Consider the following 114832-nt stretch of genomic DNA (forward strand, 5'->3'; position numbering starts at 1 on the left):
GGGTATCCGCGGCATGATCTCGACGGGCCGGATCTCCCGCCGCCTCGTCCACGGGCAGTCGTATTGGGTGCGGACCGGTTGATGCGGAACGTCGGGCTGGCCGCGGACTATGTCCGGCGTGCAAGGATCCGGCTTGGGGCCCTGGACGTGCTGTTCAAGGAAGAAAGCTGGCCGGATGTCGTTCGGGAATCGCAGGAGATTGTGGAACTGGCGCTGAAGGGGCTGCTTCGCTGGTGCGGAGTCGACCCGCCCCGGATCCACGACGTCTCGGACGTGCTGCTCGCGGAGAAGGACCGGTTACCCCCGGAGGTGGCCCGTGAAGCCCGGGCCCTTGCAGACTCGTCGCGCCACCTGCGCCGGGACCGCGAACTCGCGTTCTACGGGGCCGAGGATCTGACGCCGACCGGATTCTACTCAAGGGCGGACGCGGTGAGCGCTCGCGACGCCGCACGCCGAACCGTGGAGGTAGTGTATCCGCATGTCATGGAAGAAGTGGGAGAAGAAGGTTGACGGCGCCACGGTCCCGGCGGTGGGGCGCTCCGTGACTTTGCCCCGGCTGGCGGCCTGCACGGCGGCCGCGGCCGTCCTCGCGGCGTGTAACGGCGCCGCGCCCCCCGGCGATGCGTTTCTCACGCGGGCGGAGCGCACCGAGTATCGCGAGACCAGTTCCTATGCCGACGTCGTGGACTTCCTCGAGCGCGCGGCGGCGAGCGATGCGTCGGTCCACTACACGACGTACGGCTACACGAACGAGGGACGGGCGCTTCCCCTGGCCGTGGTGGGCGACGTCGGCGACGCGAGTCCGGCGTCCGTCCGGGCTTCCGGCAAGACGGTCGTCTACCTGCAGGGCAACATCCACGGCGGCGAGGTGTGCGGGAAAGAGGCGCTGCAGATGCTGCTCCGCGACCTCCTCGGCGGCCGCCACGGCGAATGGCGGGAGTCGATGGTCCTGCTCATCGCGCCGATCTACAACGCGGACGGCAACGAACGGGTGAACCTCGTGAACCGCGGCCGCCAGCACGGGCCGGTCGGAGGGATGGGCCAGCGGCCGAACGCCCAGGGCTACGACCTGAACCGCGATCACATGAAGCTCGACTCGCCCGAGGCGCGGTCGGTGGCGCGGCTGTTCGGCGAGTACGATCCGCACGTCGCCGTCGACCTGCACACGACGAACGGGACGCAGCACGCGTACCACCTCACCTACTCGCCCCCGCTCCACCCCAACACGCCGGCCGAGATCGACGACTTCCTGCGGGAGGGACTCTTCCCTCACGTGACCGGGGAGGTCCGTGAAAAGTACGACTGGGAGTACTACTACTACGGGAACGCGTCCTCGCGGGGTGGGGACGCCCTCGGCTGGTACACCTTCGACCACCGCCCCCGCTTCAACAACAACTACATCGGTCTCCGCAACCGGATCGCGATCCTGAGCGAGGCCTACTCGTACGCGACGTTCGAGGAGCGGGTGCTCGCCACGCTCTACTTCGTGGTGGAGATCCTCGACTACGTGCATGAACACGCGGCCGACGTGCGGCGCATCGTGGCGGATGCCGATGCCGCCGGCGTGACGGGCGATTCGCTCGCGCTGCGCGCCGTCCCCGAACGCTCGGCCGCCCCCGTCGACATCCTCATGGGGGCCACCGTCGAGGAGGCCCACCCTCTCACCGGGCGTCCGCTGCTCCTGCGCGCCGATACGCAGTACGTCGAGACGATGTACGAATACGGGACGTTCGCGCCGACGCTGCGCGGGCGCGTGCCCGAGGCCTACCTGATCCCTGCCGGCCTGGGTGATGTCCTGACCCGGCTCGCGGCACACGGCGTCGCGCTCGAGCCCGCGGGGTCGGTGCCCCTCGAGGTGGAGGCGTTCCGGGTCGATTCGGTGGGCACGGCCGAGCGGCCGTTCCAGGGACGCAACGAGCAGACGCTCTTCGGCGGCTACGAGGCGGATCGCGTGACCCCCGCCCCCGGCGACGTGCTGGCGCGGACCGACCAGCCGCTGGGACGCCTCCTGTTCAGTCTGCTCGAACCGCAGTCGGACGACGGTTTCGCGAACTGGGGGTTCCTGGCCGACCGGCTGCGCCCCGGCGAGGCGTATCCCATCCGGCGCGTCCCGGGAAACTGACCCGCTGGCAGCCCCTCCGAACACCTCCGTCTGGCGGCGACGGTCTCTCTCCGCGGAACTTCCGCCGCGGTGATCGCGTTGATCGTGCAGCCGATCAGCGAACCATCAGCGGACCATCAACGAAAGGACGCAGCGTGCAAAACGTTCAGGGTTTCGGCGGATTCTTCTTTCGGGCGAAGGATCCGGAAGGACTTACGAAATGGTATCAGGATCACCTCGGCATCAATCCCGCTCCGAGGGACATGGAGATGGCGCCCTGGGTGACCGAGTCCGGGGTCACGGTCTTTGCACCCTTCAAGGCCGACACGGACTATTTCGCGGCGGAGAAGACGTTCATGCTGAATTTCCGCGTGGCCGACCTGGACGCGATGGTCGCACAACTGAAGTCCGCGGATATCGACGTCAGCCACGAAAGCGAGATGGAGGGCGTCGGCCGCTTCGCCCGCATCCACGACCCCGAAGGCAACCCCATCGAGCTGTGGGAACCCGCGTCGTAAGCCGAACGCTTCAGGGAACGAGTTCGGGTCGGCGATACTTCAGGAAGAACACGCCCTCCTTGCCGCTCGACACGACGATCGTCCCGCTCGCGAAGAACGGGTAGTTCGACCACGAGCCGTCGAAGGTGACGGACTCATCCCACGGCACCGTGTCGAAGAAGCCGACCTCGCGCGGGTTCTCGCGGTCGCTGATGTCGAGCACGCGCAGCCCGCTCACGTAGTTCGACTGGTACATGAGATCGCCCACGATGTAGAGGTTGTGGTCGATCGTGAACGTCTCGCCGAAGTGCTCCTTGACGAGGATCGGATCGTCCAGATCCGACACGTCCCAGATGAGCGTGCGGCTGGCTTCCATGTCGGGTTCGGTCCCCGCCTCCTGAGCCGCGTTGACGGAGGACACCTCGTCGAGTTCGTCGTTCTGGTAGAAGTAGCGGTGGTCTTCGGTGAGCCAGCCCTGGTGCGTGTAGGCGACCGCGGGGTAGTCGGCCGTGGAGAGCGTGACGGGGTTGTCGCGGTCCGTGACATCGGCGATCACGACCGCGGTCTCGTTGGTGCCGAAGCAGATCTCCCGGCCGGCGTGCTCGGCATCCGGTCCGTGGTAGTTCACGCACTGCGCGTCGTGCGTGTAGCCGGTCCGCCTCCGGCCGGTGCCCGCCTCCGCGTGGCAGCCGAGGAAGCTCGGCGCCTTCGGATCGCTGATGTCGATCATGTGGAGCCCGCCGCCGCACGTCTCGCCGCCGCCGCTCGATCCGACGGCGTAGGCCGTCGCTGTCGCCTCGTTGATGACGACGTTGTGGGCGCTTGCGATGCCCTCGTACACCGTTTCGGGGTCGAATTCGACCGGAGACTCCTGCACGTCGCGGAGCCGCGTGAGATCGAACACCTGCATCCCGTGCCGGCCCGCGTTGTCCGCCACCACGAAGGCGTGGTTTGCGTAGACCTTGATATCGCGCCACGACTGGGTCCGCGAACCCGGCGTCTTCGGCAGATTGCCGAGATAGACGGGCGCCGACGGCTCGGAGATGTCGATGAACGCCGTGCCGTCCGTACGCCCGACGATCGCGTACTCGCGCCCCGTCTGCGGGTCGGTCCAGCCCCAGACGTCGTTCGTCTCGATGCGGCGGTCGGTGCCGCCGATCTCGTCCAGCGGCAGGAACGAGAGCACGTCCACCTGGTCGCAGGTGAACTGGTCCGCCATTCCGTCCTCGCCGCACTCCACCCCGGCCAGCGTCGAGAGGGAACGGCGTTCCTCCGGGATGAACAGCTTCGCCGTCTCGGTCCACCTTCCGTCGCGGTTCTCGAGCACGACGGCCGACCCCAGCGACTGATCATCCCACAGCTGGCCGATGACGGCCATGTCGCCCGCGGCCGACATGGAAACACCGAACCCATCCCCGGCGTCCGTGCCGGGACCCGCGCCGATCTTCGTCGCCGCGCTGAAGCTCCCGGACTCGGCATCCTGTGAGAACGCATAGATGGCGCCGAACCTGTCGGCTCCGGGGGCCGCGATCCACAGGTCGTCGTCGTGCGCCGCGAAGGAGGCTCCGAAGCCGGCGCCGCGCTGTCGGTCGAACGCGGCCAGGGAACCCTTTCGCACCCATTCACCGGAGGGTCGCCGCTCATGGAGGAGCACTGTGCCCGCCCCGCCGTCGGCGCCGGGCAGGCCGAGCAGTGCGTGGCCGCCTTCGATGCGGACGGGAACGTAGGGCGCTCCATTGAACGTGAGGGTCGCCGCCCGCGACTGGGTCTCGCCCGTGAACCCGAGCCGCGCCTCCTGTACCCACGCCCCGGTCGCATCACGTCCGAATACGTACCCGGCGCCGACGAACTGCGGTCCCCCCATCGCACCGACGATCACGCGTTCGCCATCGGTGTGGACGCTCCAGCCGAACAATTCCAGCACCGGGTCCGGATCGAGCGGGGCAAGGATGCCGTCCTCGGTCCATTCGCCATCCGACCCGCGCTCGAACACCCACACCGAATCGCCCGCTGCGACGACGAGGAGGTCGCCCGAGAGAGAGGCGGCGACCCCGAAGGGTGTGTCGAGAGGGACGCTCTCCGGTCTCAGGTACCGATCGAACTCCCAGCTGTCGGCCGCGCGCCGGTAGATCAGCACGCGGCCGTCATTCCTGCCGTTATTGTTCTCATCGACGCCTGGCGCTCCGACCAACAGCCGGTCACCGTCGACGATGACGAACCGGCCGATAAGGTCCGGTCCCTCCCGGTCGGGTACGCGAAGGATCCCGGCCTGTTGCCAGCCGCCTTCGCCCCGTTCGTACACATACAGCGCGCCGGGCCCCGCGTTCGTGCCGTCCCCAGTGCGTGCGACGGATTCGCTGACGATGATCCGGCCCTCGTCCAGCAGGACCGTGCCGCCGAACTCGAACTCCTGCGCTTCCGCGGCCGCAGCCATGAGGAGGCCGCAGAGGGCGGTGGCGAGGCGGCTTCGCGTTTGCTTCATGGAGGACATGGTATCCGATCCCGCTACCAGTTCAGGACGTGGAGTTCCATCATTTCGTCCGCGAGCGAGCGTCTGATCTCTTCCACGCGCCCGCGAGCCGCGCGGCCGTCGGCGTCGAGTCTCTCGGTCATCCGGTCGATCTCGGCCTGGATGGCCGCGACCTTTCCGTCCACATCGTAGTCTTCGATCTGGCGCTCCAGCTCGCGGATCTTCCCCTCAAGATCGTATGCGGCGATCTCGTCCTCGATCTGTCGGATGCGCTCTCTCAATTCCCCTACCTCGGCTCCCAGGGCTTCCCGAGCTTCGGCTGTCCTCGCCCACCGCATGACATCCTCGAGCGGAGAGAGCCGGCCCCGGTACGAGGAGAGCCGGCCGCGCAGACTGCCGATGTGACGCCGGTGGATCGAAATCCGGTCGCGCAGCGCGCCATGGTGACCCCAGTGAGCCGAGATCCGGCGACGCGCACTGTTGATCTCACGCAGGCCGGCATGTTCCGCGCGTATCCCGTCCACCTCCAGATAGCCGTGCAGTACCGCAAGCACCTGGTTCTGCCACTGACGTGCCTCGTCGTCGAACGTCTGGCGAACCCCGTCAACGCTCCACTCGTGTTCGATTCCGGTCGGGCCCTCGGTGACCAGGAGCCGGTGCGTCTTCTCGAACGCGGACTCGAGAAGAAGCCGGCTGTCGGCCCCCATGGCGAGGACTTCGGTGCCAGCGTCGTTAAGCACGACGCTTCCGTGTGTCCGCATGCACAGGTATATGCCCCAAACCGCGGTCTCGAGGATACGATCTTCGTCCTCCCGACCCGTGACCCACACGCGCCGGCTTGAAATCATCGACCGGATCGAATCGCTGGCGGCCGACCGGCACTCCATCGCCTGCCGGGCGAGAGGTGCCGGCTGCATCGGGCGGACGGCAGCAGTGGAGAGGCCCGCTACTCCGACGACGGCCACCGTAACGGCAGTCCGGGCGACGCTTGAACGCGGCGGCTGGCGCCGCAGGATGGACACAATTCTTCTCTCCAATTGTGAGGGTCTCACGATCGGGAGTGCGAGTACATTCCGACGTCGACCGTGCGCCGACGCCAGCAAAAAAAGAAGCCGTGCGTATTGGGAGGGACGCGCTCCGAGAGCCAGGACCTCTTCATCGCAGGCCTCCTCGCTGGCCAAATCCGCGCGTCGCGCCGCGAGCCAGCCGAGGGGATGGAACCAGTAGAGGGCGAGAACGACGCGCCGCATGAGTTGCCGCAGCCCGTCACGTCGGCGCACATGGACGAGTTCATGGGCCAGCACGACATCACGCTGAGTCGGGCTCCATTCCAGCGCCGACTCGGGAAGCAGGATCACCGGCTTCCACAGCCCGCCCGTCATCGGCGTCGCCACCGTCGCACTCGACAGGAGGCGTACGTTTCTCCGGATCCCGATTCGTCCTGCGGTCGAGGCGGCCTGCCTTAGCCAGTCAGGATCTCGGAGTGGGCGGGCCGTACGCACCAGCGTGCGCAGGCGAAGAGCTCCCGCTGCCAGAGAGGTCAGCGAAACCGCGCAGCCCAGCACCCATCCAACGAAGACGATGCGGACGGGGCCTGGAAGGGAGGGCCTCGGCTGGCCTACCTCGGCTGGGCCGGGAACGGCGCCGGGGTTCACAATTTCGGGGCCCCGCACTTCGACCGCCGCAACCGCCGGCCGCGTGGCGGCGACGGCCGTTTCGACGGCGGGCAAATGAGGATCGCTATGGGGGGCGGAGAGGATCGGTACGTTCCACGACGGGACCAGGAAGCTCAGCAGGGGAAGTGCGAGGACGAGGGCGAACGTCGTAGTCCACAACAGATGAAGCGTCCCCGGCGATCCGCGCCGCCCGAGCCATGCCAGGGCGAGGGCCAGCAGCAGCAGGAGCGTGACCCTTCCCGTCAAGCCGGCCGCGCCCGGAGCGGCGGCGACCAGTAGTCCGGTCACCGTCCCTCCCTCGCGGCCTGTTCGATCATCTCCGTGATGCGGGCTTGGTCCTCCTGCGTCAGATTGCCCTCGCGGAGCTCGAGCAGCATGGCCACGGCTCCTGCCACTGAACCGCCGAAGAAGGTGCGCAGGACGTGGCGCATGGCCGACCGCCGGGCGCGCACGGCCGGCGTTCTGGGCGAATAGAGATAGCGGCGTCCGTCCCGCTCGCTTACCAGGTGTCCTTTTTCTATCAGAATCCGCAGCGTCGAACGGACGGCGGAATACGTCGGCGGGTCGGCCATGTTCTCCCGGATCCGGGCGGCACTGGCGTTCCCCAGCTCGTAGACGAGGTCCATGACTTCGCGCTCTCGTCTGCTCAGCGGCGGGAGTGGACTCACTTCGACTGCCTCCTACGATTCCGGGACACGGGTTGCGGAGGGGAGCTGACCGAGCTTCAGATGCCCCAAGGCCCGTCAAGACGGACCGAGGCGCCCCTCTCTCGAAGACACCGTATCACCGTAGTGCTGAAGAATCAACACTTGGCCGCGGACCGCCATGTCGCGCCCTCGGTGGAGCGTCCGGAAGTGCTGCACGGCCTGACCGGCGTGCGCCGATTATTCCGCTAAGGATCGCGCGCCAGGGACTTGAGTAGTCCGGCGATCATGAACAACAGCACGACGCTCACGGGCAGGGCGGCGGCTATGGCGGCCGTCTGCAGGGCCTGGAGACCGTCGGCGAGCAGCAGCACGGCGGCCACCGCTCCCACCCCGAGCCCCCAGACGATGCGGAAACGCCGCGGGGGGTGCGGGTCGCCCATGCTGAGGAAGGTGGTGATGACCAGCGTGCCCGAATCCGAAGACGTGATGAACCACGTCGCGAGCAGGAGGGTGGCCATGGCGGACATGGTCCAGGCGAGCCAGTCGGCGTCGCTCATGCGGTCGATCGTCGCGTAGAGCGCGGCTTCGTAATTTCCGCCCCGCACCAGGTCGATGATCCCCGCCGTCCCCACGCCGCCCGCGGCGTTGAGCTCCAGGTGGATGGCGCTGCCGCCGAAGATTCCGAACCACACCAGCGCCAGGCCGGTCGGGACCACCAGCACGCCCAGGATGAACTCGCGCAGCGTGCGCCCGCGGGAGATGCGGGCGATGAACGTGCCGACGAAGGGCGCCCAGGAAATCCACCATCCCCAGTAGAAGATCGTCCAGGCGTTCTGCCAGGCCGTCTCCCCCGGGCCATCGGCGATCCAGAATCCCATGGGCAACACGCGCCACAGGTACTCGCCGGCGGAGGTGGCAATGAACTTGACGAGCCATGTGAGGGGGCCCAGCAACAGGAAGCACCCCAGGAGGATCACGCTCAGGCCGATATTCCACTCGGAGATGATGCGGATCCCGCGCCTCACACCGGACACCGCCGACAATGTCGCCGCCAGCGAGATACCGGCGATGAGGGCGACCTGCGTGACCAGACCCGGATCGACGCCGAACAGCACGTCGAGTCCGGTCGCCATCTGGCTGGCCCCGAGCCCGAGGGACGTGGCGATGCCGAAGACCCCGCCGAACACCGCGAGCAGGTCCACCAAGTCGCCGACCGGGCCATAGATCCGGTCGCCGATGAGCGGGTAGAGCGCGGAGCGCAGCGTCAGCGGCAGCTTCTTGCGGAACCCGAAGTAGGCCAGGCACAGCCCCACCAGCACGTACGCGGACCAGCCGTGGATGCCCCAGTGAAAGTAGGTGACGCGCATGGCGTGTACGGCCCGCCGCTCGTCCATCGACACGTCGCCCGCAAGGTCGGCGATCGGGTTGTTCGGGTAACCCGCGGCCCGGCTGTTGTCGAAATAGAACAGCGGCTCGGCGATGGAGAAGAACAGCAGTCCGATCCCAACGGCTGCCGAGAACAACATGGCGAGCCAGGAGAACCTGCTGAACTCGGGCGAGGCGTCCTCATCGCCGAGCCGGATCCGGCCGAACCGGCTGCACACGAGGAACAGGCAGGTGAACAGGCAGGCGCAGACGGTCAGGACATAGAACCAGTCGAGGGTGCCCTCGACCCAGGCGCGGACGCGTTCGAACACGGCGCCGGCGGCCTCCACGTCCCAGACCGTGGCGAGGACGAAGGCCAGCACGACCCCCTTGGCGGCCAGCGCCATCCCGGGATTCAGCCCCTTCCACAGCCCGCCCTGCGCCGTGGTGCGCCGGCGCCGCCCGCTCAACGACCGAGTGGCTTGTAGGCCCAGGGGGTTCGGATCATCGCTTGCGCCCCTCCGTGTCCGAGTCGTTCCGGAGTTCCCTCCATGCTAACATCGTGTCCGCCCTCGAAGCCTCACCCGGACGTTCCCGCGGGAACGTCTTCACCCCCCCGAGAGAAGACGATGGGGGAAGGAAGAGTGCCATGCGCAAAGTGATACTGGTCACCGGAGCCTCGGCCGGCATCGGCCGGGAAGCCGCGATCCTCCTGGCCCGGAAGGGCCACACCGTTCATGCCGGCGCACGCCGCCTGGATCGCCTGGAGGAGCTGACCGAACACGGCATCACGCCGGTGGAGATGGATGTCACGCGCAGTGACGACAACGAGCGGGCCGTGAGCCGGATCATCGAGGAAGAGGGACGCATCGACGTCCTCATCAACAACGCGGGCTTCGGCCTCTACGGGCCCGTCGAGGAGATCCCGCTCGACGACGCGCGGTACCAGTTCGAGGTGAATCTCTTCGGCCTCGCCCACCTCACCCAACTCGCCCTGCCGCACATGCGGGCGCAGCGCTCGGGCCGGATCATCAACGTCTCGTCAGTAGTAGGGAAGATCTTCGTGCCTCTCGGGGCCTGGTACGTGGCGACCAAGCACGCGCTGGAGGGCTGGTCGGACTGCCTCCGCCTCGAGGTCGCGCCGTTCAACATCCACGTCGCCCTCGTCGAACCGGGGGCGATCAGGACCGAGTTCTTCGATGTGACCAGGGGGCGGTTGGAGGAGTACTTCGCCGACACCGCGTACAAGGCGCAGTTAGAACCGTTCCTCAAGATGTTCAAAGATCCGAAAGCCAGGGATCGGAGCACCGAGGCCCAGGTACTCGGAGAGGTGTTGGTCGAAGCGGCAACGACCCCCAAACCCCGCCGCAGATACGTCAAGGGCCACATGGCGCGGCCCGCGCTCTTCATCAGGAAGTGGCTCGGCGACGGGATCTACGAGTTCCTGCTCCGCCGCGCCTTCCACTGACGTTGACGTTCCCGCGGGAACGTCTTCGCACGACATCACACGACCCACCGTCCGGCGCGCGCCGCTCAACTCGCGATGCGCCGCCGCCGTCGGACCGGGGTCGCCGTACGGTGTACGTACCGGGCTACCTCGCCCATGCCGTCGACGCCGATTTGCGCGCCCAGCGTCTGGTTGTAGTTCGTCGTCCCGTTGATGTCGTACGTGTAGCGGTGGCCCCACGCGTCCCGCACGTATTCGATGCCGGCGATCTCGATCCCCTCCTCGTTGCAGAGCCGGATGTACCGCTGCACCAGCGGGTCGTCCTCCGTGACCGGCGAGGGGCTGAAGAGACCGGGGCCGGTCGGACACACCTGCGGCGCCTCTTCTTCGTTTCTCTCGGAGGGCATCGGATTGCACGCATCCGAGGGGCAGAGTTCGAACCCGTCGGCCGTGGAACTCCGCATGGCGAAGGCGAAGCGGCCGCCCACGATCTCCACACGCGTGATGAACGGCTCCGGGGCATCGATGTACTGCTGGAGGATCATCCGGGCGCCGGGCCCGGCGTCGAACCCGTCGCCGTCGAGATGCCCCTCGAGTGCACCGGCGTTGTGGAAGAGATGGATCCCCAATCCCTTGCCGCCCTGGTCGTGCTTCGTGATGAACGGGCCATCGAAGGCGGCGGCCGCGGCGAGCAGGTGCTTCCTCCCCACCGCCAACACGGTGCGCGGCGTGCGGATCCCGTGCCGGCGCAGGACGAGGTCCTGCCGGAGCTTGCTCATCTCCAGCTCGAAGGCGCCGAGCCCGTTGATCACGCGGCGGCCGTGGGACTCCAGCCAGTAGAGGAGTTGGCGGGCGAGTTCCACCGTGTGGACGTGGCCGCGCGTGTGCGACGAGGGGCTGATGCGGTTGATCCAGACGCCCTCGGGCGGCGGAGTCGACGGGTCGACGAGCCCCTCGTTCACATGCACGAGGCGGACCCGGAAGCCCTCCCTCGCGAGTGCCTCCTGAAGGGGCGGAATCCAGGCCGGGTTCTCGTACAGGACGTGTATCTTCGGCAAGACGGGACGGATCATCGGTTTACTCCCAGGTTGAACCGGTTGAACGGTGTTCGGGACGAGGCGGAAGACGACGGCGGGCGGCGGATCGGGGCACAAAAAAACCGCCCGGGTCGGCGGACCGGGGCGGCTCGAAAACGGTTTGAGCTAGAGGCTCAGCGCATCAACACACCCGGATCCACGCGTCGTGGCGACACGAACACATACAAGCGCAGGTCGTGCGGGCGCAGGTCGCGCCGCGGGCGCGGAGGGGTCGGATGTCAAGCGCGTGGATCATGGCGCGAGAAGATGCGTGGGTGGGCATCGCGGAGCAACTTTGCCCGCAGGAGGACGAGCCACGGTCCCGTGCCGCGCCTTCCGCTGACCGACGCTTTCAGCCCGCGCGGGTGCCATTCGGGACCGGACGCTCCGGGGTCAGCAACGCCGGCTGAAGGTCGTCCTCGTAGCCGATGTCGAACAGTATGCCCTCGGAGACTTCTCCCATCATCTTCCTCGGCTCGAGGTTGACGATGAACAACGCCTGTCGACCCGGGCGTCGACTCGATCAACGACAGCGATGTTGATGGCGGGCTTCGTCGGTGCGGGCTTCATTTCTTCCAATCGATTCTCCCCTGATGCTCGCAGGTCACATCGATCCGTGCCGAAATAGACACGGACGGGACAGGACCAAGTGTCAGGAATCCCCGATTGTTGGCTTGGACCCGAACGGTCCCAGGCAGTTGAGCAGGTCTCGACAGGCGCTCAGCGTTGCAGAGGCCGTTCCGGGGCCCGGGTCACGGTCAACCCCAGAGGTTCGAGGCACTACCGCTTTACGATGCCGACCGGATGCGATGGGTTGTGCGCGTCAGGCGATGCGATAGGAACGCAGCGGCAGCGCGTTGGCTTCCAGCGTGGAGAGGTCCAGACGGGTCGAGGCGCGATCGATATCGAACCCGACGATGTGACCGCGGGCATCCAGGTCGAGCTGGACTCCGTCGGCGACCTCGCGCGTTTCGGTGCCCGGACCGTCCTGGAACTCGACGTAAAGGCTGTCGGTTTCGGGATAGTAGTGCAGTTTCATCGTGTTCCCCTTCTGAAGCCGCGATCGAAGAAAGCGTTGTGGATGGTCTCGCCGTCTCAAGCGTCACAACCCGAAGGATGCGCGGAACAGTTTCGCCAGGCCGCGCGATCTCGCCCCAGTAGCGGACGCGCCCATCCACCTGCACCTCCCGCCGGATTGGCGCGGCGATCACCCGAAGGCACCACTCCGGACGGATGTAGGGCCTCTTGCGGCGGACCTGTTCTTCGAAGGCGGCCAGGATCTCGTGGTTTCGTCAACGGAGCTGTTGACAACGAATCTGTTGACGAGCAGCGGTCGACGGCGGGTTCGAGCCGTTCCACCTGTACAGCATGCGGCAGGCGATCGAGGAGGGCTTCATCCTCGATGTTCTCGCCAACTACACCACATACTCGGCCTACTGGCGCCTCTTCAAGACGATCGAGGACGACTCGCGCTACGAGAAGGGCAAGGCCGCCTACCTGCTCAAGTCCTTCGTCGAACTGCACCCGCACGCGATCGGTCGGAAGGTCAAGATCATGGTCGACCACTTCGCCGAACGGGTGCAGGACAGGATCGGCGGCAGGGCCAAGGCGATGATCGTCACCCGCTCCCGCCTGCACGCCGCGCGCTACAAGCTCGCCGTGGACGCCTATCTGGCGGAGAAGGGGTATTCCTGGAAGTGCCTGGTCGCCTTCTCCGGCAAGGTGAACGAAGAGGGGAAGGAATACACCGAACCGGCATGAACTCGGCCGAGGGACCGCACCTGATCGGAGAGCAGCAGACGGCGGCCGAGTTCGCCAAGCCCGAGTACCGGTTCCTCGTCGTGGCAAACAAGTTCCAGACGGGCTTCGACCAGCCACTCCTCCACACCATGTACGTGGACAAGAAGCTTGGCGGCGTGAACGCCGTGCAGACGCTCTCGCGCCTCAACCGGACCCATCCCGGCAAGGACGAGACGGCCGTCCTCGATTTCGCCAACGAAGCCGACCACATCCGCGAGGCGTTCGAACCCTACGAGGCATCATCTCTTGCCAGCCAGTGCCCGACAGTGCCGAGGCGCTCGAAGGGAGGGCTCCGTAACTCGACGAAGTCCGGCTGGCCGCCGGAATCCGGACCTTTAGCGAGCGCGAGGTCGAACCAGCGGTCCTTGTTCTCGTCGAAGAAGCGTTCGGCAGCGGACATAACCAGAGGTGAGTGGGTGGTCACGACCACCTGCATGTCGAGTTGTACGCCGAGTTCGGACACGGCATCGACCGCGGCTGCGAGCGAATGGATAATCATCCGCTGCCAGCGCGGGTGCAGATGGCTTTCGATCTCGTCCACGAGGAGAACGATCCCCTCGCAGGCGTCGCGACCGAGGCGCCGGGCAGCCAGGCGGTGCTCTCGCCAAGTCAAAGCGAGCATGTAGGCGAGGCTCGCGACCCGACGCATCCCCGCCGACGCGTGGAGGATGGGCACGGGACCGGCATACCGGGTGATGATCGTCGGGATGTCGCGCGAGTCCGAGAGCGAGATCCTCGTCGGCTCGCCAACCTGGACCGGACCGAGAAAGGCTTCCTCAGCAACTGCGTTGAGCACGGCCATCATCCGGTCGTGATCGCGGTTTCGGGCCGCGGACCATTTTACCCAGTCGCTGATCAGGCCGTTGCACAAATGCACCGTCTTGCCCCGGTCCTTGACCGAGGATCCGTTGTACACCTCGTCCGGGGTGAGGACCAAGGCCGGTCGTCGCTTTGGGCGGCCGTCCTGGCGCGGCGGACCGTGCCGCAACGGGTCCCACGAGGAGAACGACCCGTCGGCGTGGGCGTAGACCACCAGGTTGGTGGCGAAGGGCTCCTTGAAATCAACGTGGAACGGATCGACCGATTGGTCCGGCCGCACCTCAATGGTGCCCTCGCTCGAGGCCGGTATCCAAGCCTCCTCCGAGGGTTTGTACGTTACCTCGAACGCCGCACCCCGTTCGGGCTCTCGAACCCACGCCGTGATGCTCGCGGTCTCGGTCGGATCGCGCGGCTCGGCCATGTACCCGGTACCCATCCCGCTGTTGACCTGCTGCGGCCAAGTGCGGGTCAGCACCCACCAGATCACGTCGAGAAGGAAGCTCTTCCCCAGACCGTTGTCACCGGTGACGATGTTGAACCGAGGAGCCAGCTCCATCACCATCCGGGGAGCGGGCCCGACGTTTTCGAGGCGGAGCTTGCCAACCAACCGCGGGCTCTTTGCTCCGTTGGGGCTGTGCAAGGTCTGGACTCCTCATGGCTGCGGGACGCGGGTGCCGCCGTTTCCGTCCACGCGTCGACGGGCCCGATGTCCTCGATGTTGGTCAGCACGTCGGCGCTCGTCGCGGTCTCCTACGCCGCGAGATCGAGCTCCCCCTCCTCCGGCCCGATCCGTCTCCGCCGCTCGACCGAGAGGAGCCGCCTCCCTCACAGCTCGCCGGAGGCGGTCCTCAGCTCCCGGTGCCCGGCCCCGTCGGCGGCGGCCGTCTCCCAAGCGCCCCGGAAGCCGCCGAGCCAGCCGTACCGCGGCACCTTGAGCAGATAGGAGGCGCCGAGCGACTCCAGGCACCGCGCGGTGGACTTGGAGAAGCACCCCTTGTCCAGCCGCACGGCGATGTCCCGCACCCCCGCCTCCCTCAGGCGGGCCACCAGCGCGGTCAGCCACGCCTCGGCCCCCCGGCCGTGTGCGCGCTACCCGGCCGCCAGCGCACCCCGAGGCAGTCGCCCGTCTCCAGGACGTAGGCCAGCAACGGATGGTGCGAGGGACGGCCCGGCTTCTTCGGGTTGTAGCCCTTCTCCGCCCCGGCCTGTCTCAGCCCGTAGCGCACCACCACGGTCGAGTCCATGACGATCGTCGCCCACCGGGGCGCCCCGCCGGCCATCTCCCAGCGCCGCCGCACCATCCGCCACAGCAGCTCGTCGAGAAGAGGGGACAGCACCGGAGCCGCGCCCCGCAGCCAGCGCCCGAACGTGGCCGGGTGCGGCACCCGCGTCTAGCTGAAGATGCGGCGCACGCCCCGCCGCCCGAGAAGCGGCAGGTCGTCCATCACCCCGCCGCCGTACAGGAGCAGCGCCACCCACAGCTCGACCATCAGCGACGGCCGGTAGCGGGCCGGGGACGTTCCCGGTCCGGTCGTCGATCCAACGGCCCATCCCCAGCGCGTCCCACAGCCTCCGCACCACGACCCGGCCGCCCGCGTCGGTGATCCGTCCGCCGCCGCCGCGGACCCTCAGCGCCGCCGCCGATCCTTGCACGTGCGGGCGCCGTCCGGTATAGTCGTTTCCACGCACCATTCGGGTGTCCTCCGTGACGCGGTGAACCTTCCTCAGTCCACCATGAACGTAAGGCCCCGGATGGTGCTTTTCCATAGTCCGACACTATGATCTCGCTACCGTCAAGGCTTCCGCGGCCCGGCCGCGGGTGCCCCGCCGGACGAGATCCAAGCCCATGATTGCAGGATCCGGGGTAAAGCTCCCCCAACTGTGGGTGTCACTCCAAGCCTGCTAACGGAGGAATGATGGCGCAGGACAATAACGACCACGACCTGTTTTACTTCATGCAGCAAGTAAGCGCAGAGATTGCCTCTGAGTACGAACGCATCCGGAGAAGCGCTTCCGAGGATCCCGGAACAGCAGGAGACCAAGGGGAAGAAAACTGGGCTGCGATACTGCGCGATTGGCTTCCTCGCACATACGAAGTAGTTACCAAAGGTCGTATCATCAACGAACATGGCCAAACCAGCCGTCAAGTGGACGTTCTCGTTCTGGAGGATTTTTACCCCAGAAAGCTGCTCGACAAAAAACGCTACCTCGCCTGCGGCGTGGCTGCGGCGTTTGAGTGCAAGACTACAGTCAGACCGGAACACATCACTGAAGCGGTTAAGACCGGCGTCGCAATCAAACGATTGTTGCCGGAACGGCACGGAACGCCTTACCGGGAGCTTCACGCCCCGATCCTGTACGGTATACTCGCCCACTCCCACGATTGGAAAAGTCCACACTCTCGTCCAGCAGACAATGTATCTAAGCATCTCATTGGAGCGGAGCGCAGGTACGTCGCACACCCCCGGGAGCACATGGATCTACTTTGCATCGCCGATCTTGGAACATGGTCTACTTTGAAGACAAGTTTCATACACCCGGATACCCTCAAAATCATTGCTGAAGACAACGCGAACGGCCCCGACCCGAGATCAAATCTACCTGACCCGAGCCAGGATCCGCGATACGCAAAAGGCGTCACACAGACCAGCTACGTTCAATTCCCGACAAACCAAGAACCACAAAACCACACGCCGATAGGCAGCCTAATAGCGCTTCTATCCGCAAAGCTGGCGTGGACAAACCCTGCGTTGCGCGAACTCGCCAGTTACTACGAGGCAATCAGCATGATGGGGTCAGGATTTGGTTTTACTCGCTGGTGGCCCTCAGTTGAAGTGTACAGCGCGAACCTACTCGCGGAATTACATGCCGGAATGCGGAACCCTTTGACGATGGCGGAACCTTTCAATCGCGAGACGATGTTCTTCTGAAGAGCCACGCAAGACGGAACTGACCGTCGTGATCTCCTCGCTCGTGGCAAGCCGCGCAAGACCGTGCTGACCACCGTCATGCGCATGCTGATCGTGCTCGCCAACACGTTGATGAAGGAGGACCGAGAGGGGATGCCATCGGCCCTCTGCTCGAGCGCCAGGACATGACGGGCAGGCACCGCGCGCAGTCACCCGCCGAAGGCGCGGATCGCACGTCCGTGCCGACGCAGCACGCGCTGCGGCCCCCGGCACCGGACCACCGCCGTCACGCCACAGCCCGGTGCGGCCGCACCGAAACGCCAAGCCGGCAGGCTGCACACCTGTGCGCGTCTGTGCCCCGATCCGCACCCCTGCCAACATGGAGCTCCATGTCCGGGTACTCCGCACCGTTGACATAGCGGGCGCATACGCCTTCCAACCATTCACCCCGGATCCTGCGTTGGCGCATAGTCGGGCGGCCTGAGGGCGATTATGGTCGGCGATTGCGGCGACTTGGCGCGGCCGGTGTCGTTTTTGGGACCGAACCGGACCTCGGCGGGGTGTCGGCGGGGCTCGGGATGGGTCCGGGGCGGCTCGCGGAGACACGGGGAGCCGGCGCCGCGGCGCCTTCGGGTGGCAATCCCTGTTCGAGACGGCGAAGAAACACCTGGGTTACGTTGGGAATGTCAAGAGGGATGCTAACGTTCTGGCCGGGAATAAAAGCTTGGAAGAGTTAACCGACATCCTTGCGGCGGTAGCTACCTGTCAGCCGTCTCCGGGAGTCGGCATCCAGCTTGTAGCTCCGACCTTGCGGGTCAAGGATCTCCCATCCCCGTCCTTCATCTCTCAAGTGCTCCTCACATTCCTTCAGGGACGGGGCGGGACGGCTTCGGCCACGGTCTCGCCCTCGTGAGCGGGCTTCGCCTCCATGGCGAAAGGTAGTCCGCGACTTCGCGGGATCGGGCGGACCGTTCAACGGTCTTCGGTGGATGATCGCCACCGAGTTCTGAAGTCAAGTCGGCGCGTGAGTTCGAACGTGTTGCACGTCTCTATGCCCAGTCGATGGGCGGCGTCCGGAAGATGACGATTCGCCCGGGTCTTCCTCGGTTTGGAAACCTCCGTGGTGACGATGCAGTGATTTCTCGCGTCACGGAGCGCGTATGCGATCAGGAAGGGATCTCTCCCAAGCTGGTCGATCTCCGTATCGGTGAGGTCAGCGGCATATCCGCGCCGGATCGCCCGCCGTACATCGGCGGGACGGGCCTCCGCGTCGAGCATCAAGGCGCCCTTGACCTCGCGCTCCTTGACCCATTGCGCGAGGTCGTCGTTCCCTCGCTTCACTTCGTCATGAATCTCGGCCGGGATCTTCACGCTACCGCTCTGGGCGTGGCGCAGCAGCCATTGCCAGAACTCGGGCACGCGCTCGATGGGATAGTAGTCGCGATTCGCATCGATCAGGACGTTGGCGTCGAGAAGGTACAGCAAGGGTACGCTATTCCCTGTTCCGCTACGGTCCGGCCACGAGCATGTGTACGGTCTTGGGCCGCACGCCCAGTACGCGCCCGGCCTTGGTGGTCGTGAGCGCGCCCGACGCCATGAGCTGGCCCGTCAGCGCGACGAGGCTCGAGCCCAACTGATGCTTCATCTGCCGGTAGTACCCGGGACCGCCCGTCTGCGTCTTCATTCTGCCGCGGCGGCGTTTCCGGCCCCTCAGCCATTGGGTTCGAAAAAGTCCGCTGACCTCGTTCCAGAGCGTTTCATCGATCCTGCCTGCGCGAAACAGTCTGTACGCCAGCATCGAGGAGCTGACGTTGAACTCCGCCGCGCGCGCGCTGATGGCGCTCGCCCAGGCCGATACGTCGGTTTCGTCCGCCACTCGGAAATCGGTGAAGTCCGCATCGGGAAGCAGATACTCCGACGCCACGTCGTTGCAGAACCGCTCGACGGGGCTCCCGGGAAGACCACCGCTGACACCCGTCTGTCCGAGCCACAGGTGCGCCAGTTCGTGGAGCAGAGTGAAGCACCGGGCGCCGGATGAGTCGTGAGGGTTGACGACAACGAAGGGAGCGATCTCGTCCGCCAGCGCCATGCCCCGGAAGACCTCGACTTCGATGTTGGTGTGATGGCTGCCCAGATTCCCCGCCAGCAACACGAAAACACCCGTTTCCTCCACCCGGGCGCGCAGCAGGCGGAACGCTGCGTCCCGGCCTTGCGCCGCCCGGAACGCGTCTGTCGGCAACCCCAGCGTTTCCCTCAGCGAGGCGAGGACGGCCGGGACTCCATCGTCGAGCGACACCGAGCCGATGAACGGGAGGGGTTCGGCGTCCTCGTCCAGAAGGGCCGACTTCAGCAACTCCTGGCGAGCCAGAAGTCGCCGCGCCAGAGCATCGAGCAGCGCCTCCTCCCCGCTCGACCGACGGGCCGACACCGTGCGGAAGTCCGTTCCCCTCTCACCCTTCGGAGGGGGTTGCTTAAGGTAGAAGGTTACGAGCGGGCGCCGGTACTGTGCGGCCATCTTCGACAGCATGGCCCGCGTGGGCGCATCCGCGCCTTCCTCAAGAGCTCGGAGACGATCGGCCGGCGAAGTCCCGCGGGCGGCTTTCAGTCCGAGCTTCGCGATGGCCTCCGCCGGACCGAGACCCGCGGATTCCCTCGCCCATCGGAGCACTTCCGGATTGACTTGCGGCAATGGCGTCTTCCCGATCAAAGGTGGCCCGCTGCGTTATCGCCGCGCCGGATCGGCTGGCGGAGGCGCATCACAGTCTACGGCCGGACGTCACCTGACGCTCAACCGGCGACGCCGTTGGTTCTACTCGGCGACGCCCTTCTCGTTCAGGACCTCCCACACCCGGTCGGGGGTGATCGGGATGTCCAGGTGCGTCACGCCGAGGTGCGCCAGCGCGTCCACCACGGCGTTGGCGATCGCCGGCGGCGCGCCCACCGTGGCCGATTCGCCGACGCCCTTGGCGCCGAGCGGGTGGTGGGGTGACGGCGTGATCGTGTGGCCCGTCTCCCAGGCCGGGGTCTCCATGGAGGTCGGGATGAGGTAGTCCATGAACGAGCCGGCAAGGTTGTTGCCGTCCTCGTCGTAGGTCATCTCCTCGAACAGGGCGGGGCCGATGCCCTGGGTGAGGCCGCCGTGGATCTGGCCCTGCACGATCATGGGGTTGATGATGTTGCCGCAGTCGTCGACCGCCACGAAGCGGCGTACCGTCACCTCGCCCGTGCCGCGGTCGATGTCCACCACGCAGATGTACGTCCCGAAGGGGAAGGTGAGGTTGGGCGGGTCGTAGTAGTTCGTCGCCTCCATCCCCGGCTCCATCCCTTCGGGCAGGTTCGTGTAGGCGGCGAAGGCGCAGTCCTGGATCGTCACGGACCGGTCGGGGGCGCCCTTTACGGAGAACTTCCCGGGCTCCCACTCGAGGTCCTCCTCGCTCACCTCCATCAGGTGGGCGGCGATCTTCGCGGCCTTGGCGCGGATCTGGCGGGCGGCCATCGCTCCCGCGGCGCCGGCGGTCGGGGTCGAGCGGCTGGCGTAGGTGCCCAGTCCGTACGGGGCGGTGTCGGTGTCGCCCTCCTCGACCTGGACGTGGGCGGCGGGGAGTCCGAGTTCCTCGGCGATGATCTGCGCGTAGGTGGTCTCGTGGCCCTGGCCCTGCGACTTGGTGCCGAAGCGGGCGATCGCCTTCCCGGTGGGGTGCACGCGCACCTCGGCGGAGTCGAACATCTTGATGCCGAGGATGTCGAAGTCCTTCGACGGTCCCGCGCCCAGCACCTCGGTGAAGCTGCACACGCCGATCCCCATCAATTCGCCGCGCTCGCGCTTCTCCGCCTGCTCCCGGCGCAGGTCGTCGTAGCCGATCATCTCCTTCGCCTTGTCCATCGCGGCCTGGTAGTCTCCGCTGTCGTACTCCCAGCCCAGCGGCGACTGGTAGGGGAAGGCCTCCTTCGGGATGAAGTTCTCCTCGCGCAGTTGCGCCGGATCCTTCCCGATCTTGTGCGCCAGCGTGTCCACGACGCGCTCCATGCAGTGCACGGCCTCGGTCACGCGGAAGGAGCAGCGGTAGGCGACGCCGCCCGGCGGCTTGTTCGTGTAGACCGCGTCCACCTCGGCGTAGGCCTGCTCCATGTCGTACGAGCCGGTGCAGATGGAGAAGAGGCCGGCCGGAAACTTGGACGGCGCGGCCTGGGCGTCGGCGTAGCCGTGGTCCGCGAGCGTCTTGATGCGGAGGCCCCGGATCTTCCCGTCGGCGTCGGCCGCGAGTTCGGCATCCATGTGGTAGTCGCGCGCGAACGAGTCGGCCTGGAGGTTCTCCATCCGGTCCTCGATCCACTTGACGGGCTTGCCGAGCACGACGGAGGCCGCGATCGCGATCACGTAGCCCGGATAGACCGGCACCTTGCCGCCGAAGCCGCCCCCGATGTCGGGCGACACGACGCGGATCTTCTCCTCGGAAAGCCCGACGTGTCCGGCCACGAGCGCGAGCACGGTGCGGATGGCGTGCGGCGCCTGCGTCGTCATGTAGACGGTGAGGTGGCCCTCGACGGGGTTGAAGTCGGCCACGCAGCCGCACGTCTCGATCGAGGCCACGTGGATGCGCGGCACGTGCATGCGCTCGCGCACGACGACGTCCGCGTCCTCGAACACCTTGTCGGTGGCGGCTTTGTCGCCGGCCTCCCAGTGCCAGATGCGGTTGTCGGTCTGGCCCTCCTTGTCGGTCCGGAGGACGGGGGCGTTTTCATCGAGTGCCTTGAAGGGGTCGATGACGGGCTTCATGGGCTCGTAGTCGACCTCGACCGCGGCGACCCCGTCGGCGGCCGCGTAGCGCGACGTCGCGATGACGGCCGCGACCTCCTGCGCCTGGTACATGACGGTGTCCGTGGGGAGCACCATCTGGGTGTCCGACATCAGCGTCGGCATCCAGTGCAGGTTGTAGGCCTCGAGGTCCTTGCCGGTGAGGACGGCGAGCACGCCGGGGACCTCCAGCGCCTTGCTCGAGTCGATGCCGTTGATCTTCCCGTAGGCGACCGGGCTGCGGACGATGTCGAGCCACAGCATGTCCGGGAGGACGATGTCGTCGATGTAGTTGCCCTTGCCCTGCAGGAAGCGCGGATCCTCCTTGCGCTTCATGGAGTGCCCCATGCCGCAGATGTCGGCGGAAGTCTTCGGTGCCATCAGCTGTCCTCCCCGTCGGTCGCGGCGTTCGCGGTTTCGGCGGCGGCCGCGCCCAGCTTCTCGGCGGCGTACTGAACCGCCTTCACGATGTTCACGTAGCCGGTGCAGCGGCAGAGATTGCCGGAGATCGCCTCGCGGATCTCCCCTTCGCTCGGGTTCGGGTTCCCCTCGAGGAGAGCCGCGCCGGTCATGAGCATGCCCGGCGTGCAGAAGCCGCACTGGAGTCCGTGCTTCTCCCAGAAGCCCTCCTGGAGCGCGTGCATGCCGTCGGCGCCGGCGAGTCCTTCCACGGTCCCGATCTCGGCGCCGTCGGCCTGCACGGCGAGGACGGTGCACGACTTGGTCGGCTGCCCGTCGAGCAGCACGGTACAGGCGCCGCAGTGGGTCGTGTCGCAGCCGATGTGGGTGCCCGTGAGCCGCAACTCGTCGCGGATCAGGTGGACGAGGAGCGTGCGCGATTCGACCTCCGCCGCGTGCGCCTCGCCGTTCACGGTGACGCTGATCTGATGTGTCGCCATCGCTCTATCCTCCCGCTCGCGCGAGCGCTTGACGTATGGCTCTCGCCGTCAGCACGCGGGCCATGTTCCTCTTGTATTGGACGGAACCGCGACGGTCCTCGACCGGCTCCGTGACGTCGGCGGCGGCCTGGGCGGCGGCCGCGATGACATCGTCCGCGTCGGGCGCCTTCGTGATCGCGTCGCGGACCCGGCCGATGGCGCCCCGGAGCCCGCCCGGCGGTGCGAGGGTCGCGCCGGTGAGCGTCTCCTCGGCGGCGGTCGCCCGAAGGGGGGCGAAGCCGAGGTTCGTGAGCCCGACGCCGGCCTTCGTCACCTTCCCGTCGTCGTCCAGCGTGAGCTGTACCGCGACCCCCGCCACCGCGTAGTCGCCCACCTTGCGCTCCAGCTTGACGTAGGCGCCGCCGCTGCCGGCCGGCGGCACGGGGATGTGGAGTTCGGTGAGGATCTCGTCTTCCCCCAGGGCCGTCATGAACAGGCCGTGGAAGAAGTCATCGATGTCGATCGTGCGTTCCCCGCCCGGTCCCGTTGCGACGACATGGGCGCGCAGCGCGAGCATCGTCGCCGGGTGGTCGTTCGCGGGGTCGCCGTGGGCGATGTTGCCGCACACCGTGGCGCGGTTGCGCACGAGCGGGTCCGCGATCACGCGGGCGGTGTCGAGCAGGATCGGATAGCGCTCCGCCACCGTCCGGGACTCCTCGAGTTGCGTCTCGGTCACGAGCGCCCCGATGCGCAGGCAGCCGTCCCGCTCCTCGATCGTGTCGAGTCCGGGGATGCCTCCGATGTCGATGATGTTCGCGGGAGAGGCGAGACGAAGCTTCATCATCGGGAGGAGGCTCTGGCCGCCCGACATCACCTTCGCGTCGTCCAGTTCACCGAGGAGGCCGAGCGCCTCGTCCAGTCCGCCCGGCGCATGGTAGTCGAACTGCGGGGGAATCATGCCTCTGCCTCCTTCGCCTGACTTTCAATCGCCCTGGTGAGTCTTCCGACGAACTCCTGCAGCATCCGTTTGGAGACGACCTGGGTCATGCCGCGGCCGAGCTGCGCGAGGATCCCGGAGACGGTCACGTCCGAGTCCATCGTCACCTCGGCCCCGCCATCGGGAAGCGCCACGACCCGGCTGTTCATCGTCATGTCTGCCGTACCCATGCCGGCCTTGCCCTGGCCCCGCGCGCGGATGACTGCGGAGCGCTCGTCTTCGTTCAACAAGAAGGATACGGTGCCGGTATACGCCGCCACGAGGGGGCCCACCTTGACGGTCATGCCGCCCTCCCACGTCGTGTCGTCGATCTGCTCCGTGATTTCCGCCCCCGGCAGCAGTTCCGAGAGCTGTCGCGGGTCGGAGAGAATCGCCCACACGTCGGCGGCGGGCGCGTCGATCGTGAACCCTTCCTCGATCTTCATCCGGCTTCCTCGGTTGTCCTCAATGGATTGATTCAGCCCGTCGGCTGAGGCTGGTACCGCTGGATGTTGATCCGATCTTCGCCCTTGCGCGCCTGCACGAGGTCGTAGCTGCTCTGCCGCCGCAGCCAGAACTCGGCGTTCGACCAGCCCGCCTTCTCCAGCCGGATGGCCATCTCGGGCGAAATCGCCGCGTGGCCGTTCAGGACGCGAGAAAGCGTGTGGCGGGCGACGCCGAGCACCCGGGCCGCTTCGGTGACGTTCAGGCCGAGCGGGTCCAGGCAGTTCTCCCGGATGCTGCGACCGGGATGTGGGGGATTCTCCATCGCCATGTTCGCTGCCTCCGTCAGTGGTAGTCGACCAGTACCCCGTAGCGGTACGCGGATCAACCCGAAGGTCCGGCCACGCCGAGGCCTCACGAGTGATCTGCTGCGGGGCGCGGGAGATAAGCCTCGGGTGTGGCGTCGAAGCGGCTGCGACAGCCCTCGCAGCAGAAGTAGACGGGTTCCCCCCCGAAGAACGAGGAGGGAGAGCCCGATACCGAGACGGTCATCCCGCACACAGGATCGGTCGCCCGCGCCTCGCTCGCCTCTTGATCCCCCGAGTCTGCCCACGCGTGACCGGGTCCGGCCACCCCTGACTCCCTCGGTTGCGCCTCGAGTTGGACGATCTCCGCCAGAATGCTGACGGCGATCTCCTCGGGGCTCTCGGCCCCGATATCGAGGCCGGCGGGGCCCCGCACGCGGGAGATCTCGTCGGAGTCGGCTCCGTGCGCGGCCAGCACGCGGCGTACCTCCTCCATGCGGGTGGGGGAGGCGATCACGCCGAGATAGTTCGGCGCGGCGGCCGCCAACTCCGCGAGCGAGCGCTCGTCACGCCGTCCCATGGTGGCGACGACCCCGTACAGCTTCCATCCGCGGGGGCGTTCGGCGTAGCGTGCCGCCGTCTCCGCGAGGTCGTCCACGACCTCATCGGCCGCCTCCGCCAGAGCCTCGTCCCCGGCGCCCTCGGCCACGGTCGCGTATCCCATCGCGCCGCCAAGGCGCACGAGCGCGAGGGCGACGGGCGAACTTCCCGCCACGATCAGGACGGGAGCCGGCAGAACCGGATTCACGTGCACTTCCACCTTCCCTCCGCTGCTGCAGGACATGGGCACGGGGACCAGGTCGTCCGGGCGCCCGGGACCCGAACCGAAGGCGAGGAGCCTCGGCTCACCCCGGTCCAGGGTCTCCAGCGCGTGGCGGATCACCTCCGACCGGGTGCAACTGCCGCCGATCCAGCCGTGCATGACGCCGTCCGCCGAGACCAGCGCCATGTTGCCCGGCTTGCCGCTCGTGGGGCGCTCGCTGCGCACCACCGTCGCGAGCGCATACGGCTGGCGCTCGGCCGTCAGCCGCCCCGCGAGATCGAGCAGGTCGCGATTCACGAGACCTCGCCGGAGCGGGAGCCGACCCCGGCGAACGCCCGCCGCGCGGATTCGTAATCGTCAGGCCGGTCGAGGTCTCGCAGCCGGTCGACCGGCCACTCCACGTGGACCGCCCGCTCGTGGTGCCGCCGGACGACCTCGCGCCCGCACCCCGCCTTCATGCGCGACACCTCGCCGAAGAGGCCGCGGCCGTAGAGGATCGGCGGCGCATTGACCTCGCCCCCGTAGCGCGATGCGACGAGCGGCGCGCCGGTCTCAGCGTGGCGTTCCACCAGCGTGCGCACCATGCGCGCCGTGACGAACGGCATGTCGCACAGCATGACGACAGCCGCCCCGCAAGCCGCCGGCGCCGCAGCGACTCCGCAGGCCACGGAAGTCTGGATGCCGGTCGCGTGATCGGGGTTGAAGACCGGTGTGCAGGCGAGATCCTCGACCTCCCGTTCGATGGCCTCCCGGAATTGTCCCATGACGAGGATGACGGGGTCGAGGCCGGCTTCGGTCGCGAGGCGGACGGCTCGGCGCACGAGCGTCTCCCCGCCGATCTCCAGCAGGAGCTTGTTGTGGCCCATGCGGGTGGAAGACCCGGCGGCCAGCACGATCCCCGCGATTCCGGTTTCAGCGATCCTGGGTTCAGCTATCCTGCGCTCGTCGGACATGGGCTCCAGAATAGGCTGCCGCCGGACACCCCCGCGAGACCGGCCGCCCACGGCGAAAGCCCGGCAGCTCACGCAACAAAACTCCGGAGGGACTGCTATGCCTCGTAGAGTCCGCAGGCGAAGATGCCGGGGATCTCGAAGGGCAGCGGCCCGAGTTCTCTCGTGAAGCGTTCGCCGAGGTCCATCATCGTGATGCTCTCCAGCGTGCGGAAGCCCGCCTCCGCCATCAGTTCGCTCATCTCCTCCGGACTGTAGTCGGAGTGCATCGGCTCGCCCCGCTTCGCGACGTACGCCTTGAGAGCCGCGCGCTTCTCGCGGTGCTCGGGCCCGGCGGTTGCGTCGTCGAGCATGTGGTCGAGCACGAAGCGCGAACCGGGGGCGACCGCTTGCGAGATCGAGCGCGCGGTGGCGGCGATGACCTCGGTGGGCAGGTAGTAGGTGACGCCGAGCAGCGAGAGGAACGCAGGCCGGCCGGCGTCGAAGGAGGAAGTCGCGAGCGCCTCCATCACGGGCACCTCCCCGAGATCCGCCGCGACGAAGTGCAGTCCCGGCGGCGGTTCCACCCCCATCCGCCGCAGCCGCTCCCGCTTCAAGGCCTGCATGGCGGGCAGGTCGATCTCGAACACCTGGAGGCGCCGCATCAGGTCGGCCCGGCGGAGCGCGAACGAGTCCAGGCCGGCTCCGATGATCGCGTACTGCGCGATCCCGTCGCGGAGGGCCGCTTCCAGCGCCTGCTCCGCGTAACGCGCCCGGATCAGCACCCCCAGCATGCTCGGCCGCAGGTCCCGCAGCGCGTGGTTGATCAGGAACCAGGAGACGGGCCGCAGCCTGGCGAGGAGACGCAGATGCCACCCGCACAGGCCGAGAGCATGGGGATCCTCGACGAGACGCACGCGGTCCCGCTGGTGGAGCGCTCGCATCGCGGCGACGAGTTCGGCGGTCGTGGCTCGCGTCTTCATCCGTTCCGATCACTCCGGGCGCCGCGACGGCGTCGGCGTCCGGCGAGGCCGCGCGCCACGGCGACGCCCGAGAGAATGACGGCGGCGCCGGCGAGTTGCTGCACCGTGGGCGTTTCGTCCAGCCACATCCACGCCGTGGCGAGCGCGATCACGGGGACGAGGTTCTGATACACCGCCGTCCGGCTCTGTCCGATCGTGCGTACGCCGCGCGACCACAGCAGGTAGGCGATCGCGATCCCGAAGATCCCCGTGTAGGCCGTCCCGAACCAGATCCCCACCGGGACCGCACTCCAGTCCACCCGCGTCAGATCCGGGATCCCGGCGACGACGATGAAGGGAAGGGCGGCCCAGATCGTCCACGCCGTCACCTCCAGCGCCCCGCGCCGCTTCGTCAGGCGCCGCCCGAACACCGTGAAGGCCGCCCATGAGAGCGCGGCTGCGAGGACGAGCAGATCCCCGAGACCGGCCCCGCCGACTTCCTGGGTGCCGCCGGTGATCAGGATCGCCATGCCGGCCAGCGTCGCGACGACGCCGAACAGGATCGCGAAGCTGAAGCGCTCACGCCCCAGCGCGGAGGCGATGAGGAGCACCCACACGGGACTCGTGGAGAGGAGGAGCGCCGCGTTCCCGGTCAGCGTGAGGTCGATCCCGTAGATGAAGGCGGCCTGGAAGACCACGTGTCCCACCAGGCCGAGCCCCAGCACCCGCGGCCACTCGCTCCGCGGCGGGAGGACCGGGCGCCCCGTAGCCCGGAGCAGGACCAGGACCGCCAGCGCCGCGAACGGGAAGCGCAGCGCGTTGAACGCGAGCGGATCGAACCAGCGCAGGATGATCTTCACGACGGAGAAGTTGATGCCCCAGATGATCGCCGTGAGCAGGAGCCCGAGATCCACCGTGAGATCGCGCCCGCGCCGCCGCTCGCTCCGGCCGCCCTTCGAGTTCGTCAATCCGCAAGGCCGTGGGGTGAGGACAAAGTGTCCCCGGCAGGAACCCGGGGATGGGACGGGATGGAGTATATTCCGGCCGGAAGGACTGCGGGAGTCGAACGCACACGCCCCGGCGAAGCGAGCGTCGCGATGAATAACGAGTTCATGGAGCGGGCCATAAGCCTGTCGGAGCGCAGCATGGAAGAGGGCGGCGGGCCGTTCGGCGCCGTCGTGGTGAAGGACGGCGAGATCGTGGCGGAGGGGACCAACCGCGTCACGCCGGACAACGATCCCACCGCCCACGCCGAAGTCCAGGCGATCCGACAGGCCTGCGACCGTCTGAACAGCTTCGACCTCGGCGGCTGCGAGATCTACGCGAGCTGCGAGCCGTGCCCGATGTGTCTGGGAGCGATCTACTGGAGCCGGATCCGCCGCGTGTACTACTCCAACACCCGAGAGGACGCGGCGCGCATCCGGTTCAGCGATGAGGACATCTACGACGAAATGGCCAGACCCCTGAGCGAGCGCAGGATCGTCTCACTCGTCCGGATCCCCTCCGACCGAGCGCGGAAAGCCTTCGAGCGCTGGACCCGCAAGCAGGACAAGACCGCATATTAGTTGACTTTCGCTGGTCACCCCGGTAGAACTGCCTGCACGACAACTCATCGAGACCGGTTGAGGGACAGGCCCGTTGACGCCGGGGCAACCTGTGGGAAGTGGCATTCCCACAAAGGTGCCAACTCCTGCGGTGGATTCGCGTCCGCCGTGAAGATGAACCGCCCGCCGCCCTTCAGGTGGCAGCCAGCAGCATCAGGGTGTCGAATCTCCGGAGTCCGATGAGGTAAACTCGAGACTCGGGGAAGTCATCATGGCCAGCCGCTCTTCCGCTCGCGTTGCCTCGCATGCCGCGTCCGCCTCGCACGGTGCGTCCGCCTCGCCTGCCGCGCCCGCTCCGCATGCCGCGCCGCCATCTCCCGTCACCCGCACCGTGCGTGCCGGGATCGGAGCCGACACGACCCATCGGGCGGTCATGCCGCCGATCCATCTCTCAACGAACTTCGTCTTCGACGCTCCGGGTGTGTACGCGAAGTACGACTACACCCGCACTGCCAACCCGACGCGCGATCTCGCGGCCGAAGCCATCGCCGCACTCGAGGGAGGGTGCGGCGCGGTGGTGACCTCTTCCGGGATGTCGGCGATCGCCGTGGCGACGCGCCTGCTCTCGGCGGGCGATCTGCTCCTGGCGCCCCGCGACTGCTACGGCGGCAGCTACCGCCTCTTCTCCGCCGAGGCGGACCGTGGCACGTATCGCGTCCGGTTCGTCGACCCGTGGGACCCGGAGTCGCGCAGGCTCGCCCGCCGACTCCGGCCGCGGATGATCTGGATCGAGACCCCCAGCAATCCACACCTGCGCATCACGGACATCGCCGCGTGGGCGCGGGTGGCGCGCGACATCGGGGCGATCTGCGTGGCCGACAACACCTTTCTCTCGCCCGTCAACCAGCGTCCGCTGGAGTTCGGCGCCGATCTCGTCGTGCACTCGACGACGAAGTTCCTGAACGGGCACGGCGATGTGGTGGGCGGCGCGGTGGTCGCGGCCGACGCGGACCTGCTCGAAGATGTCGCCTGGTGGACGAACGCCATGGGCGCCTCGGGGGCTCCGTTCGACGCGTATCTCACGCTCAGGGGCATGCGGACCCTCCACGCGCGCAGCCGCGTCCACGAGGCGAACGCGCTCCGCGTCGTGGATCTGCTGGACCGCAGCGACACCGTCATCCGCGTCCATCATCCGAGCCTGCCGGATCATCCCGGGCACGATATCGCGCGGCGGCAGCAGACGGGGTGGGGCAGTCTTGTTTCGTTCGAACTGCGCGGAGGACGGGAGGCGGTGGAGGCGTTCGTGGACGGGATCGAGCACTTCGCGCTGGCGGAGTCTCTGGGCGGCGTGGAGAGCCTGGTCACGCACCCGTGGACGATGACGCACGCGTCGATGGATGAACCGGCGCGCGTGGCGGCGGGGATCGGCGAGGGGCTGCTTCGGTTGTCGGTAGGGATCGAGGCCTTTGAGGACCTGGAAGCCGATCTGAAGCGGGCGCTCTCCCGCGCGGAGGCGGTGGCCGTGCCCACCGGCGAAGCAGCGGCCCGGACAATGTAGGGGCGCGGACCTCCGGGGCGCCCGCTGGCTAACGCGCGGCGCCTACCAGCGTCTCGATCACCACGCCGGCCAGCCTCGGCAGGTGGTCGCGCATCCGCGAATCGTCGGAGTTGACCTGGATCGAGACGGCCACGCCGTGTTCCGGGTAGTACGCGAGGAGCGAATTGTAGCCGGGCCAGAAGCCCCCGTGGCCGTACGTGAGCCCGTGTTCGCTCTCGGCGACGGACACCGCGAGGCCGTATCCCAGGTGCGGTTGCGTGCTGTCCGTTGGAAAGCCGACCTCGAGCAACTGCGGAAGGTCGTCTCCCTCGATCGCCTCGCCCTCGTACAAGAGCTTCGCCCAGCGCACCATCGCCTGCGGATTGTTCACGAGGCCGCCGCCCGTCCACTCCTGAAGGGGATGGAGGATGAGCTGGCCGTCCACCACGACCTCGAGCGGCGTGTCGTAAAGCTCTGAGCTCCGGTGCGCGTAGCCCTGGGCGAGGCCGGGCAGGTCGCGCCGGTCCGCCGCAAGCGTAAGATCGAGACGGAGCGGTTCGAGGAAGAACTCGTCGAGCAGATCGTAGTACGCGCGGCCCGTCGCCTCTTCGATCGCGAGGCCCGCCAGCGTGTAGTGCACGTCGCTGTAGTGGTATCCCCCGCCGGCGGGGAAGAGCGGCTCGGCGTCGAGCACAGTCTCGGCGATGAACTCCTCCGGGGTCATGTAGGCGTCGGGATCCCGGAACACCTCGCTCAGCCGCACGGCGAAGTCCGGATCCTCGAAGTACGGCTGGATCATGCCGGCCGTGTGGTTGAGGAGGTTGCGCACCGTGAGGTCCGCGTGATTCGGCACCCGGGGGAACCACTCCTCGTCACCGAGCCAGGTCGACACCGGCGCGTCGAGATCCAGCTCTCCGTTCATCGCCAACTGCAGGGCGACGGCCGCGACGTAGGTCTTCCCGATGCTGCCCGAGCCCATGCGCATGTCCGGCGTCATCGGGATGTCGTCGTCCACGTCCGACTCACCGGTGGCGAAGCCGAACACGCGCCCGTCCGGGAGGATGAACGCGGCGGTCGCCCCCGGGAAGTTCTCGTCGGTCTCCTGGGCCTGCGTCCACGCCGCGTCGAGTTCGGCCTGAAAGGCTTCGACCAGCGCCGCCGTCGCTTCCGGCGACAGCGAGGGCTGAGCCTCGAGCGCGCCCTCCTGGACCGAATCCGGCGCCGTCCCGCAGGCCAGCGTGAGGCAGACCCCCAGGACGGTCAGACGCGGATCGAGGACTTGGGCAGCGTTCATCATGGAAGGATCTCCCGTGCCTATGTGTCGGGTTTACGGGCCGAGTGCCCCCAGCGGGATCACGCTCACGCCGTCCGGACGAACGTATCCGAAGCCGCGCTCGACGATCACGCCGAGGGCGGCGGGTTCGCCGCATCGGCTCGTATCGACTCGGTCGACGAACTTCAGAAGTGAGCGCGCCGCATCGTCGATCCGGCCCAGGCCGAGCTTGATCTCGAACGCCGCCCACCGACCGGGGCCGGCGTCAACGATGGCATCTACCTCGAGATGCGTGTCATCGCGGTAGTGGCGTACGCGCGCGCCCATGGCTTGCGCATAGACCCGCAGATCCCGGACCACCAGCGATTCGAAGAGGAGGCCGAACCAGGAAAAGTCGCGGAAGAGTTGTTCCGGTCCCGCGTCGAGCGCCGCCACGGCGATGGAGGGATCCACGAAGTGCCGTTTCGGGCGGACTTGAATCCGCGAACGGGACCTCGAGTGAGACGCCCACGCCGGCTGGTCCTCCACCACCATGAGGCGTTCGAGGCCGGTGAGGTAGGAACGCGCCGTGTGGCCCGTCATCCGCGGATCGTCCGGGCCGGCGACATCGCGTGTGATCGTCGCGAGGGATGCATGGGTCGCGACGTTTCGAGCCAGCGAGTGCAGGAAGCGGCGGACTCGTTCCGGATCCCGCCGCACTCCGTCCACGCGCTTGAGATCGGCACGGCAGATGTCTTCTACGTAGCTTCGGTTCACGCGCATCGCCTCGTCAGGCGATGAATGGAGGTGCCCCGGCCAGCCACCCACGCAAACCATTTCTGCCAGATCGTTTACGGTCAGGTCGGTCGAGGGACTCTGTGACGGCGCGCCTCCGATCATGTGCGCGAGCGACACGCGGCCCGTGCTGCGCCCGAGTTCGAACAACGACATGGGACGCAGACGCAGGCGGATGATGCGTCCGGCACCGGTGTGGCGTGTGATGTCGTCAGGTGGAACCGCCGATCCGGTAAGGATGAAGTGCCCCTTTCCGGGATGCGCATCTACGGCGCGGCGAATGTGATTCCAGACCACCGGAGCGGTTTGCCATTCATCGATCAGGCGGGGAGTCGTGCCTTCGAGCACGAGGTCGGGGTTGACCGCGATCATGTCCTGGGCGGCTCGGTCCACATCCAGAAAGACTTCGCTCTCGGCCATCTGCTGGGCGGTCGCCGTCTTCCCGCAGGCTCGCGGACCCTCGATCAGAACCGCTCCGGCCGCCGCCAGGCACTCTCCCAGTTCCCGGTCTGCCACGCGAGGCCGGTATCCGGCGGCTCCGGCTCGCTCCTCGTCAGATTTTGGTTCCATGCCCGGCCGCTCCCGGATTCCATGGTTCAACGGACCGGCGATGGTTGCAGAATAGCGGTTCGGAAACATGTTTTCAACGTTTCAGTAGGCATGTTTTCGGTGTTTTCGGAGACATGTTTTCGATGGCTTGGGAGACAGATTTCCAGAGCTGTCGGCGCATTCCTTCGCAAAGAAACAAAAGCAATTCGGAACAGGGTGCCCGGCGTCGTCTTGCGCGGGCATTTGCGCGGCGCAGTTTGCGGCGGAAGCCCGTCATCTCCCCGTCTCCGAGGCAGTACCATGAAGACAGCCCGAGTTGTTGCGCTCTCCGCGGCAGGCCTCCTCTTCGGCGCCACGACCGGCGCGTCGGCCGGCGCCGCCCAGTCCGCGCTCGAGACGGCGATCTCCCACCTCGAGTACCGGGAGCTCGGCCCGGCCCTCATGGGGGGGCGCATCGCCGACATCGCCGTGGTCGAAGCCAAGCCGCAGATCTTCTATCTCGGCACCGCCAGCGGCGGGCTGTGGAAGACGGAGAACCACGGCACGTCCTGGACCCCGCTCTTCGACGACCAGCCGACGAGTTCGATCGGGGACGTGACCCTGCACCAGGCGAACCCGAACCTCGTCTGGGTGGGGACGGGCGAGCCGCAGAACCGTCAGTCCTCCCCGTGGGGGAACGGCGCCTACAAGTCGACGGACGGCGGAAACACGTGGCTGCACATGGGGCTCGAGGCGACGAAGCACATCGCCCGCATCCTCATTCACCCGCGGAACCCGGACATCGTCCATGTGGCCGCGATGGGAGACCTCTGGGGTTCGAACCCCGAGCGCGGCGTCTTCCGGACGCAGGACGGCGGCGAGACGTGGGAGAAGGTCCTCTACGTCGACGATCACACGGGGGCGATCGATCTGGCCATGGATCCCGCCGACCCGAACACGATCTTCGCGGCCATGTACCAGCGGCAGCGGACGGGCTGGGGATTCAACGGCGGAGGCCCGGGGAGCGGTCTCTACCGGACGGTGGACGGCGGCGACACCTGGACGGAACTCACCGAGGGCCTTCCGGAGGGTGACAAGGGCCGCATCGGGATCGACATCTACCGGCAGGACGGGAACCTCGTCTACGCCCTCGTCGAGGCCGACCCGCGGCGGCCGGGGCAGGGCTTCGGGGGCGGGGGCGGCGGCCCGCGCCGGGGCGGGATCTTCCGCTCCACGGACCGCGGCGAGACGTGGGAGAAGATGTCGGACACCAACCCGCGTCCCATGTACTACTCCCAGGTCCGCATCGACCCGAGCAACCCCGACCGCATCTACGTGCTGGGGACGCAGCTCGCGATCTCCGATGACGGGGGCCGGACGTTCCGGAACGACGGGGCCGTGCAGATCCACGTCGACCATCACCAGCTCTGGATCAACCCGGAGGATCCCGACCACCTGATCCTGGGGAGCGACGGCGGGGTGGCCGCGTCGTGGGACGGGGCCGCGCACTGGCGCATGTTCGACAACATCGCGCTGGGCCAGTTCTACGCCATCGGGTTCGACATGCGCACGCCCTACGCGGTGTGCGGCGGGCTTCAGGACAACGACGCGTGGTGCGGACCGTCGAACACGCGTTCCTTCCACGGCATCCGGAACCAGGACTGGTACGAGACGGCGTACGGCGACGGCTTCTTCACGATCGTCGACCCCACCGACTCCACCATCGTGTACTCCGAGTCGCAGGGCGGGAACATGAACCGCTACGACCTGACGACGGGGGAGAAGATCCCCATGCGTCCCATCGTCGGACCGCGCGCGGACGGGGACACGACGAAGGCTTACCGCTACAACTGGAACTCGCCGCTCCTCCTCTCGCCGCACGACCCGGCCACGGTCTACCTGGGCGCGAACTACCTGCTGCGCTCGCGGGACTACGGGATGTCGTGGGAGGAGGTCGGCGGCCTCGACCTCACGAAGCAGATCGACCGCGAGGAACTCGAGATCATGGGCGTCCCCGGCTCCGAGCCGCAGATGTCGCTCAACGACGGGATATCGAACTACGGGAACCTCACTGCCGTGGAGGAGTCGCCCCTTGTGCCGGGGCTCATCTACGCGGGGACGGACGACGGGAACCTGCAGGTGTCGCGCGATGACGGGGAGACGTGGGAGAACGTCGTCGACCGCATCCCGGGCCTGCCCGAGCGGACATACGTGAGCCGGGTGGAGCCGTCCAACCACGCCGAGGGCCGGGTGTACGCGACCTTCGACGGGCACCGCAACGGCGACTACGCGGCCTACGCCTACGTGAGCGAGGACTACGGGCAGAGCTGGCGGGCGATCGCGAACGGGCTGCCGGACGGATGGTCCGTGAACGTGATCGTCGAGCACCACCGCGCGCCGAATCTCCTCTTCACCGGGAACGAGGTCGGCGTCTTCGTCTCCGTGGACCGCGGCGAGAGCTGGGTGCAGCTTAAGAACAACCTGCCGACCGTGCCGGTGGACGACATCCTCATCCATCCGCGCGAGAACGACCTCATTGTGGGCACGCACGGCCGCAGCCTCTACATCCTCGCCGACGTGGCGCCGCTCGAAGCGCTGTCGGAGGGCATGCTGGCCGAGGCGGGAGGCGTGTTCGGCGACCATTCGATCATGTGGACGGAAAAGGGGGACTGGCCCTTCTACGGCGCCACCTACAGTGCGCCGAACCCGCCGCGCGGGGCTCGGATCCGCTACTACCTGCGCGACGCTCCCGAAGAGACCATGGTGGAGGACGACGAGGAAGACGACGAGGAGGGCGAACACGAGGACGGCGATGACGACGGTGACGGCGACGGCGACGAAGGCGAGCAGGAGGCCGACGACGCGGACGACGACGGAGACGGTGACGCGTTCGCGCTGAAGATCGCCGACGCCTCGGGGGTACACGTACGTACGCTGGAGGCGCCCTCGGAGGTCGGCATCAACGAGGTGATCTGGGACTGGCGTCACGACGCGCCGTACGAGCGTGAGGGCGGCGGCGGTCCGGGCGGCGGTGGCGGCTTCTTCTTCGGCGGCGCGCCGCCGGGTCCGATCGTCCTCCCGGGCACGTACACGGTGAGCATGGAGGCGGGCGGCGAGACGTTCTCGGCCGAGGTCGAAGTCGTCGCGGAACCGCGCCGGCCGATGAGCCGCGCGGACCGCATGGCGCGGCAGGAGGCGCTTATGAGCCTCCACGCCATGGCGGGCCCGATCTACGAGGCGGGGCAAACCCTCGACGCGCTCGAGGAGCAGTTGTCCGCGGCGGAGGAACTGATCGAGGGCGCGGATGAGGCGCCGGAGGGACTGGAAGAGGAGCTTGAGGCGATCGAGGAGGAGATCGAGGAGATCCGCGACGAACTGGCGGAGGCGCGCCGGAACGCGGGCGTCGCGAACGCGATCCAGGGTTCCTCCACGGTCCCGACCGCGGACCACCTGTGGCAGGTGGACGAGGTCTGGAACGTGATGCCGGAGTTGCTGGATCGGCTCAACGTGCTCATCGAGACGCGCGTGCCGGCGCTGAACGCCCAGTTGTACGCGGAAGGCGTGCGGCCGTCCGCGCGTGAACCGATCGCCCTGCCGGACCGGCCGGGCGGCTGACGAGCGGCCGACGGGCGGCCGAACCACGGCACCGATAGATTGCGGCCCATGCAACACATGACGAGACGAGACATGAACTCACGCATCACGGGGCTGCCCGCGCCGTTGCTCGCCCTCGGGCTGGCCGTTGTCGCGCTGTCCGCGTCGGACGGACCCGTGCCGCCGGGACTCGGTACCGCCCTCGCGCCATTTGCGCCGGTTGCCAGCTCCGCGCAGTCCGCGGCCACGGTGGTCCGGGTGCCGATCTCCGGCACCATCGAACTCGGCGTGGCCCCGTTCGTGGCGCGCGCTCTCTCGGAAGCCGCGGAGTCCGGGGCGCCCGCCGTGATCATCGAACTCGACACGCCCGGGGGCCGGGTCGACGCGGCGTGGAAGATCATCGACGATCTGCGCGACGCGGAGGTCCCGACCTACGCCTACGTGAACCGCCGCGCCCTCTCGGCCGGCGCGATGATCGCGCTCGCCACCGACCGGATCTACATGCGGCCGGGCTCGACGCTGGGAGCCGCCACGCCGGTCACGGGCGATGGCGAGAAGGCCTCGGAAAAGATGGTGAGCGCGATGCGCTCCGAGTTCCGGGCGCTGGCCGAGGAACGGGGACTCGATCCGCTGCTCGCGGAGGCGATGGTCGACGAGAGCATTGAGGTCCCCGGCGTGAGCGAAGCCGGCAGGCTGCTCACGCTCACGACGGCTGAAGCCACGGCGCTCGGGGTCGCGGACGCCGAGGTCCGGGATCTCATCGAACTCCTTGAGATCACGCGGCTCCCGGCCGCCCCCGTGCGGGAAATCCAGCCCAACTGGGCGGAAGCGATCGTGCGCTTCCTGACGAACCCGGCGGTGGCGCCACTGCTGCTCAGCCTGGGTTTCCTCGGACTCATCGTGGAGGTCCGGACGCCGAGCTTCGGCGTGGCGGGGGCGGTCGGACTCGCCTCGCTGGCCGCGTTCTTCGGCGCGCACCACCTCGTGCACCTCGCCGGGATCGAGGAGATCCTCATCTTCGGCGCGGGGGTCGTGCTCATCGGGCTCGAGGTCCTCGTCATTCCCGGGTTCGGGATCGCGGGGATCCTGGGGGCGGGCGCGATCCTCGGGGCGACCGTCATGGGGATGGTGGGCCAGGTCCCGACCTTCGACCAGGTGTTCAACGCGGCGGGTCTCGTCTCTCTCTCCATCATTCTCGTCGGGGTCGCCACATGGGCGCTCGTGCGGCACCTGCCCCGAAGCAACCGATTCTCCGGGCTTTTCCTGCGTGCCTCGACGAGCCGCGAGACCGGCTACCTGTCGATGCCCCCGCGCGAAGATCTGATCGGCGCACTCGGCGTCACGTCGACCGACTTGCGGCCCACCGGGGTCGCGATCGTGAAGGATGAACGCATTCATGTCGTAACGGAGGGTCCGTGGCTCGAGGCCGGGACCCCGATACGCGTACTCGAGGTGGCGAGCGGCCGGATTCTCGTGCGCCGCGCCAAAGAGACGCCCGAATCCGAAAACAGGAACGAGGTCTGATATGCTCCAGGATCTTGCCGGAAGCGGCATCATTGCCCTCATTGTCGCCGCACTCGGCCTTCTCATTCTTTCGTGGATCGTGCCGATCCGACTCTGGATTACGGCGATGGCGTCGGGAGTTCGGGTGGGTCTCGGCAGTCTGGTGGGGATGCGCCTGAGAAAGATCCCTCCGCCGCGGATCGTCTATCCGCTCATCAGCTCGTACAAGGCGGGGCTTCCGCTCAATACGAACGAACTGGAGTCGCACTTCCTGGCCGGCGGCGATGTCGAGCGGGTCGTGAACGCGCTCATTTCGGCGGACAAGGCGAGCATCGAGCTGCCGTTTCGGCAGGCTGCCGCGATCGACCTCGCGGGACGGGACGTGCTCGACGCGGTGCAGGTTTCCGTCAACCCGCGCGTGATCCAGACGCCGAAGGTCGCCGCGATGGCGAAGGACGGGATCCAGCTTATCGCCACGGCGCGCGTGACGGTGCGGGCGAACATCAACCGCCTCGTCGGAGGCGCGGGGGAGGAGACGATCCTGGCCCGTGTCGGCGAGGGCATCGTGTCGACGATCGGGTCGGCCGCCTCTCACAAGGCGGTGCTCGAAAACCCGGACAACATCTCGAAGACGGTGCTCGCCAAGGGGCTCGACTCCGGGACCGCGTTCGAGATCCTCTCCATCGACATCGCCGATGTCGACGTCGGGAAGAACATCGGGGCCGAGCTGCAGACGGACCAGGCCGAGGCGGACAAGCGGATCGCGCAGGCCAAGGCGGAGGAGCGGCGGGCGATGGCGGTCGCGTCGGAGCAGGAGAACCGGGCGCTCGTCGAGCAGATGCAGGCCGAGGTCGTGAAGGCGGAGGCGGAGGTGCCCCTCGCGATGGCCGAAGCGTTCCGCGAGGGCAACCTCGGGATCATGGATTACATGAAGTACCGCAACATCCAGAGCGACACGCAGATGCGGAGATCCATCGCGAAGCCGCCGGAGAGCGATAAGGACGGCTGATGCCTGATCTCGAGGGCGCGCTGCCCATCATCCTGCTGATGATTTTCCTCTGGGTGCGGAGCATCGGCGGCGCGATGAAGAAGAATCGTCAGCGCCAGGAACAGGCGCTCGAACAGGCCGGGGCGGAGCCCGGGTTCGAAGCCGAGCCGGCCCGCGTTCAGGCCACCGATCCCGCCGGGGGGGAGGCGCCGCCTCCGGGGACGCGTCCGACGTTGCGCGAACAACTGCGCGACATGGGCCGCCAACTGGAGCAACAGATGCAGCAGGCGGCGGAGGAGGGACGGCCGGGGAGTCTCGTCGGGCATGTGGAGCCGGAGGAGGCTCCCGAGACTCCCCCCTTCCTGCGGCCGACCCCGGCAGTGCCGCCCCGGACCCCGTCCCCGGCGCCGGCTGCCGCCCCCCGGACCGCCCGCACTCCGGGGCGGCGCACGCCTCCCCCCAAGTCGCCGATCGCCGGCGCGCAGTCCCCGAGCGCCGGCGCCGGTCGCAACGACCCGCTGGAGCGCCTCGAACGCTATCCCGCGCTTGCGCGGGCCGTGATCCTGTCCGAGATCCTCGGGACCCCGCCGGGCCTGACCGACCGCGAAGGACCGCCGGCGCCACGGGGGTAGCGGGCACCGGCGGCCGGACGGGCGGACCCGCTACATGCCGTGCTACATGCTGTGCAGGGCGAATCCCGCGCCCTGCGGGTCGATCCCGTGGAGGATGTGTCCGCTCTCGCCCGGGATCTTGAGCGGCGGCGTCACGATCGTGCCCCCGAGGTCCTCGATCACCTTCACGGAAGCGTGTACGTCGGGGACGGACATGTAGAGGAACCAGCACGGGGGCGGCATGTCTTCGGTCCGCGTCATCATCCCCCCGAATTCCTTCCCCTCGCGGCCGTACATCTGGTAGGTGCCGTGCTCTCCCATGTCCATCTGCGTCGTCTTCTCCCAGCCGAAGAGGTCGGAGTAGAACGACCAGGCGGCCTCCCAGTCGGCCGAGATCAGTTCGTGCCAGGAGCATTCGCCGACTGCCGGCGGGCCGTCGTGTCCGGGGGTGGCGTCGGATGGCTCATACGCCGTGAACACCGCGCCTCCGGGATCGGCCAGCACCGCGAGGCGTCCGACTTCGGGGATCTCCATCCGGTGGTGGACGGCGCCCCCGAGTCGGGCGGCCTTCTCCGCCGTCGCGTCGACATCGGGTGTCGAGATGTAGGGCAGCCAGTGGGGCGGCGCCCCGCCGGCCCGGGCGTCGGCGGGCAACTCCATCACGCCGCCGATGGGAGTGCCGTCGTTGTTCCAGGTGATGTACGGCGGCCCCTCTCCCTGCCACGCGCCGGTTTCCCAGCCGACGACGCTCCGGTAGAAGTCCTGCGCGCCTTCGAGGTCGGTGGTGAGCAACTCGTACCAGCAGAAGCGGCCGAGCGGTGTGTCGGACATGCTTGCCTCCTGAGAAACGTCGGGTGGGACTGCGGCCGGGTCATGCCCGGCGGGAGAAAGATGCCGGCTCGTACGGCGGAATCCCGATGCCGGTTTCGCGGTCGCCGGGACGGGACGCCGTCGGCGGTCGATGGTCAGTCATCGTCGGCGAGGTCGTCGAGGAAGGGCGACTTCTTCCTGCGCGGTTCGTAAACCTCCCCGAAGGGCGAGGCACCCGAAGTCCCGCGATCCGTCCTCGCTTCCGGCGTCGCGTCGCCGAGTATGGCTTGCAGTTCCTGTTCGCTGAGTTCGAACGGGTCGTCTCCGGCGTAGAGCGGGGGGCGGACGCGCTGCGGTGGATCCGGGTTCCCCCGCAGCGGCTCGAACCGCCATTCGGATCGGGAGGTCACGCGTACCTCCCAGCGCCGTCCCCGGCGGTCGGAGAACTTTCGATGGTTCAACGTCGCTTCCTTTCGGATGAGGGCTTCCCGTCGGATGAGGAGCGGAGCAGGATCACCGTCCCGCCCAGCCCGATGATGGCGAACGCGAACCACTGGATCGCATACGACAGGTGCGGGCCGGAGTCGGTCTCGATCGCGCGGGCGGGACGCAGGGCGCCGCCCGGGGGCGGGTCGTCCGCGCGCAGGACGTGGGGCGTGGGCTCGAGTGCGGTCTGGTCGCGGATGAGGGCCAGGTCGAGCCCCGCGATGGCGAGGTGGTCCGCCCCGGCGATCTCGGTTCGGAGCGGCTGGCCGCCACGACCATCGCGCGAGGAGACGAGCACGCCCTCGACCTGTACCGGGTGCCCGGCATCCGCGGCGGCTCCCCGCGGGCCGGCCCACCCGGACGCGAGGTCGGGACGGAGACCATCGGGCGCGGGCAGCCAGCCGCGGAGGACCATCACGACCTGCGCGGAGTCGCCGCCGACCAGGAACGGGGTCAGCACCTCCGCGCCCGCCCGCCCGTCCAGAGTGCGGCTCCTGATGACGACTTCGCGGGCCCGGTCCCACCGCCCGCTGAGCCGCGCGCGGCGCCCGATGAGCCCGGCTGTGTCCGGCGGCACGTCGCGGGGGCCGCTCCACTCGAGCCGCGGGGCTTCGGCGCGGACCGCGCGCTCGCGCACCCCGGCGCTTCGCTCGCCATGCCGGTCGAGTTGCCAGAACCCGAGGCGCACGAAGAGCGCGCCCAGGGCGAGGGCGACGGCGCACAGCAGGATCTTGCGGTTGAATGTCACTTCGTGCCCCGGTCTTCGCTGCTGTTGCGGCGGCCCTCCGCCGCGGTCGAGAAGCTGGTCGTTCACCCGGCACACGAGTCTATTCGCTTGAGGCGGCGGACGCAGCCGCGCCCCGGGTCGCCGCCGCCCGCCACGCGGCTGACTTGCCGCGCCGCCACCTTGCCGCGCCGCGGCCGGTTCGCCGATCTTCCCGCTTCCGTTTCGGACGGCGGCAGCCGTCCACGACGTCGACCGCAAGGACCCCGCGATGATCTTTCAGAGTCCGCATCCCCCGGTCACCGTGCCGGAACAGACGTTTTCCGACTATCTCCTGGGTTCCCTCGGCGGTCGCCGGGACAAGCCCGCGTTCATCGAAGGACCGAGCGGCCGGGTGGTGACATACGGACAATTGCGCGATCAGGCGCACGCCGCGGCGCGGGGACTCGCTGCCCGAGGACTGGGGCGCGGAGGCGTGGTGGCCATCTGCAGCCCGAACCTGCCCGAGTACGCGACGGCGTTCCTCGCGGTCGGCATGGCCGGTGGCTGCAGCACGACGCTGAACCCGCTCAGTACCGACGACGAACTCGTCTCGCAGTTGAACGATTCGGGCGCCCGCTGGTTCATCACCGTCCCCCCGCTCCTCGATCGCGCGCGAGCCGTCGCGGCACGGACCGGGATCGAAGAGATCTTCGTGTTCGGAGAGGCCGAGGGCGCCACCGCCTTCGCCGACCTCATCGGCGACGGAATGGGGACGGATGCGGAATCGGCGGACATCCCCAATCCCGGAGAGGATCTCCTCACGCTCCCTTATTCGAGCGGAACGACGGGTGTTTCCAAGGGAGTGATGCTCACGCACCGGAATCTCGTCGCGAACATCGAGCAGTTCAGCGCCATCGGCCTCGTGGACGCCGATGATGTCGTGCTCGCCGTCCTCCCCTTCTTCCACATCTATGGGATGGTCGTCGTCATGAGCGGCGCCCTGAAGGCGGGCGCGACCGTCGTCACCATGCCCCGCTTCGATCTCGAGGAGTTCCTGGGGGCGATTCAGCAATATCGGGCCACCTGTCTCTACCTCGTTCCGCCCATCGTGCTCGGACTCGCCAAGCACCCCGCGGTCGATGGCTTCGACCTCTCGTCCGTCAACTGGATCATGTCCGGGGCGGCCCCGCTGGGAGAGGAAATCGCCGTCGCCTGCCAGGAGCGGATCGGCTGCCGCGTGTTCCAGGGCTACGGCCTCACGGAGGCGAGTCCAGTGACTCACGTCTGTTTCGGGGAGAACGTCGATGCGGACAAGGTCGGGACGATCGGTCCCGTGATCCCGAGCACCGAGATGATGATCGTCGACCTCGAGTCGGGCGCGCCGCTGGGACCCGGCGAGGAGGGAGAGGTGTGGGTCCGCGGGCCGCAGGTGATGAAAGGCTACCTCAACAATCCGGAGGCCACCGCCGACACCATCGACGCCGACGGATGGCTTCATACGGGGGACGTGGGACGGGCGGACGAGGATGGCTACGTCACGATCGTCGACCGGGCCAAGGAACTCATCAAGTACAAGGGTTACCAGGTGGCGCCCGCCGAACTCGAAGACCTCCTGCTCGCGCACCCGGCGGTGGCCGATGTCGCGGTCATCCCCGTCACGGATGAGGTGGCGGGGGAGATTCCCAAGGCGTGCGTCGTGCGATCGGGCGACGTGACGGGCGAGGACATCATGCAGTACGTGGCCGCGCGGGTGGCGCCGCAGAAGAAGATCCGCGCCGTCGAGTTCCTGGACGAGATCCCGAAGTCCGCTTCCGGGAAGATCCTGCGTCGCTTCCTCGTGGAGCGGGAGCGGGCCCGGGCGGCGACCGAACAGGGACCGGCCGGCGGGGGCGGGTGACGTGAGCGAGGCGCTTCAGGAGAGGTACGCCCCCGAGTCCATCTGCTTTGGGTGCGGCCACGCGAACCCGGAAGGGCTCCGGCTGCGCAGCTTTCCCTCCGGAGACCGAGGGTACGAGGTAGTGGCGGAATGGACGCCCGGGCCGAATCACCGGTCGTTCCCGGGAATCCTGAACGGCGGCATCATCGGGACGCTCCTCGACTGCCAGTGCAACTGGTGCGCGGCGCACTACTTCATGCGGACGCGCGGGGTGGATCATCCGCCCGTCACGGTGACGGCCGAGTACACGGTCCGGCTCATGAAGCCGACGCCCTCCGACGCGCCCGTTGAACTCCGCGCCCGGATCGCCGAAGCGGGCGAACGGAAGGTCCGCGTCGAAGCGGAGTTGCTTTCCGGAGGCGAGCGGACGGCCACGTGCACAGGGACATTCGTCGCCATTGCGGAAGGACATCCGGCTCATGGAACGAGGTAACGCGCGACGCGACGGACAGGATCATGGACCGGATCACGGACGAGATCACGCGAACGTGCGCCGGCGGGCCGCCCCGGCCCTGCTGGCCCTCGGCCTCGCACTCGGTCCCGCGCTCGGCCCGGCTCTTGGTCACCCAGCCGGCGCGGGGTGGGTCGCGCCGCTGGTGGCCCAGACTCCGGTCCAGGCTCCAGCCCAGACTCCGGGCCAGACTCCCTTCGAAGTGTCTGAGGCCTCGATCCCGGAACTCCAGGAGGCCCTGTCGTCGGGCCGGGTGACCTCCGCTCAACTGGTGGACGCCTACCTGGACCGCATCGCCGCCTATGACCTGGCGGGTCCTCGTCTCAACGCGATCGTGCGCGTGCACCCGGAGGCGCGGGAGCAGGCGGAGAGGCTGGACGCGGAGCGGGCGGCGGGACAGGTGAGGGGGCCGCTGCACGGGATCCCGATCCTCCTCAAGGACAATTACGACACCTTCGACATGCCGACGACGGGCTCGACGCTCGCGCTCGCGGGATCCGTGCCGCCGGACGACGCCTTCCAGGTGCGGAAGCTGCGCGAGGCGGGGGCGATCATCCTGGCCAAGACGAACCTGCACGAACTCGCGGCCGGGATCACGAGCATCAGTTCGCTCGGGGGACAGACTCTGAATCCGTACGACCCGGCGCGGAACCCCGGCGGCTCGTCGGGCGGCACGGGGGCGGCCGTGGCCGCAAGTTTCGGGGCCGTGGGATGGGGGTCCGACACGTGCGGTTCGATACGGATTCCCTCGTCCGTCCACAACCTCGTGGGGCTGCGGCCGACCAAGGGGCTGTCGAGCATCGACGGGATCGTGCCGCTCTCGCACACGCAGGACACGGGCGGGCCGCTGGCGCGGTCGGTCGTGGACCTGGCGCTCGCCCTCGACGCGACGATCGGGGCGGACGCGGCGGATCCGGCGACGGCCGCGATGGAGGGCCGTCCGCCCATCGAGTTCGCGGCATCGCTCGATGCGGGTGCGCTGGAGGGGGCCCGCATCGGCGCGCTGGAGACGTGGCTCTCCGATTCGGGCGCGGAGGCTCCGGTCACGGCCGCGGTGCGCGCGGGGCTGGACGCGATGGTTGCCGCGGGGGCGGAGGTCGTCGAGGTGACGATCCCGGAGATGGACTCGCTCGTGGCCCGCACCAGCGTCATCGGCCACGAATTCGCGCTGGATCTGGTCGCCTATCTGGAGAGCGTGGGCGGTACGCCGGTCGCGTCGCTGGCCGATATCGTGGCGCTGGGGCTGCACAGCGAGCAGTTGGACGGCACGTTCAGGCGGAGGAGCCAACCCGGCGGGCGCGATGAGGCCGCCTACGCCGAGGCGCTCGAGCGGCAGTCGGCGCTGCGGGAAGCGATCGTGGCCTTCATGGACGAAGAGCGGCTCGACGCGATGGCCTACCCGACGCTGAGGCGAGACCCCGCGCTCATCGGCTCGCCGCCGGTCGGGGGGACGTGTCAGCTCGCCGCGCACAGCGGGCTTCCGGCGATCAGCGCGCCCGCGGGCTTCACGCGGACCGGCATGCCGACCGGCATTGAGCTGATCGGCCGCCCGTTCGACGATGCCCGGCTGGTCTCGCTGGCGTACGCGCTCGAACGGGCGATCGAGCCGCGCCGCGCGCCGCCCCGCACGCCCGCGCTCGTGGACGGCCGCGCGCCGGACCCGCTCCGGTTCAGCGTCGCCGGCGACGGCGGGTGGGCCGGGCGGCCCGCCGTCCCTCGCCTGACCGGCAGCTTCAGCCTCGACCTCCCGCGCGGCGCCCTGCGCTACGTCATCTCCACCGCCGGAGTCGGGCCGGCGGACGTCCACGCGATCGTGCTTCAGCGTCGCGGCAGCGGGACGCGGCCGAACGCGGTCGTGCACCGTCTCTCAGGCCCGGGCCTCGCGTCGGCCGAGGGCACGCTGCCCCTGAGCGCCGCCGCCTTGGCCGACCTGCTCGACGGACGCCTTGAACTCGCACTCTACACGGCCGACCGCCCACTCGGCGCCGTTCGTCTCGCCCTCACTCCGGAGGGCTGAGGGGCAAGTTTCGAAGCGTCGGTTACCGGAAGGCCGCCTGACCGCCGTCTCGGGTCAGCGAACCTCGGCCGGGAGCCTCCGCACGACCACGCGTGCCACATCGAGTTCGTCCTGCTCGATGAATGCCGCGAGTCCATCCGGCCCGAAGGCGTCCGGCATCTCGGTCGCCCCGGTCGCGTAGGTGCCGACGTACGCGCCTTCCGGCGTCAGGACATCGATGGGCCCGTCGCTTTGCGGCTCTTCGCCCCGGCGTTGCACCCAGATGCGGCCCTCCCAAGTGGTGGCGAGGCCGCGCAGCACGGGAATCTCGTGGTAATAGCGGTCCTCCAGCTCGAAGGTGGCCTCCGGTGCAGGATTGCTGCCCTCCGCGCGCCCCACGAACATGAGCCTCCTCGACCCCCCGGTTCCGCCGAGCGCTCTCCGGGCGGCTGCCGTCCTCTCCTCGCGCTCCCTGCGGACCTCCGGCGTCACCGGCTCGGGCTCGAAGGGCCGCCGGATGATGCGCCCGACCTCCCGCGCACCTGGCGGAGTGACCTTGAGCGCGTACGCTGACGAGTCGGAGTGAACGATGCCGCCATCCGGAAGGATGCCCACGAGAAGCCGAGGCTCGAACACGGTGGGCATGGCCATGCCGCGAAGCGCGCCTCGAAGCTCGCCGGGCACATCGTTCGACGCGAGATCATCCAGGTCGGTGCGTGGGGGCAGCCATCCGTCCGCCACCGTGTCAGCGCGCGCGACCTCGCCGTCGAGTGCGACCCGCAGCACCGGACGGGAGGTGGGCGGAGCCATCGCGCCGCCCGCGCTCATGACGGTGAGACCCACGCTCCCACCGGCAAAGACGGCGCCGCCGCGCGGGTCGGGCTGAATGTCGTGAGCCGGGATCGACACGGCGTCAGGCCCGTCGTCCGCCCGGACCATGCGCTGAAACTCGCCGGAGGCGTCGAAGAGCTGGTAGGCGCGGTGGCCGACATCGCTCACGACCACGGTGCCGTCCCGCAGCACCGCGAACCCCATCGGCTGGCTGAACTCGCCCGGGCCTCCACCCGAGGAGCCGAACTCGCGCACGAAGCGCCCTGCCGTGTCGAACACGAGGACCCTCACGTCCCCGGCACGCATCAGAGTCATCCCTCCGAAACGCGTTGGACTGGACGTCCCGTCGAAGACGTAGAGGTTGCCCTCCGCGTCGAAGGATACGCGGCCTACCTGGGCAAACATCTCCCAGGATTCGCCGTCCAGGACGCCGACCCGGTAGACCTCCTCGAACTCGGGATCGATCCGCCGGTCCCCGCCCGTGACGTCGATCACCTCCTGGGCCAAGAGGAAGGGCGCGGCAAACGAGGAGTTGGCGAGACCGCACACGATCCCGAGGGCGAGACGGTTCAGTCGAGTCTTCATCGTTCCGGATTCTCCTCAAAGGGGGATTCTCCTCACAGAACCGAGGTGTCACGCGTGTGACAGCCACAACTATGCCAGTAGTTGCCCGCCGGGTCCCGGATCTCCGGAGCCATCGTGGGCGTGTCGATGCCCCTGCGTCGGCCTAAGGCTTCACAGGGACGCCCCCACCGCCTATCGGTCCGAGACGCCCGGGAGACCCTCCGGCTCGTCGTCCCACCACCAGAGCGGTGCCAGCGGCCGCTGCCGGGGATGGATCTCGTCCAGCGTCTCCCCGTCGTACAGGCGCCCGTTCAGCATCACTCGCTCGATTGCGTTCGTGTTGCGCAGGTCGTCCAGCGGATTCGCCGTCAGGATCACGAGGTCGGCGAGCTTGCCCGCCTCGATCGAGCCGAGGTCCCGGTCGAGCCCGATCGCCTCGGCGCCGTAGATCGTCGCCATGCGCAGCGCGTCGTGCTCGTCCATGTCGTCGGCGGCCATCGCCCACAGCTCCCAGTGGTACCCGAGCCCCTGCAGCTGGCCGTGGCTCCCCACACCCGCCTTGCCGCCCGCGTCGACGAGGTTCCTGACGAACTCCCCGTGCCGCGAGAACACGTGCTGGTCCTCGCGGAACCACTGCGGCCGGCGCAGCGTGCGCGAATCCACCTCATCGTGCGGGACGAAGCGGCGCAACTTCGGATCGTCGTGCGGGTTCTCGCGCGAATAGAAGTAGTTCTCCGCCCACGGTCCCCCGTACGAGACGAGCAGCGTCGGCGTGTAGACCCGGCCCGTCTCCGCGAAGAGCCGCACGTAGTCGTCGTACACCGGGAAGATGGGGATCGAGTGCTCGAGCCCCGGATATCCGTCCACCGTCTCCGTGAGGTTCTGCCGGAGGTTCAGCGACCCCTCCGTCGTCGGCATGAGTCCCAGTTCGCGGGCCGCCATGATGATGTGCTGCCGCCCCTTACGCGCGGCGGCCACGTACATCTTGATCGTCTTCGTATCGAAGTAGTCGGAGTAGCGGGAGAGGACATCCATCGCCTCCTCCTCCGTGTCGATGCCGTCCTGCCAGAAGACGCCCGGCCCCGTCGAGTAGACCCGCGGTCCGAGAACGCTCCCGGTGCGGACCATGTCCGCGTAGGAGAGGACCTCCGTGTTCCCGGTCTGCGGGTCCCGCGTCGTCGTCACTCCGTATGCGAGGTTGGCGAGATAGGGCCACACGTCCGTCCGGTGGAGCTGGTCGCGCGCTCGCAGGTGCGCGTGTGTATCAACGTACCCGGGGACGACCGTCCGTCCGCCGATGTCCAAGACGACGGCATCTTCCGGAACGGCGACCGAGCCGCTCGCTCCCACCGCCTCGATCCGGTTGTTCCGGACCACGATATCCGCGTTCTCGATGACCTCGTCACCGTTCATGGTGATCGCACGTCCGCCGCGCAGTACCGCGACGCCCGCGGGGATGTCGCGCGGCGCCTCGATCAGGATCCGGTGCTCGACGGCGCGGTAACCCTCGTCCTCCTCCTCTTCCTCGGTTTCCTCTTCCCCGGTTTCCTCTTCCCCCTCAGCCTCCGCCCCGGCCTCCTCATCCGTCTCCTCATCGGCCTCCTCATCGGCTTCGGCCGCTTCGACGCTGTCCTCGTACGCCTGCGCGGCGTCGAGGTCGTAGGAGAAGTGCGCGTTGCCGAGCGAGAAGTGCACCGTGCGGCCGTCGCCGCTCCAGGCCGGGAACTCCCCGCCGATATCGGTGACGCGGCGCGCGGGGAAGGCGGCATTGTCCGGGTTCGAAACGTTGATCGTCGGCGTCACGCCGACGCGGGGCACCGTTACCGTATAGATCTCGCGCTGGACCTCCGCGAGCGCCTGGTCGCCGCGCGGCGCCATCTCGATGGTCGAGGGAGACAGGCCCTGGGTCGAACCCTGAGGCGTGGGTCCGCGCACCTTGACGTGCTCCTTCTCGTCCGTCCCATCCCAGCGGATCGAGACGAGCGCGTCCGGGAACCGGAAGAGGTGGATGCGGTCGTTTTCCTCCACGAAATGGGGGTTCGCGCGTCCGTCCGTGGGTGCGATGAGCGTCGCCGGCCCGCCGCCGGAGCCGTCCGGATCCGCGGGCACCCAGATGATCTCGGTGCCCGGAGCGCCGCCCTCTCCCTGCGTCTCGTAGGCTCGGACGAGTCCCCTCACGGCGACGATCCGGTCGCCCGGCCCCCAGGCGGGGGCGAAGTACGTCGCCGCGTCGCGCGTGAGCCGCACCGGATCCCCGCCGCCGTCCGCGCGCGCCTTGTACAGGTGCCCTTCGGTCCCGTCCCACGTCGAGTACGCGAGCCACTCGCCGTTCGCCGACCAGGTCGCGAAGTGCTCCGACATGTCCGCGTCCGTGAGGCGTTCGGGGTTCGAACCGTCGGCGTCCGACACCCAGAGGCGGTCCAGCGCCGTGAAGGCGAGCCGGTCGCCGGAGGGGGAGGGCGCCGCGTCGCGGATCTGGCGCACGGTGAAGGTCGGCGTGTCCTCGATCGGATAGTCGAAGTCGACCCTTGGCCCCAGCGCGAGCTCGAACCGGACGCGGAAGGGAATCTCCTCCGCGTCACCGCCGTCGACCGGCAGCTTCCAGATCTTTCCGCCGTAGGAGGCGACGAGGTGCCGGGAGTCCGGCGTGAACGACATGCCGGGGAGCACGTCCAGCGTGGCGCGCGATTCCTGGTCGTCGTGCTGGACGGGATAGGCGAGCCAGCGCTCGTCGCCGCTCTCGAGGTCCCGGATCATGAGCCCCGTATGCTCCTCGTGACGGGTCCCGAACACGAGCCAGCGGCCATCGGGGGAGAGCACGGGCCGGATCGCCGAGCCGTAGCGGGACGACCGCGTATAGCGTTCTCCCGATTCCCGGTCGTACGCCTCGAGCTGGTACTGCGGGAACTGCGCGTTGTAGGTCCAGTCTCCGGTGCGCCGCGCGTACCAGATGTAGCGGCCGTCCGAGGAGACCGCGGCCCCGAGCATCTTCAGGTTGTCCGGCTCCGAGACGAGCTGGATGCCGCTCCCGCCGTCCACGTGGAACATCTTGAGCTTCGGCAGCCCGCCCCCGCGGAAGCCGCCCATCGACGCGACAACGTAATCCCCGTCCGGCAGCCACTCGGGAGACTCGGCGCGATTGGCCGAACCCTTCGAGATCTGGGTGGTGTCGGAGCCATCGAGGGAGCGGATCCAGATGTTCTGCCCGCCGTCGTAATCGGACGTGTAGACGATCCGTGCGCCATCGGGGGAGAAGCGGGGCTGGGCGTCGAAGGCCATCCCCGACGTGAGCTGCGTCGCATCCCCGCCGCCGATCGGGATTGTGAAGAGGTCCCCGAGGTAGTCGAAGACGATCGTCTCGCCGTCCGGGCTCACGTCGAGAGAGATCCAGCTCCCCTCCGTCATGTCCATTGGGACAAGGCGATCGACGGGAAGCGGCAGATCCTCGTTCTCGGGCTCGCCGTCTCCGTTCGAGCCCTCCTGCGCGGCCGCCCCGCCAGCGAGCCCGGGCAGGAGCCCGAGTGCGACGAGGCTTGCGGAGCGGATACACGGGATGTTGGAAAAGAGCTGACTCATGGGTGACTCCTTCAGATGTTCCTTATGGCTTGGCTGATGCTCCTGAACGTGCGTATTCCATCTGACACCCAAAACATCGGGACCCCGCCACGCCGGGCGCCAGTATGCAGACCGGCTCAAAGGCCGAGGAAGATGACGCGGCGTGGCTGAACTTTGGGGCGTGGCACCTGCGCTCAGCCCGGCCTTGGAAGGCCGCCCAGTACTCCCACGCGATACTTCGGATAGAGACGCACATCGCGGCGCAGCCCCTGAACATCCTGGAGGCCGTATACTCGAGTGGCGCCGCCGCTGTCCTTCTCAACAATGAGGACTTCCTCTTTTTCGAGACCATCGAGCAGGCCCACATGATGGGACGAGACGACGAGTTGTGCGTTCAACGGGTTGCTCTCGCGAGACCTGAACAGGCGAAGCAGTTCGTCCACGATGTCCACATGCAGATCGCCGTCGATTTCGTCGAGGATGGCCAGTCCGGTCCGGTCGAGTGCGAGTTTGATCGAGGGCAGTAAGTGAAACAGGCGCCGAGTACCTGCGGATTCGTAATCTAACAGGACGGGGTCGGTAAGCCCATCATGAGTGAACCGAACGTACTTGCCGAAGCCGGCGAGTCTGGAGTCGAAGAGCTCGAGGTCGGCGATGCCCAGATCGCTGGACCTGATCCGGGCTTCAACCCAGCGCCGCGATTCCGGGTGTCTTTCCAACCAGTCGACCACCGTCGATGTCTTGGTCTCCAGCGTGTCGGGCCCGGAAATGTTCGTCGCGACGAGCCAGCTTCTCATCTTGTCCGCGATCTGAACGGCCAGAGGAACGTTGAGCCATGCGAGGGTCGCGATGACCGAGGCACCCGGTCGAACCGCCTTGAGCCGGTCGTCCCGGGGTTTGATCTCAAACTCGGGAGAGACGTAGACGGGTGTTCCGTCCTCCCATCGTTCGAACAATCTGCGACGGCGTCCCTTCGGGAATTGGAGCAACGCCTCGTGGCGAACGAACAAGTCTGCCGTCTCGTCCGCATCACCGCTCCGACCGAGCGTGAGCTCATAGCGGAACAGGCTGGGCGATCCGCCGGGCAGCACGTCCCATTCACCCTCGAGCACGAATTGCGTGTCCTTCCGCCGGGTGTCTTCCGAGAGAAACGGAACAAGCGTCACGGAATCGTCGAGTCGGGAGGCGATGCGAAGGAGGTCGACCAGCGCGCGCAGCAGGGTGGATTTGCCCGACGCGTTCGGCCCCACAAGGACGGCTACCGCGGGGAGCCGCACGCCCGGCTTGGCGGCGCTCCGGCGGAAGCGGGCGAGGTCAGGTGCCGTCCCCGCAATCCGGAGATCCACGGTCGCCGTATCGCGTATCGATCCGTAGTTGGATACTGAGAATTCATGTATCATACGCAAATCATAACATATTTTCGTGGCCGTTGGAAGATGACGCTCGTGATCAGGTGAGAATCGGGCCTCCTTTGGCGGGCATCGCGTCGCGGTGCCGTCGCGTTCCCGCGGGAACGTCGCTGGTGCGGGAAGACGTTGACGTTTGCGTGGCGTCGCCTTACTGCGCACTCTCCGGCCCATGACACACGACCCGGACGGCCTCTCCATGCTTGCCATGGCGGGCAGCCAGCGTCGGCGGTCCCTTAACCGGGCGCTCATGCGCGCCGCGCTGGCCCGCGTGCCGGCTGGCGTCGAGGTTCGCGAGTTCGATCCCTCGTGCCTTCCGTTCTACGATGGCGACGTGGAAGCGACGGGCGACCCTGGCGCGGTTGCCGAACTGAAGGCGGCGACGCATGCGGCGGACCTGGTGCTGCTCGCGACGCCCGAGTACAACGGAGGTCTGCCGGCCGTGCTCAAGAACGCCGTGGATTGGGGATCGCGACCACCCCGCCCGCAGGCGTGGGACGCGAAGCCCGTCGCGATCATTGGGGCGACGCCCGGCCGGCTGGGGACCGCGCTGGCGCAGCGCTCCCTGCGCGAGTCGCTCGTGGGGCTGAACGCCCACGTGATGCCACAGCCGCGGATCCTGCTCTCGGGGGCGGGCGCCGTGTTCGATGAGGATCTCGAGTTGGCGGACGAAACGATCGCCAAGCGTCTCGACAGATTCATGGCCGCCGCCGCAGAATGGGCGTACCGGTTCCGATAGACCTTCAGGAAGACGGGAGCAAGGGTTCTTGTCAGACGCCAACGGCGCCCGCGTCATCTTCGAGAGGCTGGCGGACGGTGTCCGCGTGCCGACACGGGCGACGGAACAGTCGGCCGGCTACGACATCCGCGCGCACCTGACGTGCGGTCCCGTGCGAGTCCACCGAAGCACGAACGGCGAAACCATCCCGGTGGACCCGACCCGCGGCGAGGGGGGGCGGCTATGGATCGTCCTCGAACCCGGCGATCGCGCGCTCGTGCCCACGGGCTTCCGCGCCCGCCTGCCCGATGGTTATGAAGCGCAGATCCGCATGCGCTCGTCCCTCGCCTGGAAGCGGGGGCTCACCGTCCCCAACGCGCCCGGCACCGTCGACGCCGACTATCCGGATGAGTGGTTCGTCCTCGTCCTCAACTCGGCGCCGCACCCCATACGGATCGAACACGGCGAACGGATCGCGCAGGTCGTCCTCCACAAGTACCGGGTCGCGCGCTGGGAGGAGGGGCCGGTCGCGATCTCCACGGATCGCGCCGGCGGGCTCGGCAGCACCGGCGAACGGTAACCGGCAAACGATAAGGAGAAGACACGATGCCCGAACTGCAGGAATGGCTCCTCGCCATCCCCGTCCTGATCACGCTGCTCGTCATCTTCCTCGTCGAAGTCACCCGCTCGTCCAGGCGCTGAGCGCCGGCGTCGGCGAGAAGGCTACCGCGGCACTACCCGAACGGGTCCGGGTGGGGGCGGTCGACCGGTTCCGTTTCCTCCGCGCGGTCGACCTCTATCGTGTCCGCGTACGGGCAGGCGACGGAGCGCGACGCCGTCCCCTCGACGATGAGGTGATCCCCGGTCGTCGCGTCTCCCAGGTCGCCGGCAAGCGTGTAGAAGTACCCGTCCCGGTCCTCGAACGTCACGCAGCCGTTCTCCTGCCCCGCGATCGTGCCGGCACGCTGAATCCGGCCGTTCTCATCCGTCACGTGGAACGGATCGGAGAGCCCCGTGGGCGCGAAGTTCCCGTTGAAGATGATGAAGACGACCGCGCGGTCCCACGTCGCGCTCGCCGGCACGCTCACGGTGGCTCCGATCTCGCCGAACTCGCCCTGATCGCCGGTCCCCAGTTCCTCGAAGCCCGTCCCGATGGCCCCGAGGCCGACGACGACCCTCGCCTGCAGCGGGATATTCTCGGTGTAGAGGCTGACCTCGGTGCCCGGCGGCCCCATGCGGGGCTCCATCGTCTGGATCTGGCGCAGCGAGTCGGGAGTGGCCGGGTTCGGATGCGCCTGGGCGAGTACGGCGCCGGGCGCGCAGAGCAGGATCGCCAGCGCGCCGGCGGCTGAGACGGCGCGGGCGGCAACGGGTCGCTTCAGGAAACGATTCATGCTGGCCTCCGGGCAGAATCCTCAAGTCCATGCTGCGCCCCCAGCCGCCTCACCCGCAAGCCGAAGCGTTCTCCTGCCACGAACGGAGCCGAGGCATTAGCTTCCGAATCCGCGTGCGCCGGGTGGCGAACGCGTTGCGCCGGGGTGGCGGAATTGGCAGACGCATCGGACTTAAAATCCGAAGGGGTCCATCCCCGTGTGGGTTCGAGCCCCACCCCCGGCATCCACAATCGGGCGCGCCTCGGGTCAGGTGCGGGATCGCCGACCCAGAAGGAACCCGAGACCCAGGAACGCGCCCGCTGAGATCGCGTCCCGCGCGAGCGCCGTTGCGAGATCCCGTTGACTGTCGCCTCCCCAGAACGCCATGGACAGGATCACCCCTACCACGAGGACGACGATGCCAGCGACGACCCAGGTTAGTTGAATCCTATGCGTAAGGTGTTCCCCTTGGCACCACGTTCCCACCGGTATCGTCCGTCACCGATAGGCCGCCGTCTTCCCATAGCCTGAGGCCGGGACGCTAGCTGATTCAGAAGAAAGCCCCGAATCCACCATGTCCACGAACACCTCCATCGCGGTTTCGAGCGACACCGTGTAGACGCGATAGCCTCCGTACGGCGACTCGTCAAAACGAGTTACGGCATCGTGGACGACGGGCGACGCCCGTCGCCGGGCCACTTCCGCAATGGCCTCTTGGCGGGTTTCGCAGTGCGAATCCGGGATTAGGCGCGGAAGGATGTCCAAGCGCAGCATAGGTCTCCTACGTGTCGGTTTTGGGTGGCCGGAGGGGTCACGCTCATGGGTACGATACGCCCGCCGCCGGCAGCTTGCATCTCTTCCATCCTAAAAGATCATCGCGCCCGGAGTTAGAACGGGCTGAAGTCCCAGCGCATCCGGGCGAGCACCACGCGGCCGATCGCCGGCGCCCCCACCATGCTCTGGTAGGCCTTGTCGAAGACGTTGGACACGTCCACCTGGAACCAGAGGTCCTCGTACCCGGGGATACGGAAGCCGAAGTTCGCGTCCAGCGTGGCGATGGCGTCGAGATCGCCCACCCACGGGCCGGAGTTGAACGGAAAGCCGTTCTGCGCCCGGAACCGGAGGCCCCCGTTGACTCCTGAATCGTCGTTCCGGTACGTGAGCGACGCGGTCCCGCGGACCGTCGGCGAATTCAGCGACACCTCGCTCAGGAGTTCGCCTGCGGACTCGAACGTGTTGCGGTTGATGAAGGAGAGGGATGTGGCCATCTCCAGTTGATCGCTGAGGAGGAAACCGGCGCCTAACTCGCCCCCCATCACGTCGAACCCGCCCGCATCCTGGTATCCGAGGGCCATCGCCGCGGCGGTGCCGCCGACGCTCGTCGGAGTCACGGCGCCCAGCGGAATCTGCGCTGCCTCGTTCGCAATAAGCTGCGCCGTCGCCAAAGCTGCCGCCTCGTTCGGGAACGCCACGCCGACGAGCTGTCGGAACACTCCCGACAGATACGTCCCCAGTTGCGGGCCGTTGAGGAAGACGTGCGGCGAGATCAGCCGGAGGGGCGCGATGTAGCTGTCGTAGCGCGTGAACCACGCGTTGGCCCCGACGGTAACGTTGTCTCCGAATACTCCCTTGTACCCGAGCTCGAAGGTGTTGCTGACGGTCGGCCCCAGCGCCTCGATATCCTGGAGATTCGCGAGGTCGACGGCCTCGCAGAACGGGGGCGCCACGCAGCCCGGCGGCGGCGCGCCACCGCCGGCGACCTCGGTATCGAGCAGCAGCGCCAGGACGCCCACCTGGTCCCCCGACGGGACGGGGATCAGAGGCGCCAGCGGAGCCAGCTGCGGGTAGGCGACGCCGAGAAGATTCACCGCCGTGGCCCACAACTGCGCCGTGGTCGTCGGCAGGAACTCGCGAGGGGTTCCGCCCCGCAGCACGTTGAACGGCGACATGTGCATGGGGATCCCGTTGTCCCGCATGTACGAGTAACCGTGTCCGCCCGAGCCCGTGGCGCGCAGGTCGTAGAAGAACGGCGTGCCCGTGATGGGGATCGTTCCTCCCGAGATGTCCAGGAACTGGTTCGTCGAGGTGGGCGTCGAGAACGCCCGGTTGAAGGTCAGCCGGAACGAGTTCGAAGCGTCCGGCTTGAAGACGACAGCGGCGCGCGGCGAGAAGACCGGATCCGCGAGATTGCTGTTGTAGTCGTACCTGAAGGCGCCGGTGAAATCGAACTTCCGGCTCAGCGCCCAATCCCACTGGACGTAGCCGCCGACCTCCGTCGTCTCATCGTCGTCCTCGAACCGTCCGTTGATCGTCCCCTTGCTGTCCGGGTTCGTCCCGAGGTAGTCGACTCCGTAGATGAGCCGGTGCGCCGAGCCGATCCGCGACTGGTACTGCAACTGTCCCACCAGCAGGGAGGAATTGTCGAACAGCGGACGACCGTTTCGGAGGAGGAAGGTCTCGTCGTTCGTGTTGTAGTTGTAGAAGAGTTGCGCGAACAGGTCCTTGTGCCGGAGCCGCGCCTGCCCGTAGGTGACGCTCCAGTTGGTCACGTTGGACGCGCCCAGCCCCGTGAGTTCCGTCGCCTGCGCGGCCGTGTTTCGCCCGCCCGCGAGGATGAGCGAAGTCCCCGGCGACGGCTCGAAGTCCATGCGCGCGTCCACGCCCCAGTTCCTGTGCCCGTCGTCGCGGCCCGCCGCCACGTTGCGGGCGGACTGCGCCAGCACGCCCTGATCGGCCGGATTCGTCAGGTCGAGGCCCGAGGCGAACGGCTGGCACGCGGGGGAGGCCGGATCGAATCCGGCCCCGATGCAGGCTTGTCCCGCGACCGCCGCCTGCGCTTCGACCAGATCGTTGAAGACGTACTCGGTCGCGTCGAAGTACTGGCCCGAGATCTTGAACCCGAACTTGTCGCTCGGGGCGACCGCGATGCGCCCGTCGAACTGGAAGAGCCCCGCGTCTCCACCCTGGATGGGACCGCTGCCGAGTCCCGCGTCGTCACCCTGCTGACGGAGACCGCCACCGACGGAGAACGTCGCTCCGGGCGAGCGGATTGGCGATTTCGTGATGTAGTGGACGACGCCGCCCGCCGCGTTCGGTCCGTAGAGGGCCGATCCCGGGCCCAGCACGGTCTCGACGTGATCCGTGTCGAGGTCCGACACCGGGTTCAGGTAGAAGATGTTCACGCGCAGCGATGGCACGCGTGCGATCCGGTTGTCCGTCATGAACAGCGTGCGGCTGGAGAAGATGTTGTTGAATCCCCGCAATACGGCGGTGCGGCCGCGGATCCCGGTGCGGGCCACGTCCACGCCGGGCTGGTGCTCCACATGCTCGATCGGACTTGTCACCTGGCGTTCTTCGAGATCGCGCGTCGAGACGACCTCGACCGCCGCCGGCGCCTCGAGCACCTTCTCGTGCGTGCGGGAGGCGGTGATGGTCAGCGGGTTGAGTTCGAACGACTGTTGCGTCATGGTCGCCGACACGAACGTCATCGCGTCGGCCGGAACGGACCGCGCCTCCGTGACCACCGTCTCCCAGCCGGGGGAGGTGAAGCGGACCGAAAACGTCCCGGCCGGCACGCCGGTGATCTCGTATTCCCCGCCAGTCCCCGTTATCGCCTCCGCCACGACGGCGCCGCCCTCGCCCAGCACTTCGACCCGCACGGCGGCGAGCGTCGCGCCCGTCACCTCGTCCGTCACCAACCCGGCGATCCGGACCTGGGCCCACGCGGCGCCCGGGAGGGCCCCGAACGCAATCGCGGCCGCCAGTACCAAGGCTCCCCGCCTCCCGATGCGACCGAAATGAATCCCGAATCCCGTCATCGCGCGCGCCTCCTCTTCGGTTGAAACCGTCGTCGTCCCCTCGAGTACAAACTAAGCCGAACCCTGGTTGCTGTCAGCCGGGACCCGGGCGCGAGACGGCCGCGTCCACTTCGGGACACCCGGCTCGTCAGCGCACCCGGCCGAAGCGAACGTCGCGCGTGCGACCGTTGGCGACATAGAAGCCGATGACCTGACCGTTGCGGTCCCGCTCGAAGGCGAACGACAGGCCGCCGCCCGAGAACTGATCCTCTTCTCCGGGTTCGAGTTCCTCGCGGTCGAGCCTGCGCTGGTGCAGGACGAGAGCTCCGTCCTCCACCGCGAAGGTGTAGAACGTCTCCAGCTCCTCGCTGAAGAAGCGACCGGCGAAGTCGGCGAGATCCTCCGCCGTCGGCTCCCATGCCTCGGCCTCATCGCCCTCGAGGCGCGTAGCGTGGTTGTCCCCGTTCTGGTGCAGCGTGAGCCCTTCGACGTCGCCCTCCGCATCCCGCAGGAAGGTGACGGAAGCCTCGACCGCGAGCAGGCGGAAGGTCGAGTCGGACGTGGGGACGATCTCGAGCCGCTGCTGGCCCGTGGCCTGCGTGTAGAAAGTGTCGTCTTCGCGCGTGAAGGCGAGGATGAAGTTCGGCGCCGCGTCGAGCGCGTACCGGCCGGCGAACTCGTCGAAGGCCTCGGGGTCGAAGTCCTCGGGATCGAACTCCTCGTCTCCTCCCGCGGCGGCGTCTTCCTCCGCTTCCATCGCGTCCTTGAAGAAGGCCGCCGCGAGTTCGTACGCGACGCCGCTGTTGAACTGCGCGTGGTTGCTCTGGGTGGTGAGGCCGGCGTTGATCTCGGGGAAGAAGACGAACATCGAGCGGTGCGCGACATCGGCCCCCCCGTGGCTCACCCGCTTCAGCCCGCGCTGCTCGTCGACGGAGAGACCGTACCCGTACCCCGTCTCCTCGCCGTCGTTGAGCACGAACGAGGTCATCATCTCATCGATGCTCTCCCGCGTGCCGACCCGCGGGTTCGCGTAGTTCTCGGCCCACGTCTGCAAATCGCCGATCGTGCTGTAGATCGCGCCCGCGCCGACCGCGCCGCCGAGGTCGCCGATTTGGCGGTATCCATCCGGGCCCGGGGTGTAGCCTTCGGACATGTTCGAAACGATGTGCCGCGTGGAGGGGCGCACCATGGTCCCGCTCATCCCCAGCGGCCCGAACACGTTCTCCCGCATGAAGACGGGGAAGTCCTGCCCGGAGGTCCGCTCGACGATCACGGCCGCGAGGCCGAACGCCGTGTTGTTGTAGTTCCACTCGGCGCCGGGCTCGTTCTGGAGGGCGGGCTGCCGCTGGACGATGTCGATGAGTTCCGAGCGGTCGATCCAGTCGCCGTGGTCGAGGCGGCGGCCCGTCATCCGCAGCAGGTTCAGGAACTCGCGCAGTCCCGACGTGTGGGTGATCAGGTGCTTCACCCGAATGGTGTGCTCGAACTCCGGAAGTTCGGGGATGTGCTCGCGGATGTCGTCGTCGAGCGAGAGGAGTCCGCGCTCCGCCTGCAGCATGATCGCGAAGGCGGTGAACTGCTTCGAGGTCGAACCGATGTTCGTCCGCGTGTCCTCCTCGAAGGGGAGGTCGTAGGCGAGGTTCGCCATCCCGTAGGTCTTCGAAAAGAGCGTGCGGCCATCGCGCCACACGCGGACCGCGCCCCCCGGAGAATGCGGTCCGTCAAAGCGGGACATGACCTGGTCCGCCAGTTCCTCCGGGTCCGTCGCGACCGGTTCGCGCCGCAGCAGCGTGATCTCGTAGCGCCCGCCGGCCTTGGCATCGTCTCCCGCGACGAACAGTTCCAGCGTGTGGATGCCCGCGCCGGCCGTCCGCCCGCCGAAGCGTTCGACGCCGCGCCCCAGCCCGCCGAAGCGTCCGGCCTGCGTCCCCTCCGGGTCGAGGACGCGCGCGGTCACGTCGACGGAAATCTGGTTCACCTCGCCGAGGACGAAGTCGTTCTCGGCCGTCTCGATCGTGTAGCGCGCCGTGTCGCCCGCGGCCAGCGTGCCCGCCAACGTCCGGCCGACCTCGAGTTCCGTGTTCTGAGCCGCGATCCCTCCGGCCGAGAGAAGGGCGAGAAGCCCGGCGCAGAGCGCGGAACCAGCGTAACCAAGCGGGTGACGAGGGCGGCGACGGCGACGCGTGTTCAAATGCGTGTTCATCTGGGTAACTCCGGGGGCGGGTTCGATGGAGCGCGCGACAGACGGTAAGGAAGCCGGACTCGAGCGGGCAACCGCAGGACAGGGTCAATGACCTCTCACCGGCGTCACGACGGGCATGGTTCCGCCGCGGCCCGCCTGAGCAACGGCGCGAGATCTCAAGCACTCGTGGGAAGAGTCAGCGCCCCTGCATCGGCTTGGGCCAATTGAAAGTTCAATCTTGAATCGGCTCAACGCTTCACACGGACTCCCAGGAACCCACGGGCACCTCAGGTTTCTCCCTCGGGTGGTGCCGGGTGGTGCCCGGGCGGCGGCAATGGGCGGCGGCAATGGTCGGCGGCAATGGGCGGCGGCACACGCGCATTGGACGCCGTACTCCCTTCCAGCGTCTCGTTGAGCTACCGGTCGCCAACGTCCTTGTTACGCACAGCAGGATCGGATTGCGACCAACCTTCGCCCGCGATCGTGAACAGCCTGAGGCTCGCCGGGTACATCTGCCAGGCCGTATCGTCCAGCACGCGGCTGCTCCACGCCTCCTCGTGGAGTGGGTCGCGCCACAGCACCGTGGTCCGGCCCCCCTCCTCGTAGGGCAGGAACAGGCCGTCAACCGGCTCGATCGCCGGAACGAGCCACACTCCCCGCTCTCCGGCCCGCATGTCCTTGAACCCGGGAGCCCTGACGCCGGGGCGCCCCTCGACGATCCGCGCCATCTCGGCCCGCGTGCTCTCGACCAGCCACCGGGGTACCGGGATGCGGGAGATGCCGACGATCCTGGGCGGCTCGTACTCCAGCTCGATTCGCCACAGGATCGTCTCCATCGCGTCGAGGAGGACGACCTCGCCCTTCCGCCCGCCCGACACCACCAGATTAAAGGCGCCTATTCGGCTCCTCCAGGACGCCTCATACGCCAGCTCCGCGGGAAGCGGGACCTCGCTCGGGATGTTCGGGGGCCGGTCCCCGGCCGCGTACGCCGTGAGCAGGAAGCCCGGCTCAAGGCTCGGTCCGACCGGACCGAGCACATGGTCGACGCCGAATCCGATCGCGGTCGAGATCACTGGAAGCCGCACGGTCTGCGGCTCGCCCTCTCCGGGAGGGAACCGCACCAGCGCTCCGAGGCCGGCGTCGCCTACCCACAACGCGCCGTCCGGTGCGAACTCGACGCGCGACGGGGACGCGACGGGGACTGTAGAACGTCGGGGTCCCCCGGTCCCGAGGGCCCGCCCAGGGTCGCGATATGCTCCCCGTCGGAGCGAAACAATTGGACCCGCCCCGCCCCGCGGTCCGCGATCGCGACCGTGTCCCCGAACAGATCGAACCCGTCAGCCAACTCCAGGAAGAGGTCGTCCGAGAGGACGCCGCCCGGCGGCTCAACATTCGTTCAACGTATCACAGGGATCGGGAGCGGGACCGTAAATCGTAATCGCCGAACTGCAACCGCCGAAGGTCGAAAATTCCTCGATTCGACCATCGGCCATCTTATAAGCGCAGACGGGATCGACCGGCGGCGGGGCGGGCTCCACCGTCCGGGAGCCCGCCCCCGTCGGCGGGATCAGGTGCAGGTGGAGGGATCGACCGTGATCGTGACCGCCTCGGCGGTCAGCGAGTTACGGCTCATCCGCCAGTTGATGAGCGCGTTCGCCCCCAGCCGGCGCGTCTCGACGATGACCTTCTCGAGCGCTTCCCGGAACGTCCCGACCCCGGCGCCGGTGATCGTCGCCTGAACCTGGCCGTGTTCCGCTTCCTTGGGGCAGCGCTCGAGTTCCTGCCAGTTGGTTTCGCAGCGGACGAGGCGCGAGTTCTGCATGTTGATCTGGTTGTCGTCGGCGCCGAAGCAGGCCCATATGCGGTCGTCATCTCCACCGCCGCCGCCGACGCCGGCGAGAGAGAACACCAGGTCCAGGCGGGTGATCTCCTCGGTGAGATTGGCCGTTGTGGCGGCTCCTCCCGTGCCCATGAACGCAGGCTGAACCGAGATCTCGACGCCGAGCGGCACGTAGCACAGCGTGTAGCCGCCGTCCAGCGCGGTCTGGCCCTCCATCTGCCCCTCCTCGCCGTCCTTCTCCCAACTGGCGACGACGGTGGCGCTGGGCAGCCCCATCTGCGTGTCCGGGTCGGAGACGAGTCCCCACAGCGCGCCGGTCATGTCCGGCGAGTCCGGACACACCTCGTTGAGTTCCTGGGCGATGGCGGCGGACCCCGTGAAGGCCAGCGCCGACGCACCCACCGCCATCCCCGAAGCGAATCTTCTCAGCGTCATCGTTTTTCCTCCCCTGCAGCAGCTCTGCGTCAGTTGCGCGCTGCGCGTCAAATCGCGCATCGAATCGCGCGTCAATTGCTCGTGTACTTCGTGAGTCCGCCCTCGGCGGCGGCCCTCGAATTCGGTCCCTCCGCAGCATAAACGTTTCCGTCCGCATCGACCGCGACACCCTCGCCGGCCTCGCCCTGCGGATCGTCGGACTCGTGCGGCGGGATGAAGGCCGTGACCCGGTCCTCCGACGCGTGGCCGATCCGGACGCCGGTCAGCCAGTCCGAGTGCTGGTTGGGGTTCGACTCCGAGTCGATCGCATACACGTTGTCCTCGGCGTCGATGAAGAGTCCGCTCACGCGGCCGTACTGGTAGTGGGTGTCGAGCAGGTTCCCTTCCTGATCGAAGATCTGGACGCGGTGGTTACCGCGATCCGCGACGAAGAGGCGGCCCTGCGAGTCGAACTCCAGCGCGTGCGGCGTCCGGAATTCGCCCGGGCCGTCGCCGATCACGCCCCACTCCATGATGTACTCGCCGTCGGACGAGAACTTGATGATGCGGCCGGTAGAGCCCTCGGGCGGGTTCGCGTTCTGTCCGCTGTGGCCGTCCGAAACGAAGATCGAGCCGTCGGCCGCCGTGATCACGTCGCAGGGTTCGTTGAAGAAGGTACCGGGCTCGCTGCTGCGAACGCCCGTCTGCCCCAGCGTCATGAGCACCTCGCCCTCGGGCGAGAACTTCACGACGGTGTGCCCCTTGTCCTCCGTCCCCTGGGAATCGGTGATCCACACGTTCCCGTCATCATCCACGTGGATCCCGTGCGGAAGAACGAAAAGGCCGGCCCCGAAGCTGGCCAGGATTTCGCCCGTCTCGCGGTGGAACTTGAAGACCGGGTCGACGATGTTCTCGGCGCATCCGCCCGCGAGCGCGATCCCGCCGCAGCGGTCGTACGCCCAGACGTGCCCATCGGTGGGGTCGATGTCGATGCCCGCCGTGGAGCCCCACTCGCGGCCATCCGGAAGCTGGGCCCAATCCTTGATCACGTTGGGCGTGGGGTTCGGGAGACCCGCCGCCGCCGGATCCGCGACCTCGGCCGAATCCATCATCTCGTCTACCGCAGCATCCTCCGCTCCGCAGGCCGCGATGCCAAGGAACGCAGCCCCCAGTGCGGTGAGGTGCGCCAGTCCGGTTACGCGCAGGTTCTTCATGTTTCCTCCCAGCCGTTCAGTGTTGCGCAACCCGTACCCCGCCCCTGCGTCGCCCACATCTCGAAATGTGCCCCCGAACCGTCGATCTGGCCAGAGAATGGGCCGGGTCGCACTTTCGACTCGACGCACGCGGAACGATCAACCCGGAGGCCGGTGCCGATGGCGAACTTCCTGAAGAGACGCGAGCATCGTCGCGCGGAGCGGAATCCCCGTCGCGGGAGCCGTGTCTTGAACGCCCTTCTCGCCCTGGGGCTGGGAACGGTGGCTGCCTGCGCGCCGAACGACGGCATCCCGCGAACGGCCTCGGGACATCCCGACTTCAACGGCATCTGGGCCGCACTCGGAAACGCGTATTGGGACATCGAGCCGCACATGGCGCGTCCCGCACTCGCCATGCGGGAAGGCCCCGTCGTGCCCGTCCCCGCCAACGAGGTCGTCGCGCTCGGCGCCGTGGGGTCCGTGCCGTCGGGGCAGGGCATCGTGGTCGGCGGGAGCATCCCCTACCTGCCGGAAGCCCTGGAGCGGCGCGACGAGAACCGCGAGCGCTGGCTCGAGCGCGACCCCGAGATCCGCTGCTACCTGCCCGGCGTCCCGCGCGCGAACTACATGCATCTCCCGTTCCAGATCTTCCAGAGCGAATCGAAGTTCTTCATCGCCTACGAGTACGCCGGCGCGGTGCGCGACATCTATCTCGAGGATCCCGGTCCGCCACAGGTGGACTCCTGGATGGGCCAGTCGGTGGGGCGCTGGGAGGAGGACACCTTCGTCGTCACCGTGAACGGGTTCAACGGCCAGACGTGGTTCGACCGGGCCGGGAACCACCACGGCTACCGGCTCACGGTCACGGAACGGTGGACGATGCTCGGGCCCGACCATCTCATGTACGAGGCCACGATGGAGGACCCCGAGACGTTCTCGGAGCCGTGGACGATCCGCCTGCCGCTGTACCGGAACGTGGATCCCGACGCGCGGCTGGGGCAGTTCAAGTGCGTCCCCTTCGTGGAGGAGTTGATGTACGGACACCTCCGGAAGACCCCGATCCGGTAGCCGGGGCCTGCGCGCACCGATGAGATTCGCGAATCGTCGACGGCGCCCGCGAGGATTTTCCGCGGTGCTGCTGCTCGGAGCCGGACTCGGGGGCGGATTCGGAGGTGTCTTTCTTGCGGCCTGCGGCGGGACCGGCGGCGTCCCCGCGGGAGACGGGGATGGGTGGATCGTCCCGCGGACTCCGGAGGGGCATCCCGACCTGCAGGGCGACTGGACGAACGGGACCATGACGCCGCTGGAGCGCCCCGAGGGCGAGGCGCTCGTGCTGACGGCGGAAGAGGTCGCGGTCCGCGAGGGCCGGCGCCGGGAGCACATCGACGAACGAAACGCGCCGAGCGACCCGGACCGCGAAGCCCCGCCGGTCGGAGGCGACGGGTCCACGGGCGCGGCCGGGGGCGTGGGCGGCTACAACTACTTCTGGATCGACGCGGGCGACCGGGTCGCCGTGTTCGGCGGCGAGCCCCGAAGCTCTCTCCTCACATACCCGGACGACGGTCGCATCCCCGAACTCACGCCGGAGGGCCAGCGGCGGCGATTGCGGGCCTACGGGCGGCTGGCGGGCGAGTACGACAACCCCGAGAACCGCCCCGTCGGCGAGCGCTGCATCCTCTCCTTCGGTTCCAACGCCGGCCCGCCGATGCTGCCGAACTACTTCTACAACAACAACTACACGATCGTGCAGACGCCCGACCACATCATGATCCTGACCGAGATGGTGCACGATGTCCGCATCATCCGGCTGGGCGAGCCGAAGCCGGCCGCCGACGGGGTGCACCCGTGGTTCGGGGAATCGTGGGGCCGCTGGGCGGGCGACACGCTGGTCGTGCGGACGACGAACCTGAACCCGGACCAGATGGCGGCTTACGTCTACCTGTTCGGCCCCGGCTCCGGGAACATGACCGTGACCGAGCGCTTCACGCGCGCCGACGAACACACGATCCACTACGAGTTCACCGTCGAGGACCCCGACACCTTCACCGACAACTGGGGCGGGGAAGTGCCCTTCACACGACTCGACGGCGCGTTGTACGAGTACGCGTGCCACGAGGGCAACTACGCCCTCTCCAACGTCCTCAGCGGCGCCCGCGCCCAGGAGCGCCGGACGGCTGGCGGATAGTTGGCGAACGTCGCGGAGCGTGATTACTTTGTACCTACGGCGACGAGCTACTCGAGCGGCAACGGTGACGGAGCGAAGCGGAATGGAAACGCGGCTCATTCAGATCGGAAACTCCCGCGGGATCCGAATCCCGAAAGCCTTGATCGAAGCGGCCGGGCTCGATACGCCGCTGCGGCTGAAGGTTGTGGATTCGGGTCTGCTCATCGAACGCGCGGGCAACCCCAGGGATGGTTGGGCGGAGGCGGCGAGAGAGCTTCGCGACCGTGGTGAGAGCGGACTCCTGGATGACCCGTCGCCAACGGTCTTCGATGCTTCCGAATGGGAGTGGGAGTGACGGAACCGCGACGCGGTGACGTGTATCTGGTTGCCCTCGACCCTACCCTCGGCTCGGAAATCAAGAAGACCCGCCCATGCGTCATCGTCTCTCCCGATGACCTGAATCCGACGCTCGGCGCCTATCTCGCGGCGCCGATGACCACGGGCGGCCGTGCCTATGCCTTCCGTATCGCTTGCCGGTTCCGGAACAGAGACGGCTTCGTCGTGGCCGATCAGTTGCGCACCGTCGACCGCGTCCGCCTGACCCGACGAATCGGCCGGTTATCTCACGACGCCATGACCGAGGTTCTCGACGTGCTTCAGCGCATGTTCGCCCCTTGAACCGGGCGCGGTCGCGCAAGGTCGGGCGATCCTGTTATTCTGGATGGAATCGTGGAAGAGCCGGCGTCCCGGAGCCGGGTCGTGCACGTAAGAGACAGGGGTGAGATCGATGCGGAAGCTGCCTCTTTATCTCCTGGCGGGCGGGGTCGCGCTGGCGGCGGCGGCGCCGCTGATCGCGCACCACGCCTTCGGCGCCGAGTTCGACCGGAACGCCCCCATCCGGCTCCAGGGCGCCGTCGTGCGGCTCGAGTGGGTGAACCCCCACACGTGGATTCACCTCGAGGTCGACACCGATGACGGATCGGAGGTCTGGATGGTCGAGGGCGGGACGCCGAACACGCTCCTGCGCCGCGGCCTGCAGCGGGACTGCCTCGCCCCCGGCACCGAACTCATCGTGGACGGCTACCAGGCCAAGGACCACTCGCTCAAGCGCGCCAACGGACGCGACGTCACCTTCACCGACGGCAGCAAGTTCTTCATGGGCTCGTCCGGCGCCGGCGCTCCTCCCGGGGGCGCGCCGAGGCCGAACGATCCCGGCTACGAAGGCAACCCCTGCCAGCCGCCCCCGGGTTGGGAAGGCGAGGTCGTGGAGGTCACGAGCCACAGCATCCTCGAGGAGCACGACTAGCGCACGGATCCCGTCCGCGCGCGAGATCCGTAGGGACGCGGTTCAGGCCGAGAAACCGATCCAGCGCCCGGCGGCGGCCACCGTGAACCAGAGACCCAGCGAAATGAAGGCGATGAGCCGCGTGCGCCAGTCCGCCCGTTCCGGGGCCGCGGCCACGATCCACTTCCGGGCTCCGAAGGTGAACGAGAGCGCGACCGGCAGCGAGATCATCTTCACCCAGAAGGACGTGTTGTAGTAGCACTTCACGGCTTCCGACAGGAACAGCGGGATTCCGGTCAGGAACATCAGCGCCACCCCGCCTACGAGCCACGGATGCGCGTGCCGCACGACGCTCGCGATCGGCTGGCGCGTGAGCCCCGCCCCCCAGAGCCGGAGGTCGGCGAGGAGCAGCGCCCCGCCGAGCAGACCCAGCCCCAGCAGGTGGACGGCCTCGATGACCGGGAACGCCCAGATCGACTCGCGCACGACCGTCCCGAGCCCCGTGTTCTCAAGCCGCTCGAAGAAGGGGAGCCACGCTTCCGGCGCGAACTGACGCCCGCCCATCAGTCGCCCGCCACGGCGCAGCCCGCCAACCGGTTGACCCAACCCGGCTGTCCGGGGATGTCGCAGTCGAACCAGTTGTAGGCGATGAGCCGGCCCGCCACGATGATGAGCGCCCACGCTGCGAGCGAGACGGCGCCCGCCGCCCGCGCCCGCCCCGGGAGGACGGGGAGGCGTTCCCACTCGACGACGCGGCGGTGGATCCCCCGGTGGAAGAGGAAAGCGTTGAGTCCGGCCACCACGAACAGCAGCACTTTCAATCGAAAGAAGATGTTGTGGTAGTAACGGACCGGGTTGGAGTAGAAGATGAGAGACCCCGTGACGACCATGACCGTGAATCCGATCCGGGTCCACGGGAGGAGGCGGCCGGTGACCTCGGAGACGGGCACGCGCCGCATCGTCCAGCCCAGCAGCCGGAGGTCGTTCATCATCACGGTGCCGAAGAAGAGGGCCACCGCCAGGACATGGGAGGATTCGATGAGCGGCCACGCGAGCGTGGATTCCAGCAGGGCGATGCTCCAGGGGGTGCTCCCCAGCCACTCGAGGAATCGTTCCATGGGCCGGCGGGGCTAGCGCCCGCCTCCGCCGCGTGGGTCGCTCGGTCGGAGGGTCTCCGTCGCGTACCGGGCATGGCAGTCGCGGCAGGCGTAGTAGACCTCCGCGCCGGCGTCGAACACCGCGTCGGCGTTTCGGCGGTCCACGGCGTCGAGCGCCAGACGGCCGGTTTCGACCATCGTCCGCGAGTGGGCCATCCAGTCGCCTCGGTCGCGCGCGCGTCCGTCCATCATCAGCAGGTTGCCGGATTCGGCGAGGACGAAGGCCGCGTTGCGGAGCGAGGTCCAGTCCTCCTCGGTCAGCGGCCGGAACTGGTGCACGCCCTCCTCGGTGAGGACCTCGCCCACGCCGTCCCAGTAGGCCTCGGCGGCGGGTTCGAGCACGGCGACCATCAATTTCTGCATGTCCGCGACCGGGATCGGGCGCTCCGGCGCTTCCCCGGTGCACCCGGCGGCGACCCAGAGGGCGAGGAGCGGCAGCCTGGAGTTCTTCATGGGCCGGGAACCTATTCGCGCCGCTGCGGCCCGCGCTACGAACCCGGCCAGCGGCCGACGTCCGTTTCACGTTCCGAATGGTTGCGATTCTCCCGCGCACGAACCTACGGTGCGCCACACGGGCTGTCCCCTCATTCCCGGAAGGTGGTTCATGCGTACACGTTCATACGCCCTCGCGGCCGTCGCGCTTTCGCTGGGCATCCTCGCACCGGCACTGCAGGCGCAGGAGCCCGTCGGCGAAGCGGAGGATCCGGTCGCGACCCTCGTCGCCCGACTGACGCTCGACGATTACAAGACGACGCTCAAGGGGTTGACGCAGTTCGGCGACCGGCGCCAGGGAACGCAGCGCAACCGTGACGCCGTGGACTGGATCGAAGCGCAACTGCAGGCGTTCGGCTGCACGAACACGGAGCGGGTCTTCTACACCTATCCGCCCCCGCCCCCACCCGATGCGGCCCCCCGCGGCACGCCGCCCCGCCGCGGCGCCCGCCAGCGTCCGCCGCCGAACGCGGGAGACCTGACGACGCAGACCGGGGGTCGCGTGGGACGGCGCGGTCCCGGCTCGGGCGGGAGCACGATCTTCGGCTACCGCGGCCCGACCGGCGTGAACCGTGACCTCATGGCGCAGCCCGACGAGCGCATCCGCGAACTCAACCGCGAGGAGCCCGTCGACGGCGACCGGTCCCAGGTCTACTGCACGAAGGTGGGGACGACGCGCCCGGACGAGATGTACATCATCGGCGCCCACATGGACGGCCACGGCGTGAACGAGGCGGTGAACGACGACGGCTCCGGCACCGCCCTCGTCATGGAACTCGCCCGAATCTTCAGCGCCCCGGACGTACAGACGGAGCGCTCGATCCGTTTCGTCCTCTGGAACAACGAAGAGACGGGCCTCAACGGAGCCCGCGCCTACGTCGCCCAGCGCCAGGCACTGCAGGGGATCGAGGACCCGCCCGGTTCCGGCCAATACCCCGAGCCGCGCTGGTTGGGGATGGTGCAGCACGACATGATGCTGTGGGATCACGGCGCCCCCGGGGCCGATGGCCTGGTGAGCCGGGACCAGCGGCCCGAGGCGGACGTCAACATCGAGTTCCAGTCCAACTCCGAGCGGGCGGACGACTCGATGAAGCTCGCCTTCTTCTTCAAGGCCGCGAACGAAGACTACGCGACCGACTATCCGGCCGCGGTCGGGCCCCACATGACGAACACCGATTCCACGCCGTTCATGGACATCGTGCCGGCGATCAGCCTGCGCGAGAACGAGCGGGGCGCGCAGGTCGGCGCCGGGTGGGACCCGAACTGGCACCAGCCGACCGACGTGTGGACGACCTACACGGACGACGACTTCCGGCTCGGCCTCAACGCCGCGCAAACCACGCTCGCCGCGATCGCCCAGCTGACCGGCGCCAGGCTCGACAACTGATGCGGCCGGCTGCGATCAAGTGGCTTCCGATGCCTGGAGCTAAGCGCGGGCCCGGCGCCACCTCGCGCGAAGACCCGGAGCTACGCCGGGATGATTCGCGGGTTGCTAATGCAGCACTCTCAGCGACCGCAGGTGCGCCGCCACCGGCCCGTTCATGAGCGGCCGAATGCGGTATCCGGCTTCCGGCGCGGGCGGGCTTCCCGGCACTGCCTCGATCACTCTCAGGTCGGCCATCGTCCGGAAGAGGTGCCGCCCCTCCGGCGGCGACCCGCGCGCTACCTCGCAATACTCCGCTACCGTGAGGGCGCCGTGATCGAGGATGGCCTTGAGCGCGAAGCTCTGCTCGACATCGATCGCGTCCACGAAGGGGGGCGGCACGTCGAGCGGCTGCACCAGCAGGCTCCCCTCGACCGTGCGGAAGTCCGCGGAGCGCAGCCAATGAAAGAGTGCCAGGCGGATCGACCCGAGCGACGCCCGGTGCAGCTTCTGGAAGTAGTCGGCCTCGATGAGCCGCCGGTGCCTATCGGTCCCCCGCAGGCTGCGGGTCCGGCGGAGCAGCATCTCGTGCCCGGTGCGCGACTCGACGTACTTCAGCGGGAGTCCGCTGAGACGGTGACGGGCCAGGATCGCGCGCTTCAATTCGTCGGGAGAGAGGGCGTTCAGTACGACGCGCTCGATGTCGGCCACCCACGCGGGAGACCGTTTCTCGGCCAGCTGCCAGGCGGAGGCCGCCATCGAAAGCACCCAGAAGACCCTGGATTCCGTGAGGGCGGTCAAGGTCAGGAAGCGCTCGAAGAGCCGGCCGCCGCCCGGGACGCGCATGTGAAGCTGCTCGGCCCCCTCCAGAACAACCGCCTGCGGCAACGAGCCCTCGGGAGCGTCGAGCACGCGGCCTGCGAGTGAATCCAGATCCGGTGCGCCCTCGATCCCGAGCCGGCCCGCCAGCCAGCCCGCGAGTCCGGACTCCTCGCGCACCCGCTCGCGCAGCGTGTGCCGCACGATGCCCGAGCGATCGCCGCCCGGCGGGCCTTCCCCGCCTTCCCCGCCCAGCTTCCGGGCCACGACATTCAGAAAGCTCGTGACGCCGGCGCTCTGAGGCGCGATGACCATCATCGACCGAGCGTCCCCGGTCCCCCTGCGGTGCCACGCCGCCAGGACTGCTGCCACCGCGCCGTCCCTCCCCGCCAGTAGCCGCGGGTCGTCCAGCGGCTCGAAGGAGAACAGCCGTCGGTAGACGACGGGGAGGTTGCCCGGGACCTCGTCCGCGAACGCCAGTGTGCGCGCCCGGCGCTCCGCGCGGCTCTGGACATCCGTCCCGATTCCCAGGGCGCGCCGGACGGGCCACAGGCGGCCCATAACGGTGCGGAGCACGCCCGACACGCCGCTCCCCGCGCGGGAGACCCGCGCCTGCCAGCGCTCACGGAACCCCGCCGCCTCCGTCGCAGCGCGCGTGCGCGCGGCAAGGTAGTGGGCGGTCACCGGATCCGCCGTGGCCCTCCGGAGGAGGTATTCCAGCCCCCGGGCGACCTCCGTGTTGGCCTGGGCGATGGCATCGGTCAGGGCGTCGAAGAGAAGCCCCCGCGCCGCTTCCACCTTCTCTCCGGCGCGATCGAGTCCGTCCGTGACCATTTGAACCGGGTCGGCGGCCGCACTTCCGCGCTCGGACAGCTCCGCGACCGCCGCTTCGTAGCCGTACGCGGACACCTCCCGCAGCTCCGCAACCATCAGATGCGCGCGCGCCACCGCCTCCGATACAGCCGATGGGGCCGAGCGGATCCGCAGGCTCCGGCGCGCATCGAACGCCTGCAGCGCCGCGTCGCGCAGCCGAACGGCGCGGCCGCCGCCGCCCGGGCGCCGAACCGGTACCCCCGACGGCGGGATCCGGCGCAGGATCAGGGACTCCGGCATTCGCGATGCGGCCGCCTCCACCCGCTTCAGCGCCTCGTCGGCGTCGCGCGTCAGTGCTGCGAGCAGACGCGCCGGATCCTGAAGGCGGCCCTCGACCGCGCCCAGGTCGTCCACCGTCTGCTTCCCCGCGCGCTTCAAGTCCCTCGCGAGCCCGGGCCCGCGGCCGGCCAGTCGCACTGTGCGTTTGCGCCCCCTGTCGAGACAGGCCTCGATCTCGGAGAGAACCGCGTCGATTCCCCGCACGGCGTCCCTCCATCCGGCGGTGAGATCGCGGCGAATCCCCCGGATGTCGTCCCAGGCGTCGAGGAGCGTCCCGCAGAGTTCCAGGCGCGCCGCGCTCTCGCCCGCCCGCCGGTCCCAGCGCCTGGCCTTCTCGGCGGCCCGGGGGGTCCGGCCCGCGCCCGCGGGGCTGACGCTTTCCCCCCCGACAAAGGTCCCGGCGATGGCCACGGCAGCGCGGAGGGTGGCCTCCGAAGGGTCCAGGTCCTCGCCCTTCGCGCGTCCCGGGGAGAGCGGCACGCCTTCGGTCAGGGCACGGACCCTCCGCTCAAGTCGCTCGCCAGCCTTCGGGACCCCCGAGCCGGCTCCGGCGACCTCCCCCCCCGCCGACGCGAGCACGACCAACAACCACTCCGACCACGCGCGTTCGAGATCCGCCAGCCAGACCGCGCGCAGGCGTTGACTGTCGCGCAAGGCCCGCGCCTGGTGGGGCAGCACGACCCGGTCCAGGTGGCGGCGCGCGACCCGGGCCACCGGAACCTTGCGTTCCTCGCGCCGCCAAACGATCGGCCGCAGCGCTCGGGCGCAGACCCGCTTGAGGGTCGTCCAGAGCCCCAGCCCCAGGCCGGGGCCCCCACGCAGCGCCGTGGGCGAGAGTGGCGCCTCAGCTTGCGCCGGGAGCTGGTCCGCTGCTGCCGCGGCATCGGCAGCGGCACGCGCGATGGACGCCTCCAGACTTGCGGCCACGCCGGGGTCGCCGAGCGCCGCGCGGACGGGGCTGAGCACGCCTTCGGCGACGGCCCGGAGATAATGGGCAACGGCCTCGGCGGCATCTCGGTCTCCGGACGCCGCCGCGGCCACGTCCGCCAGCGCCGGCTCGTGCGCGGCCAGTCCCGCTTCCAGCGCCCGCCGCACCGGGAGCCAAAACTCGCGCTCATGACGCCGCCAGACCTCCCGGAAGGGAGCGTGCGCAACAGCGGAGATCTGCTCGACGATCTCGCGGTCCGTGGAGCGGGCCGGGCCCACCCGGTCACCCGCCGCGTCCGCGGTACTCCGCGTGCCCTCGCTCACCCCGCCCCTGCTTCCGCACGGGCCCCGGCCGTGCCCGGCTCCACCCGCGGGTACCATTCGTCCTCCGGCATCAGCCCGGCCGCGCGGAAGCCCTCCCGCGCGCGCTCGGTCACGTCGCTCTGGAAGATGAATTCGAAGCGTGGGTCGAGCACGTAGGCGCGAACCTTCACCCGTGTCACGAAGGTGGTCCGGAAGTCGTCCCGCACCAGGACCACGATGGGCTTGCCAAGGAAGACGTACTTCGAAATCACCGCCGCCTCGAAGGCGATCTCCTTCGCCTTGCGCTCGTCCACCCGCCCGGGCAGGTGCAGATTCGTCTCCACCTGGCAGTTGAGCCGCCCCGCATTGGCATTTGCCACCTGCTCCTCGACCACCTGCGAATTCGGGATGGACACCAGGTTGTCGTCGTCGGTCAAGACCCGCGTGGAGCGGAGCCCGATCGAGACCACTTCGCCGTAGGTGCCGCCGACCGAGATCTTGTCGCCCACCTGGAAGGGCTGGTCGAAGACGACGGTCAGGCCGCCGATCACGTTCTTGAGCACGTCCTGGACCGCGACCGCGATCCCCACGCCCAGCGCGGCACCGGCCGCGATGATCCCCTGGGCGTCGACCCGGAAGATGTTGTTGACGATCAGGTACACGGCGATCGCCCAAAGCACCAGGCGGGTGATCGGAATCATCCACTTGAAGGAAAGCCGCCGCGCGGCACTGCGTTCGGCAAGCGTGTCCAGCACCCAGATCGCCGCGCGGATCAGGAAGTGAAAGAAGAGGATGACGATCAGCGAGAGCGCGATGCCGAGCCCGATGCTGCGCACGTCCTCGGTGGCTTCCTCGAGGTCCGGCAGTTCGAGTCCCAGGGGAGGGTCGGGAGGCTCCTGCGTGTCGGCGGCGGGGGACTCGCCGGGCACCTGAAGGGCGGCTGCGGACGAGGCGGCGCCCAGTGAATCGAGGCGCGAAAGGATGAGCTGCTGGGCGGTGGCGATCTCGGCGAGCCGCGCCGCCAGGGAGTCGATGGCGGTGGGGGAGGGGGGCTGTTGGACGGGCTCGATGGACTCTGCCGGGGCGGACTGCGCCGAGGCCGTGTCGATGAGAGCCGGGACAGTCGCGGCTGGGGCCGCCTGGCCCGGGTCGACCTCGACCTCGGGCGGTGGAGCCTCGGTGCAGGCTGCCAGCGTGAGGAGGAGGACGGGCGGCAGGGAGGAGGGGCGGCGTGGGGTGGAGCCTCGTTCGGTCACGTGGGGGTGGTCTCGTGGCGCCATGTTGGTTGGTCCCGGCAATCGGTCGGTCGCTGGCCAGGGAATAGAGTCCCGGGCTGGCCTCAGGGCCATGGTCGGAGACGCCGTGCTCTGCCGCTTCGAAGCAGTCACTCGTTGCGGTAGACCCTCAGAATCCGCACCGGCGGGGTCAGTTGCTGCTCCTCGTACGGTGCCCGGTGGATCGCGAGCACCACATCCATCCCGTCCACCACGCGCCCGAAAGCCGCGAAGCCTTGTCCGTCGGGGTTCCGCATGCCGCCGAAATCGAGCGACGGCTGGTCGCCGATGCAGATGAAGAAGCTCTGCGTCGCGGTGTCGGGGCCGCCGCGGGCCATCGAGATCGTCCCGTCCTCGTGCGGGATCCCTGTTTCGGAAGTGCGTTCCAGCGCGATGGGCGGAAACGATTCGGTCTCCGTCTCCGGGTTCCGCCCACCCTGGACGACCGCGATCCGGATCGAATCCTCCGGCTGGTTCTCCGCGTGTACGGTCCGGAAGAAGGTGCCGTCGTCGTAGAGCCCGCCGTCCGCGTAGCGCAGGAAGTTGGTCGCGGTGACGGGAGCCCGCTCGATGTCGACCTCCAGTTCGAACGCACCCAGCTCCGTCTCGACGACGACCCGGACGGGGTCCTCCGCCGGGGGCGGATCGGCGCGGCAGCCCGCGGACCCGAAGCAGAGCGCCAGAAGAACCGCGGTTGGCACGCATCGAGTTCGCACGCTTTGTCCCTCCTTTTTGCTGACCTGATCGGCACAACCTTACATTTTCGAACCCACCCGGGGCGACCTCACCCGCGAACCGGCGGCCTGCATGCACTCCCAGCGTGAGCGACAGCGATGAGCGAAACGAAGCCCGGTCCGACGTCACCCACCGCCGGTAGCCGGCGGAAATTCGTCAAATCCGTAGCGGCCGGCTCGCTGCTCGCGGCCGGCGTGCCATCGCGCCTGGCCGCGTCGGATTCGGCGATCCGCCGGACGATGGGCCGCCGCGTCCGGGAGCGTCGGGTCGCGCCCTCCGACCGCATCGGACTCGGCATCATCGGGGCCGGGGGCATGGGCATGGCCGATGTCCAGACCGCGCTCCGCATCCCGGACGTGGAACTCGTGGCCGCCTGCGACGTGTTCGACGGAAGGCTCGAGGCCGCCCGCGAGCGTCACGGAGACATCTTCACCACCCGCGACTACCGGGAAATCCTCGCCCGAGACGACGTGGATGCCATCATTGTGGGCACGCCCGACCACTGGCACCAGCCGGTCTCCGTTGACGCGCTCCGCGCCGGGAAGGCCGTCTACTGCGAGAAGCCGATGGTCCACCGGATCGAGGAGGGGCACGACCTCATCCGCGCCGAGCGGGAGTCCGGGTGCGTCTTCCAGGTCGGAAGCCAGGGGATGAGTTCGCTCGGCAACGAGAAGGCGAAGGAACTGTACGAGGAAGGGGCGATCGGCGAACTCAACTATGCCGAAGGCTTCTGGGCCCGCAACGACCCCATCGGAGCGTGGCAGTACCCGATTCCGGCGGCGGCCTCCGAGGAGACCGTCGACTGGAAGGGCTTCCTCGGACCCGCCCCCGACCGGCCGTACGACCCGCTGCGGATCTTCCGCTGGCGCAACTACCGGGACTACGGGACCGGCGTGGCTGGCGACCTCTTCGTCCACCTCTTCTCGAGCCTCCACTTCGTCGTGAGTTCCCGCGGCCCGACGCGGATCCAGGCCGCCGGAGGGCTCCGCTACTGGAAGGACGGGCGCGAGGTGCCGGACGTCCTCCTGGGCGTCTTCGATTATCCCGAGACCGAGACGCACCCCGGGTTCAACCTCTCTCTGCGCGTCAACTTCGTGGACGGGACCTCGGGCAGCACCTTCCTGAGACTGGTGGGGAGCGAGGGCGCGATGGACGTGACGTGGACCGAGGTCATCCTCCGCAAGAACGTGGCGGTGGATCCGATGGACGCCTTCTCGCAGGAGAAGATGGCCGAGGCGTCCGCGTCGGCGGACGGGCTCCCGCCGCGGGTCCGCATGCGCCCGCCGGCCGAGGCTCGGTACGAGGTCGAGCGCGGGTATCGCGGGGCCCACGTCGACCACTTCTTCAACTGGTGCGAGGCGATACGCGGCGGACCGCCCGTGCGGGAAGACGCAACGTTCGGCCTCCGCGCGGCGGCGCCGGCGCTCGCCTGCAACCTGTCCTACTTCGAGGACCGTATCATGCGCTGGGACCCCGACGCCATGAGGCTCGTCTGATGCGCGCCCCGCGACGATTCCGGCGCCCGGCGCCCGGCCTCGGCGGGCGCTCCGGCCCCGCACTCGCCGGGACGCTGACCTTGGCCCTCGCCGCCCTCGGCTGCGCCCAGGCCCCCGAGACTCCGTCGGACATGGGGGAGACGGACGCGGCGGAGACGCCGCCCAACGCCCTCACGGACGCGGAGCGCGAGGCCGGCTGGCGCCTCCTCTTCGACGGGGAGACGACGAGCGGATGGCGCGGCTACAACCGCGAGGCCTTCCCCGACACCGGCTGGGCGGTGATCGACGGTGCGCTCGTCGTGGGCGCGACCGCGACGGACCCCGACGTGGCGGTGGGCGGGGACATCGTCACCACCGAATCCTTCTCCGACTTCGATCTCAAGTTCGAGTTCATGCTCTCCGAAGTGGCCAACAGCGGCGTCCTCTACCGGGTGATCGAAGAGGAGGGCGCCGCGATCTGGTTCAACGCGCCCGAATACCAGGTGCTCGACGACACCGCGTACATCGAGATGGGCACGATGGACATGCGCACGCACCTGACCGGCGACAACTACGACCTCCACGCCTCGGGCGAGAAGACGCTCCGGGGACCCGGCGAGTGGAACGAAGGCCGGATCCGCATCCAGAACCACCTCGTCGAGCACTGGCTGAACGGAACGAAGACGGTCGAATACGAACTGGGGTCGCGCGAGTGGGAGGCGCTCGTCGCGGCGAGCAAGTTCGCGCCGTATCCCCGGTACGGCCGGGCCGCCTCCGGACCGATCGGCCTCCAGGACCACGGGCGCAACGTCTGGTACCGGAGCATCCGGATCCTCCCTCTTGAACCCGTCTCTCTCTTCAACGGCGAAGATCTCGAGGGATGGCGCGTGCACGGGACGGAGCGCTGGTACGTGGAAGACGGAGAGGAGGGCGGGGAACTCGTGTGCGAGAGCGGCCCGGACGCGGAGTACGGTTATCTGGTCACCGAGGAGACGTACCGCGACTTCGACCTCACGGTCGAGTTCAGGCAGGAGGCGGATGGCAACAGCGGCGTCTTCCTGCGCTCGAGCGTGGAGGGGACGACCGTCAGCGGCTGGCAGGCCGAGGTCGCGCCCCCCGGGCTGTTCACCGGCGGCATCTACGAGTCGTACGGCCGCGGCTGGCTCGTGCAGCCCGACCCGGAACTGGACGCCGCGCTCCGCATGGGCGATTGGAACACGATGCGGATCCGGGCGGAGGGCGACCGCGTCGCCACCTGGCTGAACGGCACGAGGATGGTCGACTTCGAGGACGAGGCGATCGGCGCGGCCGAGGGCTCCATCGCGCTCCAGATCCACGACGGCGGCGGCATCAAGGTCCGCTGGCGCAACCTGCGCCTCACGGAACTGGTAACGCCCCCATGATCCGAGGAGATGAGATCCGAGTTCCCTGCGTTGCGTTCGTGACGCTGTTGGCGGCTTGCGGCGGCGAAACCGGCGCGGCGTCGGCTCCGCCGCCGGAGGAGGACCGTCCGCTCGAGGCCGGTTTCGAGGAGGTGTACCGGATCGGCGGGATCGCGGCGGAGGGATGGGAAGCGTTCACCGAGATCGCGGACCTGGATTTCGACGCGAGCGGCCGGCTCTACATCCGCGACGAAACCGGATCCTCCACCCGCATCGCGGTCGTGGACGGGATCGGAGGTCTGGTGGCGGAATTCGGGCGCATGGGCGACGGTCCGGGCGAGCTTCGCGACGTGGAACACATGGTGGCACGGCCCGGGGGCGGGGTCGTCATCGTCGACGACAGGCACCGCGCGTATCTCCTGTTCGGCCCCGAAGGGTCGTTCGAGCGCGCGATCCGTTTCGCGATCGAGGGCGCCTCCGAGACCGCCTCCGCGGAGACCGTGCGCTCTGCCCGGGAGGGGGAAACGCTGTTCCTGACGCGAAGTCCGGCCGCGAGCTTCAGCGGCGGGGAGGTGTCCGTCGAGACCGGTGACCGCACCATCTACCGCGTGTCGCTCGACGAGGCGGACGAGGCCGTCGCGGGGCCGTTCGCGGAAGGGTGGGAGGCGCGCCCGGAGCGCGAGGTCACGATGGAGGCCGCGGATCCGTCGGACATGTTCGGTGCTCTCGGCGACGCGTTCGCCGGTTTCGTGCCCGGCCTCGTGTTCGATGTCCTCCCCGGCGGGGGCGTGGCGTATTCGGATTCCTCCGCGTACGCAATCAAGATGCAGTCGGCCTCCGGTGCTCCGGAGCGCGTTGCGAGCCGCCCCCTCCGCCCCGAGCCCGTCACGGAGCCGCTCCGGGAGCGCGCCCGGGCCCGGATGGTGGAAGCCATGGAGTCCTCGGCTACGGGAGAGGTAAACGGCCGGTCGCTGGACGATCTTCCGCCGGCCCTTCGCGCGGAAGTGGCGGCCATGTTGGAGGAGATGATGGCCGGCATGCGCGACGCGGTGGCGAATGCGGGGTTCATGCCGGAAGTGCCCATCGTGCGGGACCTGAGGACGACCTGGGAGGGGATGATCTGGGTGCAGCGCTGGGGGAGCGATCCCCTGGACCAGATCGATGCGCAGGTCGCGACCGCGCGCGGAAACCCGGAGGGGGAGCCGGGGGCCGCGGGCTGGATCGATGTCCTGACCCCGGAGGGTGAGTACGTCGGCACTGGTCGCTCGATGAGACTCCCATGCCCGACGCGTTCGGGCCCGGAGGCCTCGTCGCCTTCGTCGAAACGGATGAGTTCGACGTCCCGACCATCATCGTGAAGCGGCTCCCGGGGGCTGTCCACCTGGAACTGGGGTCGTCGGCTCGGGGCGCCGCGGGCGGCGGTCGTTAGCGGAGCGTTTGACCCGGCCTTTGCCCGTCGCGTACCCTTTTTGCGAGAGAGCCCTCCCGCAAGGAGCCATGTGATGCCGCACACGATGCGCACTCTTTCCTTCGTCCGGAGATCTTCCGTCCCGGCAGGCCTCATGTTGCTCTCCGCCGGGGCCTTGGCGGCGCAGAATGGCGGGCCCGCCGGGACGGCGCGCCACGTCGCAACGGATGCGCGGGGCGCCGGGGCTGCCGATGTGACGTTCAGCCGGGACATCGCGCCGATCCTGCAGCGGGCCTGCGTTCGCTGCCACCGCGACAACGGCGTGGCTCCGATGCCGCTCGTCACGTACGACGACGTCCAGCCTTATGCGAGCATGATCGCGCGCCGGACCCAGATTCGGGACCGGGCCGGCGCCATGCCGCCGTGGTACGTCGAGAAAGACATCGGGATCCAGCATTTCAAGGACGACATGTCGCTCGACGAACGGGAGATCGCGGCGCTCGACGCGTGGCGACGCGCCGGTGCCCCCGAAGGAGACCCCGCCGACCTGCCTCCTCCGCTCGAGTTCAATGACGACGTGCTGTGGGCCGCGGGCGAGCCGGACCTGATCGTCCGCCTGCCCGAGGTACTGGTGAAGGGCGACGCACCGGACTGGTGGGGGGACATCGAGAGCGTGCCCACGGGTCTCACCGAGGACCGCTACGTGAAGTCCGTCGAGATCCGCGAGGTGAACGACGTGCCGCAGCGCAGGGACGGGGAACACGGCGGGCGCCACACGGTCGGCGGCCGCTTCGTCGTCCACCACATGATCTGGAGCACGCGCGTGCTCCAGGGCCAGGAGACGGGTTCCGGCTCGCGGCGCGCCTCCAGCGACACCGGCTGGCCGGTGCACGAAGTCGGCCGCGAACCCGACCTCTTCGACGACGACGCGGGCCGGCTGCTCAGGGCGGGTTCCTCGGTGGTGTCGAATTCCGTCCACCTCCACTCCAATGGCCGCGACACGCGTGCCCACCTCGAGATCGGGTTCCGCTTCCATCCGGACGATTACGAGCCGAAATACCGGCGGACCATCCTCGGCCTCGGCAACGGCAGCGACATCGACATCCGGCCGGCCGTGGCGGGACAGGAACTCCACGCCTACAAGGTGCTGAACCAGCACACCAAGATCGTCACCTTCGAGCCGCACCTGCACGCCCCGGGCATGCGCATGTGCCTCGAGGCGATCTGGGGCTTCAACGTCGAAACGCTGAACTGCGTCGGCTACGATCACAACTGGGTCCGGGGCTACACCTACGCGCAGGACCACCAGCCGCTCCTCCCGAAGGGGACCGTCCTCCACATCATCGGCTACATGGACACCTCGGAGGCGAACCGGAACGTCCCGGACACCCGCAACTGGCAGGGCTCGGGGAACCGTTCGGTGGCGAACATGTTCATCGATCTCGGCATGCGCGTGGAGATGTCGGACGAACAGTTCGTGGAGGAGATGGCGATGCGCCGGCACCGGCTCGCGCTCGGCCCCAACGACCACGTCGTCGGCTGCCCGCTGTGCATGGTGATCCCCGCCAACGGCGACATGAGCTACTTCGCGGGCGCCGAGTGGGCCCGGCCCGATGCCGCCGTCGAAGCCGAGTCCGAGTCCTCCGGCGCCGGCGAGTCGGGGTCCGGGGACGGCCGCGACCCCGGCGGCGACCGCCGGGAACGGTAATCGTGGCCGAACCGGTTTCCATGCCCCGGGTCGCGCGGCCCGGGGCGCCGGCCGCGCCGCTCCTTGCGCTGGTCCTCGCCGTGTCCGCGCTTCCCGCCGACTCCGCCGCCCAGACCTACGCGCGCGGTCGGAACGTGGCCCCGGCGTTCGAGGGATGGGAGCAGAACGAGGACGGGTCGTTCAACTTCCTGTTCGGGTACATGAACCGGAACTGGCTCGAGGAGCTGGACGTCCCCGTGGGCGAGCACAACATGTTCTCGCCGGGTCCCGCCGACCGTGGGCAGCCGACGCACTTTCTCCCGCGCCGCAACCGCTTCGTGTTCAAGGTTCGCGTCCCCGCCGACTGGGGCGACCGGGAACTCGTGTGGACGCTGACGAGCCACGGGGTCACCGAGCACGCCTACGCATCGCTAAGGCCCGACTACATCGTGGACAACACGGTGGTCATGTCCGAGACCGGCGCGCTCGGCGCGGGGTCCAGCAACGCCGAGATGCGGGCCAACGAGCCGCCGAAGATCACGCTCGAGGGTGAGCGCACCCGGGAGGCGATCGTCGGCCAGCCGGTGACGGTGAGCGTCATCGTGGAGGACGACGGCCTGCTGCGAGCGTTCCGCCAGGGGCCGCCCGATCCGCCGGAGACGGCGGAGGACTCCGCGCGGGTCGACTCGATCGCGAACGCCCACCCGAGCTTCAGCGGCCGGCAACTGCGGCCCCCGTCGCGAGTGACGGTGCAGAAGGTCAACGGCCTCTTCATGTCGTGGTTCGTCTATCGCGGGGAGGGGGAGGTGACGTTCGATCCGCCGCAGGTGAAGGTGTGGGAGGACACGCGCACGGGCGCGAACTCGCCCTGGGCGCCACTGTGGCGCCCCCCGGACCTGCCGGAAGACGACCGCTGGACGGTGACCGTGACGTTCTCCCGGCCCGGGACCTACATCCTCCGCGGCCGCGCCGACGACGGCGGCCTGTTCGCCGACGAGGAAATCACCGTGGTGGTGCGCCCCGCCGCCAGCTGAATCTGCCGGACGGAAGTAGGCTGGGCGGAGCCGGGGCCGGGTCTTCCCGCTGCGGCTCTCCACCGCTTCCGCGAGGACCTTGATGCGCACGGAGGAATCCGTTCCTGATGGGAGGGAACCATTCCCCGACGGGGGGGGGTACATATCTATGTGATCGGGGTCGGAAACCACCATAACCAAAGGAGTGTGCCTCGATGATCAGCCTGCGAAGGACTCTTCAAGCTCTCCTCCTCGCCGCCTGCATGGCGGCCACCGGTATCGCGAGCAATGCGTCTGCGGCGATTAGCGGCGATTGCGACGACGACTGCCCTTGGGATAGCAGCGGCTATCTGTCCAGTTGTAACGACGACGATGTCGGCGGGATCTGGTGCGACTATTCGGACGGTCACTACTATTATAGTCTCGGAGGTAGTTGCTGAACCGAGGCGAACCGGTCGGTTCGGTGAGGATGCGCCCCTTGGGTTTCGTGCATCGTCCACGGCAGCATGTGCGGCGCGGCTTGGCGTTCGCCCAGTCTGATCGATCCCTCTCCGTTGCGGGCATCTGCGTGCTCCTGTCCTCGTGCTCTAGTGCGGAGCCGGAGCCGCTGGGGCGTGCGGTGACGCTTGAGCGCGTTCGAACGGTCGTGCGCCAGGACGCGACTGCGGAGACTGCCTGGCTCAGTCGACCCTCGGGATTGCACTACGACGCCAGCAGGGACCGACTCTTCGCTTTGGATCGCGATGACCAGCGCGTGCTTGAATTCACAACCTCCGGGGAGTTCGTTGGCGCTTTCGGCCGGCACGGTGAGGGTCCGGGCGAATTACGCAACATCAAGGCGGTTGGGATCGCGGCCGGGAGTGTCGTTGTGCTGGACCAGGGGAACAGCAAACTCCTCGTCTTCGACCGTAAGACGCGCGAGCTAGCGACCGAGGTCCGGCTGACGGGACGTGTTCCGAACAACATGGCCACGGTCGGCGACACTCTCGTCGCCGTGGTTCCCGGCCCTGACGGAAACCTGTTCGAGTTGTTTTCTCCGGACGGGCGCAGCCTGGGCGCGTTCGGCGATGGCGGCTTTCTTGGCGGGTATCCGGGCTATCTCATCGCGGACATTGGGAGCGGTCTGATCGTCGTCGTCAGGCCTGAACTCCCCGAAGGTCGGATCTATCGGTTGGATGGATCACCGGTTGAGATCTTCGTGTTCTCGGAGTTGAGTCATGTGCTGGCGGAATGGCGGGACACCTTTGCCGAAAACGTCTGGCGCCGAATGGGTGCGCTTGCCTCGGCCGACGCCGGACGCATCTCTGCGGGGAAGCGGTACGTGACAAGCCTTGGTGCGGCAGGAGATGGTTTGTTCTTCGTCGTGGCCGTGCCGGAGAACCTTGACGTTACTCCCAAGGAGATGTGGATTCTCGACAGTAGAGGCCGAGTCAAGCAGCGATACGCGTTCGACCGGCCGTGGGTCGGTGGCCTGACCGCCTCGTTTCCGCGCATTTTCGCGGCAGGGCAGGAAGACGAATACGGGATCCACGAATACCGGATCCCCTGACTTCTTGTCGCGGGGCTTGCGCGGCGCGTACTGGCCTCGCGCCGCCGCTACTTCGAGCGCTGCCCGTACTCCACGGCTTCGAGCGCCTGGAACACGTGGACGGCCGCGCAGACGATAAAGCACATGAAGTCCAGCGCCTCGCCATCCGCGAACCAGTGGGCTCCCGTGTAGGCGCCCATGGCGGCGTTGGCCAGCGAGACGCCCGCCGCGCGGAGTCGACCCTGCAGAAGTTGACCGAGACCGGGGACGAGAAGGCTCGCGAACCCGGCGGCATGCGGCGTCAGCTTCATGTGGCTTCGGCTCGCTTGCGCCAGTAGCGGGCGAGGCCCCACCACGAATCGCGCGCGCCGAAGGCGTTGATGTAGGTGTCGATCGGCTCCGCCGGCATGCGCCCGCGCAGGTCTTCCTCGACCCAGGCCGCGAACGTCCCGGCCCGCGCGGGATCGGCGGACGTGTCCGGGTCCGCCGGGTCCTCGTTCCCCAGCGATTCGCGCACGGTGCGGGCCCAGCGCGCGAGTTCGTCGCGGAGTTCGGCGAAGTGGGCGGCCGGGTCCTCGACCGCTCCGAAGTGGGTCGGGATGATGCGGGCGGGATCCCACTCCATGACCCGTTCCATGCTCGCGTTCCAGGCTTCGACGTCGATGTCGGGCACCGGCGTGACCGGGATCACGCCCCCCGGCGGGATGCGGATCCCGCCCACATCGCCTACCCACGCGGTCCCCCCGTCCTCCTCGAAATAGGCGACGTGGTGCTTCGCATGGCCGGGTACGTAGGCGACGCGAAGCGTCCGGCCGCCGAGCCGCACCGTATGCCCTTCGTCCACTGCGGTGACGGACTCCGCGGGAACCGAAAGGAACTCTCCCCACAGCGTCTCCATCCGGTCGCCGTAAATGCGGCCGGCGGAGGCGAGAAGACGCTCGGGCCGGATCATGTGGATCGCCCCCACGGGATGGACGTAAACCCGCGCTTCGGGCACCTGGCTCACGATCGTCCCGGCGGCCGTGGCGTGATCGAGGTGGATGTGCGTGAGCAGGATGGCGCGTACGTCGGCGAGGCCGAACCCGGCTTCCCCGAGCCCGGCCTCCAGCGCCGCGAGACAGGTCGTGGGCCCGGGGTCGACGAGCGCGACCCCGTCCCCGGTTTCCAGGACGCCGGTCCCGATGGCGAGATCGAAACCCTGGAACTTCAGGTCGACGATGGAGGTTCGTCGATCAAGAGTGTGAAGCGTCATCTATTCTCCCTTATTCTCCCTGGGGGCGGGGCGGGGCGCAGTTCGATCCAGAGCCCGCCGGCGTTTCCGAGGACGATGTTGTCGGAGACGGACTCGGGCCCGCCGCGTACGGTCAGCGACACGACCGGCGCCGAGCCGGGGTCGGCCATCCAGAGGCGTGCGTCGACGACGTACACGGTGCCGCCCCGGATGCCGACGGCGTGGCCATACAGGTGCTCGGGGTGTCGAGACGGGCCGCAGTCGCGGGCCCCGAAGGCGAGCAGGAACCGCGTGAGGCGCTCCGGATCCTCCACCATGATCCAGACGGCTTGCAGACCCCGGGCTCCGTTCGCGTGCTCGGGCGCCCCGGGCAGGTTCGGCGGCTCTCGTGCACCCGGATCGGAGTCGACGAGGAACACCGGGTGCAGCGGATGGTCCGGCGGGAAGGACGCCGTTCGACCCGCGCCGGAACCGGCGACCGCGAGATCCGGTTCGACGTCCCGGGCAACGGCGACGAGTTCATCCAGGCCGGTCGCAGCGGCCCCAGCGGCCACGTCGGCCCCATCCGCCCCGGAGAGAGCCAGGTACGCCCCACCTCCGCCATCGGCGATCAGGTCGGCATAGCGCCGCACCTCGGTGATGCCGGAGGCGTCCGGATCAGCCGAGCCCCCGACGGTCCTGAGTTCGAGCCGGGTCCCGTCCGCGAACCCGATCTCCGCCGTCTCCATTCCGTTCGCGTCGCCTCGCCCGTCCTGGACGTGGAAGCCGAACTCGTCGGTGAGCCGGTTCGACAGGGCCTCGAGGTCGCCGACGGCGACGGGTACGTGGTCGATGCGCAGCGAGGAGCCCGGCGCCACGCAGGCCGCCGGCGTGTCCTGGGCGAGGGCGTCCGCAGCCGTGCCGAGCAGGGCACAGGCGATGATCGCGATGATGCGTCGCTGGTATGTCATGCGTACAAGATGTCGCCGGGACGGCAAGGTCGATAGTTTGCCCGCCATGAAACGACCTGGACCCGACGAACACGCCGACTACTACTCCACCTACATCGACCGCGTGCCGACGGACCGACCCCTGGCGGATGTCCTCGGCGAAGCGCCCGACGCGCTGGAGGCGCTTCTCTCCGGCCTCCCCGTCGAACGCGAGACGTTCGCATACGAGCCGGGCAAGTGGACGTGCCGCGAGGTGCTGGGCCATGTGATCGACACCGAGCGGCTCTTCTCCTACCGAGCGCTCCACATCGCCCGCGCGGATTCGGCGGAGCTGCCGGGAATGGATCAGGATGAATGGGCCGCGGCTTCCAACGCGGCCGGTCGCCCCATCGCGGAACTGCTACCGGAATTCCGGGGACTGCGCGCCGCGAATGCGGCCTTCTTCGCCTCGCTCGACGAAGACGCGCTCTCGCGCCGGGGCGTCGCGAGCGGCAGCGAGTGCACGGTGCGGGCGATCATCCACATCATCGCCGGTCACGAACTTCACCACCGGGAGATGCTCAGGGCACGATACCTGGCTGCCCCTCCCGCGAACTGAGGAGATCGAGATGACCGAGATCGCGCTCTTCTACCAGCGCCCGGGCTGAACGAGCTGCAAACGCACCCGTGCGGTGTTCGACGAGACCGGCGCGACGATCGCGGAGGAACGATCCGCCACGAAGGCTCCGCTCACGGACGACGACGTGCGCGAACTCCTCGCGACCGCCGAGCGGGTGGTCGTCGCCAGAGGGAGGAGCCGGCGCGATCTGAGTCCCGGGGAAACCGAACTCGACGCGCTGAAGGGGCCTACGGGGAAGTACCGCGCGCCGATCGTGCTGGCGGGAGGCACGCTTCTGGTCGGCTTCAGCGCCGAGGCGCTCGCCGAACTCTGAAGCCGAAGTCGCCGCGGATCGTGTGGCCGTCCTGCGCCATGGCCCGCCACATGACCTCGTAGTCGCCGTCCGCGAGCCCCTCGCCCACGTCCAGCACGACGACGCTCGGGTCGTCCTCTTTCGCGGTCGCCGGTTCCAGGTCGAGGGGTTCGCCCCCCTTCGGCAGGAGCCGGACCGACGTCCCGGCCATCTGCGGGGCCTGCGTGAACCACAGCGTGACCGTCTCGGGGCTGGCCGCCACCGTCTCATCCTTCTTCGGAGACGACTCCCTGAGGGCGAGGTGGGCGCAGACGTAGATGCCCGCCGTCGCCAGCACGGCGGTCGCTACGACGACTGCCCCCTTTCGGATCCACCTGGTCATAGGACTCTTCATTGAACTCTGGTCATTGAACTTCGCTCCGGTCCTCGTGCGCTCCTGAGTTGTTCGGCGAGCCCGGGGAGCCCGTCCGGGGCTTCCGCGGCCTCAAGCTGCCGGGGCGTCAATTCGTGCGGGTGCATCCGTCCAATCTACCTCGCATCTACTCCGTGGACAGCTTTCCGTAACGCAGAAACAGGGCCGGGACGACGATCATGTTGAGGAAGGTGGAGGTCAGCAGGCCGCCGAGGACGACGACCGCCAGCGGAGCCTGTATCTCCTTCCCCGGCTCACCGATCCCCAGCGCAAGCGGGATGAGGGCGAGTCCCGCCGTGAGCGCCGTCATCAGGATGGGACTCAGGCGCTCGACCGAACCGCGGCGGATGCTGTCGGGGAGCGAGACTCCGCTATCGTGCAGATCCTGGTATCGGCTTACCAAGAGCATCCCGTTCCGCACCGCGATGCCGAAGAGCGTGATGAAGCCGACCAGCGTCGCGACGTTCACGGTTCCGCCGATCAGCAGCACGGCGAGCACGCCCCCCGTCAGCGCAAGCGGCAGGTTCACCATGAGGAACATCGCCGTCCTGAAACTCCCGAAGGCGCGGAACATGATGAGGAAGATCGCGCCGATCGAGAACAGCGAGAGAATGATTAGCCGGCGCGTGGCGGTCTGGCCGCTCTCGAACTGGCCACCGTACTGAAGGTAGTACTCCGGCGGCAGATCCAGCTCCTCGGCGACGCGGCCCCGCAGTTCCGTCACGGCCCCGATGACATCGCGCTCCGCCACGTTGGCGCTGATGACGATCTTCCGCTGGACGTTTTCGCGGGTGATCATGTTCGGACCCCTCGTCTCCACGATCGAACCGAGTTGCGACAGAGGGACCATCGGCCCGGCCGGGGTTGCGATGAGGGCGCCGGCGATGGCGTCCGTATCCGCCCGGTACTCGTCCGCGTAACGCACGACGAGATCGAAGGTTCGCTCCCCCTCCCGCACAATGGACACCGCTTCGCCCTGCATCGCGATGTGGACAGCTTCGCCCAGCGTGCCCGGCGTAACTCCGTAACGGGCCATGGCCCGGCGGTTCGCGCGGACCTGGAGCTGCGGCACTTCCGCCTGCTGCTCCACGGCGACGTCCACGAGCCCCTCGACCTCCTCGGCAATCGTCGCGAGCTGACCCGCGACGTTGCGCAGCTCCCCGAGGTCCGGTCCGAAGAGGTTGATCGCGATCGCGGCTCGCGTACCGGAGAGCATGTGATCGATGCGATGGCTGATCGGCTGGCCGACCGTGATGCTGGTTCCCGCGATTCCCGCGAGATTCCCGCGCGTCCCGCTGAGCACCTCCGCGAGTTCGTGGTCCGTCAGGTCGAGTCGCGCTTCGATTTCCGAGACGTTGACGCCCTGTGCGTGTTCGTCCAGTTCGGCACGGCCCGTGCGTCGCGATGTCGAGACCACCCCCGGGGTCTGAAGCAATTGGCGCTCGACCCTCCTGCCGATTTCGTCGGATTCCTCCAGCGAAGTGCCCGGGACGCTCACGACCGTCACGGTCAGCGAACCCTCCTGAAACTCCGGCAGGAATTCGCGGCCCAGGGTCGGGACCACCGCGACTGTGCCCGCAAGAAGGAGCGCCGACCCGATCAGCATCGTCCCCGAACGACGCAGAGCCCAGTCCAGGACACGGCTGTAGAGGGATTCGAGATGCCGAACCAGCCACGGATCCCGCCGCTGTCGCAGGGAATGGTCCGCCGGGAGCAGCAGATAACACAGCGCGGGAGTCACCGTCACGGCAATGACAAGAGATGCGAGGATGCTCACAATGTAGGCCTGCCCGAGCGGCTGGAGCATCCGCCCTTCGACGCCGGAAAGAAAAAACAGCGGCACGAAGACGATCGTGATGATCAGGGTGGCGTTGAGGATCGGATCCCGGATCTCGCGCGCGGCGCCCCGAATGAGGGGCAGGACGGCGATCCGTTCGCCACGCGGCCGCCGGACGTTGTCCCGGTGCCGGCGGTGCACGTTCTCGACGAAGATGATCGCGTCGTCGACGAGGGCGCCGATGGCGATCGCCATCCCGCCCAGCGTCATGGTGTTCACCGTGCCTCCCAACGCGCGCATTACGATGATCGCCAGCGCGAGCGAGAGGGGGATCGCGAGGACGGATATCAGCGTGGTTCGGACGTTCCACAGGAACAACAGCAGGATGGCGATGACGAACAATGCGCCGTCGCGCAGGGCGAGGATCACATTGTCGATGGCGAGCGAGATGAAGTCGGCCTGTCGGAAGATCTCTCTTTCGAAGCTGATCCCCGCAGGGAGTTCGGTCTCGATCCGGTCCAGCTCGACGTCGACCCTCCGCGTCAGCTCCAGAGTGTTGGCATCGGCCTGTTTCTGGATCGACAGGATGACCGCGGGCTCGGCGTTCACGGATCCGGTCCCGAAAGTGATGCCGGGTCCGACCCGTACCTCGGCGACGTCTTCGATCAGGACCGGAACCCCCTCGCGGGTGGCCACGACCGTGACGCCGATGTCGTCGACGTCGGCTGGCCGGACGATTCCGCGAATCAGAATCTCGCGCCCGCTCGACCAGAAGACTCCCCCGGACACGTTCTCGCTGGAACCCGCGGTCGCGGCAAGCACGTCCTCGAGTCCCACCCGATAGGCCAGCAACCGCTCCGGATCGACGAGAATCTGGTATTCGCGCACATCGCCGCCCTGCGCGACCACCTGGGAGACGCCGGGCACCGCGAGCAGCCGGCGCCGCACGATCCAGTCCGCGAAGGTGCGCGCCTCCATGAGTTGCGATGGGGAAGCCCTGATGCCGACCAGCATGATCTCCCCCATGATCGAGCTGATGGGGGCCAGCACCGGCGCCTCCACCCCCTCCGGGAGGTCGAGCGCCTGGGACTGCAGCCGGGCGCCGACGATCTGCCGAGCGAGGAAGATGTCCGTACCCCATTCGAAGTCGACCCAGACGATGCTGATCCCGTGGGCGGATTTCGAGCGGACCCTGCGAACTCCCAGCGCCCCGTTCAGGGCGGTTTCGATCGGGAAGGTGATTGCCGTCTCGACATCCTCGGGCGCCAGTCCGTGAGCGTCCGTGAGCACCGTGACGGTGGGAGCGGTCAGGTCGGGGAAGACATCGACGGGGAAAGTGGCGGCGATCCAGCTGCCGCCCACGAAGAGTCCCATGGCGAAGATGAGCGCCAGGAAGGGATTCTTGAGGGAGAAGCCGACGAAGTGGTCCAGGATGCCCCGCCGCTTGGATGCGCTCATCCCGGCTCCGTTAGTGACCGTGACCGTCGGACGGCGCGCTCGTGCCGAGAGAGGCCAGGCTCACCTGATACGCACCGGCGGTGACCACCTCCTCACCGAGATCGACGCCCGAGGAGACGAGCGTCCAGGATCCGTCGGACGCACCCGCATCGACGACGCGGCGCTCGAAGGTGCTCCCGGTGACCTTGACGTAGATGACGGAGAGACCGTTCTCGTTCTGGATGGCCGCGGTCGGAACCGCCACGCCCCGCTGCGGGTCGCCGAGCAGGATCCGCCCTTCGGCCAGCATTCCGACCTTGAGCGTCCGGTCCGGGTTCGGGACCGCGAACCTGACCGGGAGCGTGCGGTTGTCCGGGTCGATGACGCTTCCAACCGACAGCACCCGGCTCGCCGTGTAGGCGCTCGCGTCTCCTTCGACGGTGAACCAGGCGCCGCGGATCCGGTTCGCCTCCGGCGCGTAGCGCGCGGGAACCCGCGCGACGAACCAGAGCGTCGCCGCGTTTACGATCGTGAACGCATGTCCTCCGATGTCGATCTGCTGGCCGAGCGCCACCTCTCTCGCCGTAATCACACCGCTGATCGGGCTGCGCAGGCGGTATAGACCGGAATCGAGGTCGCCGCCGCCGACACTGTCACCCACGCTGCCCGGTGTGCCGCCGATCGCTTCGAATGCCGCCTCGGCGACGTTCAGGTCGCGTCGAGCCTCCTCCAACCGGCGCGCGGAGATGGCGCCCGCCTCGAAGAGTCCCTCGGCCCGCTCGGCCTCGCGTTCGGCCGCCACGACATCGGCGCGGGTCCGCGCGTACGAGTTGTCCAGGCTGATGGGCGCGATTAGCGCCAGCGTCTGTCCGGCCCGGACGAAATCCCCCGGCCCGAAGGAGGGTCCCTCCACCCGGACGAGTCCCGCCACCGGGGCGGAGACCTGGACGAGCCCGCCCGGGGGCGCCACCAACTCGCCGGCGGCCGGGATCGAGGCCGGTATCTCGCGCTCCTCGGCGACCGCGACCCCGAAGGGGAACGACCACTGTTCCTGCTTGGAGAGTGCGATCGGTCCGGTGGTCGCGGGCGCCGCTTCCACATCCTCCTCGCTCGCGAAGACGACGAACGGCCCCGCCAGGATCGTGTATTCGCGTCCCTCGACCCGCAGACTGAATTCGGCTTGCCAGATTCCCGCCGCCGTCGGGGTCGGCACCGCTTCGTAGATGCCCGGCGCCTCGTCCTCCGCCGAGACGTTCCGGCGGGCGCCGGACGGCCCGATCATCGTCAACGTCACCGCATCGGCTTCGACCGGCCGCCAGCCTTCCTGCCGCGTCAGATGGATCTCCCAGGGCTCCTCGCTCTCCAGTCCCTCGACCTGGTGCGGGTATTCCACGAAAAGCTCGATGCCGTCCGCGAGCCGCGTCAGCGACCCCCCGCCCTCGAGGACGTCGTGCGCCTCCTGCCCCACATCGGCCGCTTCCCCGCACGCCCAGGATCCGAGTGCGGCCAGCGAGCCGAGGATCCAAATCTGGACGAGATTTCGTGTCATCGTTCCTCCTCCGGGGCCCGTCCCATGGCGCGAAGCAAATCGTAGTAGTCGATCCAGGCGGCGGATCGCATGGACAGGGCACTGAGCCGAGCGTTCCGGAAGGCGCTCGCCGCGTCGAGCAGCTCCAGAAGCGCCATTTCATTCTCGCCGTAAGCCGCCATCGCGGCCGCCAGCAGCGCCTCGCTGTCCGCCAGCAGGCCGTCGGCCACGCTTTCGAGACGGGCGCGACTGGAGGCGTACCGATCCGACGCGATCAGAAGATCGTTCTCCGCCAGCCGTCGCTGAAGATCGAGACGATACGCGGCGGCGGAACTTCGGGCGTCGGCCTCCTCGCGGGCGCCTCCTCCGCGATCGAACAACGGCAGCGGGAGATCGAGGCCCAGGCTGAGCCCGTGGAATCCGTCCTCCTGGTGCCGGTATCCGAAGCCGATCGTCGGAATCGGCACCCAGCCGGACCTCGCGATGGAGAGTTCGGCCTGTGCGGCGTCAAGGTCCCGAGCCGCGGCCTCCAGATCCGGCCGCCCCGGCAGGGCGCCGAGCGCGTCCTCCCGAGTCACCCGCGGCGGCACGCCCTCAAGCTCCGCGGACGGTCCGACCTCCTCGCTGCCGGCCCCGGGAAAGATCAGCGCGGCCAAATGCCTGCGGGCGGCACGGCCCCGGAGTTCCGCCTCGGCCACATCCTGCTCGGCCTGCACCCGCTCCAGCCGCAGGCGCCGGGCCTGGAAGGCGGAAATGTCCCCCGCTTCCAGCCGGATTTCCGCATCCTCGGCCACTTCTTGGATCACCGACGCGGCGTGGCGCGCGGTGAGTTCCGCCGCCTCGGCGAACCACGCCAGCGCCCAGGTCTCGCGAACCTCGAAGGCGAGCCGAATGGAGTCACCGCGAAAGCGCGCTACGCCGGCCCCGACAATGTGCCCGGCGGCGCGGCGCCGGGCCGCGGTACGGCCGGGCCATTCCAGCGTCTGGGAGAGCCGCACAATCTCTTCCCAGTGCTGTTCCAGCTCGTGGTCGAGATCGTCGCGGCTGATGGAAAACGACGGGTTGAAGTAGGCACGAGACTGGCGGGCCGCTCCCGCGATCTCGGCCGCCTCGGACCGCGCGATCTTCAGCGCGAGGCTGTTCTCGGCGAACGCTTCGAGAGCCTCCGCCAGCGAGACCCGGCGTACCGCCTCCCGGCTTGGCATGTCCTGAGCGGCGGTCGCGCACGGCACGGCGAGGAGCGCGCCAAGCCCGAGGAGCATTCGTAAACCCGGAGAGGGCCGCGACACGTTCATCATGGGTTTCGGGCGGTGGCCAGCAGGTGGTCGACATGATGCGACTCAATGCAGCGACCGACCCTGGTCTCAACCTGAATCGTGATGTGGTGAATGTTGAATTCGTCGTACGCGATGTCCCGGATCCGGTCCAGCAGGGGTTCGACCCGCCGATCCGATTCGTAACCGGGCTCCACCAGGAGGTGCGCCGTCAGCGCATCGTATCCGGGAGAAATGGCCCAGCAATGCACATCGTGAATCGTCGTCACGCCCTCGAGTTCCTCGATCTGGTGGCAGAGGGCGTAGACATCGATGTGTTCCGGCGTGCTCCCCAGAAGCACCTGCACGACCCCCGACAGCAGGCGCCAGGTGCTCGCCAGGATCGCAATGCCGATCAGCACGCTGAGTGCCGAGTCGGCAACGTGCTGGCCGAACGCCCACACCAGCACGCCCGCCACGACGACGGCCACGGCCCCGAGCAGGTCGGTCATCATGTGCTGCAGCACGCCGGCGACGTTGGTGTTCGTCTGAGCCGGCCCGTGCAGGATCGCGAGGGCCGAAATGTTCACGACCAGGCCGACCGCCCCCACGATGAGCATGAGTTCGCCCTGAACCTCGGACGCCCCGGAGAAACGGCGGTATGCCTCGAAGAACACCGCGATGGAAATGCCCCAGAGCAGCAGCGCATTGACGAGGGCTGCGAGGATTTCCGTGCGCTGCAGACCGTACGTCCGTTCCGCCGAGGCCGACTGGCCCACGAAACGGGTAGCCCCCAGCGCGAGCGCGAGGGACACCGCGTCCGCGAGCATGTGTCCGGCGTGGGCGAGAAGGGCCAGGCTGCCGGCGAGATAGCCGCCGATGACGGCCGCGAGCATGTACCCGACGATCAGCACGAGCGCCGCGATGAGGCTCTGCTTGCTCGCGCTGAGCGAATCCTGAGCGTCGGAGGCTTCCGGGTAAGACTGCGGCATGGCGACTACCGGATCTTGTTGGGGTTTGTGCTGGTCCCGGGTTCGTCGTCCCTCTCCGTCCTCGGCGCCCCGGGCCTACGACCTTCGCGTACTCTCCCGGGGACCGCTTCCTGCAGCGCTTCGGACTCAGCGGCGATCCTCGACCCGTGAGGTTTGAACCTACCGGGAATCGCAAAAAACGTACATGGCGAGTCTTGTCCAGCGGGGCATGAGCCTGAACGAGGAACGGGTTTCCACCGGGAGGTGAGCCTGAAGCGCGGGGCGATGAGATCATGGAGGCATGATCGTGACGCTTCGCACCGAACGGATTCGGACGCTCGATGAGGTTCGCGCCTTCCTCGAGGGCGGCGAGCGGGTGGGTTTCACCCGCAACGACCGGGGCTCGGCCTACGTGTTCGTGAGACGGTCGCTGGAGAAGCTCCGCCACCACCGCCTCCGCAAGCCGGACAAGGGCCTCGTCAAGGCCTATCTGGCCAAGGTGACCGGGCTCTCGAGAGCGCAGCTTACCCGGCTCATCGCCCGGCACAGGAGAACCGGCCACATCCGCGACCGCCGCAGGAAGCCCCGTCCAACGCCTTCCAGCGCCGTTACACGCCCGGGGACGCCGCCCTCCCGGCCGAGGTCGACGACGCCTGCGACCGGCTCTCGGGACCCGCCACCAAGGAGATCCTCCGTCGACAGGGCCGCATCAAGAAGCGCTACCGCCAGCGGGTCGTCGCCACCCCCTACGACAAGCTCAAGTCCCTCGACGGCGCCGAAGACTTCCTCCGGCCCGGCGTCACCTTCGAGGACCTCGACCGCCTCGCCGCCCGAGGCTTCCTGCGGATACCCGCTCCGCGGGTGGCGGCGAGGAAGGCCGTCGCGCACATCGCCGAGGCGGTGAGCCGGCCCGCGAGCGCGCCGGGCGTATTCAGTCGTGAATGTGGTCGTGGCGCCCCTGGTGGAACACGACGTGAAGCAGCGATCCCGCGACGAACGCCTGGTAGATTTCAAGCGCGGCGTGCTCATCCGGGAGTATTCCCGTGCCCGCCGCGAACCCGATCACCGTCGCCAGGAGGATCGCTCCGATTCCCGCGATGGCGACGGCGACGCCGTGCCGAGGCTCGAGCAGCCACCAGATCAGCAGCCCGACGGCGACCCGATGCAGGACGACGGCGAAGGCGAACGGAGCGCTCGCCGTGGCCGGCATCAGCGCGCCGCCCTCCAGCAGCGCGTGCAGGACCATCGAGCACACGCCCAGGAGGATGGTGAGGTTGTCCGTGTGCCGCGCCACCGAATGGGAGATCTTTTCGATGAGATAGAGGACGCCGCCTCCCAGCACGACAGCGATGAGGGGTCCGATCTCGCGATGGATCCAGACGTGCGGGAGAACCTGCACGGCGACCAGCACGGGGAGGACCACGAGAACGACGGTGTCGATGACACGGATCGTCTTCGGGCGATTGTGCAGCCAAACGTAGAGTAGGACTCCGGCGACCGGCGCCAGCAGCGCAGCTATGAGCGGACCCATTCAGAATCTGTCAGGGCTTTCGGTGCCGGGTTTCGCGACGGAGGCAATGTGGGAACAGCCGCCGGGCCAGGCCGGCGGCTGTTCCCGGGGCAGATTATACGGACCGTTACGCCGGACCGTGATCGTCGCAGTGCCCGGCGTGCGAGTGATGCAGGTGGCCGGCGACCACGTAGTCCGTGTGCCCATCGTGCTCCACGGCTTCGTGGCCGCATCCGTCGCCGTGCGTGTGATCGCTGTCGTGCCCGTCGCAGTCGTGGCCATGACCCTCGGCCGGGCCGTGGTCGTCGCAGTGGTCCCCGTGCACATGGTGGAGATGGCCATCGACCACATAGTCCGTATGGCCGTCGTGCTCCACGGCTTCGTGGCCGCAGTCGTCTCCGTGCTGATGGCTGCTGTCGTGGCTCTCGCAGCTGTGGTCGTGCTCGCCCATCGCTTTCCTCCTTGTGGTTTCGATTTCCCCTTCAGGGTTTCGGGTTCCGGAACTTCGGTTCCTACATCGTCCTCCGCGCCATCGGCAAAGCTAATGCGACCGCGCGGTGGCGATGAGGTGATCGACGTGGTGGTCTTCGTTGCAATGCTTGGCAGTGGCCTCCACCTGCACCGTGACGTGCTGCAGGTTGAACTCGTTATAGGCGATCTCCCGGATCTTGCCGAGAAGACTCGTTGTGTCGTCCTCGTGCTCCGGATCCACCAGGACATGGGCCGTGAGCGCGTCGTAACCCGGCGCGAGCGTCCACACATGGACGTCGTGGATCACCGTGACTCCGTCGATATCCTCGATCTGGTGGCAGAGCTTGTACACGTCGACGTGTTCCGGCGTCCCCTCGAGCAGCACGTGCACGACCTTGGCCAGCAGGCGCCACGTGCTGAGCAGGATCAGAATCCCGATGAGGACGCTGAGGATCGGGTCGGAGATGTACCAGTCGAAGGCCCACACGAGCACCCCGGAGACGATGACCGCCACCGAGCCCAGAATGTCGGCGATCACGTGGGCCAGGGCGCCTTCGACGTTCACACTGTGTTTCGCGGACCGGTGCAGCACCCAGGCGGCGGCGAGATTGGCGAGGAGCCCGAGCGTTCCGACGATCAGCATCAGGCCGCCCTCGACCTCGGGTATGTCGCGAAAGCGGTGGTAGGCCTCGAAGATCACCCAGGCCGAGATCAGCCACAGTGTGAGGGCGTTGATGAGGGCCGCGAGGATCTCCAGCCGATGGTAGCCGAAGGTGCGCTCCACCGAGGCGGCGCGCGTGGCGAAATGCACGGCGAACAGCGCCAGGCCGATCGAGGCCGCATCGGTGAGCATGTGTCCCGCGTCGGCGATGAGCGCCAAGCTTCCGGACAGGACGCCCCCGACCACCTCGACGAACATGAAGCTTGCGATGATCAGCAGGGCGACGGTCAGGTCGCGCTTGCTGGCGTTCCTCAGTTCCTCCGAATGATCGTGGGCGCCGAAAATCCCGTGGTGGTGGTGATGGTGGTCGTGATCGTGACCGTGGTGATGGTGGCCATGCCCGTGATGATCATGCCCGTGATCGTGCGCGTGATCGTGGTCATGCCCATGATCGTGGTCGTGATCGTCGGCATGGCGGTCATCATGATCGTGTCCGCGCCCGTCACGACCACCGCTGAGGTTCATGGGAAACCACCGCCATCCGAGATGGTTGACCTGATTAGCTGCCGGCGCAACAAGCTAGCGCCCGCCGCGAGTCTTGTCCAAGTACGGAGCCGTCGTCCGCAAGTCCACGACCACCTCCGCCCCTTCCTCAACTTCCACCCGCCGTGCCTCTTCCCCTCCGAGGTCGAGGGATCCCGGGGCCGCATCAAGAAGCGCTACCGTCGCGGGACGTCGCCACCCCCTACGACAGGCTCAAGTCCGTCGACGGCGCCGAAGACTTCCTCCGGCCCGGCGTCACCTTCGAGGAACTCGACCGCCTCGCCGCCTCCACATCCGGTCTCCAGGCAGCCAAGGCCGTCCGCGAGGCCCGCCGCGTCCTCTTCCGCTCTCTCGACCCCGCCACGCCGGTCGCCTGAGTCCCGGGTCCGCACACCGACTCGCGTCCCCGTTGCGCGACCCTCGCTCCGCCAAGGATTAGCCGGAAGAGAATCGAACGCCAACGGCCCCGCGGCCACGGCTCACGACTCCTCGTTCAGCCTCATCTCCGCATCGGAAAACACTCTGCCGCGGGGCGTAACTGGCGCATGGGCGCGGCTACCTTGACTCGTTCCGCCCCCGAACGCAGCTTGAGTTAACGATCCGGACTGCCCTGTGACGGCACCCGGAAACACTCTGGCGGCATAGCCGTGAAGCTCATTTCTCCTCGACAGCCGCGGGATCTTCGCCGGTTCGGCGTCTTGGCCATCGTCCTCCTTCAGGCGATGGCTTTCGCCGTCCTGCCGGCGATGGATGCGGTGCTCGAAGCCGGAGCGTCGAGCACCGTCGCGCACGTCGAAGGGGAGCACAGCGAGCACTGCGACCCCGGACACAGCCACCTGCTGTGCCAGTTGTCTCGCACCGTGTCGCTGGGGTTCCCCCTCCTGATTCCGATCAATCTGCAGCTGGTACTCGAAACCGGCCCCGACACCCCGATCGCGAACGCCTGGCAACGCCGCCCGATGCCGCCCGGCGGGAGCGGTCCAAGAGCCCCTCCTCCAGCCTGACCCACTCCCGGGCAGATCGTCCCGGAAGCCCCCCGACCGCCCCATGGGCGGCGGATCGCAAATCTCCCGAAACACACGTTACCCGCTGATGCACTTCAGCGAGACGGCGCCGAGCTTCTCGAGCATGAGCGGTGACTGGCGCGTCTCGAAAAAGGCTGACCATGGTGACAAGGCGTCTGGCCGGTCTCATCACGGCCGTATTGGCAATGGCGATTGGTGCCATCGGCTTGTCCGCGCAGGTTGAGCATGCGGGCGAGATCGAGGGCGTCGTGCGCGCGGCCGACTCCGACGAGCCTCTCGCCGGCGCGGTGGTCTCCATCGCTGCGTCTGGGGGCCGGGCGGTCTCGCATGGCGACGGCACATTCCACCTTGCCGTGCCGGGCCTGCGCATCTACACGGTGCGCGTCGAACGCCTGGGCTACCGTACGGTCACGCTGGAAGTGGATGCGTCGGCGGAAGAGATCGTGGTCGTGGAGATGGAAGCCAATCCCATCTCCCTGCCGGACCTCGTGGTCACGGGATCCGTGGTCGCGCGCGCGGCGAACGAAGTGTTGCGCCCAACCAGCGTATTCGCTGGGGAGGAGCTTCAGCGTCGCCTGGCCGGGACCCTGGCGGAGACGCTAGCCTCCGAGCCGGGACTGGCGGTGAGCAGCATGGGGCCGGGCTCGGCGCACCCGGTGATCCGGGGGCTCAGCGGAGACCGCATCCTGATGCTCGAGGACGGAGAACGGGTCGGCGACGAATTTGCGAGCGGTCCAGACCACGCCACGGCGCTCGACGCATCGTCGGCGCGCCGCGTCGAGGTCATCCGCGGACCGGGTGCGATTCTGTACGGAAGCAACGCCCTGGGGGGCGTCATCAACGTCGTCCGCGACGACGTGCCCCCATCGGTGCCGCACCACCTGACGGGCGCGCTGACGGGTGCGTTCACTCTTCAGGGACAGAGCGTCAGCAACGCCGTGGGCGGAAGCCTGAATCTCACGCAGCGCCTGACGAGTCACATTCCCGTTCGGCTTGAACTCTCGCGTCGCAGCAGCGGCGATCTGACGACCCCGGTCGGACTCCTGCAGAACACGAACACGGATATCCGGGAGGTTTCCGGCGGAACATCGTGGGTGGACGACTGGGGCCATGCCGGCGCGACCTTCCGCTACTACGGCAACGACTACGGCATCCCCGGCGGCTTCGTGGGAGGTCACGAGGCCGGGGTTCGCGTCGAGATGCAGCGCACGGCGGCCAGGTTGCGCGGTGTGCTCCGGCCTCCCGGGGCCTTCGAGAGCATCGAGATCGACGCGGGGCACACCTGGTACGAGCACAGGGAGATCGAACCCCCGGACATTCTGGGCACGCTCTACGAGCGCCAGACGGTGAGCGGCGAGATCCTGGCCCGCCACGGCGGCTGGGGCCCCGTTTCTTCGGGGGCGATGGGGACGCGGGCTTCCTGGGAGGACTTCGGGTTCGGAGGCGCGCTCTTCACGCCGAACTCCACGCAGACCTCGCTCGCCGTATTCGCGCTGGAGGAGGTCGATCTGAATCCGATACGCCTGGAGGCGGGCCTCCGCTACGACTGGGTACGCGTGCGGCCCGACCGGGAGGACCCCTCATCCGACATCGGCCACATTCGCGCGAGGTCGTTCGGTGCGGCATCCGGGTCCCTGGGGGCTTTGGCAAAGCTCACGCGGAGCTTCACGGTGGGCGCTTCCGTCGCACGGGCCTTCCGCACGCCCAGCGTCAACGAACTGTTCTCGGAAGGTCCTCATCTGGCCGCCTACGCCTTCGAGGTTGGGAACCCGTCGCTCGAGACGGAGCGCGGGACCGGCATCGACCTGTTCGTCCGGATCACCGGCGACCGGCTGAACGCCGAGGTGACGTGGTTCCACAACGCCATCGCGGACTACGTTTTCCCGCTCGAAACCGGAGAGCTGAGCCGCGTGCGGCTGCCGATCTTCCAGTTCCAGGGCGAAGACGCGGTGCTCACCGGATTCGAGAGCGCGCTCGAGTGGGCGCCGATCGGGGATCTGACCGTGGAGGCGGTGGCTTCGTACGTCCAGGGCAGGATCAAGGCGACGGACGAACCGCTTCCCCTGATCCCGCCGCTGCAGGCGCGCTTCGCGGTTGGCTACGCGCCTCGCGACTGGTTCGTCGAAGCCGAAACCCGGGTTGCGGCCCGCCAGGACCGGACGGGACCGTTCGAGACCGCAACGGATGGATATGCTGTTTTGGATCTCGCCGCCGGAGTACGGATCACGTTCATGGGGCGGCTGAACGTGATCACGCTGCGGGGGGAGAACCTTGGCAACGCCGTATACAGAAATCACTTGTCGCGCGTGAAGGAGATCATGCCCGAAGCGGGCAGGTCCATCAGCGTGGCATATCGCGTCGTCTTCTAGAGCGAGCCATCCGGAGCCGCACGCGGAAGTGCTCGGTAACGGGAGCGACCTGGACATCAAGACAAACAAGGAAAAAAAATGAGACATTTTCAGCCGAAACTGCCATTCGCCCTGCTGACCGCGGGACTGCTCGTTCTTTCCGCCTGCGGCGACAGCGCCATGGAACCTGATGACGATCACGACGAGCACGCCGGAGAGGTGGAGGGCGTGACTCTCACGGTCAGCGGCCAGACCGTCGCGTCGTACGATGGGCACGATGGAGAGTGGACCGGACAGCTGGAGGTTGGGGCCGGCGAGCAAACGGCGCCCATTTCCGTGCAGTTCGTGGACGAAGAGGGGGACGCGGTGGAACTGGACGACGACTTCAATCTGCGGGTGGAGACCGCGGATGCGTCCGTAGCGGAGTTCCGGCAGGACACGCCCGGCGGGTACGGCGGAATCCTGCGCGGCGTGGCGACCGGCGAAACCGAGATTACGTTCAGTCTGGTGCACGGCGCGGTCGATACGGGACATGCGGACTTCGTAACCGAACCGCTGCCGGTGCGCGTGCGGTAAGCACCGGCCCGGCGACGGCCGACAGGGCTCGGCCGTTCGCAGGAGTCCCGCAAGCCCTCCCCGGAGCGATTCCCGGGGAGGGCTTGTCTCTTATTGCGCTTGACCGCCGGATCGGGTGCGGCTCAGGTTCACGACCCGTGTCCCGCTGCCCGTATGCGGCCGCGTCGACTGTCTACCGTGAACCGAGGTCTCGATGAGAACAGCACGCGCCACAGCCCCCGCGCCGCCGTCCGTGTTCCGCCGTTTCCCCCTCCTGCTCGTGCTCGGCTTCGCCGTTGCAGGCTGCGCGGAAGGCGGCGGCCGCGAGGCGGACAACGCCGACTGGAAACACATTGCCGGCAACGACATGGGGCAGCGCTACTCGTCCCTCGACCAGATCGACCCGGAGAACTTCGAGAACCTCGAGGTGGCCTGGGTCTGGGAGGGATCGGACTACCCGGCCGTGAACGCGCGCGCCACGCCGATCTACGTGGACGGGATGCTGATCTCGGTGGCGGGCGAGAAGCGGCACACCTATGCCATCGACGCGGGCACCGGGGAGAAGGTCTGGGAGTACGTCGAGCCCGAGACCTTCCGCTGGGAGTACTCGATGCGGAAGAACCACGGGAAGGGCGTCGCGTACGGCGAGATCGACGGTCGCGCGGTCGTCTACATGGCGAGTCCCGCCTTCTTCCTGCACGCGCTGTGGGCCGACACGGGCGAGCACGTGGAGGGCTTCGGCGGGCCCGTCGGCGTCCCGGGCTTCCCGGAGTCGGGGGTTGTCGACCTGCTCGCGGGACTCGGGCACGAGTTCGACCCGTACCACGGCATTCCGCTCGAGACCGGCTACATCACGAGTTCGTCCCCCCCGATCGTCGTCAACGGGGTCATCGTGATCGGGAACTCCGCCGAGCAGGGCTACAACCAGTCGCGGCGCGAAAACGTGCCGGGCGACATCCTCGGCTACGACGCCCGCACGGGCGACTTCATGTGGAAGTTCAACGTCCTCCCGGGACCGGGTGAGTTCGGCCACGAGACGTGGGAGAACGACGCGTGGGAATGGACGGGCGACATCTCGTCGTGGGCGCCGCTCTCGGCGGACGAGGAGCGGGGCATCGTCTACATCCCGACCAACGGGGCCACGATGGACTTCTGGGGCGGCTTCCGGCCGGGAGACAACCTGTTCTCGACGAGCCTGATCGCGCTCGATGTGCAGACGGGAGAACGGGTTTGGCACTATCAGCTCGTGCACCACGACATCTGGAACTACGACACGCCGCAGATCCCCGTGCTGATGGACGTGACGGTGGATGGCGAGGACGTTCCGGCGGTCGTGCAGGTCACGAAGCAGGCCTTCGCGTACACCTTCAACCGGGAGACGGGCGAGCCGGTCTGGCCGATCGAGGAGCGGCCGGTGCCGGAGGGGCTCATGCCGGGCGAGGCGCTCTCGCCGACGCAGCCGTTCCCGACCAGGCCGGCGCCGTACGACATGCAGGGGCTGACGCACGACGACCTGATCGATTTCACGCCGGAGCTGCGGGAAGCCGCGATCGAAGCGCTCGATGACTACGTGATCGGTCCGCTGTTCACGCCGCCGCTGCACCGCGACAACGACCTCGGCAAGGTGGCGTCGATGTGGTGTCCGGGAGATGTCGGAGGGACGAACATCGACGGGACGCCGGCGGCGGATCCGGAGACGGGGATCCTGTACGTGACGTCGCAGAAGGGGTGCGGGTCGCGGATCATGGTGCCGGGTGAGGAGCGCGACGCGCGGGAGCCGGCGCAGACGGGGACGACGATCACGAAGTTCGCGGTCGGGGGGTTCGCGGGGGTCCGCCGGGTGCAGGGTCTTCCGCTGTTCAAGCCGCCGTACAGCCGGATCACGGCGATCGACATGAACACGGGCGAGCACCTGTGGTGGATTCCGGTGGGCGACACGCCGAACAGCGTGCTCGAGCATGACGCGCTGCAGGGCATGGATATCCCGAACACGGGCACGGGACGGCAGGCGGCGCAGATCGTCACGAGCACCCTGCTCATGTACACGGGGGAGGGCGGCGACGGGACCTCCTACCTGTTCGCCGTGAACAAGGCGACGGGCGAGCGGCTGGGGCAGGTCGAGCTTCCGGCGCAGCCGCGGTACGGGATGATGACGTACATGCACGAAGGCAGGCAGCACGTCGTGATCCAGGCTCCCAACACGCTGATGGCGCTGCGTCTCGCCGACTGATCGCGGGCCTCCGGCGGCCCGGGTTGGCGCCGATGGCGGCGCCTCGCGACATTTTGGCATGAGTTATCGCTTCTTCGCGGGAATCCGGCCGTCCGGGGTCTGGCTCGCCGCCGCCCTGCTCGTCGTGCCGGCCTCCTGGCTGTGGACCGCAGCGCCCGCCGCGGCCCAGACGATCAGCGGCACCGTGCGGGAGACCGGCGGCGGCCGACCCATCGCGGGCGGCTTCATCAGCCTGCTGAACAGCGAGGGCGAGGCCATCGAGGCCGATTTTACGGCGGCCGACGGGATCTTCTCCCTCAGGGCGCCCGGCCCGGGCCGGTACCGGATTCGGGTGGAGCGAATCGGATACGCCAACTGGGTCACGGAGCCCTACGACGTGACGGCCGGGCAGTCGCTCACGATTACGGTGGAAGTCCCGCCGGAACCCGTCCGGCTCGGCGACCTGCGCGTCGAAGTCAGCGGATCCTGCCTGGACGATCCGAGCGAAGGGGCCGCCCTCGCCACGGTTTGGGAGGAGGCGCGCAAGGCGCTCGAAACCGCGGTGTGGGCCGAGGGCCGGGGTGAGCTCACGTTTACCCTCCGGGAGTACCAACGCACGCTCGATCCGCGCCATCTCACGACGCTGGAGGTGGAGAGCCGCACGCGGCGGCACGTTCGACTGCCCCCGTTCCGGAGCCTGCCGGCCCGCCAGCTCACGACGTCGGGCTACGCGCTCGTGGAGGCGGACTCGGCCATCTTCTACGCGCCGGACGCGACGGTGCTGCTGTCGCCGGAGTTCCGGGACACCCAGTGTTTCGGCTTGGAGCGCGCCGAAGTCGACGACGAAGCGATGCTCGGGATCACGTTCCGCCCGCGGCGAGGGCGCGACGTGATCGACATCGAGGGCACGCTCTGGCTCGCCGAGGAGAGCGCGGAACTGCGCCGCGTGCAGATCCGGTACCGCAACGTCCCGATGCCGCGAAACGCGCAGCGTCGGCACATCGGCGCGGATCTCACGTTCGACCGCCTGCCGGACGGCCCCTTCTATGTCCGCGACTGGTGGGTGCGGTTCCCGATCGGGAGCCGGAGCTCGCGCTTCAGGGCAGGTCTGTCCGGCCGTCTGGATCCGGTACTCGTGGCGTACCGCCAGGCGGGCGGCACGGTGACGGACGCCTTCGCGGGCGGCGTCTCGTTCGAGGTGGGCGAGGGTGCGGTCACGGGCGTGCTTCGAGACAGCGTGAGCGGCGAGCCGCTCGCGGGCGCGGAGATCGTCGTCCGGGACTGGGACGACGCGGCGGCCTTCCTGCCCCGGCCGCAAGCCGCGGACGTCCCGTTCAGCGCGGTCACGGATGAAGCCGGAGGCTTCGAGGTGGCGGGACTGCCGGATGGCGTCTACGCGTTGGGCGTGGATCACCCGAAGCTTCAGGCCGCGGGAGTGCGGCTCAACGAGACCCGCGTGGTCATCGAGGATCGAACCAGCGACCCGCTGGAACTGTGGACGCCGTCCGCCGACGCTCTCTTCGCGCGCGTCTGTCCCCGGTCGTCACCTTATGGGAGTACGGGCGCCGTGGTCGGGTTCGCGCGCGATGCCGACACGGGGCTACCGCTGCCGAATATCGACGTCGAGGCCGTGTGGCGGGTGCAGCGGCTTCAGGGCACGCCGCGAAACGCCGTCACGTCCGAACAGTCGGAGTACGCCGGGGGCGCGTCCGACGAGCGCGGCCGGTTCACGATCTGCGGCGTCCCGCTCGGCGAGCCGGTCCTGCTGCGGCCTCGGGGCGTCGACGAGGCCGTGGAACTCGAACTCGTCACGCGCATCGCGTGGCGCGACGTGTTCGTCCAGCCGTAACGATCCGCCGCTCCCCGGCCTCCCGCGTCGCCGAGCCTCAGTCCGTGGATGGGCGCCGCGACTTCAGGTAGTCGAGCAGCAGGTTCGACATCGCGCGCATCCCGATCGAAATCGAGGCGTCGTCCGCGCGGAAGTCCGGCGTGTGGTGGCCCCCGGAGCCCAGCTCGGGATTCACGGAACCCAGCCGGTAGAAGAAGCCGGGCACCTCGTTCGCGAAGTAGGCGAAATCCTCGCCGCCCATCGTGGGTTCGATGACGAGGAGGTTTTCGTCGCCCACGATCTTCGCCAGCGTCGGGGCCATCTGTGCGGTCAGCGCGCGGTCGTTGATCGTCGCCGGCGTGCCCCGGTCGTAGTCGAGGACGTAGCTGCCGCCGCCGGCCCGCGTGATCCCGTCGAGAATCTCGTCCATGCGCCGTTCGACGGCGTCCCGCACGTCGGGGTTGTAGGTCCGGACCGTGCCCTCGAGCCACATTTCCTGAGGGATGATGTTGAAGCGCTCGCCGCCCCGCATGACGCCGACCGTGATCACGCTGGGCTCGAGCGGAGAGAGGTTGCGCGACCGGATGGTCTGGAAGGCGGTCACGGCCTGCGAGGCCATCACGACGGGATCGATGCTCGTGTGAGGCTGGGCTCCGTGCGCCTGCCTGCCGACGATCCGGATCTTGAAGTGATCGACCGCCGCCAGCGCGGGGCCGGGCGTATAGCCGAGCGTCCCGACGTCCATCGAAGAGAAGGTGTGGAGTCCGAAAATGGCGGAGGGGACGACGCCTTCCAGCGCGCCTTCCCGGACCATGAGTTCGGCGCCGCCTTCCTCGCCCGGGGGTGGTCCTTCTTCGGCTGGCTGGAAGATGAACTTGATCGTGCCGGGGATCCGGTCGCGCATCGAGGCGAGGACCGAGGCCACGCCGAGCTGCACGGCGGTATGCACGTCGTGGCCGCACGCGTGCATCACGCCGACTTCCTGGCCGCCGTACTCGGTGCGGACCGTGGAGGCGAAGGAATACCCGGTGTTCTCGGTGACGGGGAGCGCGTCCATGTCCGCCCGAACCGCGACCACGTCGCCGGGCAGGCCGCCTTTCAGGATCCCGATGACTCCGGTGTGCGCGACCCCCTCGATGACTTCGTCGAAGCCCAGTTCACGCAGATGGGCCGCGACCATGGCCGCGGTCTCGAACTCGCGGTTGCCGAGTTCGGGGAACTGGTGGATCCGGTGGCGCATCTCGACGATCCGGTCGAGCACGCCGTCGATCGCCGCGTCCACGGCGGGATCCTGCCCCGCCAGCGGAGTCACGAGCGTTCCGGCAAGCGTTCCGGCGAGGAGCGCGAGGGAAAACGGAGTTCGGGGAGTACCCATGCTTCTTCCTGGTCGCGGATTCACACGAAAGACCGTTGCGGCGACGGTCTCGACTGGCGCACGGAAGGTGGGCCGGCGGGGCCCGCGCGGGCAACGGTGAGAGACCGGCGGCGACGGCCGGTGACCGTGGCTGGCGGCGGCGGGAGGTGGAGGCGAGACTTCGACCTGTTGCGTCCTTTCGCCGTCTCGTTCGTCTCACGGGATGAGAAGACGAAGTAGAGGACGACAACGAGCCACGAAACCGGGAGAAGCGAACCATGCGACTGCAACTCGCCCTCAACGTCAGAGATATCGACGAGGCGGTGGACTACTACGCGAAGTTCTTCGGCGCGACCCCGCACAAGCGCCGTCCCGGCTACGCCAACTTCGCGATCGACGAGCCGCCCCTGAAACTCGTCCTGTTCGAGAACCCGGACGCGTCGGAGCGCATCAACCACCTGGGTGTGGAGGTGTTCGACGATGCATCGGTGCGGAGCGCCGGGGCGAGGCTGGAGGCGGCGGACATCCTGACGGCGGTGGAGGAAGAGGCGGTGTGCTGTCACGCGGCCCAGACGAAGGTGTGGTCTCACGAGCCGCAGGGTCTCCGGTGGGAATGGTACGTGGTCACGGACGACGCACCGGACGAGGAGGCGCTGGCCGCATCGTGCCCGCCCGACGCCGGGTGCGAAACCGATGCCGCCACCGATGCCGCCACCGAGACCTGCTGTGCCGGTTGAGTCAGGCGCCGCACACGCCGTGCCCGCGTGGTCCGACTTCCAGAGTCGCCTGGGGCGCTACGTTGCCGGGCGCGTGGACCCTGCCTGGGCGGATGATGTCACGGGCGACATCCTCGTTCGCCTGCTCGAGCGCCAGGGCGACCTCGCGCGAGCGCGGGATCCGCTCGCCTGGGCCTATCGCGTCGCCACGAACGTCATCACCGATCACTACCGGCGCCGGGCCGTCGAATCGCGAACACTGACCCGGGTGGGACAGGAGGCCGGCGGACGTGAGCGGACCCCGGACTCGGAGGATCACGAAGCCGTGCGGAGGGACCTGGAAGCGTGTCTGCTTCCATTCGCCCGCGAACTACCTCCGAAGTACTCGGAGGCGTTGATGCTCACCACCTTTGGCGGACTCACGCAGGTGGAAGCCGCGCGCCGACTCGGACTCGGCACGTCGGGGATGAAGTCGCGGGTGCAGCGGGCGCGGGCGCTGCTGAAGCGGCGGCTCCTGGAGTGCTGCGACTTCGAGATGGACCGTCGCGGGGGCGTGATCGACATGCGGCCACGGCGGGCGCGCTCCACCGACGCCCCGCAACCGGCGGCGCGTGCGTGAGAGTCGCGGTGGTCGGTGGCGGTATCATCGGGCTGTGTGCCGCCCACTATCTTGAACGTCGCGGAGCCGAGGTCGTCCTCCTCGAGCGAGGCGAGGTCGGCGGCGGGTGCTCGAAGGGAAACGGCGGTTGGGTCTGTCCGTCGATCTCCCGCCCGCTGCCGGCGCCGGGGCTGACGCTCACCTCGCTGCGCTGGATGCTCCGCTCCGACAGCCCGCTCTACATCAAGCCGTCGGCCATGCCCGGGCTCATGGGCTGGCTGTGGGCCTTTCGTCGTCACTGTAATGCCGGGAGCTACGGGGCGGGGGTTGCCGCGCTCGCGGCCCTGAACGCGGCGACGGACCGGTTGTACCGCGGACTCGCGGATGACGGCGTGGAGTTCGAACACGCCGAGAGCGGGACCATTCTCGCCTACGACGACGAGGGCGAACGCGGGCAGGCCGCGGAATTGCTCGCCCGGCTGGGCGAGGAGCGGGTCGGGCCGGTCGACATGCTCGACCGCGAGGCTCTCAGGGAGGCGGAGCCGGACCTGGGCGGGAATTTGATCGGCTTGCGGATGCGCGGGGACACGCACGTGCGCCCCGAGTCGCTCTGTGCCGGGCTTGCCGCGAGCCTGGAGGCCCGCGGCGCCGAGATCAGGACGGGAGTGCGTGTCGTCGGCTTCACGCGGGTCGGCCGTCGGGTCCGGGCCATGGTCGCCCGGAACCCCGGAACCGGGGGGGCGGACGTCGGGAGGGCGGAGGAGATCGGCGCGGATGTCGTCGTGCTCGCCGCGGGGGCCGAGACGGCCGCCCTGGTGGCGACCCTGGGTCGGAGGCTTCCCGTGCAGGCGGGGAAGGGCTACAGCATCACCGTCAGGAACGCGCGGGTCCAGCTCTCACAGCCTTTGCACGTGACGCCGGCCAGGATCGGCTTCACGCCATTTCGAGGGGCCGTGCGCACGATCGGGACCATGGAGTTCTCCGGCATCAACCTGCGCCTCGACCCGCGCCGCGTCGCCATCCTGGAGCGGGCCGCGCGCCGCTACCTGCCCGGCGCGCTCGATGGGTCCGAGCGCGTCGATTGGGTGGGCATGCGGCCGGTGACGCCGGACGGCCTCCCCGCCATCGGCTGGTTGCCCGGTCTCCCCAACGTGTGCGTGGCCACGGGCCACCAGATGCTCGGCGTCACGCTGGCCCCGTCGACCGGCCACGCGCTCGCCCAACTCGTCCTCGATGGACGCTCGGAACTCGATCTCGCGCCCTTCGATCCCGCGCGCTTCACGTGATGTCGCCGGCCTCGAACCTCGCGTGACCGTGCCGATCCGCGATCCGGGTTGACCGTTCGGGTCGCGCCACGGACACTGTGGGCACCCGAATTCCCCGTACCGAAGGCCAGCCGAGTGAGCAAATTCGACGATCTGCGCACCCACCTGCGGGCGATCCGCACGCTCACCAGGGGAGTGACGCAGGGTCTGCCGGTCCTTGAGGCGGCGGAGGACCCCTACGATCTCTTCAACGACTGGTTCCGGGATGCCGAGGCGTCAGGGCTGCTGCTGCCGGAGTCGATGGCGCTCGCCACGGCGACCGGCGACGGGCGGCCCTCGGTGCGGATGGTCCTCCTGAAGGGATTCGGGCCCGGCGGCTTCCGTTTCTACACCAACTACGGCAGTCGCAAGGCCACGGAACTGGACGACAATCCGCAGGCTTCGCTCTGTTTCCACTGGTCGGTGCTGGAGCGGCAGGTGCGCATTGAAGGGCGTGTCGAGCGCCTCTCCGCGGAGGACTCGGCGGCGTACTTCGCGACGCGCGACCGGGGGAGCCGGATCGGTGCATGGGCTTCCGCGCAGAGCCGTCCGATCGCCGACCGCGCCGGGCTCGAAGCGCAGGTGGCGGAGGCGGAGGCCCGGTTCGAGGGGAGAGACGTGCCCCTGCCCGACTTCTGGGGCGGATACGTCCTCGTTCCCGACCGGATCGAGTTTTGGCAGGGCCGGGCGAACCGGCTGCACGACCGTCTCGAATACACGCCGCGCCACACACCCCACGACGGAAGCTGGAAGATCACCCGCCTCCAACCGTAGTGAGCGCCTCCAGCCGCGGGTCAGCGGCCTGGCGCGGGCATCGGTCCGCGGGCCGCTTAGCCCAGGAGACCGAGTCCGGCGAGCACGACGAGCCCCACGGCGGCCGGCACGATGAAGCGCATGACCGGACCCCACGCCGCGGTGACCCTGAAGCGCCCCGCCCCCTGGTTCGTCTCCGCCCGGTACCGTTCGAAGCCCCAGACGAAGGCCACATAGAGGGAGATCGCGAGCCCGCCGACCGTGAGGAAGATGTTCCCGGACACATAGTCGGCGAGTTCGAACAGACCGCGGCCTCCAAGCTGTATCGCGGCCCAGGGCCCGCCGCCGAGCGCGAGCGGGACTCCCGAGAGGAGGATGACGCCGAGCACGGTCCAGAGCGATCGACGGCGGCTCCAGCCCAGCGAGTCCATGGCGCTCGACGTGAGGGCTTCGAGCAGCGCGAGACATGAGGTGAGTCCCGCGATGAACACGAAGAAGAAGAAGAACGCCGCGGCCACCTCGCCCGCCGGCAGGCGGCCGAAGAGACCCGCCATCGTGATGAAGAGCAGGCCCGCCCCCTGGTCGGGCTCCATGCCGAAGGCGAAGAGGGCGGGGAACATGACGAACCCCGCGAGGACGGCGGCGAGCGTGTCGCAGGCCACGATCGCGGCGGCGCTCCCGGGGATGTCGCTGTGGCGCGGATGCAGAAAGCTCCCGAACACGAACGCGCCCATCATCCCGACCCCGATGGAATAGAAGGCCTGTCCGAGCGCCGCGAGCCACGTCTCCGGACCGATGGCCGAGAAGTCGGGCGCGAGATACCAGCGGACGCCCTCCCACGCCCCGTCGAACCGGAGCGAGACGATCCCGAGTCCGATGAGGAAAAAGAAGAGGACGGGCATCAGGAATCGCGCCGCGCGCTCGATCCCCCGCCGCAACCCTCGGGTGATGATGAGTCCCGCCAGCAGCATCACGGGGATCGTGTAGGCGAGCACCTCTCCCGGGCGCGCGGTGAAGGCCGCGAACGACTCCGCCGCAGCCTGTACGCTTCCGGTATCGTAACCCCCCCGGAAGGCACGGACGAAGTAGGCCGCGATCCAGCCCATGATGAGCTGGTAGTAGGACATGATGAGGAACGCGGCACCCATGCCGAGCCAGCCGATCGCCCGGAACGGGCTTCGTCCCGCGAGCTTTCGCATCCCGGCCAGCGGCGTCGCCTGCGCGCGGCGTCCGAGGCTGATCTCGGCGGTGAACAGCGGAATCCCGATCAGCAACGCGAGCAGGACGTAGATGAGGAGAAAGGCGCCTCCCCCGTTCTCGCCGGCCAGGTACGGGAATCTCCAGATGTTCCCGAGCCCCACCGAGAACCCGGTGGTGGCGAGAATGAAGCCCAGCGGGCTACCCCATCGTTCGCGCGGCGTACTCATCTTCCAACAGTTGCCAGAGGTCGCAGATCCGTCCAGAGTAGGGCACCCGAGAGGAGGTGCCGGATGCCCGAAACGGGCCGCTCGTGAAATACGATCTGCGGGTGCTCCGCGGCGATCTTTTCGGAGGCGCCACGTCGGCGGTGGTGGCGCTCCCGGTGTCGCTCGCCTTCGGCGTCGCGTCGGGCCTCGGCGCGGTCGCCGGGCTCTACGGCGCGATCGCCGTCGGCTTCTTCGCGGCCGTCTTCGGCGGCAACCGGTTCCAAATGTCCGGTCCCACCCCTTCAATGACCGTCGCCATGGCGGTCGTAGTGACCACGCATGCGTCGACGCTGAGCGAGGCCTTCACCGTGGTGGTGCTGGCGGGGCTGATCCAGATTGCGCTGGGTCTCTTGAAGGCCGGGCGCTTCGTCGTCTACACGCCGCACGCCGTCATCTCGGGGTTCATGTCCGGGATCGGCGTCATCGTCATGCTCATCCAGACGCTGCCGTTCCTCGGCGCCGCTCCGGCGGAGGGCGGTCCCATCGGCGCCATGCGGGCGCTGCCGGCGGTCGTGGCCAACATGAACGCGAGCGCGTTGGCCATCGGCGCGGTCACGCTCACGGCCGGCATCTGCTGGCCTCGGCGGTGGTCACGCCTGCTGCCGGGTCCGCTCGTCGCCCTCATCGTCGGAACGGCGCTTGGCCTGTTTTGGCTGACCGACGTCCCCGTCATCGGCGCCATCCCGACCAGCCTGCCGGAGATCCAATTCGGTCTGCCGTCCTTCGGTTTTCTGGCCCAGGCCTTTCATGCGGCGCTCATCCTGGCCCTCCTCGGTTCGGTCGACAGTCTTCTCACGTCGCTCGTGGCCGACTCGCTGACCGGCACGCAGCACGACTCGAACCGCGAACTCGTCGGCCAGGGCATCGGCAACGTCGTCTCCGGCCTGTTCGGAGGGTTGCCGGGCGCGGGCGCGACGATGGGGACGGTCGTCAACATCCGCGCCGGCGGTCTCACGCGGATGTCCGGCGCCCTGCGCGCCATCTTCCTGCTGGGGGTTCTGCTGGGCCTGGGGCCGTTTCTGGAACCCATTCCGCACGCCGTGCTGGCCGGCATCCTGATCAAGGTCGGGTGGGACATCATCGACTGGCCCCTTCTGGTCCGCATCCACCGCCTCCGCCGCGACCAGCTCTTCGTCATGGTGCTGACGCTCGGCCTGACCGTGTTCGTCGACCTCGTGACCGCGGTCGCGATCGGTCTCATCGTCGCGGGGATGGCTCACGCACGGCAGCTGGAGGGCCTTGAACTCGACAACGTCCTTTCCGTCCCGCTGCTCGACCGCACGTTCTTCGCCGGACTCGAGGGCGCGGACGCGATGGGCGAATACTCCGCCAGGGTGGGCCTGGTGCAGCTGCGGGGCGCCTTCACCGTCGCGTCGTCCCACAAGCTGGTCGGCGTCATTGGGAAGGACATCAAGGACCACGAGATCGTCATCTTCGACTTCTCCGCCGCCACTTATGTGGATGACAGCGCCGCCATGCTCATTCGGCAGCTTTTGGACGTGGGGGAGAGCGAAGACACCGAGGTCATCGTCCTGTCGGTCTCCGGAGCCGTAGACAAGACGCTGCGCGCGCTCGACATCCTGTCGGGCGTGCCCGAGGAGCATATCGTCGAGACGAGGGATGAGGCTCGCGTGGTGGCGCTGGACCTGCTCAACGCCGGAAACTGAGACGGTGGAGAGGTCGCAACCCTCCTCGGAAGGAGGACTTTGGCATGCGCAGGGTCCCCCGTCGAGGCACGCGGTTCTCTGGCGGTCTCTGGCGCCGCGTGGTTAGCTTCCTCCCCCCGCCGGGGATCGGTGTTCCCTCACGCGGTAAGCCACGCGATCAATACCGAAGGGGGATCCACGGTGCCCAGGAGACCTTGTCCGCCAACGTTCAGTGCCCCTGTCGCGTTAGCTTGTGGACTGGTCCTTTCGGGTTGTTCGGAGAGGGACCTCGACTCGCTGGGTCCCGCACCTCCTCCCAGCAATGGGGAAGTCTACATGGACGGCTTCTCCCCGGGCCTTGAGTACCAGGCCTTCGGCGGCTCCAAGGTCGATGCGCTCGACATCGATGAGACCGGCGGACGCGCCGGAACGCCGAGCCTGAAGTTCACGATTCCGCTGCCGAACGATCCCGCCGGCAGCTACGCGGGCGGCGTATTCGTCGGCAGGCCGCCCCGCGACCTCTCCGGCTTCACGGCGCTCACTTTCTGGACCCGGGCGAGGCAGGCGGCCACGCTAAACACCGTGGGCTTCGGAAACGACAACAGCGGCAACTCGAGATTCCCCGCCGAAGCGGGGGATGTGACCGTGTCGACGACATGGAGCAAGGTCATTCTTCCCATTCCGGACCCCTCGAAACTGAGTAGCGAAGGTGGCCTGTTCTTCCTCGCCGAAGGGGCGGAGAACAACCAGGGCAACGAGATCTGGTTCGACGAAGTCCAGTTCGAGGATGTGCGTACGATCGCGAATCCGCGTCCCGCCATCGCGACCGCGACGGTCGCGGGCGAACCCGGGGGCACGGCCCGGGTGATGGGGACGCAGGTCACGTACGACGTGGGCGGATTCGACCGGGTCATGAAGGCGAGTCCGGCCTACTTCAGCTTCGGTTCCTCGGATCCGGGCGTCGTCACGGTCGACGCCGATGGCCAGATGACGTTCGTCGGGTTGGGCACGGCGACGGTCACCGCCTCCCTCGGTGGCGCGCAGGCGGACGGTGCGGTCACGGTCACCGTGGCGGCGTCGCCCGACGGCGGACCTCCCGCTCCGACGCGGTCCGCCGAGAACGTGATCTCACTCTTCAGCGACGCGTACGACGACGTCACCGTGGACACCTGGTCGGCCGAATGGGACCAGGCCGATGCCGAGGACGTCCAGTTCGCGGGCGACAACGTCAAGAAGTATTCGAATCTCAACTTCGCGGGAATCGAATTCATCTCCGCGCCGATCGATGCCTCGGCGATGAGCCACTTACACTTCGATTTGTGGACCGGCGATGAAACGGCTCCGCCGGCAGCTTTCCGGGTGAAGCTCGTAGACTTCGGCCCCAATGGCGCCTTCGGCGGGGACGACGACAGCGAGCACGAAATCGCCCTGACTGCGGAATCGGGTCTGGCCTCCCGAACGTGGGTGAGTTTCGACGTGCCGCTGACGGACTTCGCGGGCCTCGCGGCCACATCCAGCCTGGCGCAGCTCATCATCTCGGGCGACCCGAATACGGTCTATCTTGACAACATCTACTTCTGGGGTGAGGGGATGCCACCTCCGCCGCCTCCTCCCCCACCGGCGCCGATGGAGCCATCGGAACCGGCGCCCACGCCGGAGCAGGATGCCGGAGACGTGATCTCGCTGTTCAGCGACGCGTACGA

At 68.2% G+C, this 114832-nt stretch carries 101 protein-coding genes, 1 tRNA gene, 3 pseudogenes and 1 riboswitch (2 of these 106 only partly in view); of the genes and pseudogenes, 46 read left to right on the forward strand and 59 right to left on the reverse strand.

The annotated features are described in order from the left end of the window. From ACOGXI_RS01255 to ACOGXI_RS01270, 4 genes are all read left to right on the forward strand, one after another. Positions 1-82, forward strand: the final stretch of a protein-coding gene (locus tag ACOGXI_RS01255) for a toxin-antitoxin system HicB family antitoxin (RefSeq protein WP_419937094.1). 497 nt of this gene lie to the left of the window's left edge; the window shows 82 of its 579 coding nt (coding positions 498-579); its start codon lies beyond the left edge, outside the window; its stop codon occupies positions 80-82. Continuing rightward, positions 82-510 carry a HEPN domain-containing protein gene (locus ACOGXI_RS01260; RefSeq protein ID WP_419937095.1) on the forward strand — a complete coding sequence of 143 codons (429 nt, stop codon included), beginning with the start codon at positions 82-84 and terminating at the stop codon, positions 508-510. Before ACOGXI_RS01255 ends, ACOGXI_RS01260 begins: the two co-directional genes overlap by 1 nt. Further along, positions 479-2122, forward strand: a complete 1644-nt coding sequence (locus ACOGXI_RS01265; RefSeq protein ID WP_419937096.1) for a M14 family metallopeptidase — start codon at positions 479-481, stop codon at positions 2120-2122. The genes ACOGXI_RS01260 and ACOGXI_RS01265 overlap by 32 nt, the downstream gene beginning before the upstream one ends. Positions 2123-2256: 134 nt before the next feature. Further along, on the forward strand, positions 2257-2619 hold the full coding sequence (locus ACOGXI_RS01270; protein ID WP_419937097.1) for a VOC family protein: 363 nt from the start codon (positions 2257-2259) through the stop codon (positions 2617-2619). Positions 2620-2629: 10 nt separating this feature from the next. Here ACOGXI_RS01270 and ACOGXI_RS01275 read toward each other — a convergent pair whose 3' ends face one another. The 4 genes from ACOGXI_RS01275 to ACOGXI_RS01290 all read right to left on the reverse strand — a co-directional run bounded on the left by ACOGXI_RS01275 (position 2630) and on the right by ACOGXI_RS01290 (position 9226). Then, positions 2630-5080, reverse strand: a complete 2451-nt coding sequence (locus tag ACOGXI_RS01275; RefSeq protein ID WP_419937098.1) for a choice-of-anchor B family protein — start codon at positions 5078-5080, stop codon at positions 2630-2632. Positions 5081-5103: 23 nt separating this feature from the next. Beyond that, a complete protein-coding gene (locus ACOGXI_RS01280; protein ID WP_419937099.1) occupies positions 5104-7032 on the reverse strand; it encodes a M56 family metallopeptidase in 1929 nt (642 codons plus the stop codon). Further along, on the reverse strand, positions 7029-7412 hold the full coding sequence (locus tag ACOGXI_RS01285) for a BlaI/MecI/CopY family transcriptional regulator (protein WP_419937100.1): 384 nt from the start codon (positions 7410-7412) through the stop codon (positions 7029-7031). The genes ACOGXI_RS01280 and ACOGXI_RS01285 overlap by 4 nt, the downstream gene beginning before the upstream one ends. A gap of 224 nt (positions 7413-7636) precedes the next feature. Next, positions 7637-9226 (reverse strand): BCCT family transporter, encoded by a 1590-nt coding sequence (locus ACOGXI_RS01290; RefSeq protein ID WP_419937101.1) that lies wholly within the window; start codon positions 9224-9226, stop codon positions 7637-7639. Between the two features lie 179 nt (positions 9227-9405). Between ACOGXI_RS01290 and ACOGXI_RS01295 the strand changes: the two genes are divergently transcribed. Further along, on the forward strand, positions 9406-10224 hold the full coding sequence (locus ACOGXI_RS01295; protein ID WP_419937102.1) for an oxidoreductase: 819 nt from the start codon (positions 9406-9408) through the stop codon (positions 10222-10224). Positions 10225-10289: 65 nt separating this feature from the next. Here the strand turns inward: ACOGXI_RS01295 and ACOGXI_RS01300 are convergent, their stop codons facing one another. The 4 genes and pseudogenes from ACOGXI_RS01300 to ACOGXI_RS01315 all read right to left on the reverse strand — a co-directional run bounded on the left by ACOGXI_RS01300 (position 10290) and on the right by ACOGXI_RS01315 (position 12559). Next, on the reverse strand, positions 10290-11276 hold the full coding sequence (locus ACOGXI_RS01300; protein WP_419937103.1) for an ATP-grasp domain-containing protein: 987 nt from the start codon (positions 11274-11276) through the stop codon (positions 10290-10292). Positions 11277-11631: 355 nt separating this feature from the next. After that, positions 11632-11787: pseudogene (locus ACOGXI_RS01305) on the reverse strand (tRNA-binding protein); the annotation flags it as partial. A gap of 315 nt (positions 11788-12102) precedes the next feature. After that, the gene (locus ACOGXI_RS01310; protein WP_419937104.1) at positions 12103-12318 is read right to left on the reverse strand and encodes a DUF2283 domain-containing protein; all 216 of its coding nucleotides are present in this window, start codon (positions 12316-12318) and stop codon (positions 12103-12105) included. Next, positions 12315-12559: pseudogene (locus ACOGXI_RS01315) on the reverse strand (hypothetical protein). Before ACOGXI_RS01315 ends, ACOGXI_RS01310 begins: the two are co-directional and overlap by 4 nt. An 88-nt stretch (positions 12560-12647) precedes the next feature. Between ACOGXI_RS01315 and ACOGXI_RS01320 the strand changes: the two are divergent. Continuing rightward, on the forward strand, positions 12648-13040 hold the full coding sequence (locus ACOGXI_RS01320) for a hypothetical protein (RefSeq protein ID WP_419937105.1): 393 nt from the start codon (positions 12648-12650) through the stop codon (positions 13038-13040). Continuing rightward, a pseudogene (locus ACOGXI_RS01325) lies at positions 13037-13210 on the forward strand (type I restriction enzyme subunit R domain-containing protein); the annotation flags it as partial. The gene ACOGXI_RS01320 and the pseudogene ACOGXI_RS01325, both read left to right, overlap by 4 nt. Before the next feature lie 98 nt (positions 13211-13308). Here ACOGXI_RS01325 and ACOGXI_RS01330 read toward each other — a convergent pair. The 3 genes from ACOGXI_RS01330 to ACOGXI_RS01340 all read right to left on the reverse strand — a co-directional run bounded on the left by ACOGXI_RS01330 (position 13309) and on the right by ACOGXI_RS01340 (position 15283). Continuing rightward, positions 13309-14454: an AAA family ATPase gene (locus ACOGXI_RS01330; RefSeq protein WP_419937106.1), complete on the reverse strand. Its 1146-nt coding sequence runs from the start codon at positions 14452-14454 to the stop codon at positions 13309-13311. A gap of 269 nt (positions 14455-14723) precedes the next feature. Then, the gene (locus tag ACOGXI_RS01335) at positions 14724-14945 is read right to left on the reverse strand and encodes a hypothetical protein (RefSeq protein ID WP_419937107.1); all 222 of its coding nucleotides are present in this window, start codon (positions 14943-14945) and stop codon (positions 14724-14726) included. A gap of 8 nt (positions 14946-14953) precedes the next feature. Continuing rightward, entirely contained in the window at positions 14954-15283 is a 330-nt protein-coding gene (locus tag ACOGXI_RS01340) for a hypothetical protein (protein WP_419937108.1), read from the reverse strand. Between the two features lie 531 nt (positions 15284-15814). Between ACOGXI_RS01340 and ACOGXI_RS01345 the strand changes: the two genes are divergently transcribed. Beyond that, on the forward strand, positions 15815-16828 hold the full coding sequence (locus ACOGXI_RS01345; RefSeq protein WP_419937109.1) for a DUF6602 domain-containing protein: 1014 nt from the start codon (positions 15815-15817) through the stop codon (positions 16826-16828). A 951-nt stretch (positions 16829-17779) separates the two neighbouring features. Here ACOGXI_RS01345 and ACOGXI_RS01350 read toward each other — a convergent pair. From ACOGXI_RS01350 to ACOGXI_RS01400, 11 genes are all read right to left on the reverse strand, one after another. Then, the gene (locus ACOGXI_RS01350) at positions 17780-18292 is read right to left on the reverse strand and encodes a DUF4411 family protein (protein ID WP_419937110.1); all 513 of its coding nucleotides are present in this window, start codon (positions 18290-18292) and stop codon (positions 17780-17782) included. A gap of 22 nt (positions 18293-18314) precedes the next feature. Further along, complete coding sequence (locus ACOGXI_RS01355; RefSeq protein WP_419937111.1) at positions 18315-19496, reverse strand: ImmA/IrrE family metallo-endopeptidase; 1182 nt, start codon at positions 19494-19496, stop codon at positions 18315-18317. Between the two features lie 120 nt (positions 19497-19616). Continuing rightward, a complete protein-coding gene (locus ACOGXI_RS01360) occupies positions 19617-21983 on the reverse strand; it encodes an aerobic carbon-monoxide dehydrogenase large subunit (RefSeq protein ID WP_419937112.1) in 2367 nt (788 codons plus the stop codon). Beyond that, entirely contained in the window at positions 21983-22501 is a 519-nt protein-coding gene (locus ACOGXI_RS01365) for a (2Fe-2S)-binding protein (protein WP_419937113.1), read from the reverse strand. The genes ACOGXI_RS01360 and ACOGXI_RS01365 overlap by 1 nt, the downstream gene beginning before the upstream one ends. A 4-nt stretch (positions 22502-22505) precedes the next feature. Continuing rightward, the gene (locus tag ACOGXI_RS01370) at positions 22506-23438 is read right to left on the reverse strand and encodes an FAD binding domain-containing protein (protein WP_419937114.1); all 933 of its coding nucleotides are present in this window, start codon (positions 23436-23438) and stop codon (positions 22506-22508) included. Further along, the gene (locus ACOGXI_RS01375) at positions 23435-23902 is read right to left on the reverse strand and encodes a CoxG family protein (protein ID WP_419937115.1); all 468 of its coding nucleotides are present in this window, start codon (positions 23900-23902) and stop codon (positions 23435-23437) included. The genes ACOGXI_RS01370 and ACOGXI_RS01375 overlap by 4 nt, the downstream gene beginning before the upstream one ends. A gap of 32 nt (positions 23903-23934) precedes the next feature. After that, on the reverse strand, positions 23935-24231 hold the full coding sequence (locus tag ACOGXI_RS01380) for a HigA family addiction module antitoxin (RefSeq protein ID WP_419937116.1): 297 nt from the start codon (positions 24229-24231) through the stop codon (positions 23935-23937). A gap of 83 nt (positions 24232-24314) precedes the next feature. Further along, positions 24315-25325: an XdhC family protein gene (locus tag ACOGXI_RS01385; protein ID WP_419937117.1), complete on the reverse strand. Its 1011-nt coding sequence runs from the start codon at positions 25323-25325 to the stop codon at positions 24315-24317. Further along, complete coding sequence (locus ACOGXI_RS01390) at positions 25322-25981, reverse strand: nucleotidyltransferase family protein (protein ID WP_419937118.1); 660 nt, start codon at positions 25979-25981, stop codon at positions 25322-25324. The genes ACOGXI_RS01385 and ACOGXI_RS01390 overlap by 4 nt, the downstream gene beginning before the upstream one ends. 95 nt (positions 25982-26076) lie before the next feature. Next, positions 26077-26940 carry a class I SAM-dependent methyltransferase gene (locus ACOGXI_RS01395; protein ID WP_419937119.1) on the reverse strand — a complete coding sequence of 288 codons (864 nt, stop codon included), beginning with the start codon at positions 26938-26940 and terminating at the stop codon, positions 26077-26079. Continuing rightward, entirely contained in the window at positions 26937-27887 is a 951-nt protein-coding gene (locus tag ACOGXI_RS01400; protein ID WP_419937120.1) for a DMT family transporter, read from the reverse strand. The genes ACOGXI_RS01395 and ACOGXI_RS01400 overlap by 4 nt, the downstream gene beginning before the upstream one ends. 129 nt (positions 27888-28016) lie before the next feature. On the opposite strand from ACOGXI_RS01400, the gene ACOGXI_RS01405 reads away from it, so the two are divergent. Continuing rightward, positions 28017-28484, forward strand: a complete 468-nt coding sequence (locus ACOGXI_RS01405) for a nucleoside deaminase (RefSeq protein ID WP_419937121.1) — start codon at positions 28017-28019, stop codon at positions 28482-28484. Positions 28485-28525: 41 nt separating this feature from the next. Beyond that, a riboswitch (SAM riboswitch) is annotated at positions 28526-28644 on the forward strand. Positions 28645-28676: 32 nt separating this feature from the next. Here ACOGXI_RS01405 and ACOGXI_RS01410 read toward each other — a convergent pair. Further along, positions 28677-28898: a hypothetical protein gene (locus tag ACOGXI_RS01410; protein ID WP_419937122.1), complete on the reverse strand. Its 222-nt coding sequence runs from the start codon at positions 28896-28898 to the stop codon at positions 28677-28679. Here ACOGXI_RS01410 and ACOGXI_RS01415 point away from each other — a divergent pair. Beyond that, positions 28897-30021 carry a trans-sulfuration enzyme family protein gene (locus tag ACOGXI_RS01415; RefSeq protein WP_419937123.1) on the forward strand — a complete coding sequence of 375 codons (1125 nt, stop codon included), beginning with the start codon at positions 28897-28899 and terminating at the stop codon, positions 30019-30021. The two genes, ACOGXI_RS01410 and ACOGXI_RS01415, sit on opposite strands and share 2 nt — an antisense overlap. A 28-nt stretch (positions 30022-30049) precedes the next feature. Here ACOGXI_RS01415 and ACOGXI_RS01420 read toward each other — a convergent pair whose 3' ends face one another. Further along, positions 30050-31297 carry a serine hydrolase domain-containing protein gene (locus ACOGXI_RS01420; protein WP_419937124.1) on the reverse strand — a complete coding sequence of 416 codons (1248 nt, stop codon included), beginning with the start codon at positions 31295-31297 and terminating at the stop codon, positions 30050-30052. Between the two features lie 30 nt (positions 31298-31327). Next, positions 31328-32617: an ATP-binding protein gene (locus ACOGXI_RS01425; protein ID WP_419937125.1), complete on the reverse strand. Its 1290-nt coding sequence runs from the start codon at positions 32615-32617 to the stop codon at positions 31328-31330. A 279-nt stretch (positions 32618-32896) separates the two neighbouring features. Here ACOGXI_RS01425 and ACOGXI_RS01430 point away from each other — a divergent pair, with 279 nt between their 5' ends. From ACOGXI_RS01430 to ACOGXI_RS01445, 4 genes are all read left to right on the forward strand, one after another. Next, complete coding sequence (locus ACOGXI_RS01430) at positions 32897-36190, forward strand: WD40/YVTN/BNR-like repeat-containing protein (RefSeq protein WP_419937126.1); 3294 nt, start codon at positions 32897-32899, stop codon at positions 36188-36190. 72 nt (positions 36191-36262) lie between these two features. After that, positions 36263-37693 carry an NfeD family protein gene (locus ACOGXI_RS01435; RefSeq protein WP_419937127.1) on the forward strand — a complete coding sequence of 477 codons (1431 nt, stop codon included), beginning with the start codon at positions 36263-36265 and terminating at the stop codon, positions 37691-37693. Between the two features lies 1 nt (position 37694). Then, positions 37695-38681, forward strand: a complete 987-nt coding sequence (gene floA, locus ACOGXI_RS01440) for a flotillin-like protein FloA (RefSeq protein ID WP_419937128.1) — start codon at positions 37695-37697, stop codon at positions 38679-38681. Beyond that, complete coding sequence (locus ACOGXI_RS01445) at positions 38681-39292, forward strand: hypothetical protein (protein WP_419937129.1); 612 nt, start codon at positions 38681-38683, stop codon at positions 39290-39292. The genes floA and ACOGXI_RS01445 overlap by 1 nt, the downstream gene beginning before the upstream one ends. A gap of 42 nt (positions 39293-39334) precedes the next feature. Here the strand turns inward: ACOGXI_RS01445 and ACOGXI_RS01450 are convergent, their stop codons facing one another. The 3 genes from ACOGXI_RS01450 to ACOGXI_RS01460 all read right to left on the reverse strand — a co-directional run bounded on the left by ACOGXI_RS01450 (position 39335) and on the right by ACOGXI_RS01460 (position 41381). Further along, on the reverse strand, positions 39335-40102 hold the full coding sequence (locus tag ACOGXI_RS01450; RefSeq protein ID WP_419937130.1) for a VOC family protein: 768 nt from the start codon (positions 40100-40102) through the stop codon (positions 39335-39337). Positions 40103-40236: 134 nt separating this feature from the next. Continuing rightward, the gene (locus ACOGXI_RS01455) at positions 40237-40542 is read right to left on the reverse strand and encodes a hypothetical protein (protein WP_419937131.1); all 306 of its coding nucleotides are present in this window, start codon (positions 40540-40542) and stop codon (positions 40237-40239) included. Next, positions 40539-41381 carry an SURF1 family protein gene (locus ACOGXI_RS01460; RefSeq protein WP_419937132.1) on the reverse strand — a complete coding sequence of 281 codons (843 nt, stop codon included), beginning with the start codon at positions 41379-41381 and terminating at the stop codon, positions 40539-40541. The genes ACOGXI_RS01455 and ACOGXI_RS01460 overlap by 4 nt, the downstream gene beginning before the upstream one ends. A 181-nt stretch (positions 41382-41562) precedes the next feature. Between ACOGXI_RS01460 and ACOGXI_RS01465 the strand changes: the two genes are divergently transcribed. The 3 genes from ACOGXI_RS01465 to ACOGXI_RS01475 are packed head-to-tail and all read left to right on the forward strand — an operon-like array spanning position 41563 to position 45677. Continuing rightward, entirely contained in the window at positions 41563-43170 is a 1608-nt protein-coding gene (locus tag ACOGXI_RS01465; RefSeq protein WP_419937133.1) for an AMP-binding protein, read from the forward strand. Position 43171: 1 nt separating this feature from the next. Further along, positions 43172-43642, forward strand: a complete 471-nt coding sequence (locus ACOGXI_RS01470; protein WP_419937134.1) for a PaaI family thioesterase — start codon at positions 43172-43174, stop codon at positions 43640-43642. Next, positions 43629-45677, forward strand: coding sequence for an amidase (locus ACOGXI_RS01475; RefSeq protein ID WP_419937135.1), 2049 nt, complete (start codon positions 43629-43631; stop codon positions 45675-45677). Before ACOGXI_RS01470 ends, ACOGXI_RS01475 begins: the two co-directional genes overlap by 14 nt. 54 nt (positions 45678-45731) lie before the next feature. Here ACOGXI_RS01475 and ACOGXI_RS01480 read toward each other — a convergent pair whose 3' ends face one another. The 3 genes from ACOGXI_RS01480 to ACOGXI_RS01490 all read right to left on the reverse strand — a co-directional run bounded on the left by ACOGXI_RS01480 (position 45732) and on the right by ACOGXI_RS01490 (position 51856). Further along, the gene (locus ACOGXI_RS01480) at positions 45732-47072 is read right to left on the reverse strand and encodes a 6-bladed beta-propeller (RefSeq protein WP_419937136.1); all 1341 of its coding nucleotides are present in this window, start codon (positions 47070-47072) and stop codon (positions 45732-45734) included. A 171-nt stretch (positions 47073-47243) separates the two neighbouring features. Then, on the reverse strand, positions 47244-50627 hold the full coding sequence (locus tag ACOGXI_RS01485) for an amidohydrolase family protein (protein ID WP_419937137.1): 3384 nt from the start codon (positions 50625-50627) through the stop codon (positions 47244-47246). A 173-nt stretch (positions 50628-50800) separates the two neighbouring features. Next, entirely contained in the window at positions 50801-51856 is a 1056-nt protein-coding gene (locus ACOGXI_RS01490) for an AAA family ATPase (protein ID WP_419937138.1), read from the reverse strand. Between the two features lie 328 nt (positions 51857-52184). Here ACOGXI_RS01490 and ACOGXI_RS01495 point away from each other — a divergent pair, with 328 nt between their 5' ends. Next, complete coding sequence (locus tag ACOGXI_RS01495; RefSeq protein ID WP_419937139.1) at positions 52185-52751, forward strand: NADPH-dependent FMN reductase; 567 nt, start codon at positions 52185-52187, stop codon at positions 52749-52751. 28 nt (positions 52752-52779) lie between these two features. After that, on the forward strand, positions 52780-53310 hold the full coding sequence (gene dut / locus ACOGXI_RS01500) for a dUTP diphosphatase (protein ID WP_419937140.1): 531 nt from the start codon (positions 52780-52782) through the stop codon (positions 53308-53310). 154 nt (positions 53311-53464) lie between these two features. Here dut and ACOGXI_RS01505 read toward each other — a convergent pair whose 3' ends face one another. Beyond that, a complete protein-coding gene (locus tag ACOGXI_RS01505) occupies positions 53465-54124 on the reverse strand; it encodes a hypothetical protein (protein ID WP_419937141.1) in 660 nt (219 codons plus the stop codon). Positions 54125-54262: 138 nt separating this feature from the next. On the opposite strand from ACOGXI_RS01505, the gene ACOGXI_RS01510 reads away from it, so the two are divergent. After that, a tRNA-Leu gene (locus tag ACOGXI_RS01510) sits at positions 54263-54347 on the forward strand. Between the two features lie 254 nt (positions 54348-54601). Here ACOGXI_RS01510 and ACOGXI_RS01515 read toward each other — a convergent pair. The 6 genes from ACOGXI_RS01515 to ACOGXI_RS01540 form a co-directional block, all read right to left on the reverse strand. Next, complete coding sequence (locus tag ACOGXI_RS01515; protein ID WP_419937142.1) at positions 54602-54877, reverse strand: hypothetical protein; 276 nt, start codon at positions 54875-54877, stop codon at positions 54602-54604. A gap of 113 nt (positions 54878-54990) precedes the next feature. Beyond that, positions 54991-57921: a TonB-dependent receptor gene (locus ACOGXI_RS01520; protein ID WP_419937143.1), complete on the reverse strand. Its 2931-nt coding sequence runs from the start codon at positions 57919-57921 to the stop codon at positions 54991-54993. Between the two features lie 127 nt (positions 57922-58048). Continuing rightward, positions 58049-60103 carry a serine hydrolase gene (locus ACOGXI_RS01525; RefSeq protein WP_419937144.1) on the reverse strand — a complete coding sequence of 685 codons (2055 nt, stop codon included), beginning with the start codon at positions 60101-60103 and terminating at the stop codon, positions 58049-58051. 395 nt (positions 60104-60498) lie between these two features. Continuing rightward, on the reverse strand, positions 60499-61203 hold the full coding sequence (locus ACOGXI_RS01530; RefSeq protein ID WP_419937145.1) for a hypothetical protein: 705 nt from the start codon (positions 61201-61203) through the stop codon (positions 60499-60501). A gap of 446 nt (positions 61204-61649) precedes the next feature. Further along, the gene (locus tag ACOGXI_RS01535) at positions 61650-62357 is read right to left on the reverse strand and encodes a hypothetical protein (RefSeq protein WP_419937146.1); all 708 of its coding nucleotides are present in this window, start codon (positions 62355-62357) and stop codon (positions 61650-61652) included. Between the two features lie 71 nt (positions 62358-62428). Further along, complete coding sequence (locus ACOGXI_RS01540) at positions 62429-63550, reverse strand: peptidyl-alpha-hydroxyglycine alpha-amidating lyase family protein (RefSeq protein ID WP_419937147.1); 1122 nt, start codon at positions 63548-63550, stop codon at positions 62429-62431. A 228-nt stretch (positions 63551-63778) separates the two neighbouring features. Here ACOGXI_RS01540 and ACOGXI_RS01545 point away from each other — a divergent pair, with 228 nt between their 5' ends. From ACOGXI_RS01545 to ACOGXI_RS01565, 5 genes are all read left to right on the forward strand, one after another. Beyond that, positions 63779-64597: a hypothetical protein gene (locus ACOGXI_RS01545; protein ID WP_419937148.1), complete on the forward strand. Its 819-nt coding sequence runs from the start codon at positions 63779-63781 to the stop codon at positions 64595-64597. Positions 64598-64661: 64 nt separating this feature from the next. Further along, positions 64662-65714, forward strand: coding sequence for a hypothetical protein (locus ACOGXI_RS01550; RefSeq protein ID WP_419937149.1), 1053 nt, complete (start codon positions 64662-64664; stop codon positions 65712-65714). 82 nt (positions 65715-65796) lie between these two features. Then, entirely contained in the window at positions 65797-66048 is a 252-nt protein-coding gene (locus ACOGXI_RS01555) for an AbrB/MazE/SpoVT family DNA-binding domain-containing protein (RefSeq protein ID WP_419937150.1), read from the forward strand. Beyond that, a complete protein-coding gene (locus tag ACOGXI_RS01560) occupies positions 66045-66371 on the forward strand; it encodes a type II toxin-antitoxin system PemK/MazF family toxin (RefSeq protein WP_419937151.1) in 327 nt (108 codons plus the stop codon). The genes ACOGXI_RS01555 and ACOGXI_RS01560 overlap by 4 nt, the downstream gene beginning before the upstream one ends. A gap of 109 nt (positions 66372-66480) precedes the next feature. Then, a complete protein-coding gene (locus tag ACOGXI_RS01565) occupies positions 66481-66999 on the forward strand; it encodes a DUF6152 family protein (protein WP_419937152.1) in 519 nt (172 codons plus the stop codon). A 42-nt stretch (positions 67000-67041) separates the two neighbouring features. Here ACOGXI_RS01565 and ACOGXI_RS01570 read toward each other — a convergent pair whose 3' ends face one another. The 3 genes from ACOGXI_RS01570 to ACOGXI_RS01580 are packed head-to-tail and all read right to left on the reverse strand — an operon-like array spanning position 67042 to position 68588. Then, complete coding sequence (locus ACOGXI_RS01570; RefSeq protein ID WP_419937153.1) at positions 67042-67542, reverse strand: DUF6644 family protein; 501 nt, start codon at positions 67540-67542, stop codon at positions 67042-67044. Beyond that, entirely contained in the window at positions 67542-68096 is a 555-nt protein-coding gene (locus tag ACOGXI_RS01575) for a DUF6644 family protein (RefSeq protein WP_419937154.1), read from the reverse strand. The genes ACOGXI_RS01570 and ACOGXI_RS01575 overlap by 1 nt, the downstream gene beginning before the upstream one ends. A gap of 12 nt (positions 68097-68108) precedes the next feature. Beyond that, on the reverse strand, positions 68109-68588 hold the full coding sequence (locus tag ACOGXI_RS01580; RefSeq protein WP_419937155.1) for a hypothetical protein: 480 nt from the start codon (positions 68586-68588) through the stop codon (positions 68109-68111). 151 nt (positions 68589-68739) lie between these two features. On the opposite strand from ACOGXI_RS01580, the gene ACOGXI_RS01585 reads away from it, so the two are divergent. Beyond that, positions 68740-70014: a M28 family metallopeptidase gene (locus tag ACOGXI_RS01585; RefSeq protein WP_419937156.1), complete on the forward strand. Its 1275-nt coding sequence runs from the start codon at positions 68740-68742 to the stop codon at positions 70012-70014. A gap of 105 nt (positions 70015-70119) precedes the next feature. On the opposite strand, the gene ACOGXI_RS01590 is transcribed toward ACOGXI_RS01585, so the two are convergent. The 3 genes from ACOGXI_RS01590 to ACOGXI_RS01600 form a co-directional block, all read right to left on the reverse strand. Continuing rightward, entirely contained in the window at positions 70120-73212 is a 3093-nt protein-coding gene (locus ACOGXI_RS01590) for a hypothetical protein (RefSeq protein ID WP_419937157.1), read from the reverse strand. Beyond that, positions 73209-74447 (reverse strand): mechanosensitive ion channel domain-containing protein, encoded by a 1239-nt coding sequence (locus tag ACOGXI_RS01595; RefSeq protein ID WP_419937158.1) that lies wholly within the window; start codon positions 74445-74447, stop codon positions 73209-73211. Before ACOGXI_RS01595 ends, ACOGXI_RS01590 begins: the two co-directional genes overlap by 4 nt. A gap of 128 nt (positions 74448-74575) precedes the next feature. Beyond that, the gene (locus ACOGXI_RS01600; protein WP_419937159.1) at positions 74576-75181 is read right to left on the reverse strand and encodes a peptidylprolyl isomerase; all 606 of its coding nucleotides are present in this window, start codon (positions 75179-75181) and stop codon (positions 74576-74578) included. Between the two features lie 117 nt (positions 75182-75298). Here ACOGXI_RS01600 and ACOGXI_RS01605 point away from each other — a divergent pair, with 117 nt between their 5' ends. The 6 genes from ACOGXI_RS01605 to ACOGXI_RS01630 all read left to right on the forward strand — a co-directional run bounded on the left by ACOGXI_RS01605 (position 75299) and on the right by ACOGXI_RS01630 (position 83714). Continuing rightward, complete coding sequence (locus ACOGXI_RS01605) at positions 75299-76696, forward strand: Gfo/Idh/MocA family protein (RefSeq protein WP_419937160.1); 1398 nt, start codon at positions 75299-75301, stop codon at positions 76694-76696. Beyond that, positions 76696-78078 (forward strand): 3-keto-disaccharide hydrolase, encoded by a 1383-nt coding sequence (locus ACOGXI_RS01610; protein ID WP_419937161.1) that lies wholly within the window; start codon positions 76696-76698, stop codon positions 78076-78078. Before ACOGXI_RS01605 ends, ACOGXI_RS01610 begins: the two co-directional genes overlap by 1 nt. Further along, entirely contained in the window at positions 78075-79415 is a 1341-nt protein-coding gene (locus ACOGXI_RS01615; protein ID WP_419937162.1) for a hypothetical protein, read from the forward strand. The genes ACOGXI_RS01610 and ACOGXI_RS01615 overlap by 4 nt, the downstream gene beginning before the upstream one ends. A gap of 144 nt (positions 79416-79559) precedes the next feature. Continuing rightward, positions 79560-81173 (forward strand): hypothetical protein, encoded by a 1614-nt coding sequence (locus ACOGXI_RS01620; protein WP_419937163.1) that lies wholly within the window; start codon positions 79560-79562, stop codon positions 81171-81173. Between the two features lie 2 nt (positions 81174-81175). Further along, positions 81176-82186 (forward strand): hypothetical protein, encoded by a 1011-nt coding sequence (locus ACOGXI_RS01625; protein ID WP_419937164.1) that lies wholly within the window; start codon positions 81176-81178, stop codon positions 82184-82186. A 412-nt stretch (positions 82187-82598) separates the two neighbouring features. Then, complete coding sequence (locus ACOGXI_RS01630; protein WP_419937165.1) at positions 82599-83714, forward strand: 6-bladed beta-propeller; 1116 nt, start codon at positions 82599-82601, stop codon at positions 83712-83714. Positions 83715-83761: 47 nt separating this feature from the next. Here the strand turns inward: ACOGXI_RS01630 and ACOGXI_RS01635 are convergent, their stop codons facing one another. Genes ACOGXI_RS01635 through ACOGXI_RS01645 form a run of 3 tightly spaced genes read right to left on the reverse strand, consistent with a single transcriptional unit; the run spans position 83762 to position 85874 of the window. Next, entirely contained in the window at positions 83762-84004 is a 243-nt protein-coding gene (locus ACOGXI_RS01635; RefSeq protein ID WP_419937166.1) for a hypothetical protein, read from the reverse strand. Then, positions 84001-84945 carry an MBL fold metallo-hydrolase gene (locus ACOGXI_RS01640; RefSeq protein WP_419937167.1) on the reverse strand — a complete coding sequence of 315 codons (945 nt, stop codon included), beginning with the start codon at positions 84943-84945 and terminating at the stop codon, positions 84001-84003. Before ACOGXI_RS01640 ends, ACOGXI_RS01635 begins: the two co-directional genes overlap by 4 nt. After that, positions 84942-85874, reverse strand: coding sequence for a VOC family protein (locus tag ACOGXI_RS01645; RefSeq protein WP_419937168.1), 933 nt, complete (start codon positions 85872-85874; stop codon positions 84942-84944). The genes ACOGXI_RS01640 and ACOGXI_RS01645 overlap by 4 nt, the downstream gene beginning before the upstream one ends. Before the next feature lie 46 nt (positions 85875-85920). Between ACOGXI_RS01645 and ACOGXI_RS01650 the strand changes: the two genes are divergently transcribed. Beyond that, positions 85921-86451 carry a DinB family protein gene (locus ACOGXI_RS01650; protein WP_419937169.1) on the forward strand — a complete coding sequence of 177 codons (531 nt, stop codon included), beginning with the start codon at positions 85921-85923 and terminating at the stop codon, positions 86449-86451. Positions 86452-86524: 73 nt separating this feature from the next. Continuing rightward, the gene (locus tag ACOGXI_RS01655; RefSeq protein WP_419937170.1) at positions 86525-86785 is read left to right on the forward strand and encodes a hypothetical protein; all 261 of its coding nucleotides are present in this window, start codon (positions 86525-86527) and stop codon (positions 86783-86785) included. Here ACOGXI_RS01655 and ACOGXI_RS01660 read toward each other — a convergent pair. The 10 genes from ACOGXI_RS01660 to ACOGXI_RS01705 all read right to left on the reverse strand — a co-directional run bounded on the left by ACOGXI_RS01660 (position 86757) and on the right by ACOGXI_RS01705 (position 97290). Next, positions 86757-87146: a copper resistance CopC family protein gene (locus ACOGXI_RS01660; RefSeq protein ID WP_419937171.1), complete on the reverse strand. Its 390-nt coding sequence runs from the start codon at positions 87144-87146 to the stop codon at positions 86757-86759. The genes ACOGXI_RS01655 and ACOGXI_RS01660 overlap by 29 nt on opposite strands. Before the next feature lie 157 nt (positions 87147-87303). Further along, entirely contained in the window at positions 87304-90411 is a 3108-nt protein-coding gene (locus ACOGXI_RS01665) for an efflux RND transporter permease subunit (protein ID WP_419937172.1), read from the reverse strand. A 10-nt stretch (positions 90412-90421) separates the two neighbouring features. Continuing rightward, on the reverse strand, positions 90422-91939 hold the full coding sequence (locus ACOGXI_RS01670; RefSeq protein WP_419937173.1) for an efflux RND transporter periplasmic adaptor subunit: 1518 nt from the start codon (positions 91937-91939) through the stop codon (positions 90422-90424). Then, a complete protein-coding gene (locus ACOGXI_RS01675) occupies positions 91936-93180 on the reverse strand; it encodes a TolC family protein (protein ID WP_419937174.1) in 1245 nt (414 codons plus the stop codon). Before ACOGXI_RS01675 ends, ACOGXI_RS01670 begins: the two co-directional genes overlap by 4 nt. Positions 93181-93212: 32 nt before the next feature. Continuing rightward, positions 93213-94163 carry a cation diffusion facilitator family transporter gene (locus ACOGXI_RS01680; RefSeq protein WP_419937175.1) on the reverse strand — a complete coding sequence of 317 codons (951 nt, stop codon included), beginning with the start codon at positions 94161-94163 and terminating at the stop codon, positions 93213-93215. A 465-nt stretch (positions 94164-94628) separates the two neighbouring features. Next, entirely contained in the window at positions 94629-95030 is a 402-nt protein-coding gene (locus ACOGXI_RS01685; RefSeq protein ID WP_419937176.1) for a hypothetical protein, read from the reverse strand. A 43-nt stretch (positions 95031-95073) separates the two neighbouring features. Beyond that, complete coding sequence (locus ACOGXI_RS01690; protein ID WP_419937177.1) at positions 95074-95673, reverse strand: hypothetical protein; 600 nt, start codon at positions 95671-95673, stop codon at positions 95074-95076. Between the two features lie 106 nt (positions 95674-95779). Beyond that, entirely contained in the window at positions 95780-96103 is a 324-nt protein-coding gene (locus ACOGXI_RS01695; RefSeq protein ID WP_419937178.1) for a hypothetical protein, read from the reverse strand. 90 nt (positions 96104-96193) lie between these two features. Further along, complete coding sequence (locus ACOGXI_RS01700; RefSeq protein ID WP_419940133.1) at positions 96194-97129, reverse strand: cation diffusion facilitator family transporter; 936 nt, start codon at positions 97127-97129, stop codon at positions 96194-96196. After that, entirely contained in the window at positions 97096-97290 is a 195-nt protein-coding gene (locus ACOGXI_RS01705; RefSeq protein ID WP_419940245.1) for a hypothetical protein, read from the reverse strand. The genes ACOGXI_RS01700 and ACOGXI_RS01705 overlap by 34 nt, the downstream gene beginning before the upstream one ends. 162 nt (positions 97291-97452) lie before the next feature. Between ACOGXI_RS01705 and ACOGXI_RS01710 the strand changes: the two genes are divergently transcribed. The 6 genes from ACOGXI_RS01710 to ACOGXI_RS01735 all read left to right on the forward strand — a co-directional run bounded on the left by ACOGXI_RS01710 (position 97453) and on the right by ACOGXI_RS01735 (position 105313). Next, positions 97453-97704: a hypothetical protein gene (locus tag ACOGXI_RS01710; RefSeq protein WP_419937179.1), complete on the forward strand. Its 252-nt coding sequence runs from the start codon at positions 97453-97455 to the stop codon at positions 97702-97704. A 270-nt stretch (positions 97705-97974) separates the two neighbouring features. Beyond that, positions 97975-98331: a hypothetical protein gene (locus ACOGXI_RS01715; RefSeq protein WP_419937180.1), complete on the forward strand. Its 357-nt coding sequence runs from the start codon at positions 97975-97977 to the stop codon at positions 98329-98331. Between the two features lie 161 nt (positions 98332-98492). Next, entirely contained in the window at positions 98493-100721 is a 2229-nt protein-coding gene (locus ACOGXI_RS01720) for a TonB-dependent receptor (RefSeq protein WP_419937181.1), read from the forward strand. Positions 100722-100799: 78 nt separating this feature from the next. Continuing rightward, positions 100800-101276, forward strand: a complete 477-nt coding sequence (locus tag ACOGXI_RS01725; RefSeq protein ID WP_419937182.1) for a hypothetical protein — start codon at positions 100800-100802, stop codon at positions 101274-101276. A 193-nt stretch (positions 101277-101469) separates the two neighbouring features. Beyond that, a complete protein-coding gene (locus ACOGXI_RS01730; RefSeq protein ID WP_419937183.1) occupies positions 101470-103485 on the forward strand; it encodes a hypothetical protein in 2016 nt (671 codons plus the stop codon). 58 nt (positions 103486-103543) lie between these two features. Beyond that, positions 103544-105313, forward strand: a complete 1770-nt coding sequence (locus tag ACOGXI_RS01735; protein ID WP_419937184.1) for a carboxypeptidase regulatory-like domain-containing protein — start codon at positions 103544-103546, stop codon at positions 105311-105313. Positions 105314-105350: 37 nt separating this feature from the next. Here ACOGXI_RS01735 and ACOGXI_RS01740 read toward each other — a convergent pair whose 3' ends face one another. Further along, entirely contained in the window at positions 105351-106667 is a 1317-nt protein-coding gene (locus ACOGXI_RS01740) for a M20 metallopeptidase family protein (protein WP_419937185.1), read from the reverse strand. 257 nt (positions 106668-106924) lie between these two features. Here ACOGXI_RS01740 and ACOGXI_RS01745 point away from each other — a divergent pair, with 257 nt between their 5' ends. The 4 genes from ACOGXI_RS01745 to pdxH all read left to right on the forward strand — a co-directional run bounded on the left by ACOGXI_RS01745 (position 106925) and on the right by pdxH (position 110038). Further along, a complete protein-coding gene (locus tag ACOGXI_RS01745; RefSeq protein ID WP_419937186.1) occupies positions 106925-107383 on the forward strand; it encodes an ArsI/CadI family heavy metal resistance metalloenzyme in 459 nt (152 codons plus the stop codon). Continuing rightward, positions 107373-107981, forward strand: coding sequence for a sigma-70 family RNA polymerase sigma factor (locus ACOGXI_RS01750; protein ID WP_419937187.1), 609 nt, complete (start codon positions 107373-107375; stop codon positions 107979-107981). Before ACOGXI_RS01745 ends, ACOGXI_RS01750 begins: the two co-directional genes overlap by 11 nt. Next, positions 107978-109246, forward strand: coding sequence for an NAD(P)/FAD-dependent oxidoreductase (locus ACOGXI_RS01755; RefSeq protein ID WP_419937188.1), 1269 nt, complete (start codon positions 107978-107980; stop codon positions 109244-109246). Before ACOGXI_RS01750 ends, ACOGXI_RS01755 begins: the two co-directional genes overlap by 4 nt. Before the next feature lie 132 nt (positions 109247-109378). Then, positions 109379-110038, forward strand: a complete 660-nt coding sequence (gene pdxH, locus ACOGXI_RS01760; RefSeq protein WP_419940134.1) for a pyridoxamine 5'-phosphate oxidase — start codon at positions 109379-109381, stop codon at positions 110036-110038. A 56-nt stretch (positions 110039-110094) separates the two neighbouring features. On the opposite strand, the gene ACOGXI_RS01765 is transcribed toward pdxH, so the two are convergent. After that, the gene (locus tag ACOGXI_RS01765; RefSeq protein WP_419937189.1) at positions 110095-111444 is read right to left on the reverse strand and encodes a sodium-dependent transporter; all 1350 of its coding nucleotides are present in this window, start codon (positions 111442-111444) and stop codon (positions 110095-110097) included. Positions 111445-111500: 56 nt separating this feature from the next. On the opposite strand from ACOGXI_RS01765, the gene ACOGXI_RS01770 reads away from it, so the two are divergent. Next, positions 111501-113150, forward strand: a complete 1650-nt coding sequence (locus ACOGXI_RS01770) for a SulP family inorganic anion transporter (RefSeq protein ID WP_419937190.1) — start codon at positions 111501-111503, stop codon at positions 113148-113150. 315 nt (positions 113151-113465) lie between these two features. Beyond that, positions 113466-114832: the 5' portion of a hypothetical protein gene (locus ACOGXI_RS01775; protein ID WP_419937191.1), read on the forward strand. The gene runs 988 nt beyond the window's last position; only the first 1367 of its 2355 coding nucleotides appear in the window; the start codon lies at positions 113466-113468; its stop codon lies beyond the right edge, outside the window.

Source organism: Candidatus Palauibacter sp. (genome assembly GCF_965208055.1).
Lineage (GTDB): Bacteria > Gemmatimonadota > Gemmatimonadetes > Palauibacterales > Palauibacteraceae > Palauibacter.

Coding starts and splice junctions, on each gene's coding strand:
- ACOGXI_RS01260 (WP_419937095.1), top strand. CDS start 82: ATGCGGAACGTCGGGCTGGCCGCGGACTATGTCCGGCGTGCAAGGATC.
- ACOGXI_RS01265 (WP_419937096.1), top strand. CDS start 479: ATGTCATGGAAGAAGTGGGAGAAGAAGGTTGACGGCGCCACGGTCCCG.
- ACOGXI_RS01275 (WP_419937098.1), bottom strand. CDS start 5,080: ATGAAGCAAACGCGAAGCCGCCTCGCCACCGCCCTCTGCGGCCTCCTC.
- ACOGXI_RS01295 (WP_419937102.1), top strand. CDS start 9,406: ATGCGCAAAGTGATACTGGTCACCGGAGCCTCGGCCGGCATCGGCCGG.
- ACOGXI_RS01300 (WP_419937103.1), bottom strand. CDS start 11,276: ATGATCCGTCCCGTCTTGCCGAAGATACACGTCCTGTACGAGAACCCG.
- ACOGXI_RS01310 (WP_419937104.1), bottom strand. CDS start 12,318: ATGAAACTGCACTACTATCCCGAAACCGACAGCCTTTACGTCGAGTTC.
- ACOGXI_RS01320 (WP_419937105.1), top strand. CDS start 12,648: ATGCGGCAGGCGATCGAGGAGGGCTTCATCCTCGATGTTCTCGCCAAC.
- ACOGXI_RS01330 (WP_419937106.1), bottom strand. CDS start 14,454: ATGGAGCTGGCTCCTCGGTTCAACATCGTCACCGGTGACAACGGTCTG.
- ACOGXI_RS01345 (WP_419937109.1), top strand. CDS start 15,815: ATGGCGCAGGACAATAACGACCACGACCTGTTTTACTTCATGCAGCAA.
- ACOGXI_RS01360 (WP_419937112.1), bottom strand. CDS start 21,983: ATGGCACCGAAGACTTCCGCCGACATCTGCGGCATGGGGCACTCCATG.
- ACOGXI_RS01365 (WP_419937113.1), bottom strand. CDS start 22,501: ATGGCGACACATCAGATCAGCGTCACCGTGAACGGCGAGGCGCACGCG.
- ACOGXI_RS01370 (WP_419937114.1), bottom strand. CDS start 23,438: ATGATTCCCCCGCAGTTCGACTACCATGCGCCGGGCGGACTGGACGAG.
- ACOGXI_RS01375 (WP_419937115.1), bottom strand. CDS start 23,902: ATGAAGATCGAGGAAGGGTTCACGATCGACGCGCCCGCCGCCGACGTG.
- ACOGXI_RS01380 (WP_419937116.1), bottom strand. CDS start 24,231: ATGGCGATGGAGAATCCCCCACATCCCGGTCGCAGCATCCGGGAGAAC.
- ACOGXI_RS01390 (WP_419937118.1), bottom strand. CDS start 25,981: ATGTCCGACGAGCGCAGGATAGCTGAACCCAGGATCGCTGAAACCGGA.
- ACOGXI_RS01395 (WP_419937119.1), bottom strand. CDS start 26,940: ATGAAGACGCGAGCCACGACCGCCGAACTCGTCGCCGCGATGCGAGCG.
- ACOGXI_RS01405 (WP_419937121.1), top strand. CDS start 28,017: ATGAATAACGAGTTCATGGAGCGGGCCATAAGCCTGTCGGAGCGCAGC.
- ACOGXI_RS01415 (WP_419937123.1), top strand. CDS start 28,897: ATGCCGCCGATCCATCTCTCAACGAACTTCGTCTTCGACGCTCCGGGT.
- ACOGXI_RS01410 (WP_419937122.1), bottom strand. CDS start 28,898: ATGACCGCCCGATGGGTCGTGTCGGCTCCGATCCCGGCACGCACGGTG.
- ACOGXI_RS01420 (WP_419937124.1), bottom strand. CDS start 31,297: ATGATGAACGCTGCCCAAGTCCTCGATCCGCGTCTGACCGTCCTGGGG.
- ACOGXI_RS01425 (WP_419937125.1), bottom strand. CDS start 32,617: ATGGAACCAAAATCTGACGAGGAGCGAGCCGGAGCCGCCGGATACCGG.
- ACOGXI_RS01430 (WP_419937126.1), top strand. CDS start 32,897: ATGAAGACAGCCCGAGTTGTTGCGCTCTCCGCGGCAGGCCTCCTCTTC.
- ACOGXI_RS01435 (WP_419937127.1), top strand. CDS start 36,263: ATGAACTCACGCATCACGGGGCTGCCCGCGCCGTTGCTCGCCCTCGGG.
- floA (WP_419937128.1), top strand. CDS start 37,695: ATGCTCCAGGATCTTGCCGGAAGCGGCATCATTGCCCTCATTGTCGCC.
- ACOGXI_RS01445 (WP_419937129.1), top strand. CDS start 38,681: ATGCCTGATCTCGAGGGCGCGCTGCCCATCATCCTGCTGATGATTTTC.
- ACOGXI_RS01450 (WP_419937130.1), bottom strand. CDS start 40,102: ATGTCCGACACACCGCTCGGCCGCTTCTGCTGGTACGAGTTGCTCACC.
- ACOGXI_RS01465 (WP_419937133.1), top strand. CDS start 41,563: ATGATCTTTCAGAGTCCGCATCCCCCGGTCACCGTGCCGGAACAGACG.
- ACOGXI_RS01475 (WP_419937135.1), top strand. CDS start 43,629: ATGGAACGAGGTAACGCGCGACGCGACGGACAGGATCATGGACCGGAT.
- ACOGXI_RS01480 (WP_419937136.1), bottom strand. CDS start 47,072: ATGAAGACTCGACTGAACCGTCTCGCCCTCGGGATCGTGTGCGGTCTC.
- ACOGXI_RS01485 (WP_419937137.1), bottom strand. CDS start 50,627: ATGAGTCAGCTCTTTTCCAACATCCCGTGTATCCGCTCCGCAAGCCTC.
- ACOGXI_RS01495 (WP_419937139.1), top strand. CDS start 52,185: ATGACACACGACCCGGACGGCCTCTCCATGCTTGCCATGGCGGGCAGC.
- ACOGXI_RS01505 (WP_419937141.1), bottom strand. CDS start 54,124: ATGAATCGTTTCCTGAAGCGACCCGTTGCCGCCCGCGCCGTCTCAGCC.
- ACOGXI_RS01515 (WP_419937142.1), bottom strand. CDS start 54,877: ATGCTGCGCTTGGACATCCTTCCGCGCCTAATCCCGGATTCGCACTGC.
- ACOGXI_RS01520 (WP_419937143.1), bottom strand. CDS start 57,921: ATGACGGGATTCGGGATTCATTTCGGTCGCATCGGGAGGCGGGGAGCC.
- ACOGXI_RS01525 (WP_419937144.1), bottom strand. CDS start 60,103: ATGAACACGCATTTGAACACGCGTCGCCGTCGCCGCCCTCGTCACCCG.
- ACOGXI_RS01535 (WP_419937146.1), bottom strand. CDS start 62,357: ATGACGCTGAGAAGATTCGCTTCGGGGATGGCGGTGGGTGCGTCGGCG.
- ACOGXI_RS01540 (WP_419937147.1), bottom strand. CDS start 63,550: ATGAAGAACCTGCGCGTAACCGGACTGGCGCACCTCACCGCACTGGGG.
- ACOGXI_RS01555 (WP_419937150.1), top strand. CDS start 65,797: ATGGAAACGCGGCTCATTCAGATCGGAAACTCCCGCGGGATCCGAATC.
- ACOGXI_RS01565 (WP_419937152.1), top strand. CDS start 66,481: ATGCGGAAGCTGCCTCTTTATCTCCTGGCGGGCGGGGTCGCGCTGGCG.
- ACOGXI_RS01570 (WP_419937153.1), bottom strand. CDS start 67,542: ATGGGCGGGCGTCAGTTCGCGCCGGAAGCGTGGCTCCCCTTCTTCGAG.
- ACOGXI_RS01575 (WP_419937154.1), bottom strand. CDS start 68,096: ATGGAACGATTCCTCGAGTGGCTGGGGAGCACCCCCTGGAGCATCGCC.
- ACOGXI_RS01580 (WP_419937155.1), bottom strand. CDS start 68,588: ATGAAGAACTCCAGGCTGCCGCTCCTCGCCCTCTGGGTCGCCGCCGGG.
- ACOGXI_RS01585 (WP_419937156.1), top strand. CDS start 68,740: ATGCGTACACGTTCATACGCCCTCGCGGCCGTCGCGCTTTCGCTGGGC.
- ACOGXI_RS01605 (WP_419937160.1), top strand. CDS start 75,299: ATGAGCGAAACGAAGCCCGGTCCGACGTCACCCACCGCCGGTAGCCGG.
- ACOGXI_RS01610 (WP_419937161.1), top strand. CDS start 76,696: ATGCGCGCCCCGCGACGATTCCGGCGCCCGGCGCCCGGCCTCGGCGGG.
- ACOGXI_RS01615 (WP_419937162.1), top strand. CDS start 78,075: ATGATCCGAGGAGATGAGATCCGAGTTCCCTGCGTTGCGTTCGTGACG.
- ACOGXI_RS01620 (WP_419937163.1), top strand. CDS start 79,560: ATGCCGCACACGATGCGCACTCTTTCCTTCGTCCGGAGATCTTCCGTC.
- ACOGXI_RS01635 (WP_419937166.1), bottom strand. CDS start 84,004: ATGAAGCTGACGCCGCATGCCGCCGGGTTCGCGAGCCTTCTCGTCCCC.
- ACOGXI_RS01640 (WP_419937167.1), bottom strand. CDS start 84,945: ATGACGCTTCACACTCTTGATCGACGAACCTCCATCGTCGACCTGAAG.
- ACOGXI_RS01645 (WP_419937168.1), bottom strand. CDS start 85,874: ATGACATACCAGCGACGCATCATCGCGATCATCGCCTGTGCCCTGCTC.
- ACOGXI_RS01650 (WP_419937169.1), top strand. CDS start 85,921: ATGAAACGACCTGGACCCGACGAACACGCCGACTACTACTCCACCTAC.
- ACOGXI_RS01660 (WP_419937171.1), bottom strand. CDS start 87,146: ATGACCAGGTGGATCCGAAAGGGGGCAGTCGTCGTAGCGACCGCCGTG.
- ACOGXI_RS01665 (WP_419937172.1), bottom strand. CDS start 90,411: ATGAGCGCATCCAAGCGGCGGGGCATCCTGGACCACTTCGTCGGCTTC.
- ACOGXI_RS01670 (WP_419937173.1), bottom strand. CDS start 91,939: ATGACACGAAATCTCGTCCAGATTTGGATCCTCGGCTCGCTGGCCGCA.
- ACOGXI_RS01675 (WP_419937174.1), bottom strand. CDS start 93,180: ATGCTCCTCGGGCTTGGCGCGCTCCTCGCCGTGCCGTGCGCGACCGCC.
- ACOGXI_RS01680 (WP_419937175.1), bottom strand. CDS start 94,163: ATGCCGCAGTCTTACCCGGAAGCCTCCGACGCTCAGGATTCGCTCAGC.
- ACOGXI_RS01690 (WP_419937177.1), bottom strand. CDS start 95,673: ATGGGTCCGCTCATAGCTGCGCTGCTGGCGCCGGTCGCCGGAGTCCTA.
- ACOGXI_RS01695 (WP_419937178.1), bottom strand. CDS start 96,103: ATGGGCGAGCACGACCACAGCTGCGAGAGCCACGACAGCAGCCATCAG.
- ACOGXI_RS01720 (WP_419937181.1), top strand. CDS start 98,493: ATGGTGACAAGGCGTCTGGCCGGTCTCATCACGGCCGTATTGGCAATG.
- ACOGXI_RS01725 (WP_419937182.1), top strand. CDS start 100,800: ATGAGACATTTTCAGCCGAAACTGCCATTCGCCCTGCTGACCGCGGGA.
- ACOGXI_RS01730 (WP_419937183.1), top strand. CDS start 101,470: ATGAGAACAGCACGCGCCACAGCCCCCGCGCCGCCGTCCGTGTTCCGC.
- ACOGXI_RS01735 (WP_419937184.1), top strand. CDS start 103,544: ATGAGTTATCGCTTCTTCGCGGGAATCCGGCCGTCCGGGGTCTGGCTC.
- ACOGXI_RS01740 (WP_419937185.1), bottom strand. CDS start 106,667: ATGGGTACTCCCCGAACTCCGTTTTCCCTCGCGCTCCTCGCCGGAACG.
- ACOGXI_RS01745 (WP_419937186.1), top strand. CDS start 106,925: ATGCGACTGCAACTCGCCCTCAACGTCAGAGATATCGACGAGGCGGTG.
- ACOGXI_RS01765 (WP_419937189.1), bottom strand. CDS start 111,444: ATGAGTACGCCGCGCGAACGATGGGGTAGCCCGCTGGGCTTCATTCTC.